108 protein-coding genes (2 of these 108 cut by a window edge) are annotated in these 115,343 nt (G+C 73.2%); 32 read left to right on the forward strand and 76 right to left on the reverse strand.

Annotated features, from left to right (window positions below; genetic code table 11):
* The 19 genes from G7072_RS11495 to mraZ form a co-directional block, all read right to left on the reverse strand.
* Positions 1-1,014, reverse strand: the 5' portion of a protein-coding gene (locus G7072_RS11495; protein WP_346766203.1) for a DivIVA domain-containing protein. It extends 66 nt beyond the left edge of the window; only the first 1,014 of its 1,080 coding nucleotides appear in the window; its start codon is at positions 1,012-1,014; its stop codon lies off the left edge, out of view.
* A 28-nt stretch (positions 1,015-1,042) separates the two neighbouring features.
* Positions 1,043-1,336, reverse strand: a complete 294-nt coding sequence (locus G7072_RS11500; RefSeq protein WP_166086498.1) for a YggT family protein — start codon at positions 1,334-1,336, stop codon at positions 1,043-1,045.
* Positions 1,337-1,396: 60 nt separating this feature from the next.
* Positions 1,397-1,924, reverse strand: a complete 528-nt coding sequence (sepF, locus tag G7072_RS11505) for a cell division protein SepF (protein ID WP_166086501.1) — start codon at positions 1,922-1,924, stop codon at positions 1,397-1,399.
* Between the two features lie 42 nt (positions 1,925-1,966).
* Positions 1,967-2,704 carry a YggS family pyridoxal phosphate-dependent enzyme gene (locus G7072_RS11510; protein WP_206063092.1) on the reverse strand — a complete coding sequence of 246 codons (738 nt, stop codon included), beginning with the start codon at positions 2,702-2,704 and terminating at the stop codon, positions 1,967-1,969.
* Positions 2,701-3,468 (reverse strand): peptidoglycan editing factor PgeF, encoded by a 768-nt coding sequence (gene pgeF / locus G7072_RS11515; RefSeq protein WP_166086503.1) that lies wholly within the window; start codon positions 3,466-3,468, stop codon positions 2,701-2,703. Before pgeF ends, G7072_RS11510 begins: the two co-directional genes overlap by 4 nt.
* Positions 3,469-3,476: 8 nt before the next feature.
* Entirely contained in the window at positions 3,477-4,745 is a 1,269-nt protein-coding gene (gene ftsZ / locus G7072_RS11520; protein ID WP_166086505.1) for a cell division protein FtsZ, read from the reverse strand.
* A 357-nt stretch (positions 4,746-5,102) separates the two neighbouring features.
* Complete coding sequence (locus tag G7072_RS11525; RefSeq protein ID WP_166086507.1) at positions 5,103-5,933, reverse strand: FtsQ-type POTRA domain-containing protein; 831 nt, start codon at positions 5,931-5,933, stop codon at positions 5,103-5,105.
* Positions 5,930-7,354 (reverse strand): UDP-N-acetylmuramate--L-alanine ligase, encoded by a 1,425-nt coding sequence (gene murC / locus G7072_RS11530; protein ID WP_166086509.1) that lies wholly within the window; start codon positions 7,352-7,354, stop codon positions 5,930-5,932. Before murC ends, G7072_RS11525 begins: the two co-directional genes overlap by 4 nt.
* On the reverse strand, positions 7,351-8,490 hold the full coding sequence (gene murG, locus G7072_RS11535) for an undecaprenyldiphospho-muramoylpentapeptide beta-N-acetylglucosaminyltransferase (RefSeq protein WP_240916891.1): 1,140 nt from the start codon (positions 8,488-8,490) through the stop codon (positions 7,351-7,353). Before murG ends, murC begins: the two co-directional genes overlap by 4 nt.
* Positions 8,487-9,770 (reverse strand): putative lipid II flippase FtsW, encoded by a 1,284-nt coding sequence (ftsW, locus tag G7072_RS11540; RefSeq protein ID WP_166086511.1) that lies wholly within the window; start codon positions 9,768-9,770, stop codon positions 8,487-8,489. Before ftsW ends, murG begins: the two co-directional genes overlap by 4 nt.
* A gap of 24 nt (positions 9,771-9,794) precedes the next feature.
* The gene (murD, locus tag G7072_RS11545; protein WP_240916893.1) at positions 9,795-11,255 is read right to left on the reverse strand and encodes a UDP-N-acetylmuramoyl-L-alanine--D-glutamate ligase; all 1,461 of its coding nucleotides are present in this window, start codon (positions 11,253-11,255) and stop codon (positions 9,795-9,797) included.
* Entirely contained in the window at positions 11,252-12,316 is a 1,065-nt protein-coding gene (gene mraY, locus G7072_RS11550; RefSeq protein ID WP_166086515.1) for a phospho-N-acetylmuramoyl-pentapeptide-transferase, read from the reverse strand. Before mraY ends, murD begins: the two co-directional genes overlap by 4 nt.
* A complete protein-coding gene (locus G7072_RS11555) occupies positions 12,313-13,809 on the reverse strand; it encodes a Mur ligase family protein (protein ID WP_166086517.1) in 1,497 nt (498 codons plus the stop codon). The genes mraY and G7072_RS11555 overlap by 4 nt, the downstream gene beginning before the upstream one ends.
* Positions 13,806-15,311, reverse strand: coding sequence for a UDP-N-acetylmuramoyl-L-alanyl-D-glutamate--2,6-diaminopimelate ligase (locus G7072_RS11560; protein ID WP_277343416.1), 1,506 nt, complete (start codon positions 15,309-15,311; stop codon positions 13,806-13,808). Before G7072_RS11560 ends, G7072_RS11555 begins: the two co-directional genes overlap by 4 nt.
* A 136-nt stretch (positions 15,312-15,447) precedes the next feature.
* Complete coding sequence (locus G7072_RS11565; protein ID WP_166086519.1) at positions 15,448-17,352, reverse strand: penicillin-binding protein 2; 1,905 nt, start codon at positions 17,350-17,352, stop codon at positions 15,448-15,450.
* A 98-nt stretch (positions 17,353-17,450) separates the two neighbouring features.
* A complete protein-coding gene (locus tag G7072_RS11570) occupies positions 17,451-17,951 on the reverse strand; it encodes a hypothetical protein (RefSeq protein WP_166086521.1) in 501 nt (166 codons plus the stop codon).
* Between the two features lie 91 nt (positions 17,952-18,042).
* Positions 18,043-19,002 (reverse strand): 16S rRNA (cytosine(1402)-N(4))-methyltransferase RsmH, encoded by a 960-nt coding sequence (gene rsmH / locus G7072_RS11575; RefSeq protein WP_166086523.1) that lies wholly within the window; start codon positions 19,000-19,002, stop codon positions 18,043-18,045.
* Positions 19,003-19,008: 6 nt separating this feature from the next.
* The gene (locus G7072_RS11580) at positions 19,009-19,266 is read right to left on the reverse strand and encodes a hypothetical protein (protein ID WP_166086525.1); all 258 of its coding nucleotides are present in this window, start codon (positions 19,264-19,266) and stop codon (positions 19,009-19,011) included.
* A gap of 264 nt (positions 19,267-19,530) precedes the next feature.
* Entirely contained in the window at positions 19,531-19,959 is a 429-nt protein-coding gene (mraZ, locus tag G7072_RS11585; protein WP_166086527.1) for a division/cell wall cluster transcriptional repressor MraZ, read from the reverse strand.
* 228 nt (positions 19,960-20,187) lie between these two features.
* Between mraZ and G7072_RS11590 the strand changes: the two genes are divergently transcribed.
* The 3 genes from G7072_RS11590 to G7072_RS11600 are packed head-to-tail and all read left to right on the forward strand — an operon-like array spanning position 20,188 to position 24,829.
* Entirely contained in the window at positions 20,188-21,126 is a 939-nt protein-coding gene (locus G7072_RS11590) for a MoxR family ATPase (RefSeq protein ID WP_240917284.1), read from the forward strand.
* The gene (locus G7072_RS11595; RefSeq protein ID WP_240916894.1) at positions 21,126-22,421 is read left to right on the forward strand and encodes a DUF58 domain-containing protein; all 1,296 of its coding nucleotides are present in this window, start codon (positions 21,126-21,128) and stop codon (positions 22,419-22,421) included. Before G7072_RS11590 ends, G7072_RS11595 begins: the two co-directional genes overlap by 1 nt.
* The gene (locus tag G7072_RS11600) at positions 22,418-24,829 is read left to right on the forward strand and encodes a DUF3488 and transglutaminase-like domain-containing protein (RefSeq protein WP_166086532.1); all 2,412 of its coding nucleotides are present in this window, start codon (positions 22,418-22,420) and stop codon (positions 24,827-24,829) included. Before G7072_RS11595 ends, G7072_RS11600 begins: the two co-directional genes overlap by 4 nt.
* A 116-nt stretch (positions 24,830-24,945) precedes the next feature.
* On the opposite strand, the gene G7072_RS11605 is transcribed toward G7072_RS11600, so the two are convergent.
* The 6 genes from G7072_RS11605 to G7072_RS11630 all read right to left on the reverse strand — a co-directional run bounded on the left by G7072_RS11605 (position 24,946) and on the right by G7072_RS11630 (position 32,428).
* Positions 24,946-25,401: a DUF3040 domain-containing protein gene (locus tag G7072_RS11605; RefSeq protein ID WP_166086533.1), complete on the reverse strand. Its 456-nt coding sequence runs from the start codon at positions 25,399-25,401 to the stop codon at positions 24,946-24,948.
* 80 nt (positions 25,402-25,481) lie between these two features.
* On the reverse strand, positions 25,482-26,720 hold the full coding sequence (gene dinB, locus G7072_RS11610) for a DNA polymerase IV (RefSeq protein WP_166086535.1): 1,239 nt from the start codon (positions 26,718-26,720) through the stop codon (positions 25,482-25,484).
* Positions 26,721-26,789: 69 nt separating this feature from the next.
* Positions 26,790-27,566, reverse strand: a complete 777-nt coding sequence (locus G7072_RS11615; protein WP_166086537.1) for a methyltransferase domain-containing protein — start codon at positions 27,564-27,566, stop codon at positions 26,790-26,792.
* Between the two features lie 82 nt (positions 27,567-27,648).
* Complete coding sequence (gene dnaE / locus G7072_RS11620; protein ID WP_166086539.1) at positions 27,649-31,512, reverse strand: DNA polymerase III subunit alpha; 3,864 nt, start codon at positions 31,510-31,512, stop codon at positions 27,649-27,651.
* A 5-nt stretch (positions 31,513-31,517) separates the two neighbouring features.
* Positions 31,518-32,045, reverse strand: coding sequence for an SAV_6107 family HEPN domain-containing protein (locus G7072_RS11625; RefSeq protein ID WP_240916896.1), 528 nt, complete (start codon positions 32,043-32,045; stop codon positions 31,518-31,520).
* Positions 32,033-32,428 (reverse strand): DUF6504 family protein, encoded by a 396-nt coding sequence (locus G7072_RS11630; RefSeq protein WP_166086541.1) that lies wholly within the window; start codon positions 32,426-32,428, stop codon positions 32,033-32,035. Before G7072_RS11630 ends, G7072_RS11625 begins: the two co-directional genes overlap by 13 nt.
* Positions 32,429-32,725: 297 nt before the next feature.
* Here G7072_RS11630 and G7072_RS11635 point away from each other — a divergent pair, with 297 nt between their 5' ends.
* The 4 genes from G7072_RS11635 (at position 32,726) to G7072_RS11650 (ending at position 35,875) form a co-directional block, all read left to right on the forward strand.
* A complete protein-coding gene (locus tag G7072_RS11635) occupies positions 32,726-33,178 on the forward strand; it encodes a YbaK/EbsC family protein (RefSeq protein ID WP_166086543.1) in 453 nt (150 codons plus the stop codon).
* 75 nt (positions 33,179-33,253) lie between these two features.
* Entirely contained in the window at positions 33,254-33,727 is a 474-nt protein-coding gene (locus G7072_RS11640) for a sigma-70 family RNA polymerase sigma factor (protein ID WP_166086545.1), read from the forward strand.
* Complete coding sequence (locus tag G7072_RS11645; RefSeq protein WP_166086548.1) at positions 33,724-34,443, forward strand: hypothetical protein; 720 nt, start codon at positions 33,724-33,726, stop codon at positions 34,441-34,443. The genes G7072_RS11640 and G7072_RS11645 overlap by 4 nt, the downstream gene beginning before the upstream one ends.
* 58 nt (positions 34,444-34,501) lie before the next feature.
* Positions 34,502-35,875 carry an FAD-dependent oxidoreductase gene (locus tag G7072_RS11650; RefSeq protein WP_166086550.1) on the forward strand — a complete coding sequence of 458 codons (1,374 nt, stop codon included), beginning with the start codon at positions 34,502-34,504 and terminating at the stop codon, positions 35,873-35,875.
* Between the two features lie 14 nt (positions 35,876-35,889).
* Here the strand turns inward: G7072_RS11650 and metF are convergent, their stop codons facing one another.
* On the reverse strand, positions 35,890-36,813 hold the full coding sequence (gene metF / locus G7072_RS11655; RefSeq protein WP_240916897.1) for a methylenetetrahydrofolate reductase [NAD(P)H]: 924 nt from the start codon (positions 36,811-36,813) through the stop codon (positions 35,890-35,892).
* A 34-nt stretch (positions 36,814-36,847) separates the two neighbouring features.
* On the opposite strand from metF, the gene G7072_RS11660 reads away from it, so the two are divergent.
* Positions 36,848-37,924, forward strand: coding sequence for a polyprenyl synthetase family protein (locus G7072_RS11660; protein WP_206063093.1), 1,077 nt, complete (start codon positions 36,848-36,850; stop codon positions 37,922-37,924).
* A 9-nt stretch (positions 37,925-37,933) separates the two neighbouring features.
* On the opposite strand, the gene G7072_RS11665 is transcribed toward G7072_RS11660, so the two are convergent.
* Positions 37,934-38,371 (reverse strand): Rv2175c family DNA-binding protein, encoded by a 438-nt coding sequence (locus G7072_RS11665; protein WP_240916899.1) that lies wholly within the window; start codon positions 38,369-38,371, stop codon positions 37,934-37,936.
* Positions 38,372-38,542: 171 nt separating this feature from the next.
* On the opposite strand from G7072_RS11665, the gene G7072_RS11670 reads away from it, so the two are divergent.
* On the forward strand, positions 38,543-40,729 hold the full coding sequence (locus tag G7072_RS11670; RefSeq protein WP_166086553.1) for a Stk1 family PASTA domain-containing Ser/Thr kinase: 2,187 nt from the start codon (positions 38,543-38,545) through the stop codon (positions 40,727-40,729).
* Positions 40,730-40,826: 97 nt separating this feature from the next.
* Here the strand turns inward: G7072_RS11670 and G7072_RS11675 are convergent, their stop codons facing one another.
* The 4 genes from G7072_RS11675 to G7072_RS11690 all read right to left on the reverse strand — a co-directional run bounded on the left by G7072_RS11675 (position 40,827) and on the right by G7072_RS11690 (position 44,835).
* Positions 40,827-42,518, reverse strand: a complete 1,692-nt coding sequence (locus tag G7072_RS11675; protein ID WP_166086555.1) for a ribonuclease J — start codon at positions 42,516-42,518, stop codon at positions 40,827-40,829.
* A gap of 26 nt (positions 42,519-42,544) precedes the next feature.
* Complete coding sequence (dapA, locus tag G7072_RS11680) at positions 42,545-43,447, reverse strand: 4-hydroxy-tetrahydrodipicolinate synthase (protein WP_166086557.1); 903 nt, start codon at positions 43,445-43,447, stop codon at positions 42,545-42,547.
* Between the two features lie 26 nt (positions 43,448-43,473).
* Complete coding sequence (locus tag G7072_RS11685; protein WP_240916901.1) at positions 43,474-43,932, reverse strand: dihydrofolate reductase; 459 nt, start codon at positions 43,930-43,932, stop codon at positions 43,474-43,476.
* A 72-nt stretch (positions 43,933-44,004) separates the two neighbouring features.
* Entirely contained in the window at positions 44,005-44,835 is an 831-nt protein-coding gene (locus G7072_RS11690; RefSeq protein WP_166086561.1) for a thymidylate synthase, read from the reverse strand.
* A 41-nt stretch (positions 44,836-44,876) separates the two neighbouring features.
* Here G7072_RS11690 and G7072_RS11695 point away from each other — a divergent pair, with 41 nt between their 5' ends.
* The 7 genes from G7072_RS11695 (at position 44,877) to G7072_RS11725 (ending at position 51,643) form a co-directional block, all read left to right on the forward strand.
* Complete coding sequence (locus G7072_RS11695; RefSeq protein WP_166086563.1) at positions 44,877-45,437, forward strand: GNAT family N-acetyltransferase; 561 nt, start codon at positions 44,877-44,879, stop codon at positions 45,435-45,437.
* 196 nt (positions 45,438-45,633) lie between these two features.
* Positions 45,634-45,801 carry a hypothetical protein gene (locus tag G7072_RS11700; RefSeq protein ID WP_166086565.1) on the forward strand — a complete coding sequence of 56 codons (168 nt, stop codon included), beginning with the start codon at positions 45,634-45,636 and terminating at the stop codon, positions 45,799-45,801.
* Complete coding sequence (locus tag G7072_RS11705) at positions 45,798-46,211, forward strand: ankyrin repeat domain-containing protein (RefSeq protein WP_240916903.1); 414 nt, start codon at positions 45,798-45,800, stop codon at positions 46,209-46,211. The genes G7072_RS11700 and G7072_RS11705 overlap by 4 nt, the downstream gene beginning before the upstream one ends.
* Positions 46,208-46,900, forward strand: a complete 693-nt coding sequence (locus G7072_RS11710; protein ID WP_206063094.1) for an AzlC family ABC transporter permease — start codon at positions 46,208-46,210, stop codon at positions 46,898-46,900. The genes G7072_RS11705 and G7072_RS11710 overlap by 4 nt, the downstream gene beginning before the upstream one ends.
* Positions 46,897-47,196 (forward strand): AzlD domain-containing protein, encoded by a 300-nt coding sequence (locus G7072_RS19795; RefSeq protein ID WP_206063095.1) that lies wholly within the window; start codon positions 46,897-46,899, stop codon positions 47,194-47,196. Before G7072_RS11710 ends, G7072_RS19795 begins: the two co-directional genes overlap by 4 nt.
* 285 nt (positions 47,197-47,481) lie before the next feature.
* A complete protein-coding gene (locus tag G7072_RS11720) occupies positions 47,482-49,872 on the forward strand; it encodes an immune inhibitor A domain-containing protein (RefSeq protein ID WP_166086569.1) in 2,391 nt (796 codons plus the stop codon).
* Positions 49,873-49,990: 118 nt separating this feature from the next.
* Positions 49,991-51,643, forward strand: coding sequence for an alpha-amylase family glycosyl hydrolase (locus tag G7072_RS11725; RefSeq protein WP_166086571.1), 1,653 nt, complete (start codon positions 49,991-49,993; stop codon positions 51,641-51,643).
* A gap of 13 nt (positions 51,644-51,656) precedes the next feature.
* Here the strand turns inward: G7072_RS11725 and G7072_RS11730 are convergent, their stop codons facing one another.
* The 8 genes from G7072_RS11730 to rpsO form a co-directional block, all read right to left on the reverse strand.
* Positions 51,657-54,320 carry a DUF4153 domain-containing protein gene (locus G7072_RS11730; RefSeq protein WP_166086573.1) on the reverse strand — a complete coding sequence of 888 codons (2,664 nt, stop codon included), beginning with the start codon at positions 54,318-54,320 and terminating at the stop codon, positions 51,657-51,659.
* Entirely contained in the window at positions 54,317-55,078 is a 762-nt protein-coding gene (locus G7072_RS11735) for a response regulator transcription factor (RefSeq protein ID WP_166086574.1), read from the reverse strand. The genes G7072_RS11730 and G7072_RS11735 overlap by 4 nt, the downstream gene beginning before the upstream one ends.
* A 78-nt stretch (positions 55,079-55,156) precedes the next feature.
* Complete coding sequence (locus tag G7072_RS11740; protein ID WP_166086576.1) at positions 55,157-55,588, reverse strand: VOC family protein; 432 nt, start codon at positions 55,586-55,588, stop codon at positions 55,157-55,159.
* A gap of 33 nt (positions 55,589-55,621) precedes the next feature.
* Complete coding sequence (gene dapB / locus G7072_RS11745; RefSeq protein ID WP_166090049.1) at positions 55,622-56,368, reverse strand: 4-hydroxy-tetrahydrodipicolinate reductase; 747 nt, start codon at positions 56,366-56,368, stop codon at positions 55,622-55,624.
* A 58-nt stretch (positions 56,369-56,426) separates the two neighbouring features.
* Complete coding sequence (locus G7072_RS11750) at positions 56,427-57,287, reverse strand: hypothetical protein (RefSeq protein ID WP_166086578.1); 861 nt, start codon at positions 57,285-57,287, stop codon at positions 56,427-56,429.
* A 55-nt stretch (positions 57,288-57,342) separates the two neighbouring features.
* Positions 57,343-58,686, reverse strand: coding sequence for a pitrilysin family protein (locus tag G7072_RS11755; protein WP_166086580.1), 1,344 nt, complete (start codon positions 58,684-58,686; stop codon positions 57,343-57,345).
* 86 nt (positions 58,687-58,772) lie between these two features.
* On the reverse strand, positions 58,773-61,001 hold the full coding sequence (locus G7072_RS11760) for a polyribonucleotide nucleotidyltransferase (protein WP_166086582.1): 2,229 nt from the start codon (positions 60,999-61,001) through the stop codon (positions 58,773-58,775).
* A 308-nt stretch (positions 61,002-61,309) separates the two neighbouring features.
* The gene (gene rpsO, locus G7072_RS11765) at positions 61,310-61,585 is read right to left on the reverse strand and encodes a 30S ribosomal protein S15 (protein ID WP_166086584.1); all 276 of its coding nucleotides are present in this window, start codon (positions 61,583-61,585) and stop codon (positions 61,310-61,312) included.
* Between the two features lie 194 nt (positions 61,586-61,779).
* Between rpsO and G7072_RS11770 the strand changes: the two genes are divergently transcribed.
* Positions 61,780-63,213, forward strand: a complete 1,434-nt coding sequence (locus G7072_RS11770; RefSeq protein WP_166086586.1) for an aromatic amino acid lyase — start codon at positions 61,780-61,782, stop codon at positions 63,211-63,213.
* A gap of 49 nt (positions 63,214-63,262) precedes the next feature.
* Positions 63,263-65,401: a molybdopterin-dependent oxidoreductase gene (locus G7072_RS11775; protein WP_166086588.1), complete on the forward strand. Its 2,139-nt coding sequence runs from the start codon at positions 63,263-63,265 to the stop codon at positions 65,399-65,401.
* 100 nt (positions 65,402-65,501) lie between these two features.
* Here the strand turns inward: G7072_RS11775 and ptsP are convergent, their stop codons facing one another.
* Positions 65,502-67,217: a phosphoenolpyruvate--protein phosphotransferase gene (gene ptsP, locus G7072_RS11780; RefSeq protein WP_166086590.1), complete on the reverse strand. Its 1,716-nt coding sequence runs from the start codon at positions 67,215-67,217 to the stop codon at positions 65,502-65,504.
* 77 nt (positions 67,218-67,294) lie between these two features.
* On the opposite strand from ptsP, the gene G7072_RS11785 reads away from it, so the two are divergent.
* From G7072_RS11785 to G7072_RS11800, 4 genes are all read left to right on the forward strand, one after another.
* Positions 67,295-68,083, forward strand: coding sequence for a DeoR/GlpR family DNA-binding transcription regulator (locus G7072_RS11785; protein ID WP_240916904.1), 789 nt, complete (start codon positions 67,295-67,297; stop codon positions 68,081-68,083).
* On the forward strand, positions 68,080-69,090 hold the full coding sequence (locus G7072_RS11790) for a 1-phosphofructokinase family hexose kinase (RefSeq protein ID WP_166086592.1): 1,011 nt from the start codon (positions 68,080-68,082) through the stop codon (positions 69,088-69,090). Before G7072_RS11785 ends, G7072_RS11790 begins: the two co-directional genes overlap by 4 nt.
* Before the next feature lie 10 nt (positions 69,091-69,100).
* The gene (locus G7072_RS11795) at positions 69,101-71,224 is read left to right on the forward strand and encodes a fructose-specific PTS transporter subunit EIIC (protein ID WP_166086594.1); all 2,124 of its coding nucleotides are present in this window, start codon (positions 69,101-69,103) and stop codon (positions 71,222-71,224) included.
* A gap of 67 nt (positions 71,225-71,291) precedes the next feature.
* The gene (locus G7072_RS11800; protein WP_166086596.1) at positions 71,292-71,549 is read left to right on the forward strand and encodes an HPr family phosphocarrier protein; all 258 of its coding nucleotides are present in this window, start codon (positions 71,292-71,294) and stop codon (positions 71,547-71,549) included.
* 58 nt (positions 71,550-71,607) lie between these two features.
* Here the strand turns inward: G7072_RS11800 and G7072_RS11805 are convergent, their stop codons facing one another.
* The 8 genes from G7072_RS11805 to rimP form a co-directional block, all read right to left on the reverse strand.
* Positions 71,608-72,750 (reverse strand): hypothetical protein, encoded by a 1,143-nt coding sequence (locus G7072_RS11805; protein WP_166086598.1) that lies wholly within the window; start codon positions 72,748-72,750, stop codon positions 71,608-71,610.
* Positions 72,747-73,685, reverse strand: a complete 939-nt coding sequence (locus G7072_RS11810; RefSeq protein ID WP_166086600.1) for a bifunctional riboflavin kinase/FAD synthetase — start codon at positions 73,683-73,685, stop codon at positions 72,747-72,749. The genes G7072_RS11805 and G7072_RS11810 overlap by 4 nt, the downstream gene beginning before the upstream one ends.
* A gap of 115 nt (positions 73,686-73,800) precedes the next feature.
* Entirely contained in the window at positions 73,801-74,742 is a 942-nt protein-coding gene (truB, locus tag G7072_RS11815) for a tRNA pseudouridine(55) synthase TruB (RefSeq protein ID WP_277343367.1), read from the reverse strand.
* Positions 74,739-75,242, reverse strand: coding sequence for a 30S ribosome-binding factor RbfA (gene rbfA / locus G7072_RS11820; protein ID WP_166086602.1), 504 nt, complete (start codon positions 75,240-75,242; stop codon positions 74,739-74,741). The genes truB and rbfA overlap by 4 nt, the downstream gene beginning before the upstream one ends.
* A 104-nt stretch (positions 75,243-75,346) precedes the next feature.
* Positions 75,347-78,319: a translation initiation factor IF-2 gene (infB, locus tag G7072_RS11825; RefSeq protein WP_166086604.1), complete on the reverse strand. Its 2,973-nt coding sequence runs from the start codon at positions 78,317-78,319 to the stop codon at positions 75,347-75,349.
* Positions 78,320-78,486: 167 nt separating this feature from the next.
* Positions 78,487-78,786, reverse strand: a complete 300-nt coding sequence (locus G7072_RS11830) for a YlxR family protein (protein ID WP_166086607.1) — start codon at positions 78,784-78,786, stop codon at positions 78,487-78,489.
* Positions 78,787-78,858: 72 nt separating this feature from the next.
* Positions 78,859-79,848: a transcription termination factor NusA gene (gene nusA / locus G7072_RS11835; RefSeq protein ID WP_166086609.1), complete on the reverse strand. Its 990-nt coding sequence runs from the start codon at positions 79,846-79,848 to the stop codon at positions 78,859-78,861.
* A gap of 3 nt (positions 79,849-79,851) precedes the next feature.
* On the reverse strand, positions 79,852-80,331 hold the full coding sequence (rimP, locus tag G7072_RS11840; protein WP_166086611.1) for a ribosome maturation factor RimP: 480 nt from the start codon (positions 80,329-80,331) through the stop codon (positions 79,852-79,854).
* A 155-nt stretch (positions 80,332-80,486) separates the two neighbouring features.
* Between rimP and G7072_RS11845 the strand changes: the two genes are divergently transcribed.
* Genes G7072_RS11845 through G7072_RS11855 form a run of 3 tightly spaced genes read left to right on the forward strand, consistent with a single transcriptional unit; the run spans position 80,487 to position 82,103 of the window.
* Positions 80,487-81,158 carry a DUF6318 family protein gene (locus tag G7072_RS11845; protein ID WP_166086613.1) on the forward strand — a complete coding sequence of 224 codons (672 nt, stop codon included), beginning with the start codon at positions 80,487-80,489 and terminating at the stop codon, positions 81,156-81,158.
* Positions 81,159-81,186: 28 nt separating this feature from the next.
* On the forward strand, positions 81,187-81,681 hold the full coding sequence (locus G7072_RS11850; RefSeq protein ID WP_166086615.1) for a hypothetical protein: 495 nt from the start codon (positions 81,187-81,189) through the stop codon (positions 81,679-81,681).
* Entirely contained in the window at positions 81,678-82,103 is a 426-nt protein-coding gene (locus G7072_RS11855) for a ferritin-like domain-containing protein (RefSeq protein WP_166086618.1), read from the forward strand. The genes G7072_RS11850 and G7072_RS11855 overlap by 4 nt, the downstream gene beginning before the upstream one ends.
* Before the next feature lie 29 nt (positions 82,104-82,132).
* Here the strand turns inward: G7072_RS11855 and G7072_RS11860 are convergent, their stop codons facing one another.
* The 8 genes from G7072_RS11860 to G7072_RS11895 form a co-directional block, all read right to left on the reverse strand.
* Complete coding sequence (locus tag G7072_RS11860) at positions 82,133-82,684, reverse strand: AAA family ATPase (protein WP_166086620.1); 552 nt, start codon at positions 82,682-82,684, stop codon at positions 82,133-82,135.
* A 5-nt stretch (positions 82,685-82,689) separates the two neighbouring features.
* Positions 82,690-83,427, reverse strand: coding sequence for an HAD family hydrolase (locus tag G7072_RS11865; RefSeq protein ID WP_240916906.1), 738 nt, complete (start codon positions 83,425-83,427; stop codon positions 82,690-82,692).
* A gap of 2 nt (positions 83,428-83,429) precedes the next feature.
* On the reverse strand, positions 83,430-85,196 hold the full coding sequence (locus G7072_RS11870) for a proline--tRNA ligase (protein ID WP_166086622.1): 1,767 nt from the start codon (positions 85,194-85,196) through the stop codon (positions 83,430-83,432).
* A 53-nt stretch (positions 85,197-85,249) separates the two neighbouring features.
* Positions 85,250-85,615 carry a DoxX family protein gene (locus tag G7072_RS11875; protein WP_166086623.1) on the reverse strand — a complete coding sequence of 122 codons (366 nt, stop codon included), beginning with the start codon at positions 85,613-85,615 and terminating at the stop codon, positions 85,250-85,252.
* A 43-nt stretch (positions 85,616-85,658) separates the two neighbouring features.
* Complete coding sequence (locus G7072_RS11880; RefSeq protein ID WP_166086625.1) at positions 85,659-86,519, reverse strand: GNAT family N-acetyltransferase; 861 nt, start codon at positions 86,517-86,519, stop codon at positions 85,659-85,661.
* A 20-nt stretch (positions 86,520-86,539) separates the two neighbouring features.
* Complete coding sequence (ispG, locus tag G7072_RS11885; protein ID WP_206063442.1) at positions 86,540-87,673, reverse strand: flavodoxin-dependent (E)-4-hydroxy-3-methylbut-2-enyl-diphosphate synthase; 1,134 nt, start codon at positions 87,671-87,673, stop codon at positions 86,540-86,542.
* A gap of 67 nt (positions 87,674-87,740) precedes the next feature.
* Positions 87,741-89,042, reverse strand: coding sequence for a site-2 protease family protein (locus tag G7072_RS11890; protein WP_346766204.1), 1,302 nt, complete (start codon positions 89,040-89,042; stop codon positions 87,741-87,743).
* A complete protein-coding gene (locus tag G7072_RS11895; protein ID WP_166086628.1) occupies positions 89,039-90,187 on the reverse strand; it encodes a 1-deoxy-D-xylulose-5-phosphate reductoisomerase in 1,149 nt (382 codons plus the stop codon). The genes G7072_RS11890 and G7072_RS11895 overlap by 4 nt, the downstream gene beginning before the upstream one ends.
* Positions 90,188-90,307: 120 nt before the next feature.
* Between G7072_RS11895 and G7072_RS11900 the strand changes: the two genes are divergently transcribed.
* On the forward strand, positions 90,308-90,604 hold the full coding sequence (locus G7072_RS11900; RefSeq protein ID WP_166086631.1) for a hypothetical protein: 297 nt from the start codon (positions 90,308-90,310) through the stop codon (positions 90,602-90,604).
* 26 nt (positions 90,605-90,630) lie between these two features.
* Positions 90,631-91,119, forward strand: coding sequence for a GNAT family N-acetyltransferase (locus G7072_RS11905; protein WP_166086633.1), 489 nt, complete (start codon positions 90,631-90,633; stop codon positions 91,117-91,119).
* A 320-nt stretch (positions 91,120-91,439) separates the two neighbouring features.
* On the opposite strand, the gene G7072_RS11915 is transcribed toward G7072_RS11905, so the two are convergent.
* From G7072_RS11915 to G7072_RS11925, 3 genes are all read right to left on the reverse strand, one after another.
* Positions 91,440-91,814 carry a VOC family protein gene (locus G7072_RS11915; RefSeq protein WP_206063096.1) on the reverse strand — a complete coding sequence of 125 codons (375 nt, stop codon included), beginning with the start codon at positions 91,812-91,814 and terminating at the stop codon, positions 91,440-91,442.
* Complete coding sequence (locus tag G7072_RS11920) at positions 91,811-93,040, reverse strand: saccharopine dehydrogenase C-terminal domain-containing protein (protein WP_166086635.1); 1,230 nt, start codon at positions 93,038-93,040, stop codon at positions 91,811-91,813. The genes G7072_RS11915 and G7072_RS11920 overlap by 4 nt, the downstream gene beginning before the upstream one ends.
* Before the next feature lie 189 nt (positions 93,041-93,229).
* Positions 93,230-94,660, reverse strand: a complete 1,431-nt coding sequence (locus G7072_RS11925; protein WP_166086637.1) for an aminobutyraldehyde dehydrogenase — start codon at positions 94,658-94,660, stop codon at positions 93,230-93,232.
* A 206-nt stretch (positions 94,661-94,866) separates the two neighbouring features.
* Between G7072_RS11925 and G7072_RS11930 the strand changes: the two genes are divergently transcribed.
* Positions 94,867-96,255: an aspartate aminotransferase family protein gene (locus G7072_RS11930; RefSeq protein WP_166090065.1), complete on the forward strand. Its 1,389-nt coding sequence runs from the start codon at positions 94,867-94,869 to the stop codon at positions 96,253-96,255.
* Between the two features lie 111 nt (positions 96,256-96,366).
* Here G7072_RS11930 and G7072_RS11935 read toward each other — a convergent pair whose 3' ends face one another.
* The 4 genes from G7072_RS11935 to G7072_RS11950 are packed head-to-tail and all read right to left on the reverse strand — an operon-like array spanning position 96,367 to position 100,425.
* Positions 96,367-97,188 carry an ABC transporter permease gene (locus G7072_RS11935; protein ID WP_166086640.1) on the reverse strand — a complete coding sequence of 274 codons (822 nt, stop codon included), beginning with the start codon at positions 97,186-97,188 and terminating at the stop codon, positions 96,367-96,369.
* Positions 97,185-98,090, reverse strand: coding sequence for an ABC transporter permease (locus G7072_RS11940; protein ID WP_166086642.1), 906 nt, complete (start codon positions 98,088-98,090; stop codon positions 97,185-97,187). Before G7072_RS11940 ends, G7072_RS11935 begins: the two co-directional genes overlap by 4 nt.
* Entirely contained in the window at positions 98,090-99,217 is a 1,128-nt protein-coding gene (locus tag G7072_RS11945) for an ABC transporter ATP-binding protein (protein ID WP_166086644.1), read from the reverse strand. The genes G7072_RS11940 and G7072_RS11945 overlap by 1 nt, the downstream gene beginning before the upstream one ends.
* Entirely contained in the window at positions 99,217-100,425 is a 1,209-nt protein-coding gene (locus tag G7072_RS11950) for a spermidine/putrescine ABC transporter substrate-binding protein (protein ID WP_166086646.1), read from the reverse strand. Before G7072_RS11950 ends, G7072_RS11945 begins: the two co-directional genes overlap by 1 nt.
* Positions 100,426-100,616: 191 nt before the next feature.
* On the opposite strand from G7072_RS11950, the gene G7072_RS11955 reads away from it, so the two are divergent.
* On the forward strand, positions 100,617-101,099 hold the full coding sequence (locus tag G7072_RS11955) for an Lrp/AsnC family transcriptional regulator (RefSeq protein ID WP_166086648.1): 483 nt from the start codon (positions 100,617-100,619) through the stop codon (positions 101,097-101,099).
* Positions 101,084-102,472: an FAD-dependent oxidoreductase gene (locus tag G7072_RS11960; protein ID WP_240916910.1), complete on the forward strand. Its 1,389-nt coding sequence runs from the start codon at positions 101,084-101,086 to the stop codon at positions 102,470-102,472. Before G7072_RS11955 ends, G7072_RS11960 begins: the two co-directional genes overlap by 16 nt.
* 3 nt (positions 102,473-102,475) lie before the next feature.
* Here G7072_RS11960 and G7072_RS11965 read toward each other — a convergent pair whose 3' ends face one another.
* From G7072_RS11965 to G7072_RS11975, 3 genes are read right to left on the reverse strand one after another with little or no spacing between them, the layout of a single operon-like run.
* Positions 102,476-102,934, reverse strand: a complete 459-nt coding sequence (locus G7072_RS11965) for a hypothetical protein (protein WP_166086650.1) — start codon at positions 102,932-102,934, stop codon at positions 102,476-102,478.
* 3 nt (positions 102,935-102,937) lie between these two features.
* Complete coding sequence (locus G7072_RS11970; protein ID WP_166086652.1) at positions 102,938-104,830, reverse strand: propionyl-CoA synthetase; 1,893 nt, start codon at positions 104,828-104,830, stop codon at positions 102,938-102,940.
* Entirely contained in the window at positions 104,827-106,281 is a 1,455-nt protein-coding gene (locus G7072_RS11975; RefSeq protein ID WP_166086654.1) for a M1 family metallopeptidase, read from the reverse strand. The genes G7072_RS11970 and G7072_RS11975 overlap by 4 nt, the downstream gene beginning before the upstream one ends.
* A 153-nt stretch (positions 106,282-106,434) precedes the next feature.
* Here G7072_RS11975 and G7072_RS11980 point away from each other — a divergent pair, with 153 nt between their 5' ends.
* Both G7072_RS11980 and G7072_RS11985 read left to right on the forward strand, forming a co-directional pair.
* Positions 106,435-107,304: an RIO1 family regulatory kinase/ATPase gene (locus G7072_RS11980; RefSeq protein ID WP_166086656.1), complete on the forward strand. Its 870-nt coding sequence runs from the start codon at positions 106,435-106,437 to the stop codon at positions 107,302-107,304.
* A gap of 68 nt (positions 107,305-107,372) precedes the next feature.
* Positions 107,373-108,491, forward strand: coding sequence for a Rossmann fold nucleotide-binding protein (locus G7072_RS11985; RefSeq protein WP_206063097.1), 1,119 nt, complete (start codon positions 107,373-107,375; stop codon positions 108,489-108,491).
* 105 nt (positions 108,492-108,596) lie between these two features.
* On the opposite strand, the gene rlmN is transcribed toward G7072_RS11985, so the two are convergent.
* From rlmN to G7072_RS12035, 10 genes are all read right to left on the reverse strand, one after another.
* Complete coding sequence (rlmN, locus tag G7072_RS11990; protein WP_166086658.1) at positions 108,597-109,769, reverse strand: 23S rRNA (adenine(2503)-C(2))-methyltransferase RlmN; 1,173 nt, start codon at positions 109,767-109,769, stop codon at positions 108,597-108,599.
* 70 nt (positions 109,770-109,839) lie between these two features.
* Positions 109,840-110,325 carry a C40 family peptidase gene (locus G7072_RS11995; protein WP_166086660.1) on the reverse strand — a complete coding sequence of 162 codons (486 nt, stop codon included), beginning with the start codon at positions 110,323-110,325 and terminating at the stop codon, positions 109,840-109,842.
* 285 nt (positions 110,326-110,610) lie between these two features.
* Positions 110,611-110,883, reverse strand: coding sequence for a hypothetical protein (locus G7072_RS12000; protein WP_166086663.1), 273 nt, complete (start codon positions 110,881-110,883; stop codon positions 110,611-110,613).
* A gap of 127 nt (positions 110,884-111,010) precedes the next feature.
* Positions 111,011-111,403: a hypothetical protein gene (locus tag G7072_RS12005; protein WP_206063098.1), complete on the reverse strand. Its 393-nt coding sequence runs from the start codon at positions 111,401-111,403 to the stop codon at positions 111,011-111,013.
* Positions 111,400-113,025 (reverse strand): radical SAM protein, encoded by a 1,626-nt coding sequence (locus G7072_RS12010; protein ID WP_166086665.1) that lies wholly within the window; start codon positions 113,023-113,025, stop codon positions 111,400-111,402. Before G7072_RS12010 ends, G7072_RS12005 begins: the two co-directional genes overlap by 4 nt.
* Positions 113,022-113,837 carry a prolipoprotein diacylglyceryl transferase family protein gene (locus G7072_RS12015; protein ID WP_166086667.1) on the reverse strand — a complete coding sequence of 272 codons (816 nt, stop codon included), beginning with the start codon at positions 113,835-113,837 and terminating at the stop codon, positions 113,022-113,024. The genes G7072_RS12010 and G7072_RS12015 overlap by 4 nt, the downstream gene beginning before the upstream one ends.
* Positions 113,837-114,388 (reverse strand): hypothetical protein, encoded by a 552-nt coding sequence (locus tag G7072_RS12020; RefSeq protein ID WP_166083600.1) that lies wholly within the window; start codon positions 114,386-114,388, stop codon positions 113,837-113,839. The genes G7072_RS12015 and G7072_RS12020 overlap by 1 nt, the downstream gene beginning before the upstream one ends.
* Before the next feature lie 98 nt (positions 114,389-114,486).
* Positions 114,487-114,711 carry a hypothetical protein gene (locus G7072_RS12025; protein ID WP_166086669.1) on the reverse strand — a complete coding sequence of 75 codons (225 nt, stop codon included), beginning with the start codon at positions 114,709-114,711 and terminating at the stop codon, positions 114,487-114,489.
* Positions 114,712-114,791: 80 nt separating this feature from the next.
* Positions 114,792-115,058 (reverse strand): hypothetical protein, encoded by a 267-nt coding sequence (locus G7072_RS12030; RefSeq protein WP_166086671.1) that lies wholly within the window; start codon positions 115,056-115,058, stop codon positions 114,792-114,794.
* A gap of 46 nt (positions 115,059-115,104) precedes the next feature.
* On the reverse strand, positions 115,105-115,343 hold the 3' portion of the coding sequence (locus tag G7072_RS12035; RefSeq protein ID WP_166086673.1) for a phosphatidate cytidylyltransferase. Its footprint extends 637 nt past the window's final position; 239 of the gene's 876 nt are visible here — the last part of the coding sequence; the start codon falls outside the window, past its right edge; it ends in the stop codon at positions 115,105-115,107.

A 115,343-nucleotide genomic window follows, 5' to 3' on the forward strand; every position in this document is an offset into this window, starting at 1 on the left:
TGCCGCGTCGGAGCCTGCCGCGTCGGAGTCCGCCGCGTCGGAGCCTGCCGCGTCGGAGTCTGTCGAGCCAGACTCGCTGGACTCCTCCTCGGCGAGGATCGAGCGCAGGCGTGAGCCGATCTCGCCCTCGTCCTCGTGGAGGTCCTCGGCGAGCGTGACGCCGCCACCCTGGGCGTCGAGCGCCTCCAGCTGCTGCTGGAAGTAGTTGCGGAGCTGGGCGCGGTACTCGCGCTCGAAGACGCGCAGGTCCTCGACCTCGTCCTTGAGCTCCTGGTGGTCACGCTCCAGCTCGGCCACCAGGGCCGTGCGGCGCTGCTCGGTCTCGCCGTCGAGCTGCTCGGCCCGTCCGGACGCCTCGGCCACGATGCGGTCGGCCTGGCTGCGTGCGTCGGTGACGAGCTCCTCGGCGTTGCGGCCGGCCAGCTCGAGCATGCGTGCGGCCGCCGCAGCGGCCTCCTCGGTGGTCGCGACGCGCAGCAGCTCGCCCCGGGTGCCGGACACCCGGGCCACCTCGGTGTCGCCCTCGGCCAGCTCCTCCTCGGCCTCGGCGGAGTGGGTCCCGGCCGCAGGAGCCGTGTCGTCCGCCTCGGCGTCGGACGTCGCGCTCGACACGTCCGCCTCGCTCGCGCCGTCCTCGGCGTGCCTGCCCTCGGGCTCGTCGGCCCCGTCCGCGCTCGTCGTACCGGTGTCCGCCTCGGTGTCGGACGCCTTCGCCTCCGTGGTGTCGTCACCCGCCGAGTCGTCGGTCGCGGCGGGCGTGCTCTCGCCGGTCGCCGACGCGGCGGTGGTCTGCTCCTCGGTGGGACCGCCGGAGCCGGACGCCTGGGACCGCAGCTCGGCGATCTCGTCGTGCAGGCGCTTCATCTCCGCGGCGACCTCGTCGAGGAAGTTGTCGACCTCGGTCATGTCGTAGCCCTGGCGCATCACGCGGGCCGTGGCGAAGCGCTTGTTATCCACGTCCTCGGGGGTCAAGGGCACGAGATCACCTTTCGGGGGCGGCAGGGTCGAGCACACCGTACCGCTGGGACAGGTGCCCTCGGAGTCAGGTGAGGAGAACGGCGCGGTTGACCGCGCGGAGGATGTAGACCGCGATCAGCACCAGGATGAAGCTCGTGTCCAGGGAGATCGAGCCGATGCGCAGCGGCGGCACGAACCGCCGGATGAACAGGATCGGCGGGTCGGTGATCGAGTAGATGATCTCGAGGATCACCAGCACCACGCCGCGCGGCTGCCACGAGCGCGCGAAGACCTGGACCCAGTCCACGACGAACCGCGCGAAGAGCAGCAGCAGGAAGAGGAACAGGACCAGCTCGATGACGAGGCCGACGGTCTGCACGATGTCTGATCCTAGGGGGGTCGGCCAAGTCGCCCCGGGCTCGCACCCGGGGCGCTGAGGTCAGCTCTGGTTGAAGAAGCCGCTGTCGGCGATGCGGGCCTTGTCCTCGGTCGAGACCGCCACGTTGGGCGGCGAGAGCAGGAAGACCTTGTTGGTCACGCGCTCGATCGTGCCGTGCACCGCGAAGACCAGCCCGGCCGCGAAGTCGACGAGACGCTTGGCGTCGACGTCGCTCATCTCGGACAGGTTCATGATCACCGGGATGCCCTCGCGGAAGTTCTCGCCGATGACCCGCGCCTCGTTGTAGGTGCTCGGGTGCAACGTCGTGATCCGCGACAGCTCCGCCATACGGGGCGCGACGGCGAGACCGCCGGCCTGGCCGGGCACCACGCCCGCGGCGGGGCGGCGACGCTCGGCGAGCTGGGCCACGGTCGCACCGGAGGCACGTCCGGGCGGCGCCTGGTGGCCGGCGGCGCCGGCGTGGGTCCCCTGGTCGGGGTCCTGGTCGTACTCGTCGTACTCGTCGTAGCGCTCGTTGTCCTCGAGGAGTCCGAGATAGACGCCCATCTTCCGCATCGCGCCGCTCATGAGTTTCGCCTCCACACAGGGATCACAACTGTCTCCTTCACGCTATCCGTTGGTCGGTCTGTTTCCGAGGATCGCCCCGCCGACGCGCACGTGTGTCGCGCCGCACTCGAGGGCGACCTCGAGGTCTCCACTCATGCCGGCCGAGACGTACGTCGCCTCCGGCACCACCGCGCGCACCGTCTCCGAGACCGCGCGCAGCCGTTCGAACGCCGCCCGGGGGTCGCCCTCGCGGGGTGCCACCGCCATCACGCCGCGCAGCCGGAGGGACGCGGCGGCGACGACGGCCTCCGCCAGGGCGGGTACGTCGGCGGGGTCGGCGCCCCCGCGACCCTGCGCCTCCTCGGGGTCGGTGTCGAGGTTCACCTGCACGAGCACGTCGAGGGGGCCACGACCCTCCCGCTCCTCGGCGCCGCGGGCCAGCGGGGTGACGAGCTTGGCGCGATCGAGCGACTGCACCACGTCGGCCCAGCGGCCCGTCGCGGCGGCCTTGTTGCTCTGCAGCCGGCCCATGAAGTGCCACCGCAGGTCGAGGTCGGCGCACTCCTCGCTCTTGGCCACGGCCTCCTGGTAGCGGTTCTCCCCCACCTCGCGGACCCCCAGGTCGGCCAGCAGCCGCACGTCGGAGACCGGGAAGTACTTCGTCACCACGACGAGGGTGACCTCGTCGCGGTCGCGGCCCGCCCGGGCGCACGCGTCGGCGATGCGTCGCTCGACGGTCGCGAGTCCGGCCGCGACGGCGTCGGCCCGACCGTCGGCGGGGTGCGCTCCTGCCTCGCTCACCGCGCCACCCGCACGAGCCCGGCGAGCCGTCCCGAGGCGGCGCCGTCGCGGCGGTAGGAGTACAGCGCGGGGTCCTCGCGGGTGCAGCGGCCGACCGCCTCGACGCGCTGCGGGGCGATGCCGGCCGCGTGCAGCTGGAGGCGGACACCGGCGCCGAGGTCGACGGCCGGGGTGTCCCACGAGGTGGTGGTGGCGGTGCCGGGCACCGCCGCCTCGACGTCGTCGCGCATCGACTCCGGCACCTCGTAGCAGCGACCGCACACGTGGGGCCCGACCCAGGCGTGCACCCGGGCCGGGTCGGCTCCGAGCTCGCGCATGGCCGCCACCCCGTGGGGCAGCACCCCGGCCACCAGCCCGGGGCGTCCGACGTGGAGGGCGGCCGCGACCCCGGCCTCGGGGTCGGCCAGCAGCACCGGGACGCAGTCGGCCACCCGGACCACGAGCGTCACGCCGGGCTCGTCGGTCACGAGTCCGTCGGCGGTGGGCAGGTGGTCCACCCCTGGGGAGGGCTCGGCCGGGAGGTCCGCGGCGCGGACCCTGACGACGTCACCGCCGTGCACCTGGTGCATCAGCGCCCACGGCTCGCCGTCCGCCGTGCCGGTGAAGGCCTGCTGCACGCGGCAGAGGTTGGCGGCCACCGCGGACGGGTCGTCGTCGCCGACAGCGGCGAGGTTGAGCGAGTCGAAGGGCGGCCCGGAGACGCCGCCGGCCCGGTCGGTGAACGCCACCTCGACCGGGCCGACCGCTGAGCGGAAAGCGAACACTCAGAGCGTCACTTCAGGAAGTCCGGCACGTCGAGGTCGTCGTCGGCCGCCGGGGAGGTGCGTGCCGGCGCGGGGGCCGGGGTGCGCGGGGCCTCGGGACGCTGGTACTCGTTGCGCTCCGGACGGGCGTACTCGCTGCGCTGCTCGGTCCGCTGGGGGGCCGACGTCGACGACGAGCCGAAGGACGTGTAGCCGTTGCGAGCCGCCTCGGCGCCCCGCTCGGAGTCCCGACGGACGGCCGCGGCAGCAGCCGCGGCGCGGGTCTCGGCCTGGCTCTGCGACGGCAGCGGCTCGCGGCGCGCGGCCGGCACGGCCTCGCGACGCTTGGGCATCCCGCCGTCGAAGCCGGCCGCGATGACCGTGACCCGGACCTCGTCGCCCAGGGCGTCGTCGATGACGGCACCGAAGATGATGTTGGCCTCGGCGTGGGCCGCCTGGGAGACGAGCGCTGCGGCCTCGTTGATCTCGAACAGTCCGAGGTCGGAGCCACCGGCGATCGAGAGCAGCACGCCGTACGCGCCCTCGATGGAGGCCTCGAGCAGCGGGCTCGAGACGGCCATCTCGGCAGCGGCGACCGCGCGGTCCTCACCGCGGGCCGAGCCGATGCCCATGAGCGCGGAGCCGGCGTTGGACATGACCGACTTGACGTCGGCGAAGTCGAGGTTGATCAGGCCCGGGGTGGTGATGAGGTCGGTGATGCCCGAGACACCCTGGAGCAGGACCTGGTCGGCCTGCTTGAAGGCGTCGAGGACCGAGACGTTGCGGTCGCTGATCGACAGCAGTCGGTCGTTGGGGATCACGATGAGGGTGTCGACCTCCTCGCGGAGACCGGAGATGCCCTCCTCGGCCTGGTTGGCGCGGCGGCGGCCCTCGAAGGAGAAGGGACGCGTCACGACGCCGATGGTCAGCGCGCCGAGCGAGCGCGCGATGCGCGCGACGACGGGGGCGCCACCGGTGCCGGTGCCACCGCCCTCGCCCGCGGTCACGAAGACCATGTCGGCGCCCTTGAGCACCTCCTCGATCTCCTCCGCGTGGTCCTCGGCGGCCTTGCCGCCGACGTCGGGGTTCGCGCCGGCGCCGAGCCCACGGGTCAGCTCGCGGCCGATGTCGAGCTTCACGTCGGCGTCGCTCATCAGGAGCGCCTGTGCGTCGGTGTTGATCGCGATGAACTCGACACCCTTGAGTCCCACCTCGATCATCCGGTTCACGGCGTTGACGCCACCGCCACCGATCCCGACGACCTTGATGACGGCCAGGTAGTTCTGCGGTGCTGCCACGGCAGGTCCCTCTCATGTGTGGCGCCGGCCCGGTCGGCCGACGTGCTTGCTGCTGATGGATGGCTGGTGCTGGGTGGAACGGGGGTGGAGCTGGGTGGAACGGTGGGGAAGAGGCCCTCGGCGTGTCCCTGAACGTTAACCCTGAAGTAGAGGGTTATAGTTATGTCAACCTCGCGCCTGTGGAAGAACGTAGGACACCGACCCCGCGACCCGACGCAGACACGCAGGCGTGTCGACAAATAGTCGACAAAGTCGCAGCGGGCCCCCCACGCACCTCGCTCGTGCACGAGCGACCTCTCGGCCGCACAGGAGTGACGCTTCGCGCGGGCAGGAGCGACGCTTCGCGGAAAAAAGGCGCTACTTGGTGAGGGTGGGGCGACCGGGGGCGGTGACGTCGTAGATCCGCCCCTCCTGCTCCATGAGCAGGGTGAGGACCTCGAGCTTGGCCGCGGACTCGTCCGCGCTCCCCCAGTTGATGCGGGTGCCGTCGCGCAGCAGCAGGCTGATGGCGTCGATCGAGCCGACCTCGACGCTCTCGATCCGCGCCAGCAGCTCGGCGGGCAGGTAGTCCACGACGGTGGCGGCCTCGCCGAGCGCCTCGGCGGGCGTGGCGGCGGAGGTGTCGAGCAGGGGCAGGCCCTCGGGCCGCTCGGGGTAGGTGCGGAACAGCACGCCGTCGCCGTCCACCCCGCGCCAGGCGCCCTCCCACTCGACGACCGCGAGCGCCTCGCGCTCGGTCACCTCGATCGTCACCGTGTCGGGCCAGTCGCGGGAGATCTCCACCGAGGACACCGGGGCGAGGGCCTCGACCCGGGCCTCGACGGCGTCGAGGTCGCTGGTCGCGAGCGACACGTCGAGCGGCACGGCCGCCTGCTCGCGCACCTCGTCCTCGCTGAGCACCGAGACCCCCTCGACCGAGACGTCGTGCACCGAGGTGAGCGACGAGAACAGCATCAGCCACACGCCGCCCGCGACGGCAGCCACCAGCGCGACGAGCACGAGCACGCGGCGCCAGGCACGCCAGCGGCGTGCCCGCAGGCGTCGGGCGAAGCGGCGCTGCACCCGGCTCGCCCGGTGGGTACGGCGACCGCGCAGTCCGCGCCGCCCCGCCCCGGCGGCGGGCTCGCGCGGGAGGCCGTCGAGCGAGGTCGTGGTGTCGGGGTCGTGGGTCGGGGAGCCGGTCCTCATCGGTCCGCCTCCGCCTCGGCCAGCAGGGTCAGCACCTCGGGCCCGACCAGCGTGACGTCACCGGCGCCGAGGGTGAGCACGACGTCGCCGGGACGCGCCCGCTCGACGAGGGCCGCGGGCGTCAGCGACCACGACGACACGAAGGCGACGCGGTCGGGGTCGAGCGGGACGTGGGAGGCGACCATGGCGCCGTTGACGCCGGGCTCGGGGTCCTCACGGGCGACGTAGACGTCCATGACGACGACCTCGTCGGCGGCGCCGAGGGCCTCGCCCATGGCGGGCCCGAAGATCTTGGTGCGCGAGACCAGGTGGGGCTGGAAGGCCACCACCACCCGGCCGTCGCCGGCCAGGGACCGCGCCGCCTGCAGGTCGCCGGCGATCTCGTTGGGGTGGTGGGCGTAGCTGTCGTAGACCCGGATGCCGCCGACCTCGCCCTTGAGCTCCATCCGCCGCCGGGTGCCGGAGAAGGACTCCAGCCCGCGCTTGAGGTCCCCGAAGGCGAAGCCGAGCCGCAGCCCCGTGCCGAGGGCGGCCAGCGCGTCGAGCACGTAGTGGCGCCCGGGGATCCGCAGCGTGATCTCCCCCAGCCGCTCACCGGCCCGGTCGACGGTGAACGTCGAGGTCGACCCGAGGAAGCTCACGGTCGCGGCCCGCAGGTCGGCGCCCTCGGACTCCCCCACCGTCATCACCTCGAGGTCGCGCTCGCGCGCGACCCGGGCCAGCTCGGCCGCGCCGGGGTCGTCGGCGCAGGCGACGAGGAACCCGCCGGGCTCGATGCGGTCGAGGAACTGCACGAAGGCCGCCCGGTAGGCCTCCTCGGTGCCGTAGTTGTCGAGGTGGTCGGCCTCCACGTTGGTCACGATCGCCGCGGTCGGCGAGTAGACGAGGAACGCCCCGTCGCTCTCGTCGGCCTCGGCCACGAAGAGCGCGCCGGTGCCGTCGTGGGCGTTGGCCCCCGACTCGTTGAGCTCGCCGCCGATCGCGAAGGACGGGTCGGCGCCGCAGTGCTGCAGCGCGACGGTGAGCAGCGACGTCGTCGTGGTCTTGCCGTGGGTGCCGGCCACGGCCACCACGGTGCGTCCGCGCATCACGGAGTCGAGGGCGGCCGAGCGCGGCAGGACCCGCAGCCCACGGGCCGTGGCCTCGACCACCTCGGGGTTGTCGGCGCGCACCGCGGTCGAGACCACGACGGTGTCGGCGTCGGCGACCTGCTCGGCGCGGTGGCCCACGTGCACCTGCGCGCCCAGGGCGGTCAGCGCGGTCAGCGCGCGGGACTCGCGGGCGTCGCTGCCGCTGACGGTGATGCCGCGGGCCAGCATGATGCGGGCGATGCCGGACAGGCCGGCGCCGCCGATGCCGATGAAGTGGACGCGGCCCAGCGCGTCGGCGGCCGGGATGTCGTCGGGGACGGGGACCCTCACGCCGACCACCCCGCCGCGCGCAGCACCATCGCCGCCAGCGTCTCGTCGGCGTCGCGCGGGATCAGGTCGGCCGCGGCGCGCGACATGGACGCCAGCCGCTCGGTGTCGGTGGCCAGGTCGGGCAGGGTTGCGGCGGCCCACTCGGCGGTGAAGGCGTCGTCGGAGACCAGCAGACCTCCCCCGGCGTCGACGACGGGGCGGGCGTTGCGCGCCTGCTCCCCGTTGCCGATCGGCAGCGGCACGAACACCGCGGGCAGCCCCACGGCGGCGACCTCGGTGACCGAGTTGGCGCCGGCGCGGCAGACGGTCAGGTCGGCGGCGGCGTAGGCGAGGTCCATGCGGTCGACGTAGCGCTCCACGACGTACGGCGGCGCGCCGGTCTCGGGGGCGACGTCGACCTCGCCCGCCGGTCCCACGACGTGCAGCACCTGGACGCCCGCCGCGGCCAGCGCCGGCTGGGCGCTGCCCACGGTCTGGTTGAGCCGCCGCGCGCCCTGCGAGCCTCCGGTGACCAGCAGCGTCGGCCGGCCGGGCTCGAGGCCGAAGTGGGCGAGCGCCTCGTCACGGAGCGCGGCCCGGTCGAGGGTGGAGATCATACGCCGGATCGGCAGCCCGAGGTAGGTCGCGTGGCGCAGCGGCGAGTCGGGGAAGCTGGTGGCCACGTGGGTGGTGAACCGGGCCCCGAGCCGGTTGGCCACGCCGGGCAGAGCGTTGCCCTCGTGGACGACGATGGGCAGCTTGGCCTTGCGGGCCGCGAGGTACGCCGGCACCGACACGTAGCCGCCGAAGCCGACGACGACGTCGGGCTGCACCCGCTCGATGACCTCGCGGGCGGCCCGGACCGCGCCTCGCAGGCGCCCCGGCAGCCGGCCGAGGTCGGCCGAGACCTTGCGGGGCAGCGGCACCGGCGGGACCAGCTCGAGCGGGTAGCCGGCGGCCGGCACCACGGTCGTCTCGAGCCCGCGGGCGGTGCCGAGGGCGGTGACCTCCACCCGTCCGCCGAGCTCGGGGCCCCTGCGGACCAGCGCGTCGGCGGTCGCCAGCAGCGGCGAGGTGTGGCCGGCGGTGCCGCCGCCGGCCATGAGGACGCGCAGCACCCGCGCCTCGGTGCGTGGCGAGGGGTCGGACGCACTCATCGGCGCCCACCTCGCGACAGCCCGCCGGCGGTGGTGCCGCGGGGGCCGCCCTCGCGGCGACGGCCCAGCGCGGCCTGGGCGCCGGGCTCGTGGCGGGCGAAGGAGACCAGCAGGCCGAGGGCGACCAGCGACGGCAGCAGCGCCGAGCCGCCGTAGGACACCAGCGGCAGCGGGATGCCGATGACCGGCAGCAGGGCCAGCACCATGCCGATGTTGATGATCATCTGCGCCGTGATCCACACGGTGATGCCGGCCGCCATGTAGCGGGCGAACGGGTCGACGGTGCGGCGTGCCACCCGGAAGCCGGCGTAGGCGACAGTGAGGAACAGCGCCAGCACGAGCATGGTGCCGAACAGGCCGAGCTCCTCGCCGAGCACGGCGAAGATGAAGTCGGTGTGGGCCGCGGGCAGGTCGCCCCACTTCTGCTGGCTGGCGCCGATGCCCTTGCCGAAGATGCCGCCGCTCGACATGGCGAAGATGCCGTGCGCGGCCTGCCAGCCCGAGTCGCCGTACGACGCGAAGGGGTCGGCGAAGCTGGTGAGCCGGTCCATGCGCTCGGGCGAGGAGGCGGCGAGGCCGAGGGCCGCGACCCCGGCAACCAGGATCGAGCCGACGAACATCTTCGTCGGCGCCCCGACGACCCACAGCAGGCCCAGCACGATCGACATCAGCACCAGCGCGGTGCCGAGGTCCTCACCGACGATGACCAGGCCGATGACGACGAACATCAGCGGCACGACCGGGATGAGCGTGTGCCGCCAGTCGGTGAGCAGCCGCTCCTTGGTGGCGTAGATGTGCGAGCACCACAGGATCACGGCGAGCTTGGCCAGCTCGGCGGGCTGGATCTGCACCGGTCCGAGGGCCAGCCAGTTCTGGTTGCCGTTGACCTCGACGCCCATCGGGCCCTGGGTCAGGCCGAGCAGCACCACCGAGAGGATCAGCGCGGGCCAGGCGAACTTGCGCAGCATCGAGTGCGGCATCCGGACCGCGACCCAGACGAAGGGCGCGGCGAGCACGACCCAGGTGAGCTGCTTGAGGAAGGTGGCGTAGCTGTTGCCCCCGTTGAACTCGTAGGACCACACGCTCGAGCTGCTCAGCACCATGATCAGCCCGAGGGTCAGCAGCAGGCCGGAGGCCCCGACGAGCAGGTAGTACGACGTCAGGGGACGATCGAGCGAGTCGCGCAGGGCCGCGATCGAGAGCGGGCGACGGCCCTGTCCGGCCCGGGCCTCGTCGGTCGGGTCGAGGGGCCGGGTGGGTCGAGCCGCTGTCGTCGTCAACGTCGGCCTTCCTGCGCCGGTGGGTCAGCTCCCGCCGAGGCGTCGCACCGACCCGGCGAAGGCATCCCCGCGAGCACCGTAGTTCGCGAACATGTCCATGGAGGCGCACCCCGGGGCGAGGAGCACGGTGTCGCCCGGCTGGGCGAGGCCTGCTGCTGCCCGGACCACGCGGTCCATGACGTCAGTCTCGTCGTCGGGCACCTCGATCACGGGGACCTCGGGCGCGTGTCGCCGCAAGGCGTCAGCGATCACCGCGCGATCGCGGCCGAGCAGCACCACGCCGCGCATCCGCGGCCCCATGGCGACCACCAGGTCGTCGAAGGAGGCTCCCTTGGCCAGTCCGCCGGCCACCCACACCACGTGCTCGTAGGCGCCGAGCGAGGAGCGGGCGGCGTGCGGGTTGGTGGCCTTGGAGTCGTCCACGTAGGTGACCTCGGCGACGGTCGCGACGGTGGCGATGCGGTGGCCGTCGGGCCGGAAGCCCCGCAGGCCGTCGCGCACGGCGGCCGGCGCGACGCCGTGGGAGCGGGCCAGGGCGGCCGCGGCCAGGGCGTTGGCGACCATGTGCGGCGCCGGGCTGGCCAGGTCGGCCAGCGTGCCGAGCTCGGCGGCCGAGTCGTGGCGGTTCTCGACGAAGGCCCGGTCGGCGAGGACGTCGTCGACCACGCCGAGCATGCCGACGGCCGGGGTGCCGAGGGTGAAGCCGATGGCGCGGGCGCCCTCGACGACGTCGGCCTCGCGCACCAGCTCCTCGGTGAGCGGGTCGGCGACGTTGTAGACGCAGGCCCGCTCCACGCCGGAGTAGATCCGGCCCTTGTCGGCGGCGTAGTCGGCCATGGAGGAGTACCAGTCCAGGTGGTCCTCGGCGACGTTGAGCACCGCGGCCGACTGGGCCGTCATCGAGTCGGTGTAGTGCAGCTGGAAGCTCGACAGCTCCACGGCGAGGACGTCGTACGGCTCGGGGTCCATGACCACCTCGACCAGCGGCAGCCCGACGTTGCCGCAGGCGACCGTGCGCAGCCCGCCGGCGCGCAGCATCGCCTCGAGCATCTGCACCGTCGTGGTCTTGCCGTTGGTGCCGGTGATCGCCAGCCAGGGCGCCGCGTGCTCGGGGTCGCGCAGGCGCCAGGCGAGCTCCACCTCTCCCCACACCGGTACGCCGAGCCCGCGGGCCTGGGTGAGCAGCGCGGCGTCGGGGCGCCAGCCCGGCGAGGTGACGAGCACGTCGACGCCGTCGGGGAGCGTCGCCGTCGAGCCGGGACCGGTGCGGACGTCGGCGCCGAGCACCTCCAGCAGGGTGGCCTTCTCGGCCCGCTCGCCGGTCGGCTCGGTCTCGTCGAGGACCACGACCTGCGCGCCGAGGTGGGTCAGGTTGTCGGCGGCGGCGAAGCCGGAGACGCCCAGACCGGCGACGGCGGCGCGCACGCCCTCCCAGGAGTCGCGGCGGCCGAGGGCGTCCACCCGCCCGGGGACGCGGTCGCTCACGTGCCCGCCACCCACTCGGCGTAGAAGATGCCCATGCCGCCGGCGACGCAGAGGCCGGCGATGATCCAGAAGCGGATGACGACGGTGATCTCGTCCCAGCCCTTCAGCTCGAAGTGGTGGTGCAGCGGCGCCATCCGGAACATCCGCTTGCCGCCGGTGGCCTTGAAGAAGCCGACCTGGAGGATCACCGAGACGCTCTGGGCCACGAAGAGCCCGCCGAGCACGACGAGCAGCAGCTCGGTGCGGGTCAGGATGGCCAGGCCGGCGATCGCACCGCCGAGGGCCAGCGAGCCGGTGTCGCCCATGAAGATCTTGGCCGGCGAGGCGTTCCACCACAGGAAGCCGAAGCAGGCACCGGTGAGGGCGGCGGAGATGATCGCGAGGTCGAGCGGGTCGCGCACCTCGTAGCAGGTGTTGCCCTGGGTCAGCTCGCACGACTGGTTGTTCTGCCAGATGTTCATGATCGCGTAGGCGGCGAACACGATCGTCGAGCAGCCGGTGGCCAGGCCGTCGAGACCGTCGGTGAGGTTCACCGAGTTCGACGTCGCGGCGATCATGAAGAGGATCAGCAGCACGACGAGGAACGTCGGCAGCGTCCACGCCTCCCAGTCGCGGGTGAAGGACAGGTGCCGCGAGGCCGGTGTCTGCCCGCGCTCGTCGGGGAAGCGCAGCGCCAGCAGCGCGAACACGATCGCCACCAGCACCTGGCCGGTCATCTTGGCCCGGCTGCGCAGGCCGAGGCTGCGCTGCTTGGCGACCTTGATGTAGTCGTCGAGGAAGCCGACCAGGCCCAGGCCGACGAGCAGGAACAGCAGCAGCAGGCCGGACGCCGTGGGCATCCGCGAGGTCAGCAGCGCCGAGAGCAGGTAGGCCAGCACGACCGAGCCGATGATGACGGTGCCGCCCATGGAGGGCGTGCCGCGCTTGGTGTGGTGCGTGGTGGGGCCGTCGTCGCGGATCAGCTGCCCGTAGCCCTTGGCGGACAGGAAGCGGATGGCGCCGACGGTGCCGACGAGGGTGAAGACCAGCGCGAGGCCGCCGGACAGCAGGATCGCTCTCACGCGCCCACCCCCCGGTCGTCGGCGAGCAGGGCGGCAGCGACCTCGTCGAGGCGGGCGCCGCGCGAGGCCTTGACCAGCACGACGTCGTCGGCGCGCAGGTGCTCGCCCAGCCAGCGGACGGCGGCCTCGTTGTCGGCGGCGGCGACCGCCCGCACCTGGTCTGACTGTCCGGCCATGCCGTCCTCTCCGTCGTCCCCGTGCGTCGCGTCGAACCCGGTCAGGGCCGGTCGGGCCGCCTCCCCCACCGCGAGCAGCACGTCGACGCCCAGGCTCCGGGCCAGTCTGCCGACCTCGGCGTGCTCGGCGTCGGCGGACGCGCCCAGCTCCTTCATCTCACCCAGCACGGCGACCCGCCGGCGGGCGGACCCACCGGCACCGATGGAGACCAGCGCCTCGAGGGCGGCGCGCATCGAGTCGGGGTTGGCGTTGTAGGCGTCGTTGACCACGACCACGCCGTCGGCGCGACGGGCGACCTCCATGCGCCAGCGCGACACCGTGGAGACGCCGGCGAGGGAGGCTGCGGCCTCCTCGAGCCCGATGCCGACCGCGGCGGCGGCGGCCACCGCGGCGGCGGCGTTCGGCACGTGGTGGGCGCCGACCAGCTGCAGGGTCACGGGCACGCGGCGCCACTCGACGACCAGCGCGAAGGTGGGGCGTCCCTCGGCGTCGAGCCGGACGTCGGCGTACCCGACCGTCGGGGCGTCCCGGGCGAAGGCCGCGGCCACGACGTCGGTCGGCACCTCGTCCGTGGGCAGCGTGCTCCCGAGGGTGCCGAAGGTGACCACGCGCCCGGCGGTGCGCGCGGCCATGGCGGCGACGCGGGGGTCGTCGGCGTTGAGGACGGCGACCCCGTCGGGGGTGAGGGCCTCGACCAGCTCGCCCTTGGCGGTGGCGATGTCGTCCTGGGTGCCGAACTCGCCGAGGTGGGCCTTGCCCACGTTGAGCACCAGCGAGACGTCGGGACGGGCGATGGCGCACAGCTCGCGCAGGTGGCCGATGCCGCGTGCGCCCATCTCGAGCAGCAGGAAGCGGGTGCCGGTGCCCGCCCGCAGCACCGTCAGCGGCAGTCCGAGCTCGTTGTTGAACGAGCCGCGGGTGGCCACGGTCTCGGCGTGCGCGGCGAGCACCCCGGCCAGCAGGTCCTTGGTGGAGGTCTTGCCCTGCGAGCCGGTGACGGCCAGCACCGTGACGTCGGGCAGCCGGCCCAGCACGTGGTGGGCCAGGGCACCGAGCGCGGCCTGGGGGTCCTCGACCAGCACGGTCGGGTGGCCGGTGGCGCGGCTGCCCAGCACGGCGGCGGCGCCGGCCGCGACGGCCGCACCGGCGAAGTCGTGGCCGTCGCTGCGCTCCCCCACGAAGGCGGCGAAGAGACCGTCGGGCTCGATCTCGCGGCTGTCGACGCTCGCGGCCCCGCGCACGACGACGCCGTCGGGGTCGTCGACGACCTCGCCACCCACGACGGCGGCGATCTCGGGCAGGGTCAGCGCGATCACGACGGCGCGCCCGTCCGGGCCTCGAGCGCGGCGCGCAGCTCCACCCGGTCGTCGAAGGGGTGGACCACGCCCGCGACCTCCTGGCCGGTCTCGTGCCCCTTGCCGGCCACCACCACGGTGTCGCCGGGTCCGGCCTGCGCCACGGCGTGCCGGATGGCGGCGCGACGGTCGCCCTCCTCGTGCACCTCGGCCCGGAGCGACTCGTCCGGGCCGGCCCGGCGGGCGCCGGCGAGCACCTCGCCCCGGATGGCGGCCGGGTCCTCGGTGCGGGGGTTGTCGTCGGTGACCACGAGCAGGTCGGCCAGCCGGGCGGCGACCTCGCCCATCAGCGGCCGCTTGCCGCGGTCGCGGTCACCGCCGGCGCCGAGCACCACGATGAGCCGCCCGGTGGTGCGCTCGCGCAGGCTGCTCAGGGCCGCCTCCACCGCGTCGGGCTTGTGGGCGTAGTCGACGACCGCGAGGAAGTCCTGACCGGCGTCGACGCGCTCGAGCCGGCCCGGCACCCCGCTGACCCGGGCCAGCGACTCGGCGACGAGCACCGGGTCGAGGCCGGCCTCGGCGAGCAGGGCGACCGCGCACAGCGCGTTGGAGACGTTGAAGGCGCCGGGCACCAGGATCTCGGTGCCGACCCGGACCCCGCCGGGGCCCTCGACGACGAAGCGGGAGCCGCTGGCGGTCGCCTCGACCTCGACCGCGCGCCAGTCGGCCTCATGCTCGGGGCCGTGGTCGGGGTCGGGCGCCACGGCGTACGTCGTCATCGGGATGCGCGCCTCGGCCAGCAGCCGGCGGCCGTGCTCGTCGTCGACGTTGACCAGCCCGCGGCGGGCGCGCTCGGGGGTGAAGAGGGAGGCCTTGGCCTGGTAGTAGTCCTCGACGTCGGCGTGGAAGTCGAGGTGGTCGCGGCCGAGGTTGGTGAAGGCGGCCACGTCGAAGACCACCCCGTCGACGCGCCCCATGACCAGCGCGTGGCTGGAGACCTCCATGGCGCAGCAGCGCACCCCGCGCTCGACCATGACGGCCAGCAGCGCGTGCAGGTCGGGGGCCTCGGGGGTCGTCAGCGAGGAGGTCACGGCCTCGCCGGCGACCCGGGTGCCGATGGTGCCGACCACGCCGGCGGGCACGCCGGCCACCTCCAGGGCGGCCTCGGCCAGGCGGGTGGTGGTGGTCTTGCCCTGGGTGCCGGTCACCGCGACCAGGGCGAGCGAGCGGGCGGGCTCGCCGTACAGCCAGGCGGCGAGGCCGCCGACCACCGCGCGCGGGTGGGCGACCACGAGCACCGGTACGCCGACCTCGGCGGCCCGGCACAGCTCCGCGCCGGCGTCGTCGGTCAGGACCGCGACGGCACCGGCCTCCACGGCGGGAGCGGCGAACCGGGCGCCGTGGGTGGTGGCTCCGGCGGCGGCGACGTAGAGGTCGCCGGGCTGCACGAGGCGGCTGTTCATGGTGACCCCGGTGAGCACCACGTCGGCGGCGTGCGCGCGGTCGTCCGGCTCCAGCGCCACCGCGAGCCGGTCGGCCACCGCGACCAGCGGGGTGCGGCGTGGAGCCACGGGACGGGTCGGGGTCACGTCGGGAATGTACTAGAGGCGGGACCCGTCTCCGGGGGGCGTCGGGCGGTCACCGTGACGTCGGTCCCGGTCACTGACGGCGACGCTCCCCCGCCTGCCACGCGATGGGCAGCTGGGGCGAGGCCTTCCCGGACGGCGGGACGGCGTAGCGCTGCAGCAGGTAGGACATGATCTTGCGGAACGCCGGACCGGCCGTGCCGCCACCACCGACGTCGCCCTGCGGGTTGTGGATCACGATGTAGACGGTGAAGCGCGGGTCGTCGGCCGGGGCGAAGCCGGCGAACGAGATCACGAACTTCTCGGCGGAGTAGGAGCCGTTCTCGGCCACCTGCGCGGTGCCGGTCTTGCCCGCCACCCGGTAGCCGGCGACCTTGGCCAGCGGAGCGGTGCCCTCGTCCTCGTCGGTGACCATCTCCATCATCTTGGTGACCTGCTGCGCGGCCTCGGGGCTGATGACCTCGCGGGTCTCGGCGTGGTCGGAGCCCTGCGGGCCGAACTCGGTGTCGGCGCTGCCGAGCACCAGGCTGGGCGCCACGTAGACGCCGCCGTTGGCGATGGTGTTCACCGCCGCCGCCATCTGGGCGACGTTGACCGCGACGCCCTGGCCGAAGGCGATGTTGTCGCGCACGATCGGGCTCCACGACGAGGCGGGGGCCAGGATGCCGGGCTGCTCGCCGTACCCCTCCAGACCGGTGCGCTTGCCGAGGCCGAAGCCGGTCAGGTAGCGGCTCAGCTGCGTCGGCGGCAGCTGGCGGGCGGCCAGGACCGTGCCGATGTTGGACGACTTGGCCAGCACGCCCGTCAGGGTGAGCGGGATGGTGCCGTGCTCCCAGTGGTCGTTGATCGGCATGCCCGAGCTGGTCAGCTGGCCCGGGACCGTGAGCCGGGTGCGCGGGGTGACGCGGCCGGCGTCGAGCAGCGCGCCCATGGTGAGCACCTTCTCGACCGAGCCCGGCTCGTAGACCTCGCGCAGCGCCCGGGAGCCGAGCAGCCGCTCGTCGATCGCGCCGGTGACGCCGTTCGGGTCGAAGGTCGGGTAGTCGGCCAGCGACAGCAGCTGGCCGGTCTGGGTGTCCATGACCACGGCCGCGCCGGACTCGGCGCCGACGTCCTCGATCGTCTGGCGCAGGATGCGCTGGGTGTACCACTGCACGTCGCGGTCGATGGTCAGCGCGACGTCGCGGCCGTCGACCGGGTCGGTGACGCTGTTGTCGCCCAGCGGGATGCGGTTGCCGCCGCCGATGTCGTAGGTCGCGGACCCGTCCTTGCCGGCCAGCAGCTTCGAGAACAGCAGCTCCGCACCGTCGGCGCCGTTGCCGGCGTCGTTGATCCAGCCGACCAGGTTGGCGCCGACGTCCTTGGCCGGGTAGCTGCGCAGCGGGTCGCGCTCGGTGTCGAGGCCCTTGTAGCCGAGCTCGGTGAGGTCGGCCACGACGTCGGTGGCCTTGGTCGACGGGATGCGGCGCGCGATGTAGCGGAAGTGGACCGAGGGGTCGGGCCAGCTGAGGTTGCGGACCGCGTCGATGTAGTCGATGCCGAGCCGCTCCTCGAGGACCGAGGCGATCTCGGCGGCGTCGTCCTTGGTCTTCGTCGGGTCGGCGACGATCATCATGCCGTCGAGCGACTCGGCCAGCGGCTCGCCGTTGCGGTCGGTGATGGTCCCCCGGGTGGCGGGCAGGATCTGCTGGACGGCGCCGACCTCACGCGCCTTGGCGGCGTACGCCGCGGCGTCGAGACCCTGCAGCTGCAGCAGCCGCGCGCCGAAGATCGAGACCACCATCGCGATCAGCAGGAATCCGATGCGCAGGCGGAGCAGCGAGGCGGTGCGGACGCGCGCGAGGTCACGCTCGCGGGACGCCTGGCGCGGCAGGCCCGAGCCGGCCGGGCCGGACCGGGCGGCCGGGCGGGCCGTGCGCGAGCGTCGCAGGGACAGGCCTCGACCGCGTGCGCCCTGTCGGCGACCGGTGCTGGGCATCCGTGCGTCCTCCCGTTCCGTCTGACCTGCCGTGTGACCCGCGGGGCCGGCGGTCGGGTGCGACCGGCGCGGCCCTCCTTTTCTACCTGCCACGGGGCCTACCGCTCCGAGGGCGCGCCGTCCACGAGGTCATCGGGCGTGACCGTGGGCGCGGCCGGCATCAGCGACGCCGGACGACGGGTGGGCAGCGGGGTGAGGCGCTGGGCGTCGGCGGCGGTGGCGGGCACCGCGTTGCCGAGCGTGGAGCCGTCCTCGAGCTTGAGGAAGGCCGGGTTGGCGACCGGGACCATGCCGAGCGAGCGCGCGCGCTGGGCGACGCGCTGCGGGTCGCGCAGGGTGTCGAGCTCCATGCGCAGCGCCTGCTCCTGGGCGTGCAGCGCGGTGGCCCGGGTCTCCAGCGTCGTGGCCTTGAAGGAGGCCTGCTGCATGTGGGTGTTGAAGACCAGCAGCCCGATCACGCCGGTGAGCATCACGAGCGCCACGAACGCCAGGAACGGCATCCGGGGGGCCTGGTGGCGGGGTCGCGGCACCAGCGTCAGTCGCGCCCGCTCGACCGCGGTCTCGGCCAGGCGCGGGAGGCGGGTGCGGGACTGTGCCATCCAGGTGCTCATCTGCGGGTGCCCTTCGTGGTGCTGGTGGTGTGTCGGTCGACTGCTGCGGGTGCGGGTGCTGGTGCTGGTGCTGGGGGTCTCAGGCGGCGTCGCTCGCGCGCAGCCGCTCGGCGGCGCGGACACGGACGGACTGGGCGCGGGGGTTGGCGGCGACCTCGTCGGCGGAGGCCTGCTCGGCGCCGCGGGTCAGCAGGCGCAGCTCGGGGCGCAGCGCGTCGGCGGTCACCGGCAGGTCGGCCGGCAGGTCGTCGCGGGCGCCGGCGCGGAGCGCGGCCTTGGCGAGGCGGTCCTCGAGCGAGTGGTAGGACATGACGACGATCCGGCCCCCGACCGCCAGCGAGGCGATCGCGGCGGGCAGCGCCCGGGTCAGCACGGTGAGCTCGTCGTTGACCTCGATGCGCAGGGCCTGGAAGGTGCGCTTGGCGGGGTGCCCGCCCGTGCGCCGGGTGGCGGCCGGGATGGACTCACGCACCAGCTCGGCGAGCCGCTCGGTGGAGGTGAACGGCTCCCGGGCCCGCTCGGCGACGATCCGCTGGGCGATGCGGCGGGCGAAGCGCTCCTCGCCGTACTGCGCGAGGATCCGGGTCAGCTCCCCCACCGGGTAGGTGTTGACGACCTCGGCGGCGGTGCGGCCGGCGGTCTCGTCCATCCGCATGTCCAGCGGGGCGTCCTGGGCGTAGGAGAAGCCGCGGTCGCGCAGGTCGAGCTGCATGCTCGAGACGCCGAGGTCGAAGAGCACGCCGTCGACGTGGGCGAGCCCCTGGTCGGCCAGCACGTCGGCGATCTCGTCGTACACCGCGTGGACGCAGGTGAGGCGCTCGCCGTACGCCGCGAGCCGCTCGCCCGTGCGCGCCAGCGCCTGGGGGTCACGGTCGATGCCGATGACCCGGGCCTGCGGGCAGCGGTCGAGGACGGCCTCGGTGTGCCCGCCGAGGCCGAGCGTGGCGTCGACGAGGACGGAGCCGGGGCGCTCCAGCGCGGGCGCCACGAGGGCGACGACCCGGTCGAGCATCACCGGGACGTGGACGGCGTCGGTCATCGCGGGTCAGGCCGCCCAGCTCAGGGCCACCGCGGCGAGCACCGCGACCAGGGTGGAGGCTCCGGCCGAGAAGAGGACGACGCCGAGGGCGTCGCGGGCCTCGTAGCGGACCCGGCGCGAGCAGCGGCGGTTCTCCAGCGACTCGGCCCGGGCGAGGTCGACGGCCTCGGCCCAGCCGCTGCGGTCGCCGCGTCCCCGACGGTCGGCGGCGCCCTGCGGCTGCAGCGGTCCGAAGGGAGAGCGGTGGTGGGTGGTGAGGCTCATGCCGCTCTCCTTCGGGTCTCGCCGGGTCTCGCCGGGTGCAGGGGCCGGCTCACCGGGCCAGGTCCCCGCCCGCTCCCCCCGCGAGCCTCGGTCGCCTGGCACCGGGGAAGGTGCGCCAGGGGACCGCGATCACGGGGTGGAGCGGACGTGAGACCTCGTCCTGCGTGCCGGCTGTTGAGTTCTGTGCTGCTGGTGGTGCCGGTGGTGCGGGTGGTGCGGGGTGGAGCAGGGGTGGAGCGGTGGGGGGAAGTGGAGGGACGGGGGTCAGATCCCGGGGAAGACCTCGTCGGAGAGCTCCGCGAAGGCCTCCTCCTGGCTCTCGGAGTACGCCGTCCAGGCCGCGTCGTCCCAGATCTCGAGGCGGTTCATCGCCCCGATGACCACGACGTCCTTGGTCAGCGAGGCCCAGGTCCGCAGCGTCGGCGGGATCGTGATCCGGCCCTGCTTGTCGGGTCGCTCGTCGGAGGAGGCCGAGGAGAACATGCGGACGTAGTCGCGGGTGGCCTTGTTGGAGACGGGCGCCTCGCGCAGCCGGTCGGTGATCCGCTCGATCTCCGCCTGCGGCCAGACGTAGAGGCAGTGCTCCTGACCTCGCGTCACCATCAGCCCTCCTGCCAGCTGCTCCCGGAACTTCGCCGGGAGGATCAGGCGCCCCTTCTCGTCCAGCTTCGGTGTGTAGGTGCCGAAGAACATCCGACACCTCCCTCAGCGCCTCTTCCTCCACTGCGCTCCACTTTACTCCACTTCCCCCCACCGTCAACGAGATTCGGCCCCACCGCGCCCCCTTTCTCGCCTTCTTTTCGGTGGTGGGGTTCACTGGACCCCGACACCCCGGACAGCAGAGGAGGGCGCGTGAGCGTCGCGGACCAGGCAGACCAGGCACGGTCGGAGCAGCGCGCGCACCAGGCCGAGCTCGAGGAGCTGGCCCGGGTCACGGGGTCCATCAGCCGAGCGGTGGAGCGCGTCATCACGGGCAAGCCCGACGTCGTCCGCACGGCGGTGACGGTGCTGCTCGCCGAGGGCCACCTGCTCATCGAGGACGTGCCGGGCGTCGGCAAGACGATGCTCAGCAAGTCGCTGGCCCGATCCATCGACTGCACGGTGCGCCGGATCCAGTTCACCCCCGACCTGCTGCCCAGCGACGTCACCGGCGTCTCGGTGTTCAACCAGAACACCCGGGAGTTCGAGTTCCGACCCGGCGGCGTCTTCGCCAACATCGTGGTCGGCGACGAGATCAACCGCGCCTCCCCCAAGACCCAGTCGGCGCTGCTCGAGTGCATGGAGGAGCGGCAGGTGACGGTCGACGGTGCGACGTACCACCTGGACGCCCCGTTCATGGTGATCGCGACGCAGAACCCGATCGAGATGGAGGGCACCTACGCCCTGCCCGAGGCCCAGCGCGACCGCTTCATGGCGCGCGTGTCCATCGGCTACCCCGTCGAGCAGGCCGAGCTGGACATGATCGACGCCCACACCACCGCCAGCCCCCTCGACGACCTGGAGCCGGTGACGGACGCCGCGACGGTGGCCAAGCTCGTCGACATCGTCAACCGCATCCACGTGGCCGACAGCGTGCGGCGCTACGCGGTCGCGCTGACCCGCGCCACCCGCGACTCCCCCGACCTCCTGCTCGGCGCATCGCCCCGCGCCACGCTGCACCTGGTGCGCGCGGCCAAGGCGCACGCGGCGATGACCGGGCGCGACTACGTCGTGCCCGACGACGTCAGCAGCCTCGCCGTGCCCGTGCTCGCCCACCGCCTGCTGCCGACCGTCGAGGCGACGATGTCGGGCCGCTCCCCGGCCGCGACGCTCGCGGCCCTGGTCACCGCCACCCCGGTGCCCTCGCGCGAGCGCTCGTGATGGCAGCCTCCCGGCGGTCGAGCCTGCGCACCGCGCTGGGCTCGTTGACGCTGAGGGGGCGCGCCTTCGTCTCGGCCGGCGTCACCGCCGTGCTCTGCGGGCTCGTGTTCTCCCTCGACGACCTCAGCCGGATGGGCGTCTTCCTGCTGTCGCTGCCGCTGCTGGCCGCCGCCCTGGTCATCCGCGGCCGCCACAAGCTGGCGCTGGTGCGGTCGGTGTCGCCCCTGCGCATCGGCGTCGGGCAGAGCGCCGAGGTCAGCCTGCACCTGCGCAACGAGGGCCGCGGCCCGACCGGCCTGCTGCTGCTGGAGGAGCAGGTGCCCTACTCGGTCGGCACCCGGCCCCGCTTCGTGCTCGACCGGATGCCGCCGACGTGGGAGCGCACGGTGAGCTACCGGATCCGCTCCGACGTGCGCGGGCGCTTCACCCTCGGTCCCGTCACCGTCCGCGCGGCCGACCCCTTCGGCCTGGTCGAGCTGGACCGGGCGTTCCGCTCCACCGCGACCGTCACCGTCACCCCGAAGGTCGTCGCGCTGCCCCCCATCAGCCTCAACGGCAGCTGGACCGGCTCGGGCGACAACCGCCCCCGCGACTTCGCCGGCGGCAGCGCCGAGGACGTGACCGTGCGGGAGTACCGCCGCGGTGACGACCTGCGCCGCGTGCACTGGCGCGCCAGCGCCCACGCCGGCGAGCTGATGGTGCGCCGCGAGGAGCAGCCCTGGCAGTCGCGCGCCACCGTCTTCATCGACAACCGGGCCCACGTGCACCGCGGCAGCGGCGCCGCCTCGTCGCTGGAGTACGCCGTCAGCGCCGCCGCCTCGATCGCCGCCCACCTGGTGCAGCGCGGCTTCCGGACCCGGCTGCTGTCGGCCAGCGGCACCTCGCTGGGCGAGGGCTGGCACGAGGCCGGGGCGACCGCCACCGACACCGGTCCCCTGCTCGAGGCCCTCGCCGTCCTCGCGCCCGAGACGGCGCAGCGGCTCGACGCCCTCGGCCCCGACGAGACCCACGCCCGCGGGCTCGTCGTCGGGATCTTCGGCGACCTCGCCGCCACCGACCAGGCGGTCGTCAACCGGCTGCGCCACGAGACCCCGAACGCGATCGCCCTGGTCCTGGACGTCGACCGCTGGTCCCGCACCCCCGGGCCGCGTCACGAGGAGCCGCCCGGTCTGCGCAGCCTCACGGCCAGCGGGTGGCGGGCGGTCGCGGCCGGACCGCAGGACCCGCTGCCGAGCAAGTGGCGCGAGGTCGGGGTCGCCGTACGCCGCTCCACGGCCGGGGAGCGGGTGTCGTGACCGACCGCCTGCCCGTGCACCCCACCCGGATCGGCCTGGCCCTGCTGACCGCCGCGACGTCGTACCTCGCGCTGCGCTCGTGGTCCGGCATCTCCGCCGACCCCGGCGCCTTCCTCGGCCCGCTGCTGTGGATCTGCCTGGTGCTGTCGCTCAGCGGGCTCGGACTGCGTGCGCTGCGGCTCCCGCCCGTCGGCGTCGTGGCGGTGCAGGTCCTCCTGGTCCTGCTCGTGCTCAACCACCTGTGGGCCTCGTCCGTGTCGCCCTTCGGCTGGGTCCCGACACTGGAGTCGCTGCGCCGCGACGTGGAGGTGCTGGCCGCTGCCGGCCGCTCGGCGCAGGAGTGGGCGACGCCGGTGCCGGCGAACGTCCGTGCGTTCCCGCCGCTGCTGATCGGCGCGGGGGCCCTCCTGGCGCTGCTGGTCGAGGTGCTCGTCGGCACCGTGCGCCGCGTCCCGCTCGCCGGCCTGCCGATCATCGCCGCCCTGACCGTGCCCGTCAGCCTGCTGGGAGGCGTGCCCGCGCTGTCCTTCGCGCTGGCCGCCGTGTCATTCGCGCTGCTGCTCGCCGCCGAGCAGACCCTGCGGGTGAGCCAGTGGGGGCTGGGGCACTGGGGCGGCGGGTCCGACGACGAGCGTCGGACCGACACGGAGGTGGGCCTGCCCTCGACGCTGCCGCCCGCCCTGGGCGTCGGGGTCGCCGGTGTGCTGGTGGCCGTCGTCGCCCCGATCCTGCTGCCGTCCGGCCTCGGCCTGCTCGACCGCTTCGGCAGTGGCGGGTCCGGCGACGGCGACGGCGGCGCGCTGGAGCTGAGCAACCCGATGCTCAACATGCAGCGCGACCTGGTCCAGGGCGCCAACGACCCGCTCGTGCAGGTCACCACCAACGACCCCGACCCGGACTACCTGCGCCTCACCGTGCTCGACGAGTTCGACGGCGAGGCCTGGCGCCCGTCGCAGCGCGACATCCCCCCGACCAACCAGGCCGACGAGCGCCTGCCGTCGGTGCCCGGGCTGTCCAACGCCACGCCGAAGCAGGCCTTCCGCTCCAGCATGGTGGCCACCCAGGACTTCGAGAGCCAGTGGCTGCCGACGGTCTACCCGGCGGTCGACGTGTCGGTGTCCGGCGACTGGCGCTACGACGACGAGACCCTCGACATCGTCGGGTCCGAGGTCGAGTTCGCCCAGGCCGAGGTCACCAGCCTCGAGGTCCGGCCCGACCCCGAGGAGCTGGTGGACGCCCCGCTGCCGCCGCGCGGGATCGAGCGGCTCGGCACCGACCTGCCCGACGAGATGCCCGACTTCATCGAGCGCACCGCCGAGGAGGTCACCGAGGGCGCGACCAGCGACTTCGAGCGGATCGTGATGCTGCAGCGCTGGTTCCGCGACGAGGGCGGCTTCGAGTACACGACCGACACCTCCCCCGGCAACGGCCTCGAGCAGCTCGAGGTCTTCCTGGGCGACGGTCCCGGCAGCCGCGAGGGCTACTGCGAGCAGTTCGCCACCGCGATGGCGCTGATGGCGCGCTCCCTCGACATCCCGGCGCGGGTGTCGGTCGGCTTCCTCGAGCCCGAGAACGTCGGGCCCGACACCTGGGTCTACAGCCGACGCGACCTGCACGCCTGGCCGGAGATCTACTTCGAGGGCGCCGGCTGGACCCTCTTCGACCCCACCCCGTCGATCCGGGTCCCCCGCGTTCCGGAGTACACCAGCGGCGAGCTCCCCAGCGAGCAGCAGACGACCGGACCGACCGACGTCCCCAGCGACGCGGCGAGCCAGGCCCCGCGCGACCTGCGCCGCGACGACCTGCTGACCGGCACCGAGGACACCGCGACGGACGAGGGCCTCAACCCCGTCGTGCCGACCGTGCTGGCCGTGCTGGTGCTGCTCGTCGCACTCGTGCTGGCCCCCCGGCTGCTGCGGACGCTGCAACGGCGCCGGCGCCTCGAGGGGCGGCTGCCCGACGGAGCCGGTGTCGCCGAGGGCGCCTGGGCCGAGGTGCGGGCGACCGCGCTCGACCTCGACCTCGACTGGGACGACGGCGCCTCGCTGCGACGCCAGGCGGTGGCCCTGCTGGGTCCGTTGCGCCGGGTCGAGACCGACGACGACGTGACCGGGGCGGGTCGACGTACGGAGGGGCCGCGGTTGTCCGAGGCCCAGGTGCGCGCGCGGCTGGAGTCGCTGGTGTTCGCCCTCGAGCGGGGCCGCTACTCGGCCCGCGGGCTCGGCCCGGACGAGTCCGCCACCGCGGCGGGCGACGCCCAGGTCGTCGTCGAGACGCTGCTGGCCTCGGCCCGCCCCGCGGCACGGCGGCGGGCGACGTGGCTGCCGTCCTCGCTGTGGCGGGCCCGGCGCATCAACACCGGTGGGACGGACAGCGTCACGACCGAGCGGGAGCAGATGCGGCTCTGAGTCGCCGCCTCCCGGTCCTCACGTCGACCGGTCCTCATGTCGTTGACGGCGTGAGGGGCGCACGGCACGTCAGAGACCCCCGGAGCCGACGGGCCGCGGGTCGTGTCAGACGACGATCAGCGCTCGCCCTCGCGGCGACGACGCCACCGCTCCTCGAAGCGGTCCATCATCGTGCCGGAGGAGGGCTGCTGGCCGCGGGAGCCCCGGGGGCCCTTGCGGCGGGACTTCTTGCCACCGTCGAGCACGCGGAGCCCGGCGGGTGCGTCGCCGGAGGGGGCCTGGGGGCCGGAGGCAGCGGCGCCGCCGCCGCTCTTCCAGCGGGTCAGGGTGAAGAACACGGCTGCGAGCATCACGACGAAGCCGATGACGCCGAGCCAGGGCAGGCTCATCACGGCGCCCGACATCAAGAGCACGATGCCGACGACGAAAGCGGTCACGCCGAGGGCGATGGCGCGTCGCTGGTGCTGGCGGACCTTCGTGCCTCGTAGGGTCGAGGCCAGCTTGGGGTCCTCGGCCACGAGCGCGCGCTCCATCTGCTCCAGCAAACGCAACTCTTCTTCTGAGAGCGGCACGTCATCCTCCTGTCGGACCCGGTCCTGTTCAGAGTCTAGGCACCCATGCCACACGGCGGTAGCCGAGCATCGAAAATCTCCTACCCAGAACGTGGTACGCGTCTCCCCAGGAGGGAAGCCGGCTGGACCGCACGGGCCCCGAAGCGGGACACCGCGCGGTCGACGGCCTGGTCGGCCTCGGACCAGCCCTGGTCGCGCTCACCGAGCACGAGCTGGCGGAACACCTGCGCGCGCGGCTGGAGGCCCTCGACCCGGACGCCGACGAGACGGATGCGGGCCCGCTGCAGGCCCAGCCCCCGGAACAGGGCGACTGCCGTCTCGTAGATCTCCCCGGTGACGTCGGTGGGTTCGGGGCGGGTGCGCGAGCGGGTGATCGTGGTGAAGTCGGCGAACCGGACCTTGATGGTGACGGTGCGGCCCGCCACGGCGGCGGCACGCAGTCGAGCGGCCACGCCGACGGTCAGGTGCAGCAGCTCGCGCAGCACGACCTCGGGGTCGTCGGTGTCGCGGCCGAACGTCTCGTCGGAGCCGATGCTCTTGTCCGGCCCCTCCGCGTCGTGGCGCCGGGCGACGACCATCCGGCTGTCCTCGCCCCAGGCGTAGCGGTGCAGCTGCAGCCCCAGCGCCTGGCCGAGGGCGCGCTGCAGGGTCGGCCGCGGGGTGTGCGCGAGGTCGCCCACGGTGTGCAGCCCGAGGCGGTGCAGCTGCTCGCCGGTCTTCGGCCCCACTCCCCAGAGCTCGGTCACGGCGAGCGGGTGCAGGAAGGAGGTGACCTGGTCCGGGGGTACGACGACCACGCCGTCGGGCTTGGCGCGCCGGCTGGCGATCTTGGCCACCCCGACGGTGCCGGCCACCCCGACCGAGCAGGCGATCCCCTGCTCGTCGGCGACGCGGGCCCGGATCAGCTCGGCCACGTCGACCGGGCCACCGAGCCGGCGCGAGGCACCGGAGACGTCGAGGAACGCCTCGTCCAGCGAGAGCGCCTCGACGGCCGGGGTGACGCGCCGGAAGATCTCCATCACCGAGATCGAGACGGTGGTGAACAGGTCGTAGTCGGGGCGGATGACCAGGGCCGTCGGACAGAGCCTGCGGGCCCGGGTCATCGGGATCCCCGATCGCACCCCGCTCGTCCGGGCGGCGTAGCTGGCCGAGAGCACCACGCCCCGGTCACCGCCGCCGACGACCACCGGCCGGTCCCGCAGCTCGGGCCGGTCGCGGGTCATCACCGCCGCGTAGAAGGCGTCCATGTCGACGTGCAGGTAGGGACAGTCCTCGGACGTGACAGGCGCCGGGGCCCGGGCGTCGCCCGCCCCGCTCATGCCGACCTGCCGGACGTGCGCGCAGCCCGGCGGTCGCGACCGCTCCGAGCAGCCGCCTGCGGGGGACGCTCAGTCGCCGCGACGGGCCAGGGCGTGGACCTGGGTGGCGAGGGCGAGGTACTCCGGACGGGTCGAGACCGCCTGCTCCAGCGACGCGAGGGCGGCTGCGGCCCCCGGCTCGAGGTCGACCAGGGAGCTGGGCACGAGGTCGCCGAACACCCGGACGGCGTGGAGGGTGGGCTCGCCCAGCCCGACCTCGGCGAGCAGCGACCGGATCTCCTCGGCGGTGAAGCGGCGCGGACCGGTGGTCTCGCCGATCGTGCCGGCGTCGGTGGTGCCGTCGGCGTCGAGCAGCTCGTGGGCCTGCCGGAAGTGGCCGGCCATGGCCCGGGCGAGCACAGCGGCGTGCCGCTGGCTGACCAGCAGGCTGAGCGTGCCTCCGGGCCGCAGCACGTCGTGGATCGAGGCGAGCGCGGCGCGCGGGTCGTCGACCACCTCGAGCACCCCGTGGCAGAGCACGACGTCGGCGCCGTCGGCCGGCGCGAGGTCGGCGAGGGTGGCCAGGTCGCCCTGGACGCCGCGGACACGGTCGGCGACGCCCGCCTCCGCGGAGCGGCGAGCGAGCGTGGCGAGGGCGTCGGGGCTGGGGTCGACGACCACCACGTGGTGGCCCAGCTCGGCCACCCCGACGGCGAACCCGCCCGTGCCGCCCCCGATGTCGAGGACCTCGAGCGGCTCGTCCTGCCCGAGCAGCGGCCGCAGGGCGTCCCAGACGACGGCGGTGCGGGCAGAGCTGCGACGGTGGTGGGCGCTCTGCGTGGAGCGCGCGCTGCCCGGGGCCGACATGGCGCCCACCCTAGTGCCCCGCTCCCGGACGCCGGCGCGGGCGCGGCTGCGGCTGCAGCTGGTGGTGCGGGGGCCGGCGCCCTCACTGCCCCGAGCTCCCCGGCGAGGAGTGCCACAGCTTGCGTGGCGCCGAGGCCGGGGAGTCACCGGCCGGCGTGACGTCGGCGTACGGCGAGAGCCGGAAGCCGGTCGAGTGGACCAGCACCCGCCGCACGCCGTCGGCCGCACCCTCAGACCCGTCCGCCCGGTCCGCCTGCTCGGCGGCAGGCGGTGCCATCAGCCGCTGCACCGCGGGGGTGCCCCCCGCGCGCCAGGCGGTGCGCACCTCCCCCAGCTCCCAGCACCCGGTGGCCCGCACGGAGACGCCGCGACGACCGGTGCGCCGCAGGTCACCGCGCACCAGCAGCAGCCAGGACCCGAAGACCGTCGAGGCGTAGGGAGCGAGGGCGTCCTCGAAGAAGGTGGCGTCGACGGGCCCGGTGGCGTCGTCGAGGGTCAGGAACACGACCCGACGACCGGAGCGGATGGGCGGGGTCTGTGTCGCCACCTTGACCCCGGCCACGAGGAGCTCGGCTCGGCTGCGCTGCTCCAGCAGGCCTGCTGCCCGCGTGACGCCGAGGGCCTCCAGCACGTCGGCGTAGGACTCCATGACGTGACGGCTGGCGTCGAGCCCCAGGATCTCCAGCTCGGCCTGCACCCGCTCCTCCCGGTCGAGCTCGGGCAGACCGCTGACCTCGCCGGTGTGCAGCGCCTCCGCCGGGGCGTCGCCGAGGTCGAGAGTCAGCTGGACCGAGTCGACGGGCTCGGGCACCGCGGCGGCGCGGGACTGCGACCGGGCGGCCGCCCACACGCCGCCGCGCTCGGACGTCTCCCCCCGCTCGCGGGCGGCGTCGCGGTTGCGGGGGTCGCTGCTGTTGCGCGAGGCGGCCTCGTCGAGCCGCACCTCGGCCGTGGTGCGGGCGCGGGGTGTGCCGGACCAGGCGAGCGCGCGGCTGGTGCGGCCGGCGCGGACGGCGTTGCGGCCGGCCCGGCGGGTCGCGCGGGTGTAGCGGTCGAGGTCGGAGACCTGCAGCAGCAGGTCGCGACGGGTCACCCGGCCGCGGGCCGCGAGACCGCCGCCGTCACCGATGCCGTAGATCCGGTCGAACGCACCCGCCAGCACCAGCCGCTCCGCGACCGGGCGTGAGACCCGGGCGCGCTGCCAGAAGTCGGACAGCGACGCGTAGGGCCGCGCCGCCACCACCCGGGCGACCTCGGCCTCGGAGATGCCCGTGACCTCCGCCAGCGCGAGCCGGATGCCGTAGCGGACCGGGCGGCCCCCCGCCTCCGGGTCCGGGTCCGCGTCCGGGTCCGGGTCCGCGTCCGGGTCCGCGTCGAGCCGCTCCACGACGTACGTCGCCCCGCTGGCGTCGACGTCGAGGCCGAGGACCGCCACGCCGAAGTGGCGGGCGTCGTCGAGGATCAGCCGCTTCGGGTACATCCCGGGGTCGTGGGTGAGCACCCCGGCGAGGAAGTGCGCGGTGTGGTGGGTCTTCAACCAGGCCGACTGGTAGGTCGGCAGCGCGAACGCCGCCGCGTGGGCCTTGCAGAACCCGAACGAGCCGAAGGCCTTCAGGACGGCCCAGACGGCGTCCACCACGTGGCGGGAGTAGCCGCGCCCCATCGCGCGGGGCACGAACCAGAGCCTGGTCCGGGCCATGCCGTCGGTGTCGCCGAGGGCGCGGCGGGCCTCGTCGGCCTCGGCCAGGGTGCACCCGGCGAACAGCGCGATGATCTCGATGACCTGCTCGTGGTAGACGACCACGCCGCGGGTCTCGCGCAGGATCGGGCGCAAATCCTCGTGGAGGTAGGTGGGCATCCGCCACCCCTGCTTGGCCTCCAGGTAGGGCGTGATCATGTCGCTCTTGACCGGACCGGGCCGGAACAGCGAGATGTCGGTGATGACGTCGGTGAAGCTGTCGAGGCCGGACTTCCCGACCAGCTCGCGCTGCCCGGGCGACTCGATCTGGAAGCAGCCCAGGGTGCGCGAGGAGCTGATGAGCTCGTAGGTAGGCCGGTCGTCGAAGGCCACCTGGGCCTCGTCGTCGAGGTCGACCTCGACGCCGTCGACCCGGCGGATCTCGGCCACCGCGTGCGCCATCGCCGACTGCATGCGGATGCCGAGCACGTCGAGCTTGAGCAGCCCGAGGTCCTCGACGTCGTCCTTGTCGAACTGGCTCATCGGGTAGCCGGCCCAGCTCGCCTCCACCGGGGTGCGGTCGAGCAGGGTGGCGTCGGAGAGCAGCACGCCACAGGGGTGCATCGCGACGTGGCGGGGCAGCCCGTCGAGCCGCTCCGCGAGGCGGAACAGCAGTCCGAGCCTCTCCTCCCCCAGCCCCGAGGCCCGCAGCTCGGGCAGCTCGCGCAACGCCGCCCGGGCGTCCCGCGCCCGGATGTGGGGGAACGCCTTGGCGATCGCGTCGATCTCCCCGCCGGGCATCCCGAGGGCGGCGCCGACGTCGCGGATGGCGTGGCGGACCCGGTAGGTGTCCATCATCGAGACCGCGACGCACCGCTCGCCGCCGTAGCGGTCGAGGATCGCGTCGTAGACCTCGAGGCGGCGCTCGGACTCCACGTCGACGTCGATGTCGGGCAGGGCCCGGCGCAGCGGGGAGAGGAAGCGCTCCATGAGGAGGCCGTGGCGCATCGGGTCGATGCCGGACACCCCGAGGAGGTAGTTGACCAGGCTGCCGGCCCCCGACCCGCGCGCGGCCGAGCGGATGCCCAGGTCGCGAACCATGCCGCAGACGTCGGCGACGGTGAGGAAGTAGGAGGCGTAGCCGAGACCGCCGACGACCTGCAGCTCGTCCTCGAGCCGCTTCCAGATGCGCTGGCGCGGCGCCGTGCCGTAGCGCCGGCCGATCCCGGCCTCGCAACGCACGCGCAGCACCTCGTCGGCGCCACGGTGCCGGGCCCCGGGGTCGGTCACCTCCAGCTCGGGGAGGTGCACCTCGCCCAGCCCGAGGTCGGCGCGCGGGTCGAGCGCGCACCGCTCGGCCACCGCACGGGTGCGGGCCAGCAGGGAGCGGGCGGCCGACCTGCCGCGGCCCGTCCCGGCCAGGCGGCAGACCTCCTCGGCCACCTCGGCCATCTCCTTGCCGGACTTGAGGAACCCCTCGGCGTTGGCCCGGTCGACGTGGCGGACGTCGAGCGGCACCAGGCGGCGGGCGGCGTCGAGGACGTCGACCGTCACCGCGTCGGTGCGGTCGGCGTAGCGCACCGCGTTGCTCAGCACCACGCCTGCTCCGGCCGTCGTGGCCAGGCCGGCCATCCGGGCCGCGTGGGAGGCCGAGGTGGGCCCGTTGCCCGCGACCCGGTGGTTGACCAGCTCGACCAGGACGTCGGTGGGTCCGAGCAGCTCGCGCCACCGGTCGAGCACCGCCCGACCGCGGTCGGGGCGCTGCGCCGCGACGGCGGCCCCGACCTCGGACGCCGGCCCGAGCAGGGCCAGCACCCCGCGCCCGGCGGCGTGCTCCGCGACGAGGTCGAGGGAGCACACCGGCTCGCCCCGCTGCCCGGCGAGGTGGGTGGCGGAGACGAGCCGGCAGAGGGCGGCCCAGCCCGAGCGGTCGGTGGCCAGGAACGTGACCCGCGGCAGGCGACGGTCCCGGAAGGCGCCGCCCCGCGTGGGGCTCCGGACCGGTGTCCGCGCCTCCTCGCGGGACCACGGCCCCGGCACCAGTCCGCTGGGCGCCAGCGCGAGGTCGACGCCCAGGACCGGCTTGAGGCCGGCCGCGAGGCAGGCCTTGGCGAAGCGGACGGCGCCGTAGGTGCCGTCACGGTCGGTGAGGGCCAGCGTGTCCATCTCGTGCTCGAGCGCCCGCTCCACGAGCACCCCCGGAGGGGAGGCCCCGTGGCGCAGCGAGAAGCCCGACGCCACGTGGAGGTGGACGAAGGGGTCACCCACCTGGCTCAGCCCACCTGGACCAGCGTGGCCGGGATCGGCACGTGCCGGGTGAGACCGAGCGACTCCTCGACAATGCCGAGGAAGCGGTCGGCGTCGCGGACCAGGTCGTCGGCCTCCCGCTCGGTGACCGCGCGTCGGGAGCCGGCCTCGGCCGCGGCGCGCTTCGCCGCGCCCGCCGAGAAGAACGCGGCCCACTCGGCGAGCTCCGGAGCCACCTCGGCCAGCAGCACCCAGGCGTTGCGCTGGGCCCGGGCGCGTCCCCGGACCGGGGCGGTCGGCCGGGCGCGGGCGGCGAGCAGCGCGGCGGTGGCCCGCAGCGCCGCGACGTGGGCGGTGGCGTAGCGCATGCCCACGTCGGGGGCCGTGATCGCCTCCTGCAGGGACGTCGCCGCCCGCGCGAGGTAGGCGAAGGTGGCGGCCGGCACGTCGAACCCCGACAGCCCGGGCGGCGGACCGGCGGGCGTCGTGGGCGTCGTGGCGGTGGTGGGCGCCGCGGGTGCGGCGAGCGACGTCACGGCGATCAGTCCCAGCACCGGGTGAGGAGCCAGCTGCCCTGGGCCCAGTCGAAGACGAGGTCGAACACGCCCCGCCCGGTGGCCGCCCCGCGACCGGCCTCGACGCGCCAGACCTCCCGCTGCGCCAGCAGGTCGGACACGGACGCGCCGCCCGTGCCGGTCCCGCCGGTCCCCGTGCCTGCGGGAGTGCCCGCCGGGGCGCTCGCCCCCGGGTCGGCGCCCAGCACCGGAGCCACCTCGCGCGACTGCCACCAGGCTCCGGTCTCGCGCCAGTGACCGACGACGTCGTACACCTTCCACAGCCGGCCGTGCCACAGGAACTGCTCCGGCCCCTCCACCGGGCCCTGCTCGCCCGTCACCATCCCTCGTCGCACCTCGACCGGGTCGTCGTACCTGCGCATGCGCGCCACCTCCACCGTCTCCACCGTCTCGACCGACCCCTCCACCGACCCCGACCGGCGCCGACCGACGCCGCCCCGCCCGTCCGTGCGTCGTGGCAGGGTGTCCGGTGGGAGTGGGGGTCGAGGTCACTCCCACCGGATCGTTCGAACAGGTGTTCGAACAATCCGAAGGTACACCCCACCCCCGACACCACGTCAACACGTCGCCGGCCCCCTGGAGAACTCGTGACCAGCGCCCCGCCCCCTGGCTCCTCCCCCGACCCCACCGACCACGCCGGGCCCCGTGCACACCCGGGCATGGCGGCCTTCCGCGCCGCCTGGACCGCGGCGGGCGGCACCGGCCGCATCGTGGTGCTGCCCGACACGGTCCACACCGCCGTGCTCGCCGCGGCGGCGCTCGGGTGCGAGGTCGGGGCGATCGCGAACAGCCTGCTGTTCGACGCCGCGGGCTCCCCTGTGCTGCTCCTGACCAGCGGCGCCCACCGGGTCGACACCGCCAAGGTCGCCGCCGAGCAGGGTCTGCCGCCGCTGACCCGGGCGAAGCCCGACTTCGTGCGCGCCCACACCGGCCAGGTGATCGGCGGCGTCTCCCCCCTCGCGCACCCGGCCCCGGTGCCGACGTACCTCGACACCGCGCTGCGGCAGTACCCCGAGATCTGGGCCGCGGCCGGGCACCCCGCCTCCGTCTTCAGCACGACGTACGACGAGCTGCGGCGCATGACCGGGGCCACCGAGATCACGGTCAACTGACCCCGGCGACCACGGGATCGCCCCGGGATCGCCGCGAGGTGCAACGTCGGGGCGTCCTCGGACGACATGAGGGGTGTGACCCACCCGATGCGAAGCAGCCAGGAGCCCTCGGCGCTCGAGGAGACCTACCTCGAGCTGCGGCTCCCCCTGCTCAGGCTCGCCTTCCTGCTGACCGGGTCCCGCGAGACGGCCGAGGACCTCGTGCAGACGGCCTTCGCGGACGCCCAGCCGCGCTGGGAGCAGATCCTCGACCCTCCGGCCTACCTGCGCCGCACCGTCGTCAACCGGGCCAAGGACGGCCAGCGTCGTGCTTACCGGCGACGACGGCTGACGCGGGTGGAGCGTGAACCGGTCACGTCGATCCCCGAGCTCGACGAGACCTGGGCGCTCATCACGCGCCTGCCCGCCGCCCAGCGGGCCGTCGTCGTCCTCCACTACTACGAGGACCTCGCCCTGGTGGAGATCAGCCAGCTGCTCGACCGCCCGCCGAGCACCGTGCGCTCCGACCTCCGCCGCGCGCACGCCCGCCTCCGAAAGGACCTGTCATGACCGCACGACCCCCGACCGACCACCAGCTCGACCACGAGCTCGACCAGCACCTGCGCCGCACGCTGTCCGCGGTCGCCGACACCGTCCGCGACGAGCCGGCCGACCGGCCGGCCGTGACCCCGCTCCGCCCCCGGCGGCGCCGGCGCCTGGTGCTGGGCGCCGCGGCGGCGGCCGTCGCCGTGCCCGTGGCCGCCGCCGCGGTGGTGGGGCTCGGGCCGGAGTACGTCGACCGGATCCCGCCGGCCGACCCGATCATCAGCGGCAGCATCGACGGCGAGCGCTACTGGGTCGTCGACGGCCCGGACGTCCCCCGGTGCGCGGGCCGCCCGTCGGGCATCATGACGCTCGCGGAGCAGGACAACGTGGTGGGGCAGGAGTGGAACGGCTTCGGCTACGTCCTCGGTCCGCCCACCCCGGACGGCTGCGCGCCGCGCACGGTCGACGCCTCCCCCGACGAGACCTACGTCTCCGACGGCGGCCAGTCCGTCGGCGACGGCATGCTGTGGGCCGGGGCGCTCCACCCGGACGTCGACCAGGTCCGCGTCTCGCTCGACGAGGCCGAGCCGTTCGACGCCGACACCTTCACCCACGAGGGCGCCACCTACTTCACCGTCGAGGTCCCCGCGGACACGGCGGTGTTCACCGTCGAGTACGTCGTCGACGGCCAGGTCGTGACGCCCCCCGCCGGCGAGACGGCCACGCACACCCTGGGGTGACCCCCGCCAGCCCGGAGAGCCGGGCGGCACGGTCGGCACCGACCGCTACAGTCCCCCCATGTCACGCGTGGTGGTCCTCGGGGGCGGGCTGGCCGGCTGCGCCTCGGCCGCACGCCTGGCCAAGCAGGGCCACGAGGTCGTCCTGGTCGAGTCCCGCCCGACGCTCGGCGGGGCGCTGGGGCTGGTCGAGCAGGACGGCTTCACCTGGGACACCGGCCCCGCCACCACCGCCCTCCCGGCCGTGCTGCGCGACCTGTTCCGCAAGTCCGGGCGCCCCCTGGAGCGCGAGCTCGAGCTGGTGCCCGTGGACCCGATGCGCGAGCACCGCTTCACCGACGGCACCGTGCTGCGGCTGCCCTCCGGCAGCCGCGCCGCCCAGCTGGCCGCGGTCGACGAGGCCTTCGGACCCGCCCAGGACGCGAAGGGCCGTCCGGTCAGGGCCGGTCGCTCCGGCAAGGCCGCCCCGAGCCCCGGGCGTCAGTGGGTCGACCACGTCCACGCCCAGGCCGAGGCCTGGGACCTGCTGCGCCGCGACTGGTTCGAGCGGTCCGCAGGCATCGAGCACCTGCCCGAGGCCACCGAGAAGCTGCTGACGAGCCGCCTGATGCTGCACAAGGTCGTCGAGCGCCGCTTCGACGACCCCCGTCTGCGCACGCTGGCCACCCACCACGCGGTCGAGGGCGGGCACGACCCCCGCAACGTCCCGGCCTGGTTCGCGATCCTGGACTACCTCGAGCAGAACTTCGGCACCTGGACGGTCCCCGGCGGTCTCGGTGCCTTCGCCGTGCTGCTGACCAAGCGCCTGGGCGAGCGCCGGGTGGAGGTCCTCACCGGCGTCACCGCCCTCGACGTCGTGATGTCCGGCACCTCCTCGGACGCCCGGCCGGTCGCGGTCACCACGAGCGCCGGCGAGGTCGCCTGCGACCAGGTCGTGGTGGCCCTCGACCCCCGCCGGCTGCCCGCCCTGGCGTCGTACGTCAAGCGCACCATGCCGGCCGTCCCGCCGACCGTCACCCACCTGGGCCTCAGCGACGACGCGCCCGACCTGCCCGCCGAGGTCGTGGTGCACGACGAGTACACGCTCACGATCCGCACCGGCGGGCAGGCCCCTCCCGGGCGTCGCGCGTGGACCGTGCTCGGCCGCGGCCGGCTCGCCGAGGACCTCGTGATGGCGATGGCCCGCCACAAGCTCGACGTCCGTGACGCCATCGAGGTGCGCGTCGACCTGTCACCGCGCGCGCTGGTCGAGCAGTGGTCCGGGTCCCCCAGCGGCGTGCTGTGGCAGGGCCGCAGCACGATCTCCGACCGGCTCTCGACCCGCACCCCCCTGCCCGGCGTGTACGCCGCAGGCGCCCACACCGGAGGCGGCGGGTGGCTGCCCTTCGTGGGGCTCAGCGCCGCCCTGGTGGCCGAGGCGATCGGCCCGGCCTGAGGTCTCGCCGACCGTCAGGCGACCGGCAGGGCCAGGTCGGCGTAGATCTCCCGCGTCGCCCGCGACCGGTTGAGCGTGTAGAAGTGCAGCCCCGGGGCGTCGCCACGCAGCAGCTCCTCGCAGAGCTCGGCCGCGATCGCCGTGCCCTCCGCGCGGACCGCCTCGGCGTCGCCCTCGAACCGGGTGACCCGGGCGACGACGTCGGCCGGCACCTCGCGGCCCGACAGCTCGGCCATCCGCGCGATCTGGCGCAGGTTCGTGATCGGCATGATGCCGGGCAGCACCGGGATGGTGACCCCGGCGGCCCGCGCTCTCTCCAGCAGCCCGAAGTAGTCCGAGGCGCGCAGCACCATCTCGGTGATCGCGAACTCCGCACCGGCGTCCTGCTTGCGGCGCAGCACCGCGATGTCGGCGTCGAGGTCGGCGGCGTCACGGTGGCCCTCGGGGAAGGCGGCGACGCCGACGCTGAAGTCGCCGAGCGAGCGCACCAGGGCGACCAGCTCGTCGGCGTAGGTCAGCCCGCCGTCGGTCGGGGTCCAGGCCGTGCCCGGACCGCCGGGCGGGTCGCCGCGCAGGGTCAGCACGTTGCGCACACCGGCGTCGGCGTACGCCCCGACGATCGAGCGCAGCTCGTCGCGCGTGTGGCCCACGCAGGTCAGGTGCGCCATCGGCGTCATCGTCGTCTCGCGCGCGATCCGCTGCGTGATCTCGATGGTGGTGTCCCGGCTCGAGCCGCCGGCGCCGTAGGTCACCGAGACGAACGTCGGACGCAGCGGCTCCAGCTCGCGCAGGGCCTTCCACAGCGCCGTGACGCCGGCGGCGTCCTTGGGCGGGAAGAACTCGAAGGAGAACGACCGCTCGCCGGTCGCGAGCAGGTCGCGCACGCGGCGACCGCCGCCGGACATGCGGGAGGAACGCTCCTGGGGCACGGGACTCATGAGGCCCAGGATAGGTGGGCCGTAGGCTCGGCCGGTGACGTCAGCCACCCCGTGGGACCCCGCGTCCTTCCGCGCCGAGATCCAGACGGTGCTCGACACGTTCGTCGACGCCCAGGCCGCCCAGTACGTCGACCTCGGCGACGACGCCGCCCGCCTCATGGCTGCGGCGACGCAGTCGGTGGCCGGCGGCAAGCGCTTCCGGGCGATGTTCTGCGCGTGGGGCTTCCGCGCCGTGCGCGAGCCCGAGCCGGGTGAGGAGGGGGCCCTCCTGCGCGCCGCGGCCGCGCTCGAGCTGCTGCACGCCTCCGCGCTCGTCCACGACGACTTCATGGACGCCTCCGACACTCGCCGCGGGCACCCCGCCACCCACGTCGCCTTCGCCGAGCTCCACCGCAGCTCCGGCTGGCCCGGCTCGCCGGAGCAGTACGGCGCCGCTGCGGCGGTCCTGCTCGGCGACCTGCTGCTGTCGTGGGCCGACGAGCTCATGCGTGGCTGCGGCCTGCCCGCCGACGTGGTGGCCGAGGCGCTGCGCGTCTTCGACGCCACCCGCAGCGAGGTCGTGCTCGGGCAGTTCCTCGACGTGTCGCTGCAGGCCCGCGGCGAGGCCGACGTCGAGCAGGCGATGCAGGTGGTGCGCTACAAGTCGGCGAAGTACTCCGTCGAGCGGCCGCTGCACGTCGGCGCCGTGCTGGCCGGCGGCGGCCCCGAGATGGTGGGCGCGCTGTCGGCCTTCGGGCTGCCGCTCGGCGAGGCCTTCCAGCTGCGCGACGACCTCCTCGGCGTCTTCGGCGACCCCTCGGTCACGGGCAAGCCGGCCGGCGACGACCTGACCGAGGGCAAGCGGACCGTGCTGGTCGCGCTGGCGCTGGCCGGGTCGTCCGTCGAGGACGCGGCCGCCCTCGACGCGGCCCTCGGGCGGGCGCTGGAGCCCGCCGAGGTGGCCCGCTTCCAGGGCGTCATCGAGTCCTCGGGGGCGGCGGCGCAGGTGGAGGAGCGCATCGACGCCCTGACCCGGGACTGCCTCGCGGCGCTCGAGGCCGCACCGGTCACGTCGTACGCCCGGGTGGTGCTGGCCGACCTGGCCCGGGCCGCGACGCAGCGCAGCCTCTGAGGCAGGGTCCTAGAGCGCCATCGCCTGGGCGCGGCGCTTGACCTCGGACCCGCGGTTCTCGCGCAGGGCGTCGATCGGGCGACCGGGCAGGGTCTCGTCGGGGGTGAAGAGCCACGTGATGATCTCGTGGTCGGTGTACTCCCCGTCGTGCAGCACGGTGCACAGCCCCGGCACGCCCTTGACGATCTCGCCCTGGTCGACGAGCGCGGCCGGCACCTGCTGGCCCGTGCCCGGGGCCGGCACCACCGCGGCGAGCTGGTGCTCCTTGATGAGCTGGCGGACGCGGCTGACGGTCACGCCCAGCGCCTCGGCGCAGGCCGACCAGTCGAACCAGTCGCCCACGAGGTCGCGGATCGGATCGGCGGGGGTCTGGTCGGAGGTCTGGGCGGAGGTCTGGGCGGAGGTCTGGGCGGGAGTGTCGGCGGACGTCTCAGCGGGGTCGTTCACGGCGGACACTCTGCCACCGCGGGGCCGTGGGCAGCGAACCGGCGGCACGCCGGGCAGCCTCCGCAGCCCGGGGGCCGGGGCACGGCACCCTTAGAGTCGTCCTTCCTGCGCCCGTGGCCGACAGCTGCGCGCTCGACCCGAGGAGCCGTCGTGGAGAGAGGTGCCGACCCGATGACGGGACGCGTCCTCGAGGGCCGCTACCGCGTGGGGGCGAAGATCGCACGCGGCGGGATGGCCACCGTCTACGAGGCCCTCGACCTCCGGCTGAACCGCGGGTGCGCGGTGAAGATCATGCACAGCGACCTCGGCGACGACGCCGACTTCCGGCGCCGCTTCGTGCGCGAGGCGCACGCCGCTGCCCGGCTCTCCCACCCCAACGTGGTGTCGGTCTCCGACCAGGGCGACGACGACGGCGCGCTGTTCCTCGTGATGGAGCACGTCGAGGGCCGCACCCTGCGCGAGGTCGTGCGCGAGGAGGCGCCGATGGCTCCCGAGCGCGCCCTCGCGCTGCTCGAGCCCGTGCTGGCGGCGCTGTCCGAGGCCCACGCCGCCGGGCTGGTGCACCGCGACGTCAAGCCGGAGAACGTGCTGATCGCCGACGACGGCCGCATCAAGGTCGCCGACTTCGGGCTTGCGCGCGCGTTCGACGCCAGCGTCAGCCAGACCGCGACGCGCGGCGTGCTCATCGGCACGGTCTCCTACCTCGCCCCCGAGCTGATCGTGGACGGCAGCGCCGACCCCCGCGTCGACGTGTACGCCGCCGGGGTGCTGCTCTTCGAGATGCTCACGGGCCGCAAGCCCCACGAGGGCGACGGCGCCATCCAGATCGCCTTCAAGCACGTCAACGAGGACATCCCCGCTCCCTCGACCTGCACCCCCGCACCGTTGCCGTCGTACGTCGACGCGCTGGTGACGCGAGCGACCTCCCGCGACCGCGACCGTCGCCAGGCCGACGCCAAGGTGTTCCTGCAGCAGACGCGGCGCGTGTCCGCCACGCTGCGGGCCGGGGTCGTCGACGACGAGGAGCTCACCGCCGACCTGCTGCCCGCGGGACCGCTGACCCTGCCCGGGGCCGCCGACGAGCCCGAGGTCGAGGAGGAGCCCCTGCGCGTCCCGCTGACGGCTGCGACCGTCGCCGCCGACCGTGACGACGCCGCCGACGACGACGCGGTCTCCGACCGCTCGGTCCCGCTGCCCGACCACGCGCTCCCGCTGCCGGACAGCGAGGAGACGACCACGATCATCCGCGTGGGCGGTCTCGCCGCGGCCGGCGTCGCCGCCGGGTCCGCCGCGGGCCGCTCCGACGCCTCCTCACGCTCCTCGGTGGCGACCCGGACCCGTCGGCCGGCCGGCCAGGGTGGTCCCGGTGGTCCCGGCGGCACCGGCGACCGCCCCGGCGTCGTTCCCGGCCAGTCCGGGCCCCCACACCGCGTCGCGGACTCCCCCGCGCCCGCCGGGCGACGGCCGCGGCGTCGTCCCCGCAAGGGCTGGGTGCTGCTGCTCGTCGTGGCGCTGCTGACCGTGGCGGCCGGATACGCGGGCTGGTGGTTCGCCATCGGGCGCTACACCTCGACCCCGGGCGTGATCAACCTCGCGGTCTCCGACGCGGAGGCGCGGGCCGCGGACGCCGGGCTCGACCTCGACGTCACCGAGCGCACCTTCTCCGAGTCGGTCCCCGCGGGCTCCGTCATCGAGACCTCCCCGGCGGCCGGATCCCGCATCGTCGAGGGCGGCACGATCGAGGTCGTGGTCTCCAAGGGCCGCGAGCGCTACGCCGTACCGGCGCTGGCGGGCAAGCCGTTCGAGGACGTCGAGGCGATCCTCGCCGAGCGGAACCTGACCCTGGGCGAGCCGACCAAGCGCTACAGCGAGACCGTCGCGAAGGGCAGCGTGGTCGCCGTCGACCCGGTGGCCGGCACGGAGCTGCGGCGCGACAGCGTGGTCACCGTCGTGGTGAGCCGTGGGCCTCGCCCGATCGAGATCCCCGACTTCGCCGGCCGCAGCGCCGAGCGCGCGGAGGAGAGGCTGGTCGAGCTCGGCTTCGATGTCACCACGACCGAGGAGAACAGCGACACCGTCGACAAGGGCGTGGTCATCGACCAGACCCCCGACGACGGCACCGGCTTCAAGGGCGACGAGATCGAGCTGGTGGTCTCGAAGGGCCCGGTCCTGGTCGTCGTGCCCGACCTGGCCGGGCTGAGCGTGGAGGCCGCGACCGACGAGCTGGCCGCGGTGGGCCTCGGGATCGACGTCAGCGAGACCCAGCTCTACGTCGGTCTCGACACCGTGGTCCGTCAGGACGTGGACGGTGGCTCCTCGATCCCCAAGGGCAGCGTCGTCACCGTCGGCGTCGTCTGACCGCCCTTTCCCTGCCGAAGCGTCGCGCACGTACGCGCGACGCTTCGCGCGTACACGAGCGACGCTTCGCGGGGGTTGGCCGGGGAGAGGGGGAGGGTCAGGCCTCGACGACGACGGGGATGATCATGGGGCGGCGGCGGTGCTTGTTGCCGACCCAGCGGCCGATCACGCGGCGCACGGTCTGCTGCAGCTGGTAGGTGTCGTCGGTGCCGTCGGCCATCGCGGCGTTGAGGGCGTCGACGATGGGCTGCTTGATCTCGTCGAACACGCTGTCGTCCTCGGCGAACCCGCGGGCGTGGATCTCGGGCGCGCCGGAGACCTTCCCCTGGCCCATGTCGACGACGACGATGACGGAGATGAAGCCCTCCTCGCCGAGGATGCGGCGGTCCTTGAGCAGCACCTCGGTGATGTCGCCGACCGATTGCCCGTCGACGTAGACGTAGCCCACCGGGACCTTGCCGGCGACCTCGATCTTGCCGTCCATCAGGTCGATGGCCATGCCGTCCTCGGCGACCACGACGTTCTCGGCCGCGAGGCCGGTCGCCCGGGCGAGCGCGGCGTTGGCCTGGAGGTGACGGATCTCGCCGTGGACCGGCAGCACGTTGCGCGGACGCACAATATTGTAACAGTACAACAACTCGCCGGCGCTGGCGTGGCCCGACACGTGCACCAGGGCGTTGCCCTTGTGGACGACGTGCGCTCCCCACCGCGAGAGCCCGTTGATGACCCGGTAGACGGCGTTCTCGTTGCCGGGGATCAGCGACGAGGCGAGCACGACGGTGTCGCCCTCCTCGAGGTGGACGAAGTTGTGCGTGCGCTGCGCGATGCGGCTCAGCGCCGACAGCGGCTCGCCCTGCGACCCGGTCGAGATCAGCACGGTCCTCTCGGGGGCGAACTTGTCGATCTCCTTGGAGTCGACCAGCGTGTTCGCCGGCACGTTGAGGTAGCCGAGCTCGCGGGCGACGTTCATGTTGCGGATCATCGAGCGGCCGACGTAGGCGACCTTGCGCTTGTGCGCCACCGCCGCGTCGAGCACCTGCTGCACGCGGTGCACGTGGGAGGCGAAGCAGGCCACGATGATGCGGCCCTCGCTGCGCTGGAAGACACGGTCGATGACCGGGCCGATCTCGCCCTCGGAGGTGGTGAAGCCGGGCACCTCGGCGTTGGTGGAGTCGACCATGAAGAGGTCGACACCCTCCCCGCCCAGCCGGGCGAACGCGCGCAGGTCGGTGATCCGGCCGTCCAGCGGCAGCTGGTCCATCTTGAAGTCACCGGTGTGCAGCACCATCCCGGCGGGGGTGCGGATCGCGACCGCCAGCGCGTCGGGGATGGAGTGGTTGACCGCGACGAACTCGAGGTCGAACGGCCCGAAGCTCATCGTGTCGCCCTCGGCGACCTGGTGCTGCACGGTCTCCTTCAGGCGGTGCTCCTGAAGCTTCGAGCGCAGCAGCGCCAGCGTCAGCTTGGAGCCCACCAGCGGGATGTCCTGCCGCTCGCGCAGGAGGTACGGCGTCGCGCCGATGTGGTCCTCGTGACCGTGGGTCAGCACCAGCGCCTCGACGCGGTCGAGCTTGTCCCGGATCGCCTCGAAGTCGGGGAGGATCAGGTCGACGCCGGGGTGGTGCTCCTCGGGGAAGAGCACGCCGCAGTCGACGATCAGCACGCGGCCGCCGTACTCGAAGACGGTCATGTTGCGCCCGACGTCGCCGAGGCCGCCGAGGGGGGTGACGCGCAGCGCCTTGTCCGGCACGGGGCCGGCGTCGGGCAGGTCGTGGTGGAAGTGGGTCACGAGGATCCTTCGCGGGTGGGGGCAGGTCAGATGAGTCCGGAGGCGGCGAGGCCGGCGCGCAGCGCCTCGACCTCGGCCTCGTCCAGCGCCACCAGGGGACCCCGCACGGTGCGGTTGTCCAGGACGCCGAGCAGCTGCAGGGCGGCCTTGGCGGTGGTGGCGCCGTAGTTCGGCACGCCCATGACGGCCTCCATGGCCGGCAGCAGGCGGGTGAAGGTCTCCAGGGCACGGGCGTGGTCGCCACCGAGGAAGTCGGTGATCATCGCGGCCAGCTCGCGGCCGGCGACGTGGCCGACGACCGAGACCAGGCCGCACGCACCGTGCGCGAGGAAGCCCAGGGTGGAGACGTCGTCCCCGGAGTAGACGGCGTAGCCGAGCCGCGTGAGCAGCGGCGTCCGGGCGAGCTCGCCGGTGGCGTCCTTCACTGCTACGACGGTCGGCAGGTCGATCGCGGCCTCGTAGGTGGCCAGGTCGATGCCGGTGGCGGTGCGCCCCGGCACGTCGTAGAGCATCACCGGCAGGTCGGTGGCGCCGGCCACGGTGCGGAAGTGGTGCAGCACCCCGGCCTGGCCCGGCTTGTTGTAGTACGGCGTCACCAGGAGCACGCCGTCGACGCCGATCTTGGCCGCCTGCTCGGCCAGCTCGACCGAGTGGGCGGTGGCGTTGGTGCCCACGCCCGCCACGACGCTGGCCCGGTCACCGACCGCGTCCTTGACCGCCGCGAGCAGCCGGCCGTCCTCCTCCACGGTGGTGGTCGGGGACTCCCCGGTGGTGCCGGAGACCACGACGCCGTCGTTGCCGTGGTCGACGAGGTGGGCGGCGATCCGCGCGGTGCCCTCGGGGTCGACCGAGCCGTCCTCGTGGAACGCCGTCGCCATCGCGGTGAGCATCCGGCCGAAGGGAGCGGGAGGGTGGAGGTCGTCGGCCATGAGGTCAGGCTATCCGGTGGCGGGCCTCAGGCACGCCGACGCTCCACGCGCACCACGTCGTACGCCGTTCCCGGGCGCCGGCCGGTCTCCTGCCACACGGCGGGGTCGAGGTCGGGGTAGGTGACGTCGCCGGCCGGCTCGAGGTGGACCTGGGTCAGGACGTGGGCGTCGGCGTGGGGAAGCGCCGCCCGGTAGACCTCTCCCCCTCCAGCGACCATCACGTCGCCCGGCAGCGTGTCGGCCAGCGCCAGCGCCGCCTCGAGGTCGTGCGCGACGTGCACGCCGGGCGCGGCCCAGGACGGGTCGCGGGTGAGGACGACGGTCGTGCGTCCGGGCAGCGGCCGCCCGATCGACTCGTACGTCGTGCGTCCCATCACCAGCACGTGCCCGAGCGTGAGCGCCTTGAACTCCGCCTGTTCGCCCGGGATCCGCCAGGGGATGTCCGGGCCGGCGCCGATCACGCCGTTGCGGGCGACAGCGGCCACGCAGACGACCTGCTTGCCGCCCGGGGTCACCGAGCCCCCGGGAGCGCGCCAGACGGCAGGTCAGAAGGCAGGTCAGACGGCAATGGGGGCCTTGATGCCGGGGTGCGGGTCGTAGCCCTTGACCTCGATGTGCTCGAGGTCGAAGGCGTCGAGGTCGCGCACGGTCGGGTCCAGCCACAGCTCGGGCAGCGGGCGCGGCTCGCGGGTGAGCTGCAGCTGCGCCTGCTCGAGGTGGTTGGAGTAGAGGTGGGCGTCGCCCAGGGTGTGCACGAAGTCGCCGACGTCGAGGTCGGTGACCTGGGCGACCATGTGGGTCAGCAGCGCGTAGGAGGCGATGTTGAACGGCACGCCGAGGAACACGTCGGCCGAGCGCTGGTAGAGCTGGCAGCTGAGCCGGCCGCGCTCCGACGTACCTCCGTCGGCGCCCGCGACGGGCGGCGCGACGTAGAACTGGAAGAACGCGTGGCACGGTGCCAGCGCCATCTGGGGGATGTCGGCGACGTTCCACGCCGAGACGATGTGGCGGCGCGAGTCGGGGTCGCGGCGCAGGTCGGCGACGAGCTTGGCGACCTGGTCGACGTGCCCGCCGTCGGGGGTGGGCCAGGAGCGCCACTGGTGACCGTAGACGGGACCGAGGTCGCCGTCCGCGTCGGCCCACTCGTCCCAGATGGAGATGTTGCGCTCCTGCAGCCAGCGCACGTTGGTGTCACCGCGCAGGAACCACAGCAGCTCGCCGAACACCGAGCGGGTGTGGATCTTCTTCGTCGTCACCAGCGGGAAGCCCTCGCGCAGGTCGAAGCGCATCTGGTGACCGAAGACGCTGCGGGTGCCGGTGCCGGTGCGGTCGCCCTTCTCCACGCCCTCGTCGAGGATGCGCCGGATGAGGTCGAGGTACTGCTGCACCCCGGCAACCTAGCACCGGGACGACCGGCGACAATGCAGGCATGACCTCTCCCTCGGCCGACCTCTCCGTGCGCGTGGCCTGGGCCGACGACGCCCCCGGGATCGGTCACGTGCAGGTGCGCGCCTGGCGCCAGGAGTACGCCGACCTGCTGCCGGCCGACGTGCTCGAGGCGCTGGACGGTGACGACCTGGCCGAGGGCTGGCGGGCCGCGATGACCAAGCCCGGCGACGCCCGCAACCGGGTGCTGGTGGCCCTGGAGCGCAACCGTGTGCGCGGCTTCGCGGTGACCACCCCGGGCGCCGACGGCGACGCGGACCCGGTCGCCGACGGCGAGATCGGCGAGCTCGTCATCGACCCCGACCACCGACGCCTGGGTCACGGCTCGCGACTTCTCCAGGCCTGCGTCGACACCCTGCGCGCGGACCGCTTCACCCGGGCGGTGTGCTGGCTCAACGCCGACGACGACGCCCGGCGCGCGCTGCTGACCTCGGCCGGGTGGGCGCCCGACGGCGCCCACCGCGAGCTCGACCTGCGCGGGGACGGCGCCGTGGTCGTCAAGCAGGTGCGGCTGCACACCGACATCAGCGAGCCCGCGACCTGATCGCCCGGGGACCGGCCGACGGTTGACGCAGAAACTGACAACAGTCGCGGTTTGACCCCGTGGGCTCCGGGTAGGACGCTGGTGGTCGCAGTGGTCCGCATCGGGCGGAGGCGGCCACTCGGGACGGACGGACGTGACCATGGCATCGATGCACCCGCAAGCACCTGCACATCTCCCGCGTCGCTATCGCACCGTGATGGCCGCACTCTCGTTGCTGACCGGCACCGTGCTCGGCATCATCGTCGCGACCGGTCCCCCGGCGCCCGTCACGGTCCTGCTCGGCGTCGCCCTCGGGCTCGGTGCCGGCGTGGCCGCCTTCCTCACGCTCGAGCAGAAGGTGGCTCTGGAACACTCCACGGAGTGACCGACCCCCAGTCCCCCGGAAGCCCCTCGGGCCCGCTCGCCGACCCCGACCTCGTCGCGCTGGCCCACCAGATGCTCGACCTCGCGCGCGAGGGCGGGACCGAGCGGCTCACGGCGTACGTCGACGCCGGCGTGCCGGTGGACCTGACCGACGCCTCGGGCAACACCCTGCTGATGCTGGCCGCCTACCACGGGCACGCCGCCCTCGTGACGGCGCTGGCCGGGCGCGGGGCCGACGTCGACCGCCTCAACGACCGCGGCCAGAGCCCGTTGGCGGGCGCGGTGTTCAAGGGCGAGGACGACGTCGTACAAGCGCTGCTCGCGGCCGGGGCCGACCCCGACGCCGGGCACCCGACCGCGCGTGCGACCGCCGTCATGTTCGAGCGCCCCGACCTCCTCGACGGTGCGTGAGTAGTCCGCGCGGGCGGATCGTGGGGGAAGCACTGGCGGTCGGGCTGGCGACGGGCGCCTACGGCATCTCGTTCGGCGCGATCTCGGTGACCTCGGGGCTCGACGTGTGGCAGACCTGCGCGCTGTCGCTGCTGGTGTTCACGGGCGCCTCGCAGTTCGCCCTCGTGGGGGTGCTGGCGTCCGGTGGGACCCCGGCGGCCGCCGCCGGGACGGCCCTGCTGCTCGGCGTCCGCAACGGCCTCTACGGCCTGCGCCTGGCCCCGCTGCTGGCGTGGCGCGGGACGCGGCGGGTCGTCGGGGCGCACCTGCTCATCGACGAGTCCACCGCGATGGCGGTCAACCGCGACACCACCACCGAGGTGCGGCTGGGCTTCGTGGCGACCGGCCTGTCGGTCTTCGTGCTGTGGAACCTCGCGACCCTGGGAGGCGCCCTGGCCGGCGAGCAGCTCGGCGACCCGCGCACCTACGGCCTCGACGCCGCCGTGGGCGGCGCGTTCCTGGCGCTGCTGTGGCCGCGTCTGTCCGGAGGGCTCGCCCGTGGGGTCGCGGTGGTCGCCGCCGCGGTGGCCCTGGGCCTGGTCCCGCTGGTCACCCCCGGCCTCCCGGTGCTGGCCGCGGCGTCGGTGGCCCTGCTCGGGCTCCTGCCGCGACGCGGCGAGCGCGCCAGGAACCTCGGGGGTGCCCGGTGATCTGGGCCGCGGTGCTGACCGCCGCCCTCGGCTGCTACCTGCTGAAGCTGGCGGGCCTCTCGGTGCCCTCGTCGGTGCTGGCGCGGCCGGCGGTGTCCCGGGTCGCCGACCTGCTCCCCGTCGCCCTGCTCGCGGCCCTCATCGCGGTCCAGGTGCTCGGCGAGGACCAGCGGCTGGTCCTCGACGCCCGGGCCGCCGGGCTCGGCGCCGCCGTGGTCGCGCTGCTGCTACGGGCGCCCTTCCTCGTGGTCGTGGTGGCCGCGGCCCTCACCGCCGCACTCCTGCGACTCCTGTGACCTCCGAGACGTCCTAGACGACCAGGTATGCCCGACATTGCACGGCTTGTCAGATTCAGGGCTTCAGCCCTGTCCGTTTCGCACCATGAGTGACTGGACCCTTTGTCACTTATCCGCCCATAACGGTCCGGTAACAATGGCGTGTCCGGTCTAGGGATCTGCTGCGAGCCGGGCGAAAGGTTTCCCCTTGGTGCCGCCAACAAACGCGACACCTGCGGGCAAAGGTCCCAGATCTGCCCGTGTTTCGGGAAAACAGGCGTTATCGCCGTACAGGAAAGAGACATCGTGATCCCACGCACCCACCGTCGCGGAGCAGCTGCTCTGCTGGCTGCGGCGGGCCTGCTGACCGCAGGACTCGCCACCGCATCACCCGCACCGGCCGTCCCGAACCAGGACGGCGCGGAGCGGGCCGCCACCGCCCGCGGCGGCGACGACACCCCGAAGCACCCGCTGAAGATCAAGGCCAAGCGCGACGCGCAGAAGCAGGCCGCGCTGCAGCGCAAGCTCGCGGGCAAGAAGCCCAAGGGCAAGGGCGACAACCAGGACGTCCCGCTCGAGCTCGAGGGCACCGACCGGATCTTCGTCGTGCTGGCCGAGTTCGCCGACAAGGAGCACCCGCAGTTCACCGGCCCCGCCACCGCCGATCCGAAGCCCCAGCGCTACGACGGCCCGCTGCACAACGAGATCCCCGAGCCGGACCGCTCGACGGACAACGCCACCCTCTGGCAGGCCGACTACGACCAGGGCCACTACGAGGACATGTACTTCAACCGCATGGCGGAGTACTACGAGACCCAGTCCTCGGGCCGCTACTCCGTCGACGGTGACGTCACCGAGTGGGTGAAGGTGCCCTTCAACGAGGCCGCCTACGGCCGTGACTTCTGTGGCGACGTGGTGTGCGACAGCACCAAGGCGCTCGTGCGCGACGCGTTGGCGGTCTGGGTCGACCAGCAGCTGAAGTCCGGCAAGACGATGGCCGAGGTCACCGCCTACCTCAAGAGCTTCGACGTGCAGGACCGCTACGACGTCGACGCCGACGGCAACTACGATGAGCCCGACGGCTTCATCGACCACTTCCAGATCGTGCACGCCGGTGGCGACCAGGCCTCGGGCGACCCGATCTACGGCTCCGACGCCATCTGGAGCCACCGCTGGTACTCCAACCTCCAGGCCGGCGGCCCCGGCGGTCTGACCGGCGTCAACGCCGGCTCCAACGGCGGCAAGTACTCCACCGCCGACGTGCCGAACAACCCGACCGGCGTCTGGGTGGGCGACTACACCATCCAGCCCGAGAACGGCGGCCTCGGCGTCTTCGCGCACGAGTACGGCCACGACCTGGGTCTGCCGGACCTCTACGACACCTCCGGCAACACCGGCGGCGCCGAGAACAACACCGCGTTCTGGACCCTGATGTCGTCTGGCGCCAACATCGGCGACGGCAGCCCCGACGGCATCGGCGACGCGCCGACCGACATGAGCGCCTGGGAGCTGTTCCAGCTCGGCTGGCTGGGCGAGCAGGGCGACAAGGGCCCGTTCTACGACGTCGCCACCGCCGGCGAGAAGTCGACCCACACGCTGTCGAAGAACGTGCCGGCCACCACCGGCGGCGCGCAGGCGCTGTTCACCGTGCTGCCCGACAACGAGGTCCCGCTGGCCCTCGGCGACCCGAAGACCGGTGAGTACCAGTTCTGGTCCACCCAGGGCGACAACCTCAACACCACGATGACCAAGACCGGGATCTCGGGCAGCAACCTGACCGCCGCGGTCAAGTACGACATCGAGACCGACTGGGACTACGCGTTCCTGGAGACCTCGAGCAACGGCACCGACTGGACGCCGGTCGTCACCAACCGCTCCGACAGCAGCGGCGACCAGAGCGGGTTCAACACCTCCAAGACCGGCATCACCGGCAGCACCGGTGGCGAGTGGGCCCAGCTCACGGCGACCCTGCCGGCCGGCACCACGGCGGTGCGGTTCCGCTACCAGACCGACGGCGCCTACGCGGAGGAGGGCTTCCGCGTCGACGACATCGCGGTCGACGGCACCACCATCGGCACCGCCGAGACCGAGGACGAGGGCTGGGCCTTCGACGGCTTCGTCCGCACCACGGGCTCCGAGGTCCAGAAGTTCTTCAACGCCTACGTGTCGGAGAACCGTCAGTACGACGGCTACGACGCGTCGCTGAAGACGGCGTACAACTTCGGCTTCGCCAACACCAAGCCGGACTACGTCGAGACCCACCCCTACATGCCGGGCATGCTGGTCTGGTACTGGAACGAGGAGTACACCGACAACAACGTCGGTGAGCACCCGGGCGAGGGCCTGCTGCTGCCGGTCGACGCGCACCCGCAGTTCTCGCACTGGAAGGACGGGACGCTCATGCGCAACCGCATCCTGTCCTACGACTCGACGTTCGGTCTCCAGCCGACGAAGAAGATCACCTTGCACAAGGACGGCGTGGCCGCCACCATCGGGTCGAAGGGCGCGGTCCCGCGCTTCGACGACACGAAGACCTGGTGGTACGGCAGCGACCAGCACGGCGCGACCGGCTCGCACCCGGGCCGCTACCAGCCCGGCTGGTACAGCGTCGACGTGCCCAAGACCGGGACGACGCTCACCGTCACCCAGGTCGCGAAGAACGGCACGATGAGGGTCAGCGTCGGCACCACTCGCTGATCGAGCAGCACCCCGCACCACCCAGCAGCACCCCGCAGCACCGGACGCCGTCGACGGGAGACCGTCGGCGGCGTCCGCCGTTTTCTCCCCGCCCGCGCAGCCGGTAGTTTCTTCGCTCGTGCCCTCCTCGCGCCCCGTGTCCCCCGCCGCCCCCGACGCCGACTGGTGGCGCCAGGCGGTCGTCTACCAGGTCTACCCGCGCAGCTTCGCCGACGCCTCCGGCGACGGCATCGGGGACGTCCGCGGCATCACCAGCCGCGCCGACTACCTCGCCTCGCTGGGCGTGGACGCGGTCTGGGTGAGCCCGTTCTACCCCTCGGCACTGGCCGACGGCGGGTACGACGTCGACGACTACCGCGACGTCGACCCGGTCCTCGGGACGCTGGAGGACTTCGACGAGCTGGTGGCGGCGCTGCACTCCCGCGGCGCGCGCGTCATCGTCGACATCGTCCCGAACCACTCCTCGGACCGGCACGCGTGGTTCCGGCAGGCCCTGGCGGCCGGACCGGGGTCCCCGGAGCGCGAGCGCTACGTCTTCCGCGACGGCGCCGGACCGGACGGCTCGGAGCCCCCGAGCGACTGGGAGTCGGTGTTCGGCGGGCCGGCGTGGGAGCGCGTGCCCGACGGCCAGTGGTTCCTTCACATGTTCGCCCCCGAGCAGCCCGACTTCAACTGGGACCACCCGGACGTCCGCGAGGACTTCCTGCGCACGCTGCGTTTCTGGTCCGACCGCGGCGTCGACGGCTTCCGCGTCGACGTGGCCCACTCCCTGGTCAAGGACCTGACCGAGCCCTTCGCGCCGACCGCCGAGCTGCCGCCGCTCCCGCCGGCCCTGGGCCGTCACCCGCTGTGGGACCAGGACGGCGTCCACGAGGTGTACGCCGAGTGGCGGCGCGTGCTCGACGAGTACGACCCGCCCCGCACCGCCGTGGCCGAGGCGTGGGTGCACCGCAGCCGGCTGGCGCCGTACGCCCACCCGAGCGGGCTGGGCCAGGCCTTCACCTTCGACCTCCTCGACGCCCCCTGGGACCCCGCCGCCTTCCGCGAGATCGTCGCCGACGTGCTCGACGCCCACCACGAGACCGGCTCCTCCTCGACGTGGGTGCTGTCGAACCACGACGTCGTCCGCCACGCGTCGCGCTACGGCCTGCCCCAGGGCGACCGGGCCGAGATCTCCGAGGCGTGGCTGGGCACCGACGGCCGGGACCCCGTGCTGGACCGCGAGGCCGGTCTGCGGCGGGCCCGGGCGGCCACCCTGTTCATGCTGGCGCTGCCGGGCTCGGCGTACCTCTACCAGGGCGAGGAGCTCGGCCTCCACGAGGTGCCCGACCTGCCCGCCGAGGCGCTGCAGGACCCGACCTGGGAGCGCTCGGGCCACACGGTCAAGGGCCGCGACGGCTGCCGGGTGCCGATCCCCTGGACGAGCGAGCCGCCGTCGTACGGCTTCGGCGACGCCCCGCCGCACCTGCCGCAGCCGGACTGGTTCGGCGAGGTCGCCGCCTCCGTCCAGGACGGTGACCCGGCCTCGACGCTGACGCTCTACCGCGAGGCGCTGCGGCTGCGCCGCGCGCTGCAGGGCGACGAGCGGCTGACCTGGCACTCCGAGCCCGGCGCACCGGTGCTCGACCTCGAGCGGCCGGGCGGCTGGCGCTGCGTCACCAACATGGGCGGCACGAGCGTCGACCTCCCCGCGGGCGAGGTGCTGCTGGCCAGCGGCCCGCTCGACGGCGGACGGCTGCCGGCGGACACCTCCGCCTGGCTGCGCGTCTGAGCCCCGCCGGAGCTCAGCGCTCCGGGCACCCGTCGACGGGGGGCGGCACCGACGCCTCCACGTCCGCGGCGGCGCGCTGGCGTCCGAGGTTCCACTCCAGCCAGTCGTCGCCGGCGGGCACCCGGAGGCCGAGGCCGCACCGCTGCTCGTCCTCCGACAGCCGCGAGTCGTCGGTGAGCACCGGGACGGCGTCGTCGGAGAGGCCCTGCAGGTAGGTCCAGTCGACCTTGCCGGTCTCGGCGTAGCGCTCGAGGTTGTGCTCGGCGATCCAGGCGTCGGGGTTGACCGCAGCCAGGCCGAGCAGCAGCGTGGCGCCACCGAGCAGCGCCGCGCGGGGCAGCCACCGGGCACGCAGGCGCACCCCGGCGGCGAGCACGCCGAGCACCAGCAGCCCGAGCCACGCCTCGAAGAGGTCGACCAGCAGGCGCAGCCGGGTGAAGCCGTAGGCCTCCTGGTAGACGTGCATCCGGTAGAGCGCGGAGGCCACCACGACGAGGGTCAGCGCGCAGAGCAGCCCCAGCGAGCCGCGCAGCCAGGCCCGGTCCTGCGCCGTCGCGCGGGGAGCCTTGCGCGCCGCGGCCCACACCACGAGCAGCGTGAGGGCGGTCGCGACGGTCATCTGGCCGAAGCCCTCGTGCACGTAGTCGGCGTAGGTCAGCCCGGTGGTGCGCTCGAGGTAGTCGTGCCCGCCGAAGACGACGGTGGCCTGGGCGCCGAGGAAGACGGCGAACACCGCGTCGACCAGCAGCACCGGCACCAGCCACTCGTAGCGGTGCGCCACCGCGCGCACGACCCGCTCGTCGGGCTCGACCCGCGGCGGGTTGAGTGCCAGGTAGACCGCCGCCAGCACGACGCCTCCGACGGCGACCGTCAGGAAGCCCCGCAGCACGAAGGTGTCGACCGTGAGGTCGGGCACCAGCGCCCCGACCCAGCGCGCGAAGACGGCGTCGGCGGAGGCGAACAGCAGCCCGAACACGACGAGACCGAGCAGCGACCAGACGGTCGTCCGCAGCGCGGCGGCACTGCTGCCGTGGCCGGTGACCGCGCGGGCCGAGCGACCCAGCCAGGGCAGTCCCCGGATGCCGGCCAGGGGCCATGCGACGCAGGAGGCGACGAACGCCGGCACGCTGCGACCGGCCACGACCCCCACCGCGCACACGACGGCGCCGGCGAGCAGGCTGAGCGCGATGATCCAGTCCGCGTCGCGGAGCAACGCCACGCACGCGAGCAGCGCGCAGAGACCGGCGCAGGCGAGCGTGAACGGCGAGCGGCGGTTGACGCTGAAGCCCAGGACGACCCCGCCGGCGGCGAGCAGCACCAGGGAGGTGCCGATGCCCGCGTCGCGGAACGGCAGCACCACGGCGGCGAGCAGGCCGACGGCCAGGCTGGCCAGCACCGCCCGCACGCTGGCGGGCAGCGCGACCTCGGGCCAGAAGCTGCCGAACAGCGCGTCCAGGGCCGGCTCGGGCGGCGGGCCGGTCGGGCGGGATGGTCGGGATGGTCGGGCAGGAGCGCCCGCGTACGGCGGGCCGGCCCAGGGAGGACCGGCAGAGGGCGGCCCGGCGTACGGCGGGGGCGGGCTGGTGGGACCGGAGGTGGGCGGCATGGCTGGCTCCTGGGTCGGCGGGACGGGAGGACGGACGACGGTCGGTGGGGAGGACGGCGGGACCTCCGGCGGCTCCCGGGGCAGGTCGACGCGCACCCGCGCCCCCCGGCCGGGCGGCTCGGGGTCGACGACGTGGATGGTGCCGCCGTGGAGGTCGGTCACCCAGCGGGCGATGGCCAGACCGAGTCCGGTCCCCCCTCCGCCCTCGGTCTCGGTCAGGGTGCCGAACCGCTCGAAGACCCGGTCCCGGTCGGCCGCGGGGATGCCGGGGCCGTCGTCGGACACCTCGAGCCGCCAGCGGTCGTCGTACGTCGTGGCGCGCACGCGGACCACGCCTCCGGCGGGGCTGTGGCGCGAGGCGTTGTCGAGGAGGTTCGCCACCAGCTGGTGCAGGCGTGCGGGATCCGCTGTGGTCGTGAGCGTCGGCGGCTCGACGGCGAGGTCGTAGGTCACGTCGCGTCCGGTCACCCGGGCCTGGGCGACGCTGCGCTCGAGCAACGCCTGCACGGTCACCGGCTCCCGGGCGAGGCGGGTCGCGCCGGCGTCGACCCGGGCCAGGTCGATGAGGTCCGAGGCCAGCGCGGAAAGCCGCTCGGCCTGCTCCAGGGCCGCCCGCAGCGCGACCGGGTCGGGCTCCGCGACGCCGTCGGCGAGGTTCTCCAGCACCGCGCAGAGCGCCGTCAGCGGGGTGCGCAGCTCGTGGCTGACGTTGGCGACCAGCTCGCGGCGCTGCCGGTCGACGGTGGCGAGGTCCTCGGCCATCCGGTTGAAGGCGCGGGCCAGCTCACCGACCTCGTCCTTCGAGGTGGCCACCACCCGGGCGGAGTGGTCGCCGCGCGCCATCCTCCGCGCCGCGGCGGTCATCTCCCGCAGCGGCGAGGTCATGCCCACGGCCAGCAGCTGGGTCACCGCCAGCGCCAGTGCGACCGTGACGGGCACGCTCAGCCAGAACGGCACTCCTCCGGCCGCCCCGGTCGCGGCCACGACGGCAGCCACGGTGACGCTGACCGCGACGAGCACCCCCAGCTTGACCTTCACCGAGGTCAGCTGGTCGAGGAGGCGGTTGCTCACGGCCCGGTCCGGTGGGTGCCGCCGGGCTCGAGGGCGTAGCCGACCCCGTGGACGGTGCGCACCCGCTCGGGGCCGATCTTGGCCCGCAGCGCCTTCACGTGGCTGTCGACGGTGCGGGTGCCCGAGGCGCTCTCCCAGCCCCAGACCTCGGCGTACAGGCGCTCGCGGGTGAGCACCGTGCCGGGGCTGCCGGCGAGGTGCACGAGCAGGTCGAACTCGGTCGGGGTCAGGTGGACCTCGGCGCCGGCGACGCGGACGCGGCGGGTCGCCGGGTCGACGCTCAGCTCGCCCAGCTCGATCGACCCGCCCCCGGAGCCGGCGCGCTCGGCCACCAGCTCGGCGGCCCGCTCCACCCGCCGCAGCAGGGCCGCCACCCGGGCCACGAGCTCGCGCATGCGGAACGGCTTGGTCAGGTAGTCATCGGCGCCGACGCCCAGCCCCACGAGGACGTCGGCCTCGTCGTCGCGGGCGGTCAGCATCAGCACCGGGACCGGGCGGGTGGCCTGGATCCGGCGGCAGACCTCGAGGCCGTCGAAGCCGGGCAGCATCACGTCGAGCAGCACCAGCTCGGGGTCGGTCTCGGTGAACCGCGCGACCGCTCCGGGTCCGTCCCAGGCCTGGACGACGTCGTAGCCCTCGCCGCGCAGGCGGTCGGTGACGGCCTGGTTGATGACCGGCTCGTCCTCGACGACGAGGAGCCGCCTCGCCGCTCCCGCTCCGGCTGGTCCCCCGGCGTGTCCCGGCCCCGTGACTGACATGGCTCGAGCCTAGGAGCCCGACGCCGTGGAAGACGGTCGCGAAGCGTGAAGGTTCTGTGCAGGTCGGTCCCGCGGGGCTCAGGGGATGTGGATCTGGCCCTCGGTGATCATGAAGAACGGGTTGTAGCAGATCTCCCAGAGGTGGCCGTCCGGGTCGGCGACGTAGCCGGCGTAGCCGCCCCACTCCATCGACTCGGGAGCCTTGACCAGCGTGGCGCCGGCGGCGACCACCACGGCGAAGGCGTCGTCGACCTCCTCGACCGAGAGCACGTTGATGGCCAGCGTCGAGCCGCGGAAGGCGGGGAGCGACGCCGGGTTCTCCAACCCCGTGTCCTCGGCCAGCTCGGCCATCGGGAAGAGCCCGAGCCAGGTGGCCGCGGTCTTGAACCACACGATCCCGTCGTGGCGCGCCCCGCGCATCTCCCACCCCCAGGCCTCGTAGAACGCGATCGACGTGTCGAGGTCGGCGACGCCGAGCGTGACGATGCTGAAGTTCGCGGGGACGGGCACACGGGCTCCTGGGGGTCGTGGGACGGGGGGCGGTCAGTCGAGGGGTAGGACGTGCTCCAGGCCGACGGTGAGGCCCGGGTGGTCGGCGACGGCACGCAGGCCGGTCAGCACCCCCGGGGTGAACGAGGCCCGGTCCATCGAGTCGTGGCGGATGGTCAGGGTCTCCCCCAGCCCTCCGAGGACGACCTCCTGGTGGGCCACCATGCCCTGGATCCGCAGACCGTGGACCCGGACGCCGTCGACGTCCGCCCCCCGGGCGCCGTCGAGCGCGGTCGAGGTGGCGTCCGGCATCGGCGCCGCCCCGGCCTCACGACGCGCGGCGGCGACCAGCTCGGCGGTGCGGCGGGCGGTGCCGCTGGGGGCGTCGGCCTTGTGGGGGTGGTGGAGCTCGACGATCTCGACGGAGTCGAAGAAGGGGGCGGCCTCGGCGGCGAAGCGCATCATCAGCACGGCGCCGATGGAGAAGTTCGGCGCGATCAGCACCCCGACGCCCGCGTGGTCGTCGAGCTGCGCGCGCAGCGTGGCCAAACGGTCGTCGTCGAAGCCGGTGGTGCCGACCACGGCGTGGATGCCGTGCTCGATGCAGAACGCCAGGTTGTCCATGACCACGTCGGGGTGGGTGAAGTCGACGACCGCCTCGGCCCCGGCGGACACCAGGTCGGCCAGGTCGTCGTCGACGTCGACCCGGGCCACGAGCTCCAGGTCGTCGGCCGCCTCGACGGCCGCGCAGACCTCGCGGCCGACCTTGCCCTGGGCGCCGAGCACGCCGACCTTCCGCACCTGAGTCACGCCCCGACCCTATAGCGGGCCTCGGACGGTGCACCGGACGGTCGGCCGGTCACCCGCAGGCGACGGGCTCCTTCGTCCCGGGCCACCGCTCCCCCACCGGCGGGCCGGTGGAGCGCCCGGCCTCCACGACGTACGCCGCGCTGCCGTCGGGCACCAGCCACAGCTCACGCCCGTCGAGCCGCCACCCGGTGTCGGTCGCGTCGGCGGGCAGGGGCACCTGCGCGGCGTACGACGTGCGCTCGCTGTCGGCCAGCTCGCCGTCGACGTCGCGGAGGTACTGCCCGCCGTCGCGCCCGTCCCCGACCTGGAGGAAGGTGACGTCCTGCCAGTCGCAGTGCTCCGGACCGGCCGACGACTGCACCCGTGAGGTGGGCACCGGCGTCCCCTCCGCGTCGGTCCACACCTCCGTCCCCTGCGCCCGCGCGACCGCCGGCGGGAGCTCGGCCAGGTCGCAGGCGGCGTACGACGTCACGCCCCACCCCTGGTCGCCCGCCCAGTCGCTGACGCCGTCCTCGACCACGAAGGCGACCACGGTCCTGCCGTCGTGCTGCTGGGTGAGGAGCACCCGGTCACCGTCGGTGGCCGTGACCTCGTACCCGGCCGCGGGCACGCCCCCGACCCCGCTCTCCCGGACCAGGACCTCGACCGCGGCCGCCGGGTCGTCCTGCACGGTCTCGAGCCCGCTGTCGACGTAGTCGCCCGCCCCCGAGGTCGCGACCGGGTGGACGCAGTCGAGCGCGCCAGCCGCCTTCGCGGCGACCGGGCGTTCGGGCGCCTCGGCGGCCACGAGGACGTCGGGCTCCGGCGCCGGTGGCTCACCGCACCCCGCGAGCCCGGTGAGCGCGGCGAGCACGACCAGGGCGCCCAGCGCGGGCGGCCGGACGGGCTCGGCACGGGGTCGTCGCAGCATGGCTCGCATGCGAGTGGGACGCATGGCGCCGCCCGACGGTTCCCCGCGCCGGGGGTCAGCGCTTCTCGGCGCGCGACTTCCGACGCTCGGGCCCGACGACGGCCAGCGTCTCGGGCCCGGAGAAGAGCGTGCGGGCGAGGGCGTGGACGTCGTCCAACGTGACGGCGTCGACGCGCCGGATGATCTCCTCGATGCTCGGCAGCTCCTCGCCGTGCAGCTCGGACTTCGCGATGCGCGACATCCGGGCGGCGGAGTCCTCGAGACCGAGCACCAGCCCGCCGCGGAGCTGGCCCTTGCCGCGCTCGAGCTCCTCGGCGCTCAGGCCGTCCTCGGCGAGCAGGCGCAGCTCGGCCCGGACGACGTCGAGGACCTGGTCGAGCTTGCCGGGCAGGCAGCCGGCCCCGACGCAGAAGATGCCGGCGTCGGCGTAGTGGCCGGCGTAGGAGTAGACCGAGTAGGCCAGCCCGCGACGCTCGCGGACCTCCTGGAAGAGTCGGGACGACGGGCCGCCGCCGAGGCAGGCGTTGAGCACGCCGAGGGCGTAGCGCCGGTCATCCCCGCGGGGCAGGGCGTTGACGCTCAGCACCAGGTTGGCCTGCTCGAAGGGGCGGGCCACCCGGACCTCGCCGCCGACGGCGCGCCGGAAGCGGCGCGAGCGCGCGCGGCGGGCCGGGGCGGGCGCCTCGGTGTCGGCGGCGGGAGCGGGCGCGAGGAAGTCGGCCCGGTCGAAGGAGGTGCGCACCATCGCGACGACCTCGTCGTGGTCGACGTTGCCCGCCACCCCGACCACCATGCCGTCGGCGGTGTAGTGCGTGCGCCAGAAGCGGTGGATCTGGGCGCGCGTGAGCGCCGCGATCGACGCCGCCGTGCCCGCGATCGGGCGACCCAGCGGGGAGGTGCCCCAGCACGCCTCGGCGTGAAGGTTCGTCACGACGTCCTCGGGGTCGTCGTCGTGCATGGCGATCTCGTCGAGGATCACCTCACGCTCGGCCTCCACGTCCTCGGGCGTGATGGTCGAGGACGTGATCATGTCGCCGAGCACGTCGACGGCCAGGGGCAGGTCGACGTCGAGGACCCGGGCGTGGAAGCAGGTGTACTCCTTGGCGGTGAAGGCGTTGAACTCACCGCCCACGGCGTCGAGCGACACCGAGATGTCCAGCGCCGAGCGCTCCGGGGTGCCCTTGAAGAGCAGGTGCTCGAGGAAGTGCGAGGCGCCGGCCAGGCCTGGGGTCTCGTCGCGCGAGCCCACCCCGACCCAGACCCCGATCGAGGCGGAGCGGACGCCTGGCATCGACTCGGTGACCACGCGCAGCCCGCCCGGCAGGACGGTACGCCGCACCGTGGACACGACCCCGCCGGTGGTGTCGGTCTCCACCAGCAGCGTCTCCGCCTCGGGCATGACCGGGTCGCCCGACGGCGTACGGGAACGGACCCGGTCGATGTCGACCGGGCCCGTTCCGAGTGCGTGCTTGCGCGACGTGGGGATCAGCCCTCGTCCGCGGCGTCGGCGGCGTCGGACTCCGCGGAGCCGTCGTCCTCGACGACCGGGATCAGCGACAGCTTGCCGCGGTCGTCGATCTCGGCGATCTGGACCTGGAGCTTCTGGCCCACCGAGACGACGTCCTCGACGGCGTCGACGCGCTTGCCACCGGCCAGGCCACGCAGCTTGCTGATGTGCAGCAGGCCGTCCTTGCCCGGGAGCAGCGAGACGAACGCACCGAAGTTCGTCGTCTTGACGACCGTGCCGAGGTAGCGCTCGCCGACCTCGGGCATCGTCGGGTTGGCGATCGCGTTGACGGCCTGACGAGCGGCCTCGGCGGCCTCGCCGTTGGTGGCACCGATGTAGATGGTGCCGTCGTCCTCGATGGACAGCGACGCGCCGGTGTCGTCCTGGATCTGGTTGATGACCTTGCCCTTGGGCCCGATGACCTCGCCGATCTTGTCGACGGGGATCTTCACGGTGATGATCCGCGGGGCGTGCAGGCTCATCTCCTCGGGGGCGTCGATGGCCTCGGCCATGACGTCGAGGATCGCCAGGCGCGCGTCGCGGGCCTGGGTCAGCGCGCCGGCCAGCACGTCGGCGGGGATGCCGTCGAGCTTGGTGTCGAGCTGCAGCGCGGTGACGAACTCGCGGGTGCCGGCGACCTTGAAGTCCATGTCGCCGAAGGCGTCCTCGGCACCGAGGATGTCGGTCAGGGCGACGTACTCGTCCTTGCCGTCGACCTCACCGGTGATGAGGCCCATGGCGATGCCGGCCACGGGGGCGCGGAGCGGGACGCCGGCCTGGAGCAGCGACAGCGTCGAGGCGCAGACCGAGCCCATCGAGGTGGAGCCGTTGGAGCCCATGGCCTCGGAGAGCTGACGGATCGCGTAGGGGAACTCCTCGCGGGTGGGCAGCACCGGCAGGATGGCGCGGCGCGCGAGCGCACCGTGGCCGACCTCGCGACGCTTCGGGGAGCCGACGCGACCGGTCTCGCCGGTGGAGAACGGCGGGAAGACGTACTTGTGCATGTAGCGACGGGTCTTCTCCGGCGACAGCGTGTCGAGCTTCTGCTCCAGCGTGAGCATGTTCAGCGTGGTGACGCCCAGGATCTGGGTCTCGCCGCGCTCGAACAGCGCCGAGCCGTGCACGCGCGGGATCACGCCGACCTCGGCGGTCAGGCTCCGGATGTCGGAGAGGCCACGGCCGTCCATGCGGACCTTGTCGCGCAGCACGCGGTCGCGGACCAGCGCCTTGGTGACCGAGCGGAACGCCGCACCGATCTCCTTCTCGCGACCCTCGAACTGCGGGCCGACGGCGGTCAGGACGCTGTCCTTGACGGCGTCGAGACGCTCCTCGCGCTCCTGCTTGCCGGTGATGGTCAGCGCCTGCGCCAGGTCGGCGGAGGCGGCGGACTCGACCGCGGCGTACACGTCGTCCTCGTAGTCGAGGAAGATCGGGAAGTCCTGGACCGGCTTGGCGGCCTGCTTGGCCAGCTCGGCCTGGGCCTCGCACAGCTGCTTGATGAAGGGCTTCGCGGCGTCGAGGCCGCTGGCCACCTTCTCCTCGGTCGGCGCCTCGGCACCGCTGCGGACGAGGTTGAAAGTCTCCTCGGTGGCCTCGGCCTCGACCATCATGATGGCGACGTCGCCGGTGTCGGTGACGCGACCGGCCACGACCATGTCGAAGACGGCGTCCTCGAGCTGGGTGTGGGTCGGGAAGGCCACCCACTGGTTCTCGATGAGGGCGACGCGGACGCCGCCGACGGGGCCGGAGAACGGCAGGCCGGAGAGCTGGGTCGACAGCGACGCGGCGTTGATCGCGAGCACGTCGTACGGGTTGTCGGGGTCGAGCGCCAGCACGGTGATGACGACCTGGACCTCGTTGCGCAGCCCCTTCTTGAAGGTCGGGCGCAGCGGGCGGTCGATCAGGCGGCAGGTGAGGATCGCGTCCTCACCGGGACGACCCTCGGACCGGAAGAACGAGCCGGGGATCTGGCCCACGGCGTACATCCGCTCCTCGACGTCGATCGTCAGGGGGAAGAAGTCGAAGTGGTCCTTGGGGTGCTTCCCGGCCGTGGTGGCCGAGAGCAGCATCGTGTCGTCGTCGAGGTAGGCGGTGACCGAGCCGGCCGCCTGACGGGCCAGCAGGCCGGTCTCGAACTTGACGGTGCGCTGACCGAACTTGCCGTTGTCGAGAACGGTCTCGACAGCAGAGATGACGGGTCCCTCCATGGGGATCTCCTTTTCGTTTCGCGGAGCGATCACGCGACGTCGACTGCCGTGCTGCGGCGCATCGACGATGAACAGCTGGCCAGCGAGTGCTGGCCGGTGGCCGGAGCCGGGGGCCGGTCTTCGATCGAGGCCCGCGGGTGCGTCGACCGGTGCTGCTGGTCGAGACCGCCCGAGGGCCACTACCGAGGACCGAGCCGGACGTTCGCGGTCGCTCCTGGGGTGATGGATTCAGTTGTGACGTGCCGGTGGTGCGGCTGCCGTGAACGGCAGCGGAGCGGCCACCTGGCACAGGTAGCCGCTCCGAGAGCTCATCGCCGCAGACCGAGGCGCTCCACGATGGAGCGGTAGCGGTTGATGTCTTCCTTCTGCATGTAGTTCAGCAGCCGACGACGGCGGCCGACCAGCAGCAGCAGGCCACGACGGGTGTGGTGGTCGTGCTTGTGCTTCTTCAGGTGCTCGGTGAGGTGAGCGATCCGGTGGCTGAGCAGCGCAACCTGGACCTCGGGGGAGCCGGTGTCGCCCTCGGTCAGGCCGTACTCGGCGACGATGTTCTTCTTGGTCTCAGCGTCAGTACCTGCAGACACAGGGTTCCTCTCGAGGTTCGTTGCGCGGCGCACCGGGGCTGGTTCACCCGGGCTCTGTGGATCCGCGGCCGTTGGACGGCAACCGAAGAAGACTATCAACCGACCCGCCCTACCCTGAAATCGTGCGTCGGGACAGGGAGCGGCCTTGACCTCTAGGGTCGACCCGGTCAGGATCCGTCGGCGCAGGAGGTCCGGTGCCCGCAGCCGAGCTGTCGTGGGAGCACCTCGTGTCCTGGGCGCTGCGCGGCGGCCCGGCACCGGTGCAGCTGACGGATGTCTCGGTGGCCAGGATCGCGGTCGCCGAGGAGCAGCTGCGGCTCGCCGGCCGCTCCGGCGCCGTCTACGGCCTCACGACCGGGGTCGGCGCCCTGCGCACCGTGCCGCGTCCCCAGCCGGTGCCCGACGACGGGTCCTCCCCCGGCCTGCGCCTGTGGCGCAGCCATGCCACCGGGATCGGCGAGACGTACGACGACGCGACCACCCGCGCCGGGATGGCGATACGCCTGCACCAGATCACGTCGGGACGGTCGGGCGTCAGCTCCGGGCTCGCCTCGTCGCTCGGCGACGCGATCGCCTCGGGCGCCCTGCCCGACCTGCACCGCTCCGGCTCGATCGGCACCGGGGACCTCGTCCCGCTCGCGCAGCTCGCGCTGACCCTGGTCGGCGAGCGCCCCTGGCGGTCGGGATCGGTCCCGGCCGCGCCCGTCGACGACAGCGACGCCCTGCCGTTCATGTCGAGCAACGCCCTGACGCTGGCGGCATCGGCCCTGGTGCACCACCGGCTGGTCCTCCTGTCGATCGCCGCGGAGAAGGTCGCCGCCCTCTCGGTCGCGGCGCTGCGCGGCTCGCTCGAGCCCTTCGACCCGCGCGTGCACGCCCGACGACCGGACGCCTCCCAGCAGCGTGTCGCCGGGCGGCTGATGGGGCTCCTCGCGGAGCCCCGCTGGACCCCCGCCCGCCTGCAGGACCCCTTCGCGCTGCGCACCCTCCCGCAGGTCCACGCGCCCTTCGTGGACGCGCTCTCGACCCTGGTGGAGTCGGTGCTGATCGAGGTGAATGACCCCACCGAGAACCCGCTGGTCGACGACGACGGCACGCCGCTGCACCACGGCGGCTACATGACCGCACGGCTCTCGGCCACCCTCGACGCCCTGCGCCAGGCCAGCTATCCGGTGATGGCGCTGTCGGCGGCCCGGCTGTCGGCCCTGGTCGACCCGGCCCTGACCGGGCTCCCGGCGTTCCTCGCCTCCGGGCCGCCGGACAGCTCCGGCGTGATGGTGCTGGAGTACGTCGCCCAGGACGCGCTCGCCCGGTGCCGACTGCTCACCTCACCGGTCTCCACCGGGAACCTCTCGATCTCGCTGGGTCTCGAGGAGCACGCCAGCTTCTCCACCCAGGCCGCCTGGGCCTGCGAGCGCATGGCGGAGCAGGCTCCGGTGGTGCTCGCGTGCGAGCTCGTCGCCGCGGTGCGGGCCCTGCGCATGGGCCCGGACCGGCTCGGGGACGGGCCTCTGCGCGAGCTGTTCGACCTGGCCGCCTCGAGGCTGGACGACGACCGGGCCGACCGGCCGCTCACCGAGGACCTCACCGCGGCCGTGAGCCTGGTCCAGCAGGGCCTCGGCGCCTGACATCGCCGTCTCGAGCCGACGACTCGGCAGGTTCTGTGAGACTGCCACAGTGACGACTGCCGCTGGAGCTCGGACCGCCCACACCGCCTGCAACCTGTGCGAGGCCATCTGCGGCCTCGTCCTCACCCTCGAGCCCGGCCCGGACGGCCGCGAGCGCGTGACCGGGGTGCGCGGCAACCCCGACGACCCGCTCTCGCGCGGCCACATCTGCCCCAAGGGCGTCGCGATCGCCGACGTGTACGACGACCCGGACCGTCTGCGCCGACCCCTCGTCCGGCAGCCCGACGGCACCCTGGCGGAGACGAGCTGGGACGAGGCGGTCCGGGCGGCCGTGGAGGGGTTGGCCGGGGTGCAGGAGCGGCACGGACGCGACGCCGTGGCGGCGTACCTCGGGAACCCGAACGTCCACAGCCTCGGCTCGATGACGCACGGCACGCAGCTGGTGAAGGCGCTCGGCAGCCGCAACGCCTACTCCGCCACGTCGGTCGACCAGCTGCCGGCGCAGCTCGCGGCGCACCTGCTCTTCGGCCACCAGCTGCTGATCCCGATCCCCGACCTGGACCGCACCGACCTCTTCGTCGTGCTCGGCGCGAACCCGATGGCGTCCAACGGCTCGCTCATGACGGTGCCGGACTTCCCGGGCCGGCTGCGCGAGCTTAAGGCCCGCGGTGGGCGCATGGTCGTGCTCGACCCGCGGCGCACCGAGACGGCGAAGGCCGCCGACGAGCACCACTTCGTGCGCCCCGGCACGGACGCCGCCGTGCTGCTGGCCATGCTCAACGTCGTGCTCGCCGAGGGTCTCGAGCGCGTGCCGGAGTACGTCGACGGCCTCGACGCCCTGCGCGACGCGGTCGCACCCTGCACCCCCGAGCTGGCCGCGCGGGTCTCCGGCGTGCCGGCCGCGACCATCGAGGCCCTGGCCCGGGAGGTCGCGACCACCGAGCGGGCCGCGGTCTACGGCCGGATGGGCGTCTCCACGCAGGGCTTCGGCACGGTGTGCGCGTGGGCGATCAGCTGCCTCAACACCGTGACCGGCCACCTCGACGTGCCCGGCGGGGTCATGTTCACCGACCCGGCGGTCGACATCGTCGGCCGTGGGCTGATCGGTCGCGGGCACCACGACAAGTACCGCAGCCGCGTCCGCGACCTGCCCGAGACCGGCAGCGAGCTGCCCGTCGCGACCCTGGCCGACGAGATGCTCACCCCCGGCAAGGGCCAGGTCCGCGGCCTGCTGACGGTGGCGGGCAACCCGGTGCTGTCGACCCCCGACGGCGCGCGGCTCGACGAGGCGATCGCCGGGCTCGAGTTCCGGGTCGCGGTCGACATCTACCTCAACGAGACCACCCGGCACGCCGACGTGGTCCTGCCGCCGACGACCACGCTGGAGCGCGACCACTACGACCTGGCGTTCCACGCGCTCGCCGTACGCAACACGGCGCGGTTCAGCCGCGCCGTCCTGCCGAAGCCCGACGACGCCCGCCACGACTGGGAGATCTTCCGCGACCTGGCCCTGGGGCTGATGCGGAGGTCCGGGCGCAGCCAGCCGTGGAAGCGGTGGGCCGTGACGCAGGCGCGCATGCGGCTCTCCCCCACCCGGATCATCGACGGGCTGCTGCGCACCGGCGGTCGCCGGCTCTCGGTCCGTGCGCTGACGCAGCACCCCGAGGGCGTCGACCTGGGGCCGCTGGAGCCACGCCTGCCGGCCCGGCTGATGACGCACAGCTTGAGGGTCGACCTGGCCCAGCCCCTCCCCCTCGGTGAGCTGCCGCGCGTGCTGGCGCTGGCCGACGAGGTCCCCGGCGACGGCGAGCTGCTGCTGATCGGGAGAAGGCATCAGCGTGACAACAACTCGTGGATGCACAACGCCGAGCGGCTGACGCGCGGTCGTGCGCGGCACCAGCTCTTCATGCACCCCGACGACCTTGCGGCACGCGGCCTCGCGGACGGTACGACGGTCGAGGTCGCCAGCCGGGTGGGCAAGGTCAGCGTCGAGGTGAGCGCCACCGCGGACGTGATGCCGGGCGTGGTGTCGCTGCCGCACGGCTACGGCCACGCCCGCAACCCCGGGATGGACCGTGCCCGTCAGGTGCCGGGCGTCTCCATCAACGACCTGACCGACCCCGAGCGTCTCGACGTCAGCGGCAACGCGGCCTTCAGCGGCGTACCGGTGACGGTGTCCGGCGGCTGAGCGGCTCCTGCTTCCCGAACGAAACCGGCGCTTCCCGAGTGATGCTTCGCTCGGGAAGCGCCGGTTTCACTAGGTACCTGGTGAAACCGACACGGGCCCCTCAGGCGTCGAGGACGGCGCGCACGGCGGCGCGGGCCTCGTGCGGGTCGGAGGCGGCGAGCGCCACCTCGGCGGCGCGGGTGCAGGCCTCGTCGGAGGTGGCGCCGAGCTGGGCGCCCACGGCGCGGACGGCGTTGGGGGCCATCGAGAGCGACGTGATGCCCATCCCGACGAGCACGGTGGCCAGCGCGGGGTCGGCGGCGGCCTCGCCGCACACCCCGACGGGCTTGCCGTGCTTCTTGCCGGCGGCGGCCGTCATGGCGATCAGCCGCAGCACGGCCGGCTGCCACGGGTCGGTGAGGTGGGCCAGGCCGGCCGACATCCGGTCGGCGGCCATGGAGTACTGCGTCAGGTCGTTGGTGCCGATCGACATGAAGTCGACGACCTCGAGGATCTGCTCGGCGAGCAGCGCGGCCGAGGGGATCTCGACCATCACGCCGACGGTGAGGCCGTGCTTGCGCACGCGACCGGCGAACGTCTCGGCCTCCTCGACGGTGGCGACCATCGGGGCCATCACCCAGGGCGAGCTGCCGGTCTTCTCGGCCGCCAGGGCGATGCCCTCGATCTGGCGGTCGAGCAGGCCCGGGTTGTCGAAGGAGAGCCGCAGGCCACGGATGCCGAGCGCCGGGTTCTCCTCGCCCTTCGGGGTGGCGTAGGCGATCGGCTTGTCGGAGCCGGCGTCGAGGGTGCGGACAACGACCGTGCGGCCGTCGGCGAACGGGCGCAGCACCGCGGCGTACACCTCGGACTGCTCCTCGACGCTCGGCTCCTCGGAGCTGTCGAGGAAGCACAGCTCGGTGCGGAAGAGCCCGACGCCCTCGACGGGGTAGGCGACCGCCTTCTCGGCGGAGGCGCCGTCGGCGACGTTGGCCATCACCTTGACCGTCGTGCCGTCCTTGGTCGCGGCCGGGCCGCTCCACGCGTCGAGGTGGGCGCGCCACTCCTGGTCCTTGCGGACCCGCTCGGCGGCGTCGGCCTCGTCGACCTCGGTCTCGACCGCGCCGGTCGCGCCGTCGACCAGCACGCGGGTGCCGGGGGCGAGCCCGGTGGCGCCGTGCACGCCGACCACGCAGGGGATCCCCAGCTGGCGGGCGATGATCGCGGTGTGGCTGGTGGGCCCGCCCTGCTCGGTGACGAGCGCGACCACGAAGGCCGGGTCCAGGCCGGCGGTGTCGGCGGGGGCGAGGTCCTCGGCGACCAGCACCGACGGCTCGTCGGGGGTGCTGAGGCCCGGCTCGGGCGCGCCGACGATGCGCGCCGTCAGCCGGCGCTCGATGTCGTGCAGGTCGGTGACCCGCTCGGCCATCAGCCCGCCCATCTGGGTGAAGAGCGTCGCGAACTGCTCGACCGCGCCCCGCAGCGCCCCCAGCAGGGGCTCGCCCGCGTCGAGGCGCTTCTTGACGGCCTTGCGCAGGCCCTTGTCCTTGACGAGGTTCGCCGTCGCGACGAGCACCTCGGAGGCGGCTCCGGAGGCGTTGGAGGAGCGGGCGACGAGCGAGTCGGCCACGACGCCGACGGCCTCGTCGTACGTCGCGAGGGCGTCGTCGGGGCTCGCGGGGTCGCGGGCCTCGTAGGCCTGCACGACGTCGGCGGGCACCTCGGAGGTGACGGTGACGACCGGGCCCAGCGCGACACCGGGCACGACCGGGGTGCCGGTGAGCACGCCGGTGCCGGCCGAGCTCGCGGAAGAGGCGTTCGAGGCTGTGATGGAGGTCATGGACAGAAATGTAACCCTCGTCACCCCTTGACAGTCAACACGTTCGGGCATAAAACAACAGATACAAAGATTTCCCCGTGACCGTCGACACAGGAGGACCGATGTACGCCGAGGAGCGCCAACAGGCCATCGCGGCCCTCGTGGCCCGGTCGGCACGGCTGTCCGTGTCCGACCTGGCCGGGAAGTTCGCCGTCACCACCGAGACGATCCGGCGCGACCTCTCCACCCTGGAGCGTAGTGGTCTCGTGCGCCGAGTGCACGGGGGCGTGGTCGCCTCCCAGGCCCTGAGCGTGCTCGAGGTGGCCGTCTCCGACCGCGACCGCAGCAGCGCCGCCGAGAAGGACCGCATCGCGCACGCCGCCCTCGACCTCGTCCCTGAGAACGGCAGCGTCATCCTCGACGCCGGCACCACCACCGCCCGGCTGGCCGGGGCGCTGCCCACCGACCGCCGCCTCGAGGTCACCACGCACGCCGTCCCGATCGCCGCCCGTCTGGTCGGCAACCCGGCCGTCGAGCTGCGCCTGCTGCCCGGCCGCGTGCGCGCCACCACCCAGGCCGCCGTCGGCGAGGACACCGTCGCGGCGCTCGAGCCGCTGCTGGCCGACGTCGTGTTCCTCGGCACCAACGGCATCAGCGCCGCCCACGGCCTGTCCACCCCCGACCACAGCGAGGCCGCGGTGAAGCGCGCCATCGTCGCCGCCGGTCGGCAGGTGGTGCTGCTCGCCGACTCCGACAAGCTCGGCCAGGAGCACCTCGTGCGCTTCGCCCGTCTGGACCAGGTCGACGTGATCGTCACCGACGACCGGGCCACGCCCGAGCAGATCGAAACCCTCACCGACGCCGGCATCAAGGTGGTCCTCGCATGATCGTGACCCTCACCGCCAACCCCAGCTTCGACCGGACCATCGCGCTGTCCGGCCGCCTCGAGCGCGGCGGCGTGCTGCGCGCCGACGCGGCGCTCGAGCAGGCCGGGGGCAAGGGCGTGAACATCTCGCGGGCCGCCTCGGTGGCCGACGTCGCCACCATCGCGGTGTTCCCCGCCGACGAGGACGCGCCCTTCACCGTGGCGCTGCGCCACGACGGGATCCGCTGCCACCCGGTCCGTCCCACCGGCGAGGTCCGGGTCAACCTCACCCTCACCGAGCACGACGGCACCACCACCAAGATCAACAGCGCCGGCGCCACCGCCGACGCCGACCTGCTCGACCGCCTCCGCACCGCGGTGAGCGAGCTCGCCGCCGACGCCTCCTGGGTCGTGCTCGCCGGCTCCGTGCCGCCCGGCACCCCGGACGGCTGGTACGCCGAGGTGGCCGCCGACCTGCGCGCCTCCGGCGCCCGGGTGGCCGTGGACACCTCCGAGAAGCCGCTGCTGGCCCTTGCCGCCGCCCTGGGCGAGGCCCGTCCCGACATCATCAAGCCCAACTCCGAGGAGCTGGCGCTGCTGACCGGCGGCGACCCGGTGGCCATCGAGGCCGACCCGGTCGAGGCCGCGGCCGCGGCCTACCGGCTCGTCGAGGCGGGCGCCGGCAGCGTGCTGGCCACGCTGGGCGGGGCCGGCGCCGTGCTGGTCACCCGCGAGGGCGCCTGGCGCGCCACTCCCCCGCCGATCACGGTCGTGAGCACCGTCGGGGCCGGCGACTCCAGCCTCTTCGGCTACCTGCTCGCCGACCTGCGCGGCGAGGCACCCGCCGAGCGCCTGCGCCTGGCCGTCGCCTACGGCAGCGCCGCGGCCTCGCTGCCCGGCACCACGATCCCCGCGCCCCACCAGGCGCGGCCGGACCTCGTCGAGGTCCACCCCGTTCCGCTGGACACCCGTCCGGCTCCTGCGTCCACGCACGCAACACCCGCAGCGTCCGCTGCACGAGAGAACTGAGGTGACCGCCATGTCCACTCCCCTGATCGACCGCGCGCTGGTGCGGCTCGACGACGACCTGGGGGACGACAAGTCCGCCGTGATCAGGTCGCTCGCCGAGGTCGTCGCAGCGGCAGGTCGCAGCGGCAACGCGTCGGGCCTCGCCGACGACGCGCTGGCGCGGGAGTCGACCTCGCCGACCGGCCTGCCCGGCGGCATCGCGATCCCGCACTGCCGCACCGCCCACGTCGAGGTCGCCACCCTGGCCTTCGCGCGGCTGAACCCGCCGCGTGACTTCGGCGCGAAGGACGGCCCGGCCGACCTCGCCTTCCTCATCGCCGCACCCGCCGGCGGCGACGCCACCCACCTCCAGCTGCTCACCAAGCTGGCCCGTGCGCTGGTGAAGAAGGACTTCACCGAGGCCCTGCGCCGCGCCCAGACCGAGGACGAGGTCGTCGAGCTCGTCACCGGCGTCGTCGGCACGGCACCGGAGCCCTCCGCGACCCCGGCCGCCACCCCGTCGGCCGGCGCCGCCGCCGCTGCTGCGGCCCCGGCGTCCTCCGCGGCCGACACCACGTCCACGTCGACGGGCTCGTCGTCGGCCCCGCGCCTTGTCGCCATCACCGCCTGCCCGACCGGCATCGCCCACACCTACATGGCCGCCGAGGCCCTCGAGGCCGCCGCGGGTCGCGCCGGGGTCGAGATCTCGGTGGAGACCCAGGGCTCGGCCGGCTCCACGCCGCTGTCCCAGGCGACCATCGCGGGCGCCGACGCCGTCATCTTCGCCACCGACGTGGGCGTGAAGGACCGTGCCCGCTTCGCCGGCAAGCCGATGGTGGCCTCCGGCGTGAAGCGCGCCATCGACGACTCCGACGGCATGATCCGCGACGCCGTCGCCGCCGCCTCGAACCCCTCGGCCCCCCGCGTCGAGGGCACCGCCAGCGCGGGCGCCGACGCCCACGAGGGCAAGGAGTCCATCGGGCTCAAGACCCGCCGCGTCCTCATGACCGGCGTCTCCTACATGATCCCGTTCGTCGCGGCGGGCGGTCTGCTCATCGCGCTGTCGTTCCTGCTCGGCGGCTACCAGATCGCCCTCGCGACGGCTGACGGTGCCGGCGGCGTCGCCGGGCAGATCTTCGCCAACGGCTCGATCCTCAACCCGCCCGACCCGGGTCAGTTCGAGCTCATCAACGACCAGACCCTCCCCAACAGCGCCCTGCTGACCTACCTCGCCGCAGCGCTGCTGACGCTGGGCGGCGCGGCCTTCGGGTTCCTGGTCCCGGCCCTGGCCGGCTACATCGCCTACGCCATCGCCGACCGCCCCGGCATCGCCCCCGGCTTCGTCATGGGCGCCATCGCCGGCACGACCCAGTCCGGCTTCCTCGGCGGCATCATCGGCGGTGTCCTCGCCGGTGTGATCGCCGCGAAGATCGGCGGGCTCAAGACCCCGGCCTGGCTGCGCGGGCTCATGCCGGTGCTGGTCATCCCGCTGCTCACCACCCTGATCGCCGGCTTCATCATGCTCGTCGTCCTGGGCAAGCCCCTGGCCGAGCTGATGACCGCGCTCAACGACGGCCTGACCAGCCTCTCCGACGGCGGTGCCGGCATCCTGCTGGGCGTCATCCTCGGCCTGATGATGGCCTTCGACATGGGTGGTCCGCTCAACAAGACCGCCTACCTCTTCGCCACCACCGGGCTCGCCGCGGCGGCGACGGCGACCGACGCTCCCCAGCTGCTCATCATGGCGGCGGTCATGCTCGCCGGCATGGTGCCCCCGCTGGCCCTGGCCCTCGCCACAGTGGTCCGTCCCGGGCTCTTCACGGCCCCCGAGCGCGAGAACGGCAAGGCGGCCTGGCTGCTCGGCGCCTCCTTCATCACCGAGGGCGCCATCCCGTTCGCGGCGGCCGACCCGCTGCGCGTCATCCCGCCGATCATGGCCGGCAGCGCGGTCACCGGAGCGCTGTCCATGGGTCTCGACGTCGGCCTGCGCGCCCCCCACGGCGGCATCTTCGTGCTCTTCGCGGTGGACAACGTGCTCGGGTTCCTCATCGCCCTGGTCGCCGGTACGTTGGTCGCGGCAGCGGGTGTGATCGCCCTCAAGTCCCTGACCGAGGACAAGGCCGAGATCGAGCAGCTCTCGAAGGTCGCCGTCTGACCGCAGAAGCCTTCGGGCAGCGCACGACACCCATCCACCGCTCAGCAACTCAGAGGAGACACCCACGATGCCCAGCAAGACCGTGAACGTCGGCTCCGCCGTCGGCCTGCACGCCCGCCCCGCCGCGATCATCGCGGAGGCCGCGGCCGACCTCGACGCCGAGGTCACCCTCGCCGTCGGCGGCGACGACCCCGTCGACGCGAGCTCGGCCCTGCTGATCATGACCCTCGGCGCCGGCAAGGGCGACGCGGTCGAGGTCAGCAGCGACGACCAGTCCGCGGTGGACACCATCGCCGCCCTGGTCGAGAAGGACCTCGACGCCTGACGTCGTACGCCCTCTCACCAGCACGACCGAGCCGCTCGCCCCTCCGGGGGCGGGCGGCTCAGTCGTCGTGGGGGTCGTTCCCGGGAGCGGGCGGCGCGGCCGGCAGCGTCCGGGTCGGTACGGCGTCCTCGGTCGCCGCGGGTGCCGCAGGCGCCGGCTCGGAGGCGTCACGACGCCGGCACAGGTGGCGGTAGACGGTGCGGACCGCGACGGCCTTCTCCATCTCGCGCAGCACCCCGGTGAAGAACTGCACCCGGTAGGCCTCGTCGGTGACGACGTAGACGGTGAAGTAGAGCCCCGAGAAGGCGGCCAGGAAGGTCGAGGTCTGCAGCAGCTCGACCGAGACGTTGCCGAGGCCGGGGAAGGTGGTGGTGCCGCCGCCGATCCAGGCCTCCTGCACGCCCTTCTTCATGGTCAGCGCGCCGAAGACGAGGAAGAACACGAACACGGCCAGAGCCAGCAGCAGCACCTGCGCGGCCTGGATGACCAGCAGCACGACGATGAGGTTGCCGCGCTCGAAGCCGCGCACCTCGGCGTCGCGCTGGAGGTCGAGCTCGTCGCCGTGGTGGGTCACGAGGTCGCCCGCCGCCTCGGCCATCGGCGTCCCGCGGCTGGCCGATACCAGGAGCGGGGCGTCGATGCGGTCGTCGACGACGTCGACCTCCTCGGGCAGTCGCACCAGCAGGAACGCCACCGCCACGACCGCGAAGAGCAGCACCGTCAACCACAGCAGGGCCCCGTCGAGGGAGGCCGACAGCATCCACACCTCGGCGTTGATGAAGAGGAACGTGATGAACACCAGCAGCAGCGGCAGGGCCCGGGTCGCCATCGGGAACAGCTGACCGAGCCCGGAGACGGTGCGGTGCACGGCGAAGGTCACGATCGGTCGGGCCCGCAGCCGCGTCACCGCGTAGAAGCCGGCGGCCAGCAGCCCGAGGAAGGTGACGGCGCCGGGGCCGAAGGAGGCGTTCGACGTGCGCCAGGTCAGGATCCCGCCCAGCAGCAGGGCGGCCAGGCCCACGGCCAGCAGCAGGGGCAGCATGGCGCGCATCGTCAGCGCGCTGCGCGCGGCGGCCCGCTCCTCGGGCACGAAGTAGGGCAGGCCGCGCTTGCGGAACCAGGTCTCGGTGGCGGTCATCACCTCGGGCGCCACCGGGACGAGCGACCCGCCCGCACTGCCCTCACCCGGGGGCGTCGTCACGCCAGCCCCAGCACGCGCCGCGTGTCGGCGACGTCACCGGCCATCGCCTCGAGCAGCTCGTCGAGGGAGTCGAAACGCGTCATGCCGCGCACCTTGGCGACCATCTCCACGGAGATCTGGCGGTCGTAGAGGTCGAGGTCGTCGCGGTCCAGCACGTAGGCCTCCACCCGCCGCTCCCGCTCCCCCGCGAAGGTCGGGTTCGTGCCCACGCTGATGGCGGCGGGCAGCCGCTCGGGCTCGCCGTCGACGTACACCCAGCCGGCGTAGACGCCGTCGGCGGGCGCCGCGGTCTCGCCCGGCGGCACGTTCGCGGTGGGGTAGCCGATCTCGCGCCCGCGCTGGTCACCGCGCTGCACGGTGCCGCGCACCACGATCGGTCGCCCGAGCGCCTCGGCGGCGCCCTCGACGTCCCCGGCGGCCAGGCAGGTCCGCACGTACGTCGACGACCACACCTGCGGACCGCCGTCGAGCTCGACGCCCTCGGCGACGAAGTCGTGGCGCCCGCCCAGCTCGCGGAGCGTGGCGAGGTCGCCGGCCGCGCGGCTGCCGAAGCGGAAGTTCTTGCCGACCACGACGGCGGCGGCGTGCAGGGCCCCGACGAGGATCTCGGTGACGAAGTGCTCGGGCGACCAGGACGCGACCTCGCGGCTGAAGGGCACGACGAGCACGTCGTCGACGCCGGCCTCCTGCAGCAGCCGCGCCCGCTCGTCGATGCCGGTCAAGGTGTTCGGGGCGTGCTCGGGACGCAGCACGGCGATCGGGTGGGGGTCGAAGGTGACCGCCACGACGCGGTGCGCGCCGACCTCGTCGGCGATGCTGCGGGCGCGCGCGATGACGTGGCGGTGACCGCGGTGCACCCCGTCGAAGTTGCCGATGGTGACCACCGTGCGCCCGAGGTCGGCGTCAACCTCGTCGACCGATCGCCAGACCGTCATGCCCACCGCCCTCTCGTGCTCCGGATGTCGCTCCCGTGCTGCGACGACTGCTCGAAGCCTGCCACAGCGGCCGCGGGCTCCGACCGGTTCCCCGGCGGCGGCGCGGTGGCGCTGCTCACTCGCCCGACGCCGAGCAGAACACCGCGACCGCGGTCGCCCGGGGGGCGCCGTCGGCACCCGCTTCCGCCCGGCGGTAGAGCGCCAGGAAGGTGCCGTCGGGCGCCAGCACCGCGACCGGTGCGTCGCTGGGCACCTCGAGCGTCAGGGCGCGACCGAAGGTGACGTCGCGTGCCTGCTCCGCGTCGAGCGCGTGGCAGTCGAAGAACCGCGCCACCGCGTCCTCGAGGGGTTCGACGTGCAGCTCGCCGCTGGCGAGGGCCGCCTCCAGGTCGGCGGCTCCGTCCAGACCCACGGGCCCCACCGTCGTACGCCGCAACCGGGTGAGGTGGCCGCCGACGCCGCGGTCGGCGCCGAGGTCGCGGGCCAGGGCGCGGACGTAGGTGCCGGTCGTGCAGTGCACCTCGACGTCGACGTCGAGCACGGGTACGCCGGCGTCGCTGCCGGTGCGGGAGGCCAGCACGTCGAAGCGGTGCACCGTCACGGGTCGCGCCTTCAGCTCGACCGTGGCGCCCTCCCGTGCCAGCGCGTAGGCCCGCCGGCCGTCGACCTTGATGGCCGAGACGGTCGAGGGCACCTGCTCGATGGCGCCGGTCAGTCGTGCCGCCGCGGCCACGACGTCCGCCTCGTCGACCGCGGACGCGTCGGCGCGTGCGAGCACCTCGCCCTCGGCGTCGTCGGTGGTGGTGGACACCCCGAGCCGGACCGTGGCGCGATAGGTCTTGTCGGCCAGCGCCAGGTGGCCCAGCAGGCGGGTGCCCTTGTTGACCCCCAGCAGCAGGACGCCGGTGGCCATCGGGTCGAGGGTGCCGGCGTGCCCGACGCGACGGGTGCCGACGAGGCGGCGCACGCGGGACACCACGTCGTGCGAGGTCATCCCGCCCGGCTTGTCCACCACGACGAGCCCCGAGGGCCCGCCGTCAGGACGTCGTCGGCTCACGCGCGGGCGTCGGCGTCGTCGTCCCCCGCAGCGAGCGCGTCGTCCGGGCCCGGCTCGTCGTCCTCGTCGTCCTCGTCGTCCTCGACGCGCGGCTTGCGGTAGGGGTCCGCCTCGCCGGCGAAGACGGCGCCGGCCGAGGCGGCCGCGGCGGCCGCGTCGGACTGCCGGACCTGCTCGAGGAGGTCCTCGAGGTGACGCGCGGTCTCGGGGAGGGCGTCGCGGATGAACTCGATGGTCGGCACGTGCCGGATCCCGAGCTGCTTGCCGACCTCGGAGCGGATGAGCCCCTTGGCCGACTCCAGGGCCGCCGCGCTGCCCTCCGCCTGCTCCTCCTCACCGAGGACGGTGTAGAAGACGCTGGCGTGCTGGGAGTCGCCGCTGACGCGCACGTCGGTCACGGTGACGAACCCGAGCCGCGGGTCCTTGATCCGCCGCTCGAGCATCTCCGCCACGACGACCTTGATCCGGTCCGCGATCTTGCGGACGCGTGGGCTGCTCATGATCCTTCACTTTCTGCGGGCACGAGCTGTGCCGCACCTTGCCTGGGCCTGGCTGCGCCGGCCGGGTGCCGGGCGACCTCACGGGGAGGCCGCCCGGCCCACGGTCACCCGCGCGGGATCTCGCGCATCTCGAACGCCTCCACGACATCACCGATCTTGATGTCCTGGTAGTTGCGCAGCACCAGACCGCACTCGAAGCCCTCGCGGACCTCCGACGCGTCGTCCTTCTCGCGTCGCAGCGAGGAGAGGTCGAGGTTGTCGGCGACCACGTTGCCGTCGCGCAGCAGGCGCACCTTGGCGTTGCGTCGGATGACGCCGCCGGTGACCATGCAGCCGGCGATGTTGCCGATGCGGCTGGAGCGGAAGATCTCCCGGATCTCGGCGGTGCCGAGCTGGGACTCCTCGAACTCCGGCTTGAGCATGCCCTTGAGCGCGGCCTCGATCTCCTCGATGGCCTGGTAGATCACCGAGTAGTAGCGCATCTCGACGCCCTCACGGTCGGCCACCTCGGTCGCCTTGCCCTGGGGCCGGACGTTGAAGCCGATGATGATCGCGTTGGACGCGGCCGCCAGCATCACGTTGGTCTCGGTGATGGCACCGACACCGCGGTCGATGACGCGCAGCGAGACCTCCTCGCCGACGTCGATCTTGGCCAGCGAGTCCTCGAGCGCCTCGACCGAGCCGGACACGTCGCCCTTGAGGATCAGGTTCAGCTCCTGGCTCTCGCCCTCCTCCATGGACTTCATGAAGTCCTCGAGGCTGCGGCGGACCCGACGCTGGGCCTGCAGGGCGGCACGCTCGCGCGCCTCCCGCTTCTCGGCGATCTGACGGGCGATGCGGTCGTCCTCGACGACGAGGAAGTTCTGACCGGCGCCGGGGACGGCGGTCAGGCCCAGCACCATCGCGGGACGCGACGGGTCGGCCTCCTCGATGTTGTCGCCGTGCTCGTCGAGCATCGCGCGGACACGGCCGTAGGCCGGACCGGCGACGATCGAGTCGCCCACACGCAGGGTGCCGCGCTGGACCAGGATCGTGGCGACCGGACCGCGACCGCGGTCCAGGTGCGCCTCGACGACGAGGCCCTGGGCGTCCTGGTCGGGGTTGGCCCGCAGGTCGAGCGAGGCGTCGGCGGTCAGCACGATGGCCTCGAGCAGGCCCTCCATGTTGAGGCCGGCCTTGGCCGAGACGTCGACGAACATGGTGTCGCCGCCGTACTCCTCGGGGACGAGGCCGTACTCGGTCAGCTGGCCGCGGACCTTGGTCGGGTCCGCCTCCGGCTTGTCGACCTTGTTGACCGCGACGACCACCGGCACACCGGCGGCCTTGGCGTGGTTGAGCGCCTCCACCGTCTGCGGCATGACGCCGTCGTCGGCCGCGACCACGAGCACCGCGATGTCGGTGGCCTGGGCACCACGGGCACGCATGGCGGTGAACGCCTCGTGACCGGGGGTGTCGATGAAGGTGATCGGACGCTCGGTGCCGTCGATGACCGCGGCGGTCTGGTAGGCGCCGATGTGCTGCGTGATGCCACCGGCCTCCTTGGCGACCACGTTGGCGTTGCGCAGCGCGTCGAGCAGCTTGGTCTTTCCGTGGTCGACGTGACCCATGACGGTGACCACCGGAGGACGGGCGGCCAGGTCGGCCTCCACGCCCTCGTCGGAGCCGAACTCCAGGTTGAAGGAGTCCAGCAGCTCGCGGTCCTCGTCCTCGGGCGAGACGACCTCGACGACGTAGTTCAGCTCGTCACCGAGCAGCTCCAGCGTCGCGTCGTTGACCGACTCGGTCGCGGTGACCATCTCACCGAGGTGGAACAGCATCTGCACCAGCGAGGCCGGGTCGACGCCGATCTTCTCGGCGAAGTCGGTCAGCGAGGCGCCACGGGCGAGACGGACGGTCTCGCCGTTGCCCTTGCGGACGCGCATGCCGCCGATCGTCGGGGCTTCCATCTGGTCGAACTCTTGACGACGCTGACGCTTCGACTTGCGACCACGGCGCGAGGGACCGCTGGGGCGACCGAAGGCACCGCCGACGCTGCCGCGTCCACCGGGGCGACCGCCACCGGGGCGACCACCGCCACCCGGGCGACCGGGAGCACCGGCACCGGGACCGCCGCCGAAGCCGGGGCGTCCGCCACCGGGCGCACCGGCACCGGCGCCACCGGGACGACCCGGGGCTCCGCCGCGGGCACCACCGGGACCACCGGGACCACCGGGACCGCGTCCACCGGGACCGCCGCCGGGACCACCGGGGCCACGGCCTCCGCCGGGACCGAACGGGGTCGGCGACTTCGGCATCATGGCCGGGTTGGGACGGGGCATGCCGGGGCGACCGCCGGGAGCGGCGGGACGCCCACCGCCGGCGGGGAGCCCGCCGGTGCGGCCGGGGGTGCCGCCCGCGGGGCCGCCCTGCTCACGCGCGGCCGGGGGCCGCGGAGCGGCACCGGGCGGCGGGGAGGGACGGCGTCCCATGCCCTGGGTCTGGCCGAACGGGTTGTTGCCCGGACGCGGGGCGCCGGGCTTGGGGCCACCGCCGGGGCGGGGGCCCGGGGTGCCGGGGGCGCGGCTCTCGCCGTCGGCGGACCCCTCCGTGCCGGCGGACGCAGCAGCGGCCGCCGGGGTCTCGGCGGGTGCCGCCGGTGCCTCGGGGGCAGCCGGCTGCTCGGCCTGCGGGACGGGCGCCGGGGCCGGCTCGGGCTCCGGGGTGGGCTCGGCGGCCGGACGGGCCGGACCGGGCCGGGGACCCGGGGTGCGAGCGGGGGCCGGTGCCGCTGCGGGCGCGGACGCCGCGGGCGCCTGCTCGGCGGGGGCGGCCGGTGCGGCGGGTGCCGCGGTCTCGGTCGCCGCCTCCGCGGCGGGGGCCGCCGGTGCCTGGGGGGCCGGCGCCTTGCGCGCGGCCTTCTTCTCCGCTGCGGCGCGGAGCTCCGCACCGTAGGTGTCGTTGAACCTCTTCTGGACGGGGGGCTCGATCGTCGACGACGCCGACTTCACGAACTCGCCCATCTCCTTGAGCTTGGTCAGGACGACCTTGCTCTCCACGCCGAACTCTTTCGCGAGCTCGTGGACTCGGACCTTAGCCACGCTTCTCCTTCTGGTCCGAGCCCCGGGTGGGCCGGACCGTTAGCTGGTGTGCACGCTCATCGGGAAGTACTCATCGAGTGCTCATGAGCTGTTGCTCCATTCCGTCTGATCTCGGACTGCTTCCATCACGGTCTGCCTGTCACCCGCGGCGCCTGCGCGCCTCGCCGTCAGGCGGGGGTCGAACGTCCCGACCACTGTTGCACATGGCGTCTCAGGCCCGTGTCGTCGGTTCCCCCGCCCGCTCCGGAGGTGATCCGGAGGGCCCGGGGGAAGGCCCGGCGACGCAACGCCTGCGCGAGACAGTCCTCGTCGGGGTGGAGGTAGGCCCCCCGCCCCGGGCGACGAGCCGGGGGGTCGGGCACCAGCACGAGGCCGTGACCCTGATCCTCGGCGACGACGCGCAACAGATCGGTCTTGGCAGCCCGACGCCGACATCCCACGCAGGTGCGGACAGGACTCGAGGTCATGGTCGACACCCTCGGGGACGGGGCGGGCAGGCTACGGGTCGAGTCTAGCGGCCCGGCGCCGCGATTCCGAACTCAGCGCCGGGTGGTGGGGGCGTCCGGGGCCTCGTCGGAGCGGATGTCGATGCGCCAGCCGGTGAGGCGGGCGGCGAGGCGGGCGTTCTGGCCCTCCTTGCCGATGGCGAGCGACAGCTGGTAGTCGGGCACCACGACCCGCGCCGACCGGGCGGCGAGGTCGACGATCTCGACGCTGTTGACGCGCGCCGGGGACAGCGCGTGGGCGACGAGCTCGGCCGGGTCGTCGGACCAGTCGACGATGTCGATCTTCTCGCCGTGCAGCTCGTGCATGACGTTGCGCACGCGCTGGCCCATGGGGCCGATGCAGGAGCCCTTGGCGTTGACGCCCGGGACGGTGGTGCGCACCGCGATCTTGGTCCGGTGGCCGGCCTCGCGGGCGATGGCGCAGACCTCGACGGTGCCGTCGGCGATCTCGGGCACCTCGAGCGCGAAGAGCTTCTTGACCAGGTTGGGGTGGCTGCGCGAGAGCTGGACCTGCGGCCCCCGCATCCCGCGCCGCACGCTGACCACGAGCGCCTTGATCCGGGTGCCGTGGTCGTAGCGCTCGCCGGGGACGCGCTCGGCCAGCGGCAGGCTGGCCTCGAGCTTGCCGAGGTCGACGAGGACGTCGGAGGGGTCGCGGCCCTGCTGGATGATGCCGGAGATGACGTCGCCCTCCCGGCCGGAGAACTCCCCGAACCGGAGGTCGTCCTCGGCGTCACGGAGGCGCTGCAGGATGACCTGCTTGGCGGTCGTCGCGGCGATGCGGCCGAAGCCGTCGGGGGTGTCGTCGTACTCCCCGACCCGCTCGCCCTCCTCGTCCTTCTCGGCGACGAGCACGCTGACGCGACCGTTCTGGCGGTCGATCTTGACGCGGGCGTCGCTCTGGGCGCCGTTGGTCTTGTGGTAGGCCGTCAGCAGCGCCTGCTCGAGGGCGTCGATGAGGATGTCGAAGCTGATCTCCTTCTCGCGCTCCAGCACACGGAGCAGGGACAGGTCGATGTCCACGGGTCAGCCCTCCTTCCGGTTGAACTCGATCTGGACGCGTGCATCGGCGATCGCGTCGTAGGGCAGGTCACGACGCTCGCCGTCGACGTCGAGGTGGGCGGCAGCGTCGTCGTGGCCGACCACCCGGCCCGTCACGGTGGCGCCGTCGCGGTCGGTGACCTTGACCAGGCGGCCCTTGTTGCGGCGCCAGTGGCGCGGCAGCGTGAGCGGTCGGTCGACCCCCGGGGAGGTGACCTCGAGGGTGTAGGGCTGCTCCCCGAGCACCGACGACAGCGGACCGCCCTCGTCGAGGTGCTGCGAGACGAGCTTGGTGGCCTCGGCGACGTCGTCGAGGGTGACCCCGCCGTCGCGGTCGATGGCGACGCGGACCACGCGGCGACGACCGGCCGGTGTGACGTCCACCGCCTCGAGGTCGAGGCCGAGCTCGAGCAGCGGGCCGGTGAGTCCCTCGGTGAGACGCGTGCGCGTCTGGTCGGTGGCCACGGGTGTCGTCCGCCTCTCCAGTTGTGGGGTGGTCGTGCTGCTGGACGGGGCCCGCCGGGGGCGTCTCCGTCGTGGAGCGAGCGTAGCCGACCTCGCACGGGTCGACTGACCACGAAAGCGCCGTCCGCGGTCAGCGCCGCCCCTATCCTCGGACCATGTCGACCCGCCGCGCTCCCCGTCCGGGCACCACCGCCACCGTGCTGACCGTGGCCGCGCTGCTCGGCTCCGGCCTGCTGGCGGGCTGCAGCGGCGACGAGCCCGCGGAGCCGACGTCGGAGTCGTCGGCCTCGGAGTCTAGCGACGCCGACGCGTCGGCGAGCGCCGAGGAGTCCGAGGCGGCCGAGGCCTCGGAAGCAGCCGCCACGGACGACGCGGACGACGCGGGAGCCGCGGCCGAGGACCTGCCGCTGCCGAAGGCGCCGAAGGCCCGCAACACCCCCGACGGGCGCAAGGCGTTCACGGAGTTCGTCATCGAGCGCTGGGGCTACGCGCTGACCACCAACGACGCCACGGCGATGTCCGACCTCAGCGCCCGGGGCAGCACCTGCCAGGGCTGCAAGGAGCTGGCGCAGGAGCTCGCCCAGCGCCGCAAGGAGGGCTGGAACGTCGACTTCCCCGGCGCCGCGGTGGACAGGATCACCGTGAAGCCGGCCGGTGCCCCGGCGACCTTCGAGGCCACGGCGGTCATCGACATCCCGGCCTCGCGCTCGTACTTCGAGGACGGCACCTACCGCAACGAGAACGAGGCGTTCGAGAACGCCGAGTTCGTCGTCACGATGAAGCTCACCAAGACGCGCTACACGTTGGCGTCCTTCCGCGTCGCCTGAGCCGCCCGGGCCGACTAGGGTGCGGGGCGTGGACCGCCGCACCGTCGTCGTCGGGCTGGCCTCGCTGGGCGGGTCGGCCGCGCTGCTGCTGACCGGTTGCGGCCCACGGGCCCGGGCCTCCGGGAGCGCGGCCACCGGCGCGAAGGCAGGCGGCGACACCGCCCTGGTCGCCACCGCCCTCAACGCCGAGCTCGCCGCCGTCGACGTCCTGGAGCGGACCCGCCGGCGCCACCCCCGGCTGCGCGGCGCCACGGAGTCGGCGCTGGCCACCCACCGCGCGCACGTGCGGCTGCTGCAGGGCACCACGGACAAGGCCCCGACCCGTCCCTCGGAGCGTCGGCCCGTGCCGGGTCGCCCCCCGCAGGCGCTCGCCGCCCTCGTGCAGCTGGAGGCGCAGGTCTCCAGCGGCCACGTCTCGACCGCCCTGGCCGCACGCAGCGGCGCCCTGGCCCGCGTCGTGGCGAGCATGGCGGCGGCCTCGGCCCAGCTGGAGCAGACCCTCGCGAGCGGGGCCGGCCGGTGACCCCGCTCGAGGCGCTGCAGGAGACGCTGGCCGCCGAGCACGTCGCCGTCTACACCTACGGCGTGCTGGGCGGACGCCTCTCGGCCGGCTCCTACCCCGAGACCTCGGCCCGGCTCCGGGCGGCGTACGACGCCCACCGGGCGCGCCGCGACCGCCTCCGCTCGCTGGTCGCCGACCGGGACGCCGACCCCGTGCCCCCGGCCGTCGCCTACGAGGTCGAGGCGCCGGACCGCACCCCGGCCACCCTGACGGCAGCGGCCCGCCGCACCGAGCTGCGGTGCTCGGAGGCCTACTCGCTGCTCGTGGCCTCCACCGAGGGCGAGCTGCGCCGCCTCGCCATCGGCCTGCTCACCGACGCCTCGTTGCGAGCCCTCACGTTCGGCGCCGCTCCCCAGACCTGGCCCGGCGCCCCCGACCTCTGAGGTCCCCCAGGATCAGCCCAGCAGTCGTCTCAGCCGTCGACGGCGGCGAGCAGCCGACGGTAGGTGCCGTCGAGGTCGCCCTCGACGCTGTCCACCAGGACCACGCCGTCGCGGCGCGACAGCGTCGTCAGCCCGTCGTGCAGCATCCCGAGGAACCGGTCGCCGCCGTCGCGGGCGACGACGTCACGCACGTGCTCGAGCAGCGGGCCCTCCCCCGTGCGCCGGTGGAACCGCGCGATGGCGGCGGCGCGGTCGTCGATCAGCATCACCTGCGTGTACGTCGCTCCCGCGGCGGTCGCCGCGGACCGGAACCGCTCGACCTCCGAGGAGCGCGCGATCATCTGGGGCATCACGACGTCACGTCCCGACTCCAGGTGGGCGACGATCAGGGCCAGCGCGCCGGGTCGCACGATCTCGCCGGTGGTGACGAAGTCGTCCTGCCAGCCGCCGACGAGCATCCGCAGCAGGTCGATGTCGGCGTCGAGCACGCCGGGCCGCTCGTCGGCGTACCGGCGCGCCAGCGTGCTCTTGCCGATGCCCGGCGGTCCGTTGAGGTGCAGCAGGCGGGGCGGTCGGGGCACGCTGCTCAGGCCCCGGCGTGCCAGGTCTCGACGATGCCCAGCAGCTCGCCGAGCTCGTGGACGACGGCGTCCGGCTCGCCCTCGGTGTGTCCGTGCTGCTGGACCGGGATGTCGGAGTGAGGCACGTGCACGGTGCGCATGCCGACCTGGTTCGCGCCCCAGATGTCGTCGAAGAGCCGGTCGCCGACGAAGACGCACCGGCCCGCGTCGGTGGCGCCGACCGCCGCCATGGCGGCCTCGAAGGCCTGCGGTGCGGGCTTGGTCCAGGGGATCTCGCTGCTGTAGACCGCGCCGTCGATGAGGTGGTCGACGCCGTCGCGGGCGAAGACGTGCTCGTGCCAGGCGCGCGGCCAGATGGTGTTCGACAGGATGCCGACGCGCAGCCCGAGGTCGCGCAGACCGCCGAACAGGCCCGGCACGGCCGGGTCTGTCAGCGTGTGCGGGTCCCAGAATTCCCGGTAGGCCGTCAGCAGGCCCTCGTCGTGGACCAGCCCGGCCTCGGCGAACACGTCGGCCACCGTCGCGCTGCGGTGCTCGTCGCGGGCGCGGCCCCACACCGCGTCGCCGGCGCGACGCAGCGTCGCCGGCACCTCCGGGTGCGGGTCGACGACCGCCGCGGCCAGGGCCGCCGCCTCCTCGTCGAAGTCGACCGTGTGCCACGGCGTCAGCGTGCCGCCCCAGTCGAAGATGACGGCGTCGAGCGCTCCTCCGCGCCCCGCGTCCACGCTCAGCCCCGCGTCCACGCTCAGCCCCGGACGACCGCGACCACGCGGTCGACCACGGCGTCGACCGCGACCTCCTCGCGCTCCCCGGTGGCGCGGTCCTTGACCTCGACGGTGCCGTCGGCCAGCCCCCGCCCGACGACCACGATGGTGGGCACGCCGACGAGCTCGGCGTCCTTGAACTTGACCCCGGGCGAGACCTTCGGCCGGTCGTCGTAGATCACCTCGAGCCCGCGCTCGGACAGCTCCGCGACGATGCGCTCGGCCGCCTCGAAGACGGCGGGGTCCTTGCCGGTGGCGACCAGGTGGACGTCGGCGGGCGAGATCGCGCGCGGCCAGACCAGGCCGAGCTCGTCGTGGTTGCCCTCGGCGATGGCGGCCACCGCGCGGGTGACGCCGATGCCGTAGGAGCCCATCGTGACGGTGACCAGCTTGCCGTTCTCGTCGAGGACCTTGAGGTCCAGCGCCTCGGCGAACCAGCGCCCGAGCTGGAAGATGTGGCCCATCTCGATGCCGCGGGCGGACTCGAGGGTGCCGTCGGTGCAGTTCGGGCAGGCGTCGCCGTCGCGCACGTCGGCGGCCTCGATGGTGCCGTCAGGGGTGAAGTCACGGCCGACGACCAGGTCGATCACGTGGCTGCCGGGGACGTCGGCACCGGTCACCCAGCGGGTGCCCTCCGACACGCGGGGGTCGACGACGTAGCGGATCTTCGACGCCGACTCCTCCCCCAGCGCCCCGGGACCGATGTAGCCCTTGACGAGCGCCGCGTGCTTGCCGAGCTCGGTCTCGTCCATCGGCTCGACCTCGATGGGCTCGAGCTGGCCCTCCAGGCGCTTCTGGTCGACCTCGCGGTCACCGGGCACGCCGATCGCCAGCGGCTCGCGGGTGCCGTCGGGGTGCTTGAGCACGACGAGGACGTTCTTGAGCGTGTCGCCGGCCGCCCAGGGGCGGTCGTCGCGGGGGAACTTCTCGTTCAGGTGGTCGACCAGGGTGTCGATGGTCGGGGTGTCCGGCGTCTGCTCGGCGTGCGCGGCCGGGGCGTCGTCGTACGCCACGGGCGCGGGGGTGGGGACGGCGACCGCCTCGACGTTGGCGGCGTAGTCGCAGCTCGTGCAGCGGACGTAGGTGTCCTCGCCGACGTCGGACTTGGCGAGGAACTCCTCGGACCGGGAGCCGCCCATCGCACCGCTGGTCGCCTTGACGATGGCGTAGTCGAAGCCGAGCCGGTCGAAGGTCTTGACGTACGCCGCGCGGTGGGCGGCGTACGAGCGGTCGAGGCCCGCATCAGACGTGTCGAAGGAGTAGGAGTCCTTCATGATGAACTCGCGCCCGCGGAGCACGCCGGCGCGGGGCCGCGCCTCGTCGCGGTACTTCGTCTGGATCTGGTAGAGCCAGACCGGCAGGTCCTTGTAGGAGGAGTACATGTCCTTCACCGCGAGGGTGAACATCTCCTCGTGCGTGGGCCCGAGCAGGTAGTCGTTGCCCTTGCGGTCCTGCAGGCGGAAGATGCCGTCGCCGTACGTCGTCCAGCGGTTGCTGGCCTCGTAGGGCTCGCGGGGCAGCAGCGCCGGGAACGACAGCTCCTGGGCGCCGATGGCGTCCATCTCCTCGCGGATGATCCCCTCGACGTTGCGCAGCACCTTCAGGCCCAGCGGCAGCCACGAGTAGATGCCGGGGGCGGCGCGGCGGATGTAGCCGGCGCGCAGCAGCAGCCGGTGGCTCGGCACCTCGGCGTCGGCCGGGTCCTCTCGGAGCGTGCGCAGGAACAGGGACGACATGCGGAGGACCATGGGCGCAAGGCTACCCACGGGTTCGGGGTGCTCTCGACCAGGTTTGCCCGGGCTCAGCGGCCGGCAGCGCGCAGGGCGATGCGCACGAGCGGCACCTGCAGCGGCAGCCGCGCGAAGGTCGCCGCCTTGTACGCCGTGTGCGGGGTGCGACTGGCGTCGAGGGCCATCTTCACGTTGCCGGGGAAGACCCCGACGAGCAGCGCGGCGCTGGCCAGGCCGGCCGCGGGCCGGGTGGTGGGGTGCAGCAGGCCGGCGGCGCAGGCCAGCTCGGCGACCCCGGAGCCCAGGATGACCTCCCGGTGGGCCGGGACCCAGCGCGGCATCAGCGGCAGGAAGGTCTGCGGCCGCACGAGGTGCGTGACGCCGGAGACGGTGAAGATGCCGGCCAGCAGGGCGACGTCGCGCGGGAGGGAGGACATCTGGGCAACGTACCGGGATCCGCCGGCCCGCGAGGGAACAGGGTCAGAACAGGATCGTGGTGAAGGTGGCGGTCCGGGTGAAGCCGATCCGGTCGTATGCCGCGCGCGCGGCGTGGTTCCAGTCGTTGACGTAAAGCGACACGACGGGGGCGATCTCGCGCAGGGCCACCTCGACGACGGCGGCGAGGCCGGCGGTGGCCAGCCCCTCGCCGCGCCGGTCGGGCACGACGTACACGTCCTGCAGCTGGCAGGCGTACGGCGTCGCCGCCGCCACCTCGGCCTTGAAGACGACCCGGCCGTCCTCGACCCGCACGAAGGACCAGCCCTTGGAGATCAGCTGCGTGACGCGTGTCCGGTAGGCCGCTGCCCCACCGCCGGCCTCGGGCGAGACGCCCACCTCCTCGGTGTACATCGCCACCGAGGCGGGGTAGACGAGGTCCAGCTCGGCGTGGGTGCTGCGTCGGACCGCCGGGTCGGGGTCCACGGCCGGGGCGTCGCGGATCTCGAGGTGGTGCTGCCCGCGGCGGATGTCGCGCGGGGTCGGCCACGACCGCGACAGCACCTGCCACATCGTCTCGACGGCGTCGGTGGGCCCGAGCAGCGTCGAGCAGCGCCGGCCTCGCTCGACGGCGCGCCGGGCGAACTGGTGGGCCGCCTCCTCCGAGGCCATGGCCGGGATGAGGTTGGCGGCGGCGTGGCAGACCGAGGTCAGCGCGCCGTCCTCGGCGTGGCCCCACATCTCCCCGCCCAGCCAGCGCGGCTGGAGCCGGGTCAGGCGGGTGCGGTAGTCGGCGACGACGTTGACGACCGGGTCGCGCGCCAGCAGCGCGAGGACCTCGTCGACGTCGTCGGGGCCGAGGACCCGGAGCTCACCGGGACCACGGGGATCGACCGAGGCGCTCACGGGCGCAGCCTAGTGGGCGCTCAGCCGACCGAGACGGTGGCGCCACCGGAGCCCTCGGCGTCCTCCATCGTCTCCGCGATGCGCATGGCCTCCTCGATCAGCGTCTCCACGATCTGCGACTCCGGCACGGTCTTGATGACCTCGCCCTTGACGAAGATCTGGCCCTTGCCGTTGCCGGAGGCGACGCCGAGGTCGGCCTCGCGGGCCTCCCCCGGACCGTTGACGACGCAGCCCATGACGGCCACGCGCAGCGGCACCTCCATGCCCTCGAGCCCGGCGGTGACCTCGTCGGCCAGCTTGTAGACGTCGACCTGCGCGCGCCCGCAGGACGGGCAGGAGACGATCTCGAGCTTGCGCGGCCGCAGGTTGAGCGACTGCAGAATCTGGATGCCGACCTTGACCTCCTCGACCGGAGGGGCCGAGAGGGAGACCCGGATCGTGTCGCCGATGCCGCGGCTGAGCAGCGAGCCGAAGGCGACAGCCGACTTGATGGTGCCCTGGAAGGCGGGGCCGGCCTCGGTGACGCCGAGGTGCAGCGGCCAGTCGCCGGCTTCCGAGAGCATCTCGTAGGCGCGCACCATCACGACGGGGTCGTTGTGCTTCACCGAGATCTTGAAGTCGTGGAAGTCGTGCTCCTCGAACAGCGACGCCTCCCACTTCGCGGACTCCACGAGCGCCTCGGGCGTGGCCTTGCCGTACTTCTCCAGCAGCCGCGGGTCCAGCGACCCGGCGTTGACGCCGATGCGGATCGACGTGCCGCGGTCCTTCGCGGCCTGCGCGATCTGCTTGACCTGGTCGTCGAACTTGCGGATGTTGCCGGGGTTCACCCGGACGGCGGCGCAGCCGGCGTCGATCGCGGCGTAGACGTACTTCGGCTGGAAGTGGATGTCGGCGATCACCGGGATCTGCGACTTGGTGGCGATCGCCGGCAGCGCCTCGGCGTCGTCGGCCGACGGGCACGCGACCCGCACGATGTCGCAGCCCGACGCGGTCAGCTCGGCGATCTGCTGCAGCGTCGAGTTGATGTCCGAGGTCAACGTGGTGGTCATCGACTGCACCGAGACCGGGGCGTCGCCGCCGACCATCACCGAGCCGACCTTGATCTGGCGCGTCTTGCGGCGCGGGGCCAGGACCGGAGGGGGTGCGGAGGGCATGCCGAGGTTGATCGCAGTCACGCCCCCAGGCTACTCGGACGCCGCGAGGCGACGGGCGCGAGAGCCCCTAGACCTGGATGGGCACCACGATGTCGGCTGTGATGAGGATCAGGCCCATCACCAGCAACGACGCACCCACGACGTACGCCACCGGGAGGAGCTTGGCGACGTCGACGAACCCGGGGTCGGGACGCCCGCGCACCCGGGCGACCCCGCGCCGCAGGCCCTCGTAGAGGGCGCCGGCGATGTGGCCGCCGTCCAGGGGCAGCAGCGGGATGAAGTTGAACATGCCGACGAAGAGGTTGAGGCTCGCCAGCAGCCCGACCAGGAACACCAGCCGGTCGACCGCCGGGCTGGTCTGGTCGCTGGTGACCTCGCCGGCCACCCGCCCCGCGCCGACGATGCTGACGGGGCTGTCGTCGGCGCGTTCCTCGAGACCGACCACGGCCTGGGCGACGTCGAAGACCTTGACCGGCAGCCGCACCAGCGCCTGGGTGACGTCCCACGTCATGACGCCCATCTGCTCGCCGGTGTAGAGCAGACCCTGCTGCTCGCGCACGGCGGTCGGGGTGACGCCCAGGAAGCCGTCCTCGACGATGACCTCGCGGTCCTCGAGCGAGCGGACCAGGTTGACCGTCGTGCTGGTCTCCAGGGTCAGCTCCTGGCCGCCGCGCTCGACGACGATGGCGGCGCGTCCGTCGTCGTTGGACCGGATGAGCTGGACGACCTGGTCCCAGGAGTCGATCGGCTGGTCGTTGAAGCTGACGATGCGGTCACCGGGACGGATGCCGGCCTCGGCGGCCGGCGAGGCCTCGTCCTCGGCGGTGCACTTCCGCGGCTGCTCCTCGGCGGTGATCACGCACTCCGAGACCGACTGGACGGTCGTGGTCGGCTCGGGCACGCCGTAGATGCCGAAGATCCCGGCGAACAGCAGGAACGCGATGACCAGGTTCACGGTCGGGCCGCCGGCCATCACGATCACCTTCTTCCACCACGGCAGGCGGTAGAAGAGGCGCTCCTCGTCGCCCGGCTTGATCAGCTCGGCCTCGGCGTGCCGGGCGTCGGAGATCAGCTGGGTGAACATGCCGGTGTTGCTCTGCCGGGGGCGGCCGAGCGGGTCGTCCTTGGCCGGCGGCAGCATCCCGACGAGCTTGACGTAGCCGCCGAGCGGGATCGCCTTGAGGCCGTACTCGGTCTCCCCGCGGTGGGTCGACCAGACCGTGCGGCCGAAGCCGACGAAGTACTGCGTCACCTTCACGCCGAACTTCTTCGCCGGGACCATGTGGCCGACCTCGTGCAGGCCGATGGACACGGCCACGCCCACGGCGAACACGACCACGCCGAGCACGAACAGCAGGACTGTGATCACGGTGTCTCCGGCGTCTCGGGCGTCTCGGGCCCCGTCGGCAGCGTCGGTAGGGCCAGCAGGGTCTCGGCTCGCTCACGCGCCCAGGCGTCGGCGTGCAGCACCTGCGTCACCGTGAGCTCCTCGTCCGAGGGTACGCCCGGGTCCCGCAGCACCCGCTCGATCGTCGGCACGATGTCGGTGAAGCGCAGCCGGCCGTCGAGGAAGCGGGCCACGCAGACCTCGTTGGCGGCGTTGTAGACCGCCGGCATCACGCCGCCGGCGGCGCCGGCCTCCCGGGCCAGGCGCACGGCGGGGAACGCCTCGTCGTCGAGCGGGATGAACTCCCAGACCTCCGGGCTGGTCCAGTCGACCGGCGCGGCGGCGCCCGGGATCCGGTCGGGCCAGCCGAGCCCCAGCGCGATGGGGATCAGCATCGACGGCGGCGAGGCCTGCAGCAGGGTGGAGCCGTCGACGAACTCGACCATCGAGTGCACCACCGAGGTGGGGTGGACCACCACCTCGATCGCCTCGAAGGGGATGCCGAAGAGCAGGTGGGCCTCGATGACCTCGAGGCCCTTGTTGACCAGCGTCGCGGAGTTGACCGTGACGAGCGGGCCCATGGACCAGGTCGGGTGGTTCAGGGCGTCGGCGGGCGTGACCTCGTGCAGGTCGTCGCGGCTGCGCCCCCGGAACGGTCCCCCGCTCGCGGTGAGCACGAGACGGCGTACCTCGTGGGCACGGCCGCCGCGCAGGCACTGCGCGAGCGCGGAGTGCTCGGAGTCGACGGCCACGATCTGCCCGGGCTTCGCCAGGCTCGTCACCACCGGTCCGCCGATGATCAACGACTCCTTGTTGGCCAGCGCCAGCGTCGTGCCGGCCTCCAGGGCCGCGACCGTGGGGCGCAGCCCCAGCGCGCCGCTGATGCCGTTGAGCACGACGTCGCACGCCATCGCGGCCGCCTCGACCGAGGCGTCCTCACCGGTGCCGTGGAAGGCGGGCGCGAACTCCGCCACCTGTTGCTCGAGCAGGTCGGGCCGGCTGCCGCCGGCCGTCAGGCCGACCACCCGGAACCGGTCGGGGTTGCGGCGGACGATCTCGAGCGCCTGGGTGCCGATCGAGCCGGTCGATCCCAGCACCACCACGTCACGTCGGTCGGGTCCGCTCACCTGCGCCTCACGGCTCCTTCCGGGTTTCCGGGCTTCCTTGCGTTGCTCCCGCGCGGGAGGGGCCCGCGGCCCTAGTCTGGACGACGACCGATCCCGACCCTGCCCCGGACGGAGACTGCCATGGGTGTGTCCGCCACCGGCCAGGGGATGCACATGTCGGCGGTGCGCAACGGCGTCGCGATCGCGACGGTGATCCTGGCGCTGTTCTTCTACCTGTACGGCCCGCCGCTGACCGACAAGATGCGCGCCGCGGCCAACGCCCGCTGCAACGAGCTCACCGGGAGCACATTCCGCAGCTACCGGCTGGTCTGGGAGACCACCACCTTCTCGGGCGTCGACGTGCCCCACTGGCAGTGCTACCCGGTCGGCAAGCCGGTCTCGGAGAGCGTCGACCTCGGCTGGTGGGTCGACTTCTGAGCGGTGGGACGCATCGCCCCCCAGCGGTGGTGCGCCCGGCGGTCGCGGCCGACGTGCCGCGCATCTGCGAGATCTGCGCCGCAGGCTTCGCCGCCAGCTCGGCGGGCCTGCTCCCCGCGCGCGTGGTGGCGGCGCGGACCGCGACCTACTACGACCGGGAGCGCGTGGTCGCGGAGATCGGTCCCGGCCCGGCCGGGTGGCTGGGGTACGTCGTCGCCGAGTCGGGCGACAGTGTCGTCGGCGCCGCGGGCGGCAGCGTGGTGGACCGGGTCGGCCACCTGCTCGTGCTCTACCTGGACCTGGACCGTCGCGGGCTCGGCCTCGGGACGGCGCTGCTCGACCACGTGAGCGGGCAGCACCGGACGAGCGGGGCGACGCACCAGCGCGTGAGCGTCACCGAGGGCAACGAGATGGCGCTGCCCTTCTACCGACGCCACGGGTTCGAGGTGACCGGCCACGAGCCGTTCGGCGCCGGGACCGACGCCCGCTCCCTCGTCCTCGAGCGGCCGCTCTAGCCCCAGTTCTCGGCCCTGGTCAGGCAGAACAGGTGCCCGCTGGGGTCGCGCAGCACCCGCCAGGTCTCCCCCGGCTGCGGGTCCACCACCGTCGCCCCGAGCCCCGTGGCCGTCGTCTGCGCCTCGTCGAGGTCGGCGACCGCGAGGTCGAGGTGGAACTGCTTGCCGCCGCCCTCGTCGGGCCACGAGGGCGGCTGGTAGCCGTCGACCCTCCCGAAGCCGAGCGCGTGCGTCGGGCATGGGAAGGGCTCCTCGTGTCGGTGCAGCTGCCCCCACCCTGCGCCCGATCGCCACGCAGGTCCAGGCCCGGGGCCCAGACGTCAGGACGGGAGCGGTGAGCCCACCCGGACGAGGTTGCCGCTCGGGTCGACCACGGCGAACTCGCGGATGCCGTCGTCGGTGTCGACCGGGTCCGTGATCCGGCTCCCGGTGGCGAGATCGGGGACGACCAGGGTCGCCCACTCCTCGTGCAGCGCCCGGGCGTCCTCGACGTAGGCGTAGCAGCCGCACGCCGTGCTCAGCGGGTCGACGTCCGGGTCGGCGTAGAAGTGCAGCCACAGGTCACCGCGCCGGAGGATGCAGTAGCCGTAGGTCTCCGGCGGCTCGCCGACGCTGACGAACCCGAGCCGTCCCCAGAACCGGAGCGTCTCCTCCAGGTCGCGACCGGGCAGGACCGGCACGGTCCCCTCGCTCACGACTGCTCCCGCTGCCCCCAGGGCGCGCCGTACTCGGTGAGCAGGTCCAGGAACGGCACCGCGTCGAAGGCCTCCGGACCGAGCACCCCCGTGCCGGTCCAGTCGCCGCGGGCGAGCAGCTCGAGGGCGATCACCGGGTTGACGGCGGTCTGCCACACCACGCACTGGTGGCCGTACTCGCTCATCGTCCACTCGTTGTCGACGACGTGGTAGAGGTACGTCGAGCGCGGCTGACCGTCCTTTCCTGTGCCGGTGACATGAAGTCCGGCGCAGGTCTTGCCCTTCATACGCGGCCCGACGGTCGCGGGGTCGGGGAGCACCGCCGCGACCACGTCACGCGGCGAGACCTCGACACCCTTGACGCGGACCTTCTCCGTGCTGTCGAGCCCGAGCGTGTGGAGCACCTTGAGGATGGTGATGAACTCGTCGCCGAGGCCGTACTTGAAGGTGGCGCGCTTGCAGTCGACCCAGCGCGGCATGAGGAGCACCTCCTCGTGCTCGACGTTGACGCACTCCACCGGTCCGATGCCCTCGGGGAAGTCGAAGACCTCGGGCTCGCTGAACGGCGGGGTGGTGAACCAGCCGCCGTCGACGTCCGCGCGGTCCTTCTCGTAGATCACCGGCGGGTTGAGGCACTCCTCGATCGTGGTCCACATCGAGAACGACGGCGCGAAGACCTCGTTGCCGGCGTCGTCGGTGACCACGAGGTTCGCCCCGTCTCGGGTGCCGAGCTCGTCGATGTCGCTGAAGAGGTGGTCGGCGGCGTAGCGGGCGAACACGTCGGAGAGCCCGGGCTCCACGCCGATCCCGACCAGCGCCAGGCGTCCGGCGCTCTCCCAGTCGCCGGCGACCGCGAACTGCTCGTCGCCCAGCTTCACCCCGACCTTCTCGTACGGCGACTCCGGGTGCGGCTTCGACAGCGACATGGCCATGTCGAGGTAGTCGGCGCCCGCGGCGAACGCACCGTCGAAGAGCGGCATGTTGAAGACCGGGTCGACCGCGTTCATCACGTGGGTGATCCGGTGCTCACGGCACACCGCGGCCACCGCCTCGGCGTCGGAGGCGTCGATCCGCGCGGCGACGAACCGGTCGTCCGCCTCGGCCGCCCGCCGCGCCTTCGCCTCATCGTAGTCGGCGACCACGACCTGCTCGAAGAAGTCGCGCCGGGCCGCGATGGCCGCGAAGGCACCGCCGACGCCGCCGGCGCCGACCAGGAGGATCCTCACAACAGTTGGCCCTTCATCTCGTTTCGATAGGCTCGCGCGCTTCTCGCCAGTTCACTCGGCCCCGTCGCGGGGTCTGCTGCCGTCTCACCGGGTCTCGACCCGCGGGTCACGACCTCGTTCCTCGGTCGTGCCGCTTGCTCGACCTGCCTCGCGACGCTTCGCGCTCGTCCCTCGCGCGAAGCTGCTCGGTCACTCGCCGATGTACGACATGACGTGCTTGATGCGCGTGTAGTCCTCGAGGCCGTACATCGACAGGTCCTTGCCGTAGCCGGAGTGCTTGAAGCCGCCGTGCGGCATCTCGGACACGAACGGGATGTGGGTGTTGATCCACACCGCGCCGAAGTCGAGCCGGCGCGAGACCCGCAGCGCGCGGGCGTGGTCCTTGGTCCAGACCGAGGAGGCCAGGCCGTACTGCACGTCGTTGGCCCAGCGCAGCGCCTCGGCCTCGTCGGAGAACTTCTGCACGGTCATCACCGGGCCGAAGATCTCGGACTGGATCTGCTCGTCGCCCTGCTGCAGGCCGGCCAGCACGGTCGGGTCGTAGAAGTAGCCGGCGTCGCCGTGGCGGGTGCCGCCGGTGACGACGCGGGCGTGGTCGGGCAGGCGGTCGACCATGCCAGTCACGTGGGCCAGCTGGTTCTCGTTGTTCAGCGGGCCGTAGTAGGTGCCCTCGGCGGCGGGGTCGCCGGTCGGCATGCCCTGCGCGGCCTCGGCCAGCGCGGCGACGAAGTCGTCGTGGATGCCGGCCTGCACGAGCACGCGGGTGGCGGCGGTGCAGTCCTGGCCGGCGTTGAAGAGCCCGGCGCCGGCGATGCCCTCGGCGGCCGCGGCGATGTCGGCGTCGTCGAACACGACCACCGGCGCCTTGCCGCCGAGCTCGAGGTGCACGCGCTTGAGGTCGCGGGAGGCGGACTCGGCGACCTGCATGCCGGCGCGCACCGAGCCGGTGATCGCGACCATCTGCGGGGTCTTGTGCTCCACCAGGGCGCGGCCGGTGTCCCGGTCGCCGCAGACCACGTTGAGCACGCCCGGCGGCAGGAACTCCTGGGCGATCTCCGCCAGCAGGGTCGAGGAGGCCGGGGTGGTGTCCGAGGGCTTGAGCACGACAGTGTTGCCGGCGGCGAGCGCGGGCGCGATCTTCCAGATCATCATCAGCAGCGGGTAGTTCCACGGCGTCACCTGCCCGACGACGCCGATCGGCTCGCGCCGCACCCAGGAGGTGTGGTCGGCCATGTACTCGCCCGCCGAGGAGCCGCCGAGCACCCGGGCCGCGCCGGCGAAGAACTTGAAGTGGTCGGAGGCGTAGGGCATCTCCTCGTCCATCGTGACGCCGAGGGGCTTGCCGGTGTCCTTGCACTCGACGGCGTTGATCTCCTCGATCCGCTCCTCGATGGCGCCGGCCAGCTTGAGCAGCGCGTGCGAGCGGTCCTGCGGCGTGGCGTAGCCCCAGCCGTCGAAGGCAGCGTCCGCGGCGGCGTAGGCGCGGTCGACGTCCTCCGGCCCCGACTTCGGCGCGGAGGCGTAGGCCTGCCCGGTGGTCGGGTCGATGACGTCGTACGTCTCCCCCGAGGCCGCGTCCACGAGCTCGCCGTTCACGATGTTGCGGAAGTTCTGAGTCATAGGCGGCAGCCTAGCCAGGCACAGCCTGTCGCGGAACCCGCTCCCGACGATGGAATCCGAAGTTTTCGGCCCCGTCATCTCGCAGAAGTGCCGTCGTGCGGCAACCATGACAACGGATTTCGGGGCGGCGGGCTTGCCGAAAGGTCGCGTTGCAGCCACCATGGAGGGACCACGAACCCCAGGAGCATCTCGTGTCGACCTCTCCGATGGACCACGACCATCACCAGCGCCTGCAGAAGAGCGCGCGCGACCACCTCTGGCTGCACTTCAGCCGCATGGGTGCCTACAAGGACCACGACATGCCGATCATCGTCAAGGGTGACGGCGCCTACATCTGGGACGCCGAGGGCCGGCGCTACCTCGACGGCCTCGCCGGCCTCTTCGTCACCCAGGTGGGTCACGGCCGCGCCGAGCTCGCCGAGGCGGCCGCGAAGCAGGCCTCCACGCTCGCCTTCCACCCGCTGTGGTCCTACGCCCACCCGGGCGCCATCGAGCTCGCCGAGCGGGTGGCGAACTACGCCCCCGGCGACCTGAACCGCGTCTTCTTCACCACCGGCGGCGGCGAGGCGGTCGAGTCGGCCTGGAAGCTGGCCAAGCACTACTTCAAGCTCACCGGCAAGCCGGGCAAGCACAAGGTCATCAGCCGGGCCGTGGCCTACCACGGCACCCCGCAGGGCGCGCTCTCCATCACCGGCATCCCCGGGATGAAGGAGCCCTTCGAGCCGCTGGTGCCCTCGACGTTCCGGGTGCCCAACACCAACTTCTACCGCGCGCCCGACGCCTTCCAGAACGGCAGCGACGGCGACCTCGAGGCGTTCGGCCGCTACGCCGCGGACCGCATCGCCGAGGCCATCGAGATGGAGGGCCCCGACACCGTCGCCGCAGTCTTCCTCGAGCCGGTGCAGAACTCCGGCGGCTGCTTCCCGCCCCCGCCGGGCTACTTCCAGCGGGTCCGCGAGATCTGCGACGAGTACGACGTGCTGCTGGTCTCCGACGAGGTCATCTGCGCCTTCGGTCGGCTCGGCCACATGTTCGGTGCCGAGCGCTACGGCTACCAGCCCGACATCATCACCTGCGCCAAGGGCCTGACCTCGGGCTACTCCCCGCTGGGGGCGATGATCGCCAGCGACCGCCTGATGGCGCCGTTCCTGGACGGCACGACCACGTTCCTCCACGGCTACACCTTCGGCGGCCACCCGGTCTCGACCGCGGTCGCGATGGCGAACCTCGACATCTTCGAGCGCGAGGACCTGCTCGGCAACGTGCAGCGCAACGAGGGCGCCTTCCGCACGACGCTGGAGAAGCTGAAGGACCTGCCGATCGTGGGCGACGTCCGCGGCGACGGCTACTTCTACGGCATCGAGCTGGTCAAGGACAAGGAGACCAAGGAGACATTCGACGAGGCCGAGTCGGAGAAGCTGCTGCGCGGCTTCCTGTCCCGGGCGCTCTACGAGGGCGGCCTCTACTGCCGCGCCGACGACCGGGGCGACCCGGTCATCCAGCTCTCCCCGCCGCTGATCTGCGACCAGTCGCACTTCGACGAGATGGAGGAGATCCTCCGCAAGGTGCTCTCCGAGGCCTGGGACATGTTGTGAGGCCCTGACCTCGCACCCCGACCTCCCCGATGCGATGGGGTGGATCGGAACGGCCCCCGAACCCCTCCCAGGTCCGGGGGCCGTTCCTCTGTCCGTCGGGCGAGGACGGGGTCAGGCGACGGGGCGCTCGCGGATGCGGCGGACGACGGCGCTGCCGACGACCAGGCCGAGCGCGAGCAGGAACATGATCGTGCCGATCACGTTGACCTGCATGGGGACGCCGCGCTGGGCCGCGCCCCAGACGTACATCGGGAACGTCACCGTCTGCCCGGAGTTCAGGTTCGTGATGATGAAGTCGTCGAAGGACAGCGAGAAGCTCAGCAGGGCGGCGGAGACGATGCCGGGCATCACCAGCGGGAAGGTCACCCGCCAGAAGGTCTGCAGCTCGTTGGCGTAGAGGTCGCCGGCCGCCTCCTCCAGGCGCGGGTCGAGGCCGGAGAGCCGGGCCTTGACCGTGATGACGACGAAGGACAGGCAGAACATCACGTGGGCGATGAAGATCGTCCAGAAGCCGAGCTGACCGGCGAAGCCGGCGTTGACGAAGAGCGCCAGCAGCGACGAGCCGAGGACGATCTCGGGCGAGGCCATCGGCAGGAAGATCAGCAGGTTCGCCGTCGCCCTCCCGCGGAAGTGGTGGCGCACCATGGCGAAGGCCATGAGCGCGCCCAGCAGCGTCGCCAGCCCGGTGGCGAGCAGGCCGATCTGCAGGCTGGTCACCACCGAGTCGCACAGGTCGGGCCGCTCGCAGACGTTGAGCCAGTTGTCCATGGTGAAGCCGTCGTACTCGTAGCCGATGCGGCTCGCCGGGTCGTTGAAGCTCATCAGCACGACGACGAAGATCGGCGTGAACATGTAGAGCAGCACCAGCAGGGCGAAGAGCAGCACCGCGTGCTCCCCCAGCCAGCTGCGCCCGCGCGTCACGACGCTGCTCATACGAGGTCCTCCGTGCCGGCGCGACGGACGTAGACCAGCACCATCGCCACGATGATCACCATGAGCGAGACCGACATGGCCGCTGCCGTCGGCAGGGCGCCGGCGGCGAAGAGGTCCTGGATCTCGTTGCCGACCATGCGGGTGCGCGGGTTCCCGAGCAGCTCGGAGTTGATGTAGTCGCCGGCGGCGGGGATGAAGGTCAGCAGCGTGCCCGCGACCAGGCCGGGCAGGGCCAGCGGCAGCGTGACCAGCCGGAAGGTCTGGAACGGCGAGGCGTAGAGGTCCTGCCCGGCCTCCATCAGACGCGGGTCGACCTTCTCGAGGCTGGCGTAGAGCGGCAGCACCATGAAGGGCAGGAAGTTGTAGGTCAGCCCGGTGATCACCGCGAACGGCGTGGCGAGCAGGCGGACGCCGTCGACGAACGGCACGGCGTTGAGGGCGTCGACGAGGAAGCTGGTGTCACCCAGCAGCAGCTTCCAGGACAGCGTGCGGATGAGGAAGCTGGTGAAGAACGGCGCGATGACCGCCACCAGCATGAGGTTGCGGTACTTCCCCGCCTTGAACGCGATGGCGTAGGCGAGCGGGAACCCCAGCAGGACGCAGGCGATCGTCGCCGCCAGCGCGTAGAGGAACGAGCGCACGAAGGTGCCGCCGTACTCGCTGATCATGTCGGTGTAGTTCGAGAAGGCCCACGTCATCGGGTAGCCCGTGGCGATCGAGCCGGCCGGGTCGTAGAGGCTGCTCGCGACCAGGGTGAAGGTCGGGACGAGGAAGAACAGCAGCAGCCACACGCTGCCCGGGACCATCAGCAGGTAGCCGGTCAGGCCCCGACGCTGCTGGTCGGGCTCGGGCGTCGCGGCGACCGGGCCGCCCGGTGCGGGCACGTGGCCGACGGCCGCCATCAGCCCTCGTCCTCCGGGTCGGCCCCCGCCGTCGCGTCCTGGGCCGAGTCGAGCAGGAAGGTGTGCTCCGACGACCAGGTCAGCACCGCCTCGTCACCGACGCCGAAGCTGTCCTGCCCACCGGTGTTCTGCTCGAAGACCATGAGCTCCTGGCCCCACGGCATGCGGAGCAGGTACTGCGTGCTCACGCCCACGAAGCTGACGTCGGTGACCCGGCCGCCGGTGAGCGCGTTCTCGCCGTCGGGGGCGGCGTCCCCGGCCCGGTGCAGCCGGATCTTCTCCGGGCGTACGCCGAGCCACGCGTCGCCGGAGCGCACCGACGAGGTGACGTGGGTGGCGCGGATCCGGGAGCCCTGCACGTCGACGTGGACCTCCTCGTCGCTGGCCTGGACGATCGAGCCCTGGATGAGGTTCGACTGGCCGAGGAAGTTCGCCACGAAGGTGGTCTGGGGGTGCTCGTAGAGCTCGCCGGGGGCGCCCATCTGCTCGATGCGCCCGGCGTTCATCACCGCGATGGTGTCGGCCATGGTCATGGCCTCCTCCTGGTCGTGGGTGACGTGGATGAAGGTGATGCCGACCTCGGTCTGGATCCGCTTCAGCTCGATCTGCATGCCGCGGCGCAGCTTGAGGTCGAGCGCGCCGAGCGGCTCGTCGAGCAGCAGCACCTGCGGCCGGTTGATGAGGGCGCGCGCCAGCGCCACCCGCTGCTGCTGGCCGCCGGACAGCTGGGCCGGGCGACGCTCGGCGTACTGCTGGAGCTGGACGAGCTCGAGCATCTCGCCGACGCGGGTCTTGATGTCCTTGGCCTTGGTGCGACGCAGGCCGAAGGCGACGTTCTCGAAGATCGACAGGTGCGGGAAGAGCGCATAGCTCTGGAACACCGTGTTCACGGGCCGCTTGTAGGTCTTGAGGTCGGTGATGTCCTCCTCGCCGAGCCTGATGCGCCCCTGCGTGGGCCGCTCGAGGCCGGCCACCATGCGCAGCGTGGTCGTCTTGCCGCAGCCCGAGGCGCCGAGCAGGGCGAAGAACGCGCCCTGGGGGATGGTCAGGCTGAGGTCGTCCACCGCCACGAAGTCACCGAAGCGCTTCGTGACGCCCTCGATCCGCAGGTCGTCCGAGCCGGCCACTAGCCCATCGCCCGGGAGAAGTCGGTGTCGTACTGCTTCGCGGTCGCGTCGTCGATCGACTTGAACGAGAACGTCTGCGACATCAGGTCGTCGTCGGGGAAGATCAGTGGCGCGTCCACGAGCTCGGGGTCGATCTTCTCCATCGCCTCGCGGGCCCCCTCGACGGGACAGATGTAGTTGACCCAGGCGGCAAGCGTGGCGGCCACCTCGGGCTCGTAGTAGTAGTTCATGAGGGCCTCGGCGTTGGCCTTGTGCTCGGCCTTGTTCGGCACCAGCATGTTGTCGGACCACAGCGAGACGCCCTCCTCGGGGAGGACCCACTTGATGTCCGGGTTGTCGTACTGCATCGCGATGACGTCGCCGGACCAGGCCTCGCAGGCCACGATGTCGCCCTTGTTGAGGTCCTCGACGTAGTCGTTGCCCGTGAAGCGTCGGATCTGGCCGTTGTCGACGTACTTCTCGAGCTCCTCGATGGCGGCGCCCCACTCGTCGTCGGAGAAGTCCACCGGGTCGGCCCCGACGAGCTTGAGCATGAAGCCCATGGTGTCGCGCATCTCCGACAGCAGGCTGATCTTGCCCGACAGGTCGGAGCGGGTGAGCAGCTCCTCGAAGCTGCGGACCTCGCCGGTGTAGGCGGCGTTGTAGGCGATGCCCGTCAGGCCGCTCTGCCACGGCACGGAGTAGTCGCGGTTGGGGTCCCAGTCGGGGCTCTTGAGGCTCGCGACGATGTTGTTGTCGACGTTCGGGATGTTGGCGTGGTCGAGCTTCTGCAGCCAGCCGAGGTTGACCAGGCGGGCGGCCATCCAGTCGGTGAGCGTCATGATGTCGCGCCCGATGGGCTGGCAGTCGCCGAGCTGGTTTTGGATCTTGGCGAAGAACTCGTTGTTGTCGTTGACGTCCGGGGTGTAGTTGACGTCGATGCCGCTCTGGTCCTCGAAGGCCTCCAGCGACGGCATGCGCTTGCCCTTGACGTCGATGTACTCCGGCCAGTTGCTGAACTCGAGAACCTTCTCCGACGAGGACTTGTCCTCCGAGGTGCAGGACTCGGCGGTCTGCACGGTGCCCTCGGTGCCGCAGGCGCTGAGCAGCGCCGGGAGGCCGAGGCCGAGGCCGCCGACGGCCGAGCCGCGCAGGAAGCTGCGCCGTCCGACGGGTCCGAGGGCCTTGAGGTCCACCAGCTGCCGGTGGCTGATCGCGGGGCGAGGCATGGTCGTTTCCTCCACGGTCGTGATTCTGCGGAAAGCACCGGTTCCGAGCCAGGTGATGCTCAGGATGGTTCCATGTCGAGCGCCGATCGACAAGGGATTCCGTCGTGCCGTAACCCGATTGCCACGGAATCAATCGGATCGTTACACGAAGGTCTTTGACCTCGTCGGTGGTCGATGTGAGGATCACGATCATGACCAAGAGCTCCGGGCGGTCCGACCGGTCCCGCACCTCCCTCGACGAGGTGTCCAAGGCGATCATCGCCGAGCTGCAGCAGGACGGGCGCCGCTCGTACGCCGCCATCGGCAAGGTGGTCGGGCTGAGCGAGGCCGCCGTGCGCCAGCGGGTGCAGCGCCTCATCGACAACGGTGTCATGCAGGTCGTCGCCGTCACCGACCCGACCGAGCTCGGCTTCAGCCGCCAGGCCATGATCGGCGTCCGCGCCACCGGCGACCTCGGGCCCGTCGCCGACGCCCTGGTCGCGATGGAGGAGGTCGACTACGTCGTCGTGGTCGCCGGCTCCTTCGACCTGCTGGTCGAGGTGGTCGCCGAGAGCGACGAGCACCTGCTCGACATCGTCTCCCAGCAGATCCGCGCCATCCCGTCGGTCGTGAGCACCGAGACCTTCGTCTACCTGCGCCTGAAGAAGCAGACCTACTCGTGGGGCGTGCGCTGAGCGCGCCGGAGTCGCTCTGGTCGGCCACGCTCGACGAGCCGCCGGTCGTCCGGGCGCCGCTCGCCGGCGACGTCTCGTGCGACGTCGTGGTCGTCGGCGGCGGCTACACCGGCCTGTGGACGGCGTACTACCTGCTGGAGGCGGCCCCGCACCTCAGCGTCGTCGTCCTCGAGGCCGAGACCGCCGGGTTCGGCGCGTCGGGCCGCAACGGCGGCTGGTGCTCGGCACTCTTCCCGATGTCGCCCGAGCGGCTCGCGGCGCTGCCCGGCTCGGACCGCGCCGCCGCGCAGGCGCAGCACGCCGCGATGCGCGACGCCGTCGACGAGATCGGGCGGGTGGCGGCCGCCGAGGGCATCGACGCCGGCTTCCACAAGGGCGGCACCGTGGTGGTCGCCCGCACCGACGTGCAGCTCGAGCGCGCCCGGGCCGAGGTCGAGCACGCCCGGTCCTGGGGTCGCGGTCCCGACGACCTGCGGCTGCTGGACGCCGCCGAGGCCAGCACGATGCTGGCGGCCGAGGGAGTGCGCGGCGGCACCTTCACCCCCGACTGCGCGGTCGTCCACCCCGCCCGGCTCGTGCGTGGCCTGGCCCACGCTGTCGAGCGTCGCGGCGGTGTGATCCACGAGCACTCCCGCGCCCTGCGGCTGTCCCCCGGCCTGGTCGAGGCCGAGCGCGGCCGGGTCCGGGCGCGGTACGTCGTGCGCGCCACGGAGGGCTACACGCCCGGGCTGGCCGGCCAGCGGCGAGCCGTGGTGCCCGTCTACTCGCTCGTGGTGGCGACGGAGCCGCTGGGTGAGGAGCGGTGGCGCGAGATCGGGCTCGCGGACCGGCCGAGCTTCAGCGAGCACCGCCACCTCATCGTCTACGGCCAGCGCACCGGGGACGGGCGGCTCGTCTTCGGCGGCCGCGGCGCGCCGTACCACTTCGGCTCGGCGGTGGCTCCCGGCTTCGACCGCGACGAGCGGGTCTGGGCCTCCCTGCGCGAGGCCGTGGTCGAGATGTTCCCGACGCTGCGCGGGGTGGGCTTCAGCCACGCCTGGGGCGGGCCGCTGGGCGTCGCCCGCGACTGGTGCGCCTCGGTCGGGCTGGACCGCTCGACGGGGCTGGGCTGGGCCGGCGGCTACGTCGGCGACGGCGTGAGCACCACCAACCTGGCCGGGCGCACGCTGCGCGACCTCGTGCTCGGGCGGGCGAGCGACCTGACGCGGCTGCCCTGGGTGCAGCACCGCTCGCCGCGCTGGGAGCCCGAGCCGCTGCGGTGGACCGGGATCAACGCCGGGCTGCGGGCGATGACGATGGCCGACCACGAGGAGCGGTTGACCGGTCGCCCCTCCGTCGTGGCCCGCGCGATGGCCCCCTTCCTGGGCCACTGAGCCTCACGCGTCGGTGACCGGCTCGAGCCCGGCCACGAGCGGGGCGGTCGCCGGTGCCTCGCCCTCGTAGCAGAAGGCCGCCAGCGCGACGGTCCCCCGGATCCGGGTGCGGACCTCCCCGGTCACCGGGAAGACGTAGCAGCGCTCGCCCCGCAGCTCGGGAGCCTGCGGGGTCCGGTCGGCCACCGCGCCGTACGCCTCCGCGAACGCTGCGTTGCCGCTGCGCCAGCGCTCGCGCACCTCGCTCTCCACGACCCCGGCCCTCAGCCAGCCCTCGACGACGTCGTAGGGCAGGCTCTCGACCTGCTGCCGCGCGTCGGCCGCCCGCTCCTCGGCGCGCGCGACCGGCGCGAAGTCACGGTGCCGGTCGTACGCCGCCTCGACCTGAGTCAGCGCGAAGGCCAGCCCGACCGCGACGCAGACCCGGAACACCGGCGGCAGCGACCGGAACCCCTCGCTCACGGGTCAGGAGCGGAGCGCGGGGCGGAGGGTGTCGAGGACCGCGGGGTCCTCGATGGTCGAGGGCGGCACGGCGTCCTTGCCGTCGGCGATCTCACGCATGGTCTTGCGCAGGATCTTCCCCGACCGGGTCTTCGGCAGCGCCGGGACGACCGCGACGTCGCGGAAGGCGGCGACCGGGCCGACCTCGTCGCGGACCATCGCCACCAGCTCCCGCGCGATCTCGTCGGGGTCCTGGGTGACCCCCGACTTGAGCACGACGAAGCCGCGTGGCACCTGGCCCTTGGTCGGCTCGGCGACCCCGATCACCGCGCACTCGGCGACCGCGGGGTGGGAGGCGATGACGGCCTCCATCGACCCGGTCGAGAGCCGGTGGCCGGCGACGTTGATGACGTCGTCGGTGCGGCCCATCACGAAGACGTAGCCGTCCTCGTCGACGTAGCCGCCGTCACCGGACATGTAGTAGCCGTCGAACGCCGAGAGGTACGACGACACGAACCGCTCGTCGTCGCCCCACACCGTCGGGAGGGTCCCGGGCGGCAGCGGCAGCTTGAGGCAGATCGCCCCCTCCTCACCCGCCGGCACCTGCCGGCCGGTCGGGTCGAGCACCTGCACGTCGTAGCCCGGCACGGGCACGCTCGGCGAGCCCGGCTTGATCTCCATCGGCTCGAGGCCGCGCAGGTTGGCCGCGATGGGCCAGCCCGTCTCGGTCTGCCACCAGTTGTCCACCACCGGCACGCCCAGCCGCTCGGTGGCCCACGTGTAGGTGTCGGGGTCGAGGCGCTCGCCGGCCAGGAACAGGGTGCGCAGGGAGGACGTGTCGTGGTCGGCGAGCAGCCGGCCCTCGGGGTCCTCCTTCTTGACCGCGCGGATCGCGGTGGGCGCGGTGAAGAGCGCCTCGACGCGGTGGTCGGCGATGACGCGCCAGAACGCGCCGGCGTCGGGCGTGCCGACCGGCTTGCCCTCGTAGAGCACCGTCGTCGCACCGCAGATGAGTGGTGCGTAGACGATGTAGGAGTGGCCGACGACCCAGCCGACGTCGGAGGCGGCCCAGAACACCTGGCCTGCGCGCACGTCGTAGATGTTCGGCAGCGACCAGGCCAGGGCCACGGCGTGGCCGCCGTTGTCGCGCACGATGCCCTTCGGCTTGCCGGTCGTGCCGGAGGTGTAGAGCACGTAGAGCGGGTCGGTGGCGGCGACCTCCACGCACCCGGCCGGGTCGTTCGCGCCGTGGCGCATGACGACGTCCCAGTCGAGGTCGCGCCCCTCGCGCAGCTCGGCCTCGCCCTGCGGCCGCTGCTTGACGATGACGGCCTCGGGCTGGTGCTCGGCCAGCTCCAGCGCCCGGTCGAGCAGCGGCTTGTACTCCACGACGCGGGCCGGCTCGACCCCGCAGGAGGCCATGACCACGACCTTGGGCCGGGCGTCGTCGACGCGGGCGGCGAGCTCCTTGGCGGCGAAGCCGCCGAAGACCACCGAGTGCACCGCGCCGAGGCGGGCGCAGGCCAGCATGGCGATGACGGCCTCGGGGATCATCGGCATGTAGACGATGACGCGGTCGCCCTTCTGCACCCCGCACGCCTGCAGCACCCCGGCGAAGGCGGCCGTCTTCTCCAGCAGCCGGGCATAGGTGTACGACGACCGCGTGCCCGTCACCGGGCTGTCGTGGATCAGCGCGACCTGGTCGGCGCGGCCGTTGACGACGTGGCGGTCGAGGGCGTTGTAGCAGGTGTTCATGGTGGCGTCGGGGAACCACCGGTAGAACGGGGGACGGTCGGCGTCGAGCGCGCGGGTCGGCTTGGCGAACCAGTCGACCAGGCGGGCCTGCTCGAGCCAGAACGACTCGGGGTCCGCGATGCTCCGGGCGTGGGTCTCCGCGTAGCTCCCGTGCGCGCTCATGGCAGTCCATTCTCCTCGGTGTCGGCCGGTCGGTCGGTGTCGTCGAGCCACTCGGCGAAGAAGGCGCTGAGCTCCTCGCCCGACAGCTCCTCGGCGAGGGCGCGGAACTCGGCGTCGGTGCCGTGGCCGCGGGCGTTGCGCGTCACCCAGGCGCGCGCGACGGCGTCGAAGGTGGCGTCGCCGACCCGCTGCCGCAGCGCGGCCAGCGTCATCGCGCCCCGCTGGTAGATGACGTCGTCGAACATGCGTGCCGGGCCGGGGTCGCTGACCTTCAGGCCCCAGAAGGGTGCGTTCCGCGGCCGCCCGTCGTACGCCAGGCGGAGCCGCTCGGACACGGTGCGACTGCCCAGGTGCTCGGACCAGGCCCACTCGGCGTACGTCGCGAAGCCCTCGTTGAGCCAGATGTCGCGCCAGCGGGTGACCGCGACGTCGTCGCCGAACCACTGGTGCGCCTGCTCGTGCACGACGAGGGAGACGTTGCGGGCGGTGGTGCCGCCGATGTAGGGGTAGACGGGTCGGCTCTGGGTCTCGAGCAGGTAGCCGAGCGGGGCGCCCACGACCACGCCGCCGGTGCTCGTGAACGGGTAGGGGCCGAACTCGCTCTCCAACCAGGAGACCACGCCTGGCGTCCTCCGCATCAGCGCCATCGCCTCGGCCCGGGCGGTGCCGCCGAGCTTCTCCGAGACGCCGTAGACGACGGGGCGGCCGGCGGCGGTGGTCTGCTCGACCCGGAACTGCCCGGCAGCGAAGAAGGCGAGGTACGTCGCCATCGGCTGGCTCATCCGCCAGGTCCACCGGGTCCAGTCACCGACCGGCTCCCGGGAGACGAGCTCGCCGTTGCTGAGCGCCTCCTGGCCGCGCGGCACGCGCAGCACGATGTCGTAGGTGGCCTTGTCCGCCGGGGTCTCGTTGGCCGCGAACCACCAGGGGCCCATCTGCGGCTGCCCGACGGCGACGCCCTCGCCGCGGGTCCAGGAGAACGGGGACTGCCCCGCGGCGACGACCGAGGCGGGGCGGCCGTGGTAGCGGACCACGACGCGGAAGGGGTCACCCGCAGTGACGGCGGTCGCCGGGACGACGCGGAGCTCGTGACGGTTCGGCTTCGAGAAGCGTGCTGCCACGCCGTCGACGCGGACGCTGTCGGCGGTCAGGGCGAGGTCGAGGTGGAAGGCGCTGAGGTCGGCGGTGGCGCGGGCCTCGAGCACCGTGCTGCCGGTGAGCCGGTCGCTGCCGGGGCGGTAGTCGTCGCGGATCGTGTAGTGCTCGACCTGGTAGCCGCCGTTGCCGTCGAGCGGGAAGTAGGGGTCGCCGCCGCTGTCGGACCCGGTGACCGCGGCGTGCGCGGCTCCGGTCGCACCCGTCGCACTTGTCGCTCCGATCGCCGCCGGCCCCAGGACGAGGGCCGTCGCGAGGGTGGTCCCGACGGCGACGAGCAAGCGGGGCACGGGCACGGGGGCACCTCTCGGAAAAGACGTTGCGGGGAGCGCGCCCGCTCCGCGACGCTATCCCACGTCCGTCCACCGCTGCTGCCCCGAGGAGGAATCCCATGGTTGCCGTCGCCGCACGCCCGCGCCCCCTCTCCCTCCTCGACTGCTGGAGCAGACGTGACCCTCTCCCCGCCGTTCCACCCCGGCTCCCCTGAGCCGGCCGGCACCCGTTTCACCCTCGACTTCACCGCCACCGACGACCTCGACGAGTCCACGCAGCGCTGGACGACGTACTGGGACGTCGAGCGGCTCTGCCGCGGCCCCGAGCCGGCGCCCGGCTGGGTCGTCGCCGACCGCGCCGCCGTGGACACCGAGCTCGGTGTCCTCAAGACCGGCAAGGAGGCCGACGTCTTCCTGCTCGAGCGGGCCGTGCCCGGCACGCCCGGCGTCGTGATGGCGGCGAAGCGCTACCGCTCCCCCGAGCACCGCACCTTCCACCGCAGCGCGACCTACACCGAGGGCCGCCGCATGCGCAGCACGCGCAGCACTCGGGCCCTCGAGAAGGGCACGCGCTTCGGCCGGGAGGTGGCGGCCGGGCAGTGGGCGTCGTCGGAGTGGGAGGCGCTGCGTGAGCTGTGGCTGGCAGGGGTGCCGGTGCCCTACCCGGTGCAGATCGACGGCACGGAGATCCTCATGGAGCTGGTGGTCGACCCCGAGTCGCCGGACCTCGCGCCCGCGCCCCGGCTGGCCGCGACCCGGCCCGACCCGGAGCGGTTGCGGTCGTACGTCGAGCAGGTTCGCGACCTGCTGGGGGCGCTGGCCCGTCGGGGGATCGCCCACGGCGACCTGTCGCCGTACAACGTGCTGGCCGCCGGGGAGCGGCTGGTCGTGATCGACCTGCCGCAGGTCGTCGACATCGTGGCGAACCCGACCGGGACCGACTTCCTGCTGCGCGACTGCCGCAACATGGCGACGTGGTTCACCCGCCGTGGGCTGGCGGTCGACGCCGAGGACCTGTTCGCGGAGGTGCTGGCGCAGGCGTACTGATCCGGCTGCCCGCGTGGTACCGGTGGTGCTCGGGGGGTGAGCCGGCGGGCGCCGGGCATGCTGGGCGGGTGACGACCCCAGATGCCGAGACTGCCGCGGTGGCCGCGCGCCGCGTGCGCGAGATCGAGACCCTGGACGAGCTCGACGGCCTGCTCGCCACGGGCGCGCGCTCGATGCGCGGGTGGCGGCTGCAGGGCCTCGACCTGCGGGAGTACGACGACCGGCTGGCGGGACTGGACGCGACCGGGGCGGCGTTCCTGGGGTGCTGGACCTCTCCGTCGTTGACCGACCGGCTGCGCGACGGTGGAGCGGTGGTCCTGCCCCGCATCGAGGGGCTGCCGTTCTCGCCCTACCGGGGGCTGCTGTACACCCCCGCGGAGCTCTACGCCGGTCTCGAGGACGGCTACGAGGCCACGTTCGACGCGCGGGCCTACCGGTGGTCGGTAGACGCTCGCGTCGAGCACGACGCACTGCTGGCCGCCGCGGCGGCGCTGCACGACCACGCGGTCGACGACGCGCTCGGCGAGGCGCTCGCCGGGCACAGGACGGTCGGCGTCATGGGTGGGCACAAGCTCGACCGCGGCACCGACGGCTACCGCACCGCGGTCGAGCTCGGGCGGCGCCTGGCCGGTCACGGCCTGCTGGTCGCCACCGGGGGCGGACCGGGCGCCATGGAGGCGGCGAACCTGGGTGCCCGCCTGGTCGAGGCCGACGAGGCCGAGGTCGACGCCGCCGTGGAGCGGCTGGCGGAGGCACCCGACCACGTCGGGGCCGAAACCGCGTGGGCCCGGGCCGCCGCGGTGGTCGCCGCGGACCTGCCCGAGACGACGACGATCGGCGTCCCGACCTGGTTCTACGGCCACGAGCCGCCGAACCTCTTCGCCACCCACGTCGCGAAGTTCTTCGCCAACGCCCGCCGCGAGGACACGCTGCTGCGGCGCTGCGACGCCGGCATCGTGTTCCTGCCCGGGGCGGGCGGCACGGTGCAGGAGCTGTTCCAGGACGCCTGCGAGAACTACTACGCCGCCGAGGGCGAGGCAGCCCCGATGGTGCTCGTCGGGCGCGAGCACTGGACCGAGCGACTGCCGGTGTGGCCGCTGCTGCAGGCGCTGGCCGAGCAGGGCGGCTTCGCGGAGCGGATCTTCCTCGTCGACGACGTCGACGCCGTCGACGACGCCCTGGGCTGAGCGCGGTGTCGGTTTCACTGGGTACCTAGTGATGTTGGCGCTTCCCGAACGAAGTTTCGCTCGGGAAGTGCCGGTTTCACTAGGTACCCAGTGAAACCGACAGGCTCATCCGGCGCTGGCCTCGCTGGCGGCGAGCTGCCCGCAAGCGCCGTCGATCTCGCGGCCGCGAGTGTCGCGCACCGTGACCGGCACGCCCTTGGCCTCGAGCCGGCGGACGAACTCGCGCTCGTCCTCGCGGCGGCTCGCCGTCCACTTCGACCCGGGGGTGGGGTTGAGCGGGATGAGGTTGACGTGGACCCAGCCCCAGTCGCCGTACGACTGCAGGACGTCGGCGAGCATGTCCGCCCGCCAGCCCTGGTCGTTGATGTCCTTGATGAGGATGTACTCGATCGACACCCGCCGACCGGTGCGCTCGGCGTAGTGCCAGGCCGACTCCACGGCCTCGGCGACCTTCCAACGCGTGTTCACCGGGACCAGCTCGTCGCGCAGCTCGTCGTCGGGCGCGTGCAGCGACAGCGCGAGCGTGACCGGGATGCCCTCCTCGGTGAGCTGGTTGATGCGCGGCACGAGGCCCACTGTGGAGACCGTGATCGAGCGGGCCGAGAGCCCGAGCCCGTCCGGGTTCGGCTCGGTCAGACGGCGTACGGCGCCCACGACCGCCTTGTAGTTGGCCAACGGCTCCCCCATGCCCATGAACACCACGTGCGAGAGCCGCCCGGGACCGCCGGCGACCTCGCCGGTGGCCATCTGACGGGCGCCCCAGACGACCTGGTCGACGATCTCGGCGGCCGACATGTTGCGCTGCAGGCCGCCCTGGCCGGTGGCGCAGAACGGGCAGGCCATGCCGCAGCCTGCCTGCGACGACACGCACATGGTCGCGCGGCCGGGGTAGCGCATGAGCACGGACTCGACGAGCGCGTTGTCGAACAGCCGCCACAGCGACTTCACGGTCGTGCCCTTGTCGGCGGTGCGGACCGAGACCGGGTCCAGCAGGCGCGGCAGCAGCTTGTCGACCAGCTCGGCGCGCTGCGCGGCCGGCAGGTCCGTCATCTGCTCGGGGTCGTCGACCAGGCGCGCGAAGTAGTGGGCCGACAGCTGACGGGCCCGGAACCCGGGCAGCCCGGCGTTCTCCGCCAGCTCCTTGCGCTCAGTGGGCGAGAGGTCGGCGAGGTGCCGCGGGGGCTTGCCGCGGCCGCGCGGCTCCTCGAAGACGAGCGGCAGCAGGTTCGGGCCCTCGGCGGGCACGGCGGTCGTGGGGGTGAGTTCGGTGTCGCTCATGGCCCTCCCAGTGTCCCCGCTGGGACCGCCATGCGCGAACCGACCGCCGCCCGGCCCCGCTCCGCGCGCGTCAGGGGCGACGCACGACGTACGACGAGGTCCAGATCGGGTCGATCTTGACCGGGGTGCCCGAGCGGCTGGAGTGCACGATCCGGTTGTTCCCGATGAAGACGCCGGCGTGGTAGGCGTTTCCGTTCTTGACGAACAGGATGATGTCGCCCTTGCGCTTCGCCGACTTCGACACTGCGCGCAGACCGGCCTTCTGCTGGTCGGTGGTGCGCGGGATGCTGCGCCCCGCGCGCGCGTAGGAGAACGAGGTCAGCCCCGAGCAGTCGAAGGCGTTCGGGCCGGCGGCTCCGTACCGGTAGGGGTCGCCGCGCTGCGCCAGGGCGATCTTCATGGCGCGCAGCCGCTGGGACTCGGTGGTGCGGCTGGTCGCGGCCTCGGCGTGCTGGCCGCTGTCCTCGGTGGGCAGGCCGCCCAGGAGACCGGTGAAGAGGATCGTGCCGAGCACGACGACGAGCGAGCGTCTGAGGGCAGACGTGATGACAGACATGGATGTCCCTTCGTCCACGCCTGTGAAATGTGACCTGTCGGGTTCGGGCTGACGGTGCCCGCTCAGCTGCGCTGAGCTCACCCCAAGGCTCGGCCGCACGTCCGGGGACGGTGCGGCGGAGCCGTGATGCTCGGGTATCCCACGTCCACCCGTGTACGAGGCGGATCGGAGCGGGTGGACCTCGGCGCTCTCCGACCGGCGGGCCCAGCGGCTCGCGCCGAGAACTGTACGACGGCGCGCGGCCGTGTTGGCCGGATCCGGCGGATCCGGGTGCGAGCCCTGGTCCTACCGGCACACGCGGTCCAGGCCGCTCCTCCCGTAGGCCTCCGCCACGAGGTCCTCGCGCACCATCAGCACCTCCTCCGACGGCACGAGCACCACGTCACGCACGTCGCAGCCGACGACCGCGGACACCCCGACGCGGCGCGGGGAGGACCGGCACGTGGGCATCTCGCCCGTCCCGACACGGCGCCCGACCCGGAGCTCCCGCCACGGGCGCTCGAACCGGGATCCGACGCCGTCGTACACCCGCCCGTCGAAGGACAGGGTGGACTCCACGGTGCACTCCGCGTAGCTGCGCTCCTCAGGCGAGCAGGAGGCGCAGAGCGTCAGGACGGCGACCGCCGCGACCGTGCTCCACCCTCTCGTCACGACCCTGGGACGCGCAGCGGCGAGGAGCGGTTCCTCAGAGCAGGTGCGCCACGTCCCACGCGATGGCGACGACGGCCACCGCGACGAGCAGCCCGAGCCACGCGAGCACCAGGCGGGTGTCGCGCAGCAGGCACTTCGAGCGCAGCAGACCACCGCGCCGCGCCTTGGAGTACGCCGTGAAGGCCAGCGTCGCGAAGACCAGCACCGCCCAGGGGCCGAGCAGCCAGCCGAGGAGCGCGACCGTGGTGAAGACGCACAGCTTCAGCGGGTCGACGCCGGGCTCGTCAGAGGACGAGGCGTCCACCGCGCCGCCGTACGCCGCCCCCTGGGCCGCTGCCCGCTCCCGCCACCCGGGGTCCAGCGAGCCGGGGTCCAGCGAGCCGGGGTCCAGCCGGCCGGCTCCTGGTCCGGCGTCCTGCCCGCTCACGGCCGCACCGTCGGTGTGGGGAGGAGGGCGGGCAGGGCGTCGGCGCCGGTCGCGGTCGACAGCCGCCGCTCCCCCAGCGGCGCCCAGGCCTGGACCGCGCAGAACGGCGCGCACTGGTGCGACCCCTCACGCTCCCCCGACGCCGGTCCGGCGACCGTGGCGACGTGGACGCAGCACTGCGTGAGCCGCTCCTCGATCATCGTGTGCATGTCCATGAACGGCTTGACCGTCACCCGCAGCACCCGCTCGCCGAGCAGCCGCCGCATCCGCTCCTTCTGACCCGGCAGCCTCGAGGCGGCCAGCGTCGCGAGCGTGCCGACCCCGATGTCGCAGCTCGAGCAGATGTCGGTCCAGATGCTGCTCATCGACGGGTGTGAGAGCGAGGACTGCTCGCTCAGCAGGTCGAGCAGCGACTGGCGCAGCACCTTCTTCATCGACGCCGGGATGGTGTCGTCGGCGATCCGGTTGGCCAGCAGCTCGGGCTCCAGGTCGAGCCAGTCCTTGAGCCGCTCGGGCCCGATCAGCGAGACCAGCGAGCGCCAGGTCCCCGAGTCGTCGCGCAGCAGGTAGCCCACCGAGCAGCAGTGCGGGTGCGAGCACGGCAGCGCCGTCAGGTCGCGCCACGTCACCTGCCCCGCGGTCTGCTCCTCGAGCCGCGCCAGCACCCCGGTGTGGGTGAGCCGCTCCATCGGGTCGATGCCCGACGAGCGGCCCGAGCCGAACACCGGCTGGATCGTGACGCCACCGACGTACGGCGTGTCGAAGCCGCGCTTGAGCACCGCCCCGATCTCGTCGTCGTTGACGCCCAGCGCCGCGGTCATCGTCAGCGTCATGAAGACGCCGCGCGAGGCCAGCCGCTCGATGGCGCGGTCCTTGAAGCGGCGGATGTCCGCGCCGCGGTGGTGGATCGACGCCTCGGCCGACTCGCCGTCGTACTGCAGGTAGACCTCGACCCGCTCCCGGTGCCGCGCCAGCAGGTCGACCAGCGCGTCGTCGCGCGAGATCGCCAGCCCGTTGGTGTTGACCAGCACCCGCACGACCGGCCGGGCCGCGACGGCGTCGAGCAGCTCGGCCAGCCAGGGGTACAGCGTCGGCTCGCCCCCGGACAGCATGAGCACGTCGAGCCGGCCGTTCTCCTTCGCCAGCCGGGCGTCGATCGAGGCCAGCACCTGCTCCAGCGGCGCCACGCCGGCCCGCGCGGGCGCCGACTCCGCGAAGCACGTCGGACACTTGAGGTTGCAGTGGTCGAGGACGTCCTCGAGCAGGATGCAGGTGTGCTGGGACTGCATCTCCGGCAGCCCGTGCTCGTAGGCCGCGGGCACGGGCAGGAAGTTGCCGGTCAGGTCGGGCTGGTGCACCTTGGTCGGCGCCGTCCACTCCTCGAGGTAGGACAGGATCTCGGCGGACTCGTCGTACAGCGTCCGCACGAGCCCGTGGTCGGGGCAGCCGCGCTCCAGGAAGACCCGCTCCCCGCGGACGGCCAGCCAGCCCGACAGACGCCGTACGTCGGCCAGCGGCCGGTGCGGCTGCTCCTCGTGGCAGTGCGGGCAGAAGGCGTTGACGTACCGGTGCACCCGCCAGTCACGGGTCGGCATGCCGGGGCCGCGCGGCGTCGTGGTCATGCGGGGACCTGCTCTCGGGTCGGCGCGGCGGAGCGCCGCAGGATCGGGTCGTAGCGGCCGCGCCGGAAGCCGACGACGAGGCGTCCGAGCAGCAGCGGCAGGGTGAGGGCCAGGAAGAGCTGGGGCCGGGTCAGCCCCTCCCAGGCGACCTCGTTGCCGCGGATGAACTCGACGAGGAAGCGCACGACGGCGTAGGCGGCGACGTACAGCACGAAGGTCTCCCCCGGTGCGGTCAGCCGGTGACGCATCCAGAACCAGATCGCGGCGAAGGCGAGCAGGTGGAAGGCGATCTCGTAGAGGTGCGACAGGTGCAGCGGTACGCCGGCCGGCGACCCGGTCCGCGCCGCGGTGGCGTCGTCGAGGGTGACGCAGAGGACGTCGCAGCCGGCCGTGCCGGGTCGCTCGGTCAGCAGGCAGCCGATCCGGCCGATGCCCATGCCGAGCGCCACCGCCGGGGCGAACAGGTCGCCGGTGCGGGCGCGGTAGCCGCACAGCCGCTTGGCCACGTGCACGCCCAGCCACGCGCCGACCAGGCCGGACAGGATGCTGCGGTTGCCGAGCAGCCACTGCTCGGCGAAGGAGGCGTTCTCCCGCAGGTCGACGTGCTGGAGCCAGGTGCCCAGCCGCATGAGGATCGCGCCCCCGAGCAGCGCACCGGTGACGACGTACAGCAGGCGCTCGTCGCGCTGGCCCCGGCGGCGGGCTTCCGCGAGGAACACCACCGTGGCGGCGACGACGCCGAGACCCACGAAGACGCTGTGCGTCGACAGTGGAAGGTCGGTGCCGAGCAGGTCGCCGAGGGTGGGGTACATCAGTGGGCGCCGCTCAGGGCGGCGATGAAGAGGCCCCAGACGCCCAGGCAGGAGGCCGAGCCGACGATCATGCCGATCGACATGCCCATGAGCAGACCGGCGCCGGCCTTGCGGAGCTTGCGCGAGAGCAGCATGCCGATGCCCACCACGATGGGCAGGCCGAAGCCGAGGGCGATGCCGAACCCTCCGAGGGCGTCGGAGCCCGACGTGCTCGCCACACCGGAGCTCAACCAGATGCCCAGCCACGGCATGACCAGGAAGCCGAGCGCGAGGCCCAGCAGGAGACCGCCGACGACGGCGAGCGGGTGGCGCCGCTTGCCCGGCGGGGGCTGCCACGGCTGGCCCGGGGGCGGAGCGCCCGGATAGCCGGGGCCCGGGGGCGGAGCGCCCGGGTAGCCCTGCCCCGGCGGCTGCTGGCCCCACCCGGGGGGCTGCTGGCCCCACCCGGGGGGTGGCTGGCCGCGGTCGGGCGGCGGGACACCGCCCTCCGGGGGCGACGGGCGTCCGTCGTCAGGAGGCGGTACGCCGTCGTCGGGCGGTCGACTCGTCATGGCTCGCAGTCTCACCCGCGGCGGCAGCGAGTCGTGTGAGGCGCGACGAGGGGACTGCTCGCGGGTGGCTCGCGGGCGCTCGGGGCTGCTCGCGCCGATCAGCCGGCGTAGCTGCCCTCGACGAGGCCGAGCAGGCCCAGGCAGGTCGCCGACCCCACGATCATGCCGATCGCCAGCCCCAGCACGACGCCGGCACCGACCGAGCGGAAGCGCGGCGGCACGAGCAGCAGCACCCCGAGCACCAGCGGCACCAGCAGGACGTGGATCAGGTTCCAGGAGCCGTCGCCCGCCTTCACGGTGCTGTCCAGCAGCAGGAACACCACCCACGGGAGCCCGAAGAACCCGGTGAACAGCCCGATCAGGACCCCGAGGCCGGTGAGCCGGCGAGGGCGCTCCTCGGTGCTCAGAACGGCCCCATCCCGAAGACCAGGACGGTCATGACGAGTCCGACGAGCCCGCCGGTCAGCAGCCCGGTGGCCAGGCCCCGCAGCAGGCCCCGCCCGCCCTCGCGGACCGAGCGGACCAGCAGGAGCCCGAGACCGAGCAGGAACGGCAGGGCCGGGGACACCAGGCTGGCGGAGTCCTGGTCGGACTGCGCCAGCGCCGGGAACAGCGAGAACAGCACGAAGCCGACGAACAGACCCACGAGGGTGCCCAGCGTGACGAGCACCGGCTTCTGGCGCGACGGCGGGCTGGAGGACGGCCCGCTCGGAGAGCTAGAGGACGGCATAGTGCAGCAGCAGCCAGATGGGCGCGACGGTCGCGAGCAGCGAGTCGAGGCGGTCCATGAGGCCGCCGTGGCCGGGGATGACCTGCGACATGTCCTTGATGCCGAGGTCGCGCTTGATCACCGACTCGACGAGGTCGCCCAGCGTGGCCATCACGACCGCGATGAGGCCCAGTGCGACACCGACCCACCAGTCGCCCTCGAGCAGGTAGTCGACGAGCAGCCAGC

The sequence above is a fragment of the Nocardioides sp. HDW12B genome (genome assembly GCF_011299595.1).
Lineage (GTDB): Bacteria > Actinomycetota > Actinomycetes > Propionibacteriales > Nocardioidaceae > Marmoricola_A.

Excerpts from the sequence above, each read along its gene's own strand:
- sepF (WP_166086501.1), bottom strand. The coding sequence starts at position 1,924 with ATGAGCGGCGCGATGCGGAAGATGGGCGTCTATCTCGGACTCCTCGAG.
- G7072_RS11525 (WP_166086507.1), bottom strand. The coding sequence starts at position 5,933 with ATGAGGACCGGCTCCCCGACCCACGACCCCGACACCACGACCTCGCTC.
- murG (WP_240916891.1), bottom strand. The coding sequence starts at position 8,490 with ATGAGTGCGTCCGACCCCTCGCCACGCACCGAGGCGCGGGTGCTGCGC.
- G7072_RS11565 (WP_166086519.1), bottom strand. The coding sequence starts at position 17,352 with ATGCCCAGCACCGGTCGCCGACAGGGCGCACGCGGTCGAGGCCTGTCC.
- G7072_RS11570 (WP_166086521.1), bottom strand. The coding sequence starts at position 17,951 with ATGGCACAGTCCCGCACCCGCCTCCCGCGCCTGGCCGAGACCGCGGTC.
- rsmH (WP_166086523.1), bottom strand. The coding sequence starts at position 19,002 with ATGACCGACGCCGTCCACGTCCCGGTGATGCTCGACCGGGTCGTCGCC.
- G7072_RS11580 (WP_166086525.1), bottom strand. The coding sequence starts at position 19,266 with ATGAGCCTCACCACCCACCACCGCTCTCCCTTCGGACCGCTGCAGCCG.
- mraZ (WP_166086527.1), bottom strand. The coding sequence starts at position 19,959 with ATGTTCTTCGGCACCTACACACCGAAGCTGGACGAGAAGGGGCGCCTG.
- G7072_RS11595 (WP_240916894.1), top strand. The coding sequence starts at position 21,126 with ATGGCAGCCTCCCGGCGGTCGAGCCTGCGCACCGCGCTGGGCTCGTTG.
- dinB (WP_166086535.1), bottom strand. The coding sequence starts at position 26,720 with ATGAGCGGGGCGGGCGACGCCCGGGCCCCGGCGCCTGTCACGTCCGAG.
- G7072_RS11615 (WP_166086537.1), bottom strand. The coding sequence starts at position 27,566 with ATGTCGGCCCCGGGCAGCGCGCGCTCCACGCAGAGCGCCCACCACCGT.
- G7072_RS11630 (WP_166086541.1), bottom strand. The coding sequence starts at position 32,428 with ATGCGCAGGTACGACGACCCGGTCGAGGTGCGACGAGGGATGGTGACG.
- G7072_RS11635 (WP_166086543.1), top strand. The coding sequence starts at position 32,726 with ATGGCGGCCTTCCGCGCCGCCTGGACCGCGGCGGGCGGCACCGGCCGC.
- G7072_RS11645 (WP_166086548.1), top strand. The coding sequence starts at position 33,724 with ATGACCGCACGACCCCCGACCGACCACCAGCTCGACCACGAGCTCGAC.
- G7072_RS11650 (WP_166086550.1), top strand. The coding sequence starts at position 34,502 with ATGTCACGCGTGGTGGTCCTCGGGGGCGGGCTGGCCGGCTGCGCCTCG.
- metF (WP_240916897.1), bottom strand. The coding sequence starts at position 36,813 with ATGAGTCCCGTGCCCCAGGAGCGTTCCTCCCGCATGTCCGGCGGCGGT.
- G7072_RS11670 (WP_166086553.1), top strand. The coding sequence starts at position 38,543 with ATGACGGGACGCGTCCTCGAGGGCCGCTACCGCGTGGGGGCGAAGATC.
- dapA (WP_166086557.1), bottom strand. The coding sequence starts at position 43,447 with ATGGCCGACGACCTCCACCCTCCCGCTCCCTTCGGCCGGATGCTCACC.
- G7072_RS11695 (WP_166086563.1), top strand. The coding sequence starts at position 44,877 with ATGACCTCTCCCTCGGCCGACCTCTCCGTGCGCGTGGCCTGGGCCGAC.
- G7072_RS11700 (WP_166086565.1), top strand. The coding sequence starts at position 45,634 with ATGGCCGCACTCTCGTTGCTGACCGGCACCGTGCTCGGCATCATCGTC.
- G7072_RS11735 (WP_166086574.1), bottom strand. The coding sequence starts at position 55,078 with ATGTCAGTCACGGGGCCGGGACACGCCGGGGGACCAGCCGGAGCGGGA.
- G7072_RS11750 (WP_166086578.1), bottom strand. The coding sequence starts at position 57,287 with ATGCTGCGACGACCCCGTGCCGAGCCCGTCCGGCCGCCCGCGCTGGGC.
- G7072_RS11755 (WP_166086580.1), bottom strand. The coding sequence starts at position 58,686 with ATGCCCGAGGCGGAGACGCTGCTGGTGGAGACCGACACCACCGGCGGG.
- G7072_RS11760 (WP_166086582.1), bottom strand. The coding sequence starts at position 61,001 with ATGGAGGGACCCGTCATCTCTGCTGTCGAGACCGTTCTCGACAACGGC.
- ptsP (WP_166086590.1), bottom strand. The coding sequence starts at position 67,217 with ATGACCTCCATCACAGCCTCGAACGCCTCTTCCGCGAGCTCGGCCGGC.
- G7072_RS11790 (WP_166086592.1), top strand. The coding sequence starts at position 68,080 with ATGATCGTGACCCTCACCGCCAACCCCAGCTTCGACCGGACCATCGCG.
- G7072_RS11795 (WP_166086594.1), top strand. The coding sequence starts at position 69,101 with ATGTCCACTCCCCTGATCGACCGCGCGCTGGTGCGGCTCGACGACGAC.
- G7072_RS11800 (WP_166086596.1), top strand. The coding sequence starts at position 71,292 with ATGCCCAGCAAGACCGTGAACGTCGGCTCCGCCGTCGGCCTGCACGCC.
- G7072_RS11810 (WP_166086600.1), bottom strand. The coding sequence starts at position 73,685 with ATGACGGTCTGGCGATCGGTCGACGAGGTTGACGCCGACCTCGGGCGC.
- rbfA (WP_166086602.1), bottom strand. The coding sequence starts at position 75,242 with ATGAGCAGCCCACGCGTCCGCAAGATCGCGGACCGGATCAAGGTCGTC.
- G7072_RS11830 (WP_166086607.1), bottom strand. The coding sequence starts at position 78,786 with ATGACCTCGAGTCCTGTCCGCACCTGCGTGGGATGTCGGCGTCGGGCT.
- G7072_RS11845 (WP_166086613.1), top strand. The coding sequence starts at position 80,487 with ATGTCGACCCGCCGCGCTCCCCGTCCGGGCACCACCGCCACCGTGCTG.
- G7072_RS11870 (WP_166086622.1), bottom strand. The coding sequence starts at position 85,196 with ATGGTCCTCCGCATGTCGTCCCTGTTCCTGCGCACGCTCCGAGAGGAC.
- G7072_RS11875 (WP_166086623.1), bottom strand. The coding sequence starts at position 85,615 with ATGTCCTCCCTCCCGCGCGACGTCGCCCTGCTGGCCGGCATCTTCACC.
- ispG (WP_206063442.1), bottom strand. The coding sequence starts at position 87,673 with ATGCCCTCCGCACCCCCTCCGGTCCTGGCCCCGCGCCGCAAGACGCGC.
- G7072_RS11900 (WP_166086631.1), top strand. The coding sequence starts at position 90,308 with ATGGGTGTGTCCGCCACCGGCCAGGGGATGCACATGTCGGCGGTGCGC.
- G7072_RS11925 (WP_166086637.1), bottom strand. The coding sequence starts at position 94,660 with ATGACTCAGAACTTCCGCAACATCGTGAACGGCGAGCTCGTGGACGCG.
- G7072_RS11930 (WP_166090065.1), top strand. The coding sequence starts at position 94,867 with ATGGACCACGACCATCACCAGCGCCTGCAGAAGAGCGCGCGCGACCAC.
- G7072_RS11935 (WP_166086640.1), bottom strand. The coding sequence starts at position 97,188 with ATGAGCAGCGTCGTGACGCGCGGGCGCAGCTGGCTGGGGGAGCACGCG.
- G7072_RS11940 (WP_166086642.1), bottom strand. The coding sequence starts at position 98,090 with ATGGCGGCCGTCGGCCACGTGCCCGCACCGGGCGGCCCGGTCGCCGCG.
- G7072_RS11950 (WP_166086646.1), bottom strand. The coding sequence starts at position 100,425 with ATGCCTCGCCCCGCGATCAGCCACCGGCAGCTGGTGGACCTCAAGGCC.
- G7072_RS11955 (WP_166086648.1), top strand. The coding sequence starts at position 100,617 with ATGACCAAGAGCTCCGGGCGGTCCGACCGGTCCCGCACCTCCCTCGAC.
- G7072_RS11970 (WP_166086652.1), bottom strand. The coding sequence starts at position 104,830 with ATGAGCGCGCACGGGAGCTACGCGGAGACCCACGCCCGGAGCATCGCG.
- rlmN (WP_166086658.1), bottom strand. The coding sequence starts at position 109,769 with ATGAGCGACACCGAACTCACCCCCACGACCGCCGTGCCCGCCGAGGGC.
- G7072_RS11995 (WP_166086660.1), bottom strand. The coding sequence starts at position 110,325 with ATGTCTGTCATCACGTCTGCCCTCAGACGCTCGCTCGTCGTCGTGCTC.
- G7072_RS12010 (WP_166086665.1), bottom strand. The coding sequence starts at position 113,025 with ATGACCACGACGCCGCGCGGCCCCGGCATGCCGACCCGTGACTGGCGG.
- G7072_RS12015 (WP_166086667.1), bottom strand. The coding sequence starts at position 113,837 with ATGTACCCCACCCTCGGCGACCTGCTCGGCACCGACCTTCCACTGTCG.
- G7072_RS12020 (WP_166083600.1), bottom strand. The coding sequence starts at position 114,388 with ATGACGAGTCGACCGCCCGACGACGGCGTACCGCCTCCTGACGACGGA.